The sequence below is a fragment of the Streptomyces sp. NPDC005017 genome, assembly GCF_042873115.1.
Taxonomy (GTDB): domain Bacteria; phylum Actinomycetota; class Actinomycetes; order Streptomycetales; family Streptomycetaceae; genus Streptomyces.
On record NZ_JBIALD010000003.1, the window covers coordinates 1 to 109,616 of the forward strand.

General features: G+C 72.6%; 110 protein-coding genes, 1 rRNA gene, 3 pseudogenes and 2 riboswitches (1 of these 116 running past the window's edge). Of the genes and pseudogenes, 63 read left to right on the top strand and 51 right to left on the bottom strand.

Going from position 1 to position 109,616, the window contains the following annotated elements:
* The 11 genes from rrf to ACFYR0_RS05025 all read left to right on the top strand — a co-directional run.
* Nucleotides 1-92 (top strand): 5S ribosomal RNA (rrf, locus tag ACFYR0_RS04975); the annotation flags it as partial.
* 109 nt (nt 93-201) lie between these two features.
* Nucleotides 202-810 (top strand): CDP-alcohol phosphatidyltransferase family protein, encoded by a 609-nt coding sequence (locus tag ACFYR0_RS04980; RefSeq protein ID WP_389321987.1) that lies wholly within the window; start codon nt 202-204, stop codon nt 808-810.
* A 116-nt stretch (nt 811-926) separates the two neighbouring features.
* Entirely contained in the window at nt 927-3,422 is a 2,496-nt protein-coding gene (locus ACFYR0_RS04985) for a sugar phosphate nucleotidyltransferase (RefSeq protein ID WP_389321989.1), read from the top strand.
* Between the two features lie 140 nt (nt 3,423-3,562).
* The gene (locus tag ACFYR0_RS04990) at nt 3,563-4,486 is read left to right on the top strand and encodes a DUF881 domain-containing protein (RefSeq protein WP_389321991.1); all 924 of its coding nucleotides are present in this window, start codon (nt 3,563-3,565) and stop codon (nt 4,484-4,486) included.
* Nucleotides 4,483-4,815: a small basic family protein gene (locus ACFYR0_RS04995; protein WP_003988855.1), complete on the top strand. Its 333-nt coding sequence runs from the start codon at nt 4,483-4,485 to the stop codon at nt 4,813-4,815. Before ACFYR0_RS04990 ends, ACFYR0_RS04995 begins: the two co-directional genes overlap by 4 nt.
* 5 nt (nt 4,816-4,820) lie before the next feature.
* On the top strand, nt 4,821-5,651 hold the full coding sequence (locus ACFYR0_RS05000; RefSeq protein ID WP_389321993.1) for a DUF881 domain-containing protein: 831 nt from the start codon (nt 4,821-4,823) through the stop codon (nt 5,649-5,651).
* Between the two features lie 61 nt (nt 5,652-5,712).
* On the top strand, nt 5,713-6,675 hold the full coding sequence (locus ACFYR0_RS05005; protein WP_389321995.1) for an FHA domain-containing protein: 963 nt from the start codon (nt 5,713-5,715) through the stop codon (nt 6,673-6,675).
* 42 nt (nt 6,676-6,717) lie between these two features.
* Nucleotides 6,718-7,455 carry a MerR family transcriptional regulator gene (locus ACFYR0_RS05010; protein ID WP_389321997.1) on the top strand — a complete coding sequence of 246 codons (738 nt, stop codon included), beginning with the start codon at nt 6,718-6,720 and terminating at the stop codon, nt 7,453-7,455.
* A 349-nt stretch (nt 7,456-7,804) separates the two neighbouring features.
* On the top strand, nt 7,805-8,278 hold the full coding sequence (locus ACFYR0_RS05015) for a bifunctional nuclease family protein (RefSeq protein WP_004002801.1): 474 nt from the start codon (nt 7,805-7,807) through the stop codon (nt 8,276-8,278).
* Nucleotides 8,279-8,540: 262 nt separating this feature from the next.
* Entirely contained in the window at nt 8,541-9,221 is a 681-nt protein-coding gene (locus tag ACFYR0_RS05020; protein WP_389321999.1) for a MerR family transcriptional regulator, read from the top strand.
* A 95-nt stretch (nt 9,222-9,316) separates the two neighbouring features.
* Nucleotides 9,317-10,675, top strand: a complete 1,359-nt coding sequence (locus ACFYR0_RS05025) for a DNA polymerase IV (RefSeq protein WP_389322001.1) — start codon at nt 9,317-9,319, stop codon at nt 10,673-10,675.
* A gap of 214 nt (nt 10,676-10,889) precedes the next feature.
* Here the strand turns inward: ACFYR0_RS05025 and ACFYR0_RS05030 are convergent, their stop codons facing one another.
* On the bottom strand, nt 10,890-11,264 hold the full coding sequence (locus ACFYR0_RS05030; RefSeq protein WP_389322003.1) for a PRC-barrel domain-containing protein: 375 nt from the start codon (nt 11,262-11,264) through the stop codon (nt 10,890-10,892).
* A gap of 113 nt (nt 11,265-11,377) precedes the next feature.
* A riboswitch (glycine riboswitch) is annotated at nt 11,378-11,473 on the top strand.
* A 174-nt stretch (nt 11,474-11,647) separates the two neighbouring features.
* On the opposite strand from ACFYR0_RS05030, the gene gcvP reads away from it, so the two are divergent.
* Nucleotides 11,648-14,533: an aminomethyl-transferring glycine dehydrogenase gene (gcvP, locus tag ACFYR0_RS05035; RefSeq protein ID WP_389322005.1), complete on the top strand. Its 2,886-nt coding sequence runs from the start codon at nt 11,648-11,650 to the stop codon at nt 14,531-14,533.
* A gap of 137 nt (nt 14,534-14,670) precedes the next feature.
* Here the strand turns inward: gcvP and ACFYR0_RS05040 are convergent, their stop codons facing one another.
* Nucleotides 14,671-15,072, bottom strand: a complete 402-nt coding sequence (locus ACFYR0_RS05040) for a molybdopterin-binding protein (protein ID WP_389322007.1) — start codon at nt 15,070-15,072, stop codon at nt 14,671-14,673.
* Nucleotides 15,073-15,534: 462 nt separating this feature from the next.
* Here ACFYR0_RS05040 and ACFYR0_RS05045 point away from each other — a divergent pair, with 462 nt between their 5' ends.
* Nucleotides 15,535-15,675, top strand: coding sequence for a hypothetical protein (locus tag ACFYR0_RS05045; protein WP_389322009.1), 141 nt, complete (start codon nt 15,535-15,537; stop codon nt 15,673-15,675).
* The gene (gene kdpF, locus ACFYR0_RS05050) at nt 15,672-15,761 is read left to right on the top strand and encodes a K(+)-transporting ATPase subunit F (protein ID WP_389322011.1); all 90 of its coding nucleotides are present in this window, start codon (nt 15,672-15,674) and stop codon (nt 15,759-15,761) included. The genes ACFYR0_RS05045 and kdpF overlap by 4 nt, the downstream gene beginning before the upstream one ends.
* A gap of 319 nt (nt 15,762-16,080) precedes the next feature.
* Here the strand turns inward: kdpF and ACFYR0_RS05055 are convergent, their stop codons facing one another.
* The gene (locus ACFYR0_RS05055) at nt 16,081-16,287 is read right to left on the bottom strand and encodes a DUF5999 family protein (RefSeq protein ID WP_386383582.1); all 207 of its coding nucleotides are present in this window, start codon (nt 16,285-16,287) and stop codon (nt 16,081-16,083) included.
* Between the two features lie 512 nt (nt 16,288-16,799).
* Nucleotides 16,800-17,390: a hypothetical protein gene (locus tag ACFYR0_RS05060; RefSeq protein ID WP_389322013.1), complete on the bottom strand. Its 591-nt coding sequence runs from the start codon at nt 17,388-17,390 to the stop codon at nt 16,800-16,802.
* A gap of 561 nt (nt 17,391-17,951) precedes the next feature.
* Between ACFYR0_RS05060 and ACFYR0_RS05065 the strand changes: the two genes are divergently transcribed.
* The gene (locus tag ACFYR0_RS05065) at nt 17,952-19,469 is read left to right on the top strand and encodes a glutamate--cysteine ligase (RefSeq protein ID WP_389322015.1); all 1,518 of its coding nucleotides are present in this window, start codon (nt 17,952-17,954) and stop codon (nt 19,467-19,469) included.
* Between the two features lie 121 nt (nt 19,470-19,590).
* On the top strand, nt 19,591-20,391 hold the full coding sequence (locus ACFYR0_RS05070) for a CPBP family intramembrane glutamic endopeptidase (protein WP_389322778.1): 801 nt from the start codon (nt 19,591-19,593) through the stop codon (nt 20,389-20,391).
* Between the two features lie 51 nt (nt 20,392-20,442).
* Here the strand turns inward: ACFYR0_RS05070 and ACFYR0_RS05075 are convergent, their stop codons facing one another.
* Nucleotides 20,443-21,252: a PhzF family phenazine biosynthesis protein gene (locus tag ACFYR0_RS05075; RefSeq protein ID WP_389322017.1), complete on the bottom strand. Its 810-nt coding sequence runs from the start codon at nt 21,250-21,252 to the stop codon at nt 20,443-20,445.
* Nucleotides 21,253-21,394: 142 nt separating this feature from the next.
* Between ACFYR0_RS05075 and ACFYR0_RS05080 the strand changes: the two genes are divergently transcribed.
* Entirely contained in the window at nt 21,395-22,015 is a 621-nt protein-coding gene (locus tag ACFYR0_RS05080) for a PadR family transcriptional regulator (protein ID WP_389322019.1), read from the top strand.
* 77 nt (nt 22,016-22,092) lie between these two features.
* Here the strand turns inward: ACFYR0_RS05080 and ACFYR0_RS05085 are convergent, their stop codons facing one another.
* Together ACFYR0_RS05085 and ACFYR0_RS05090 are read right to left on the bottom strand one after the other, a co-directional pair.
* Entirely contained in the window at nt 22,093-22,521 is a 429-nt protein-coding gene (locus ACFYR0_RS05085; protein WP_389322021.1) for an SRPBCC family protein, read from the bottom strand.
* A 121-nt stretch (nt 22,522-22,642) separates the two neighbouring features.
* The gene (locus tag ACFYR0_RS05090) at nt 22,643-22,831 is read right to left on the bottom strand and encodes a hypothetical protein (protein WP_389322807.1); all 189 of its coding nucleotides are present in this window, start codon (nt 22,829-22,831) and stop codon (nt 22,643-22,645) included.
* A gap of 199 nt (nt 22,832-23,030) precedes the next feature.
* On the opposite strand from ACFYR0_RS05090, the gene ACFYR0_RS05095 reads away from it, so the two are divergent.
* Together ACFYR0_RS05095 and ACFYR0_RS05100 are read left to right on the top strand one after the other, a co-directional pair.
* Nucleotides 23,031-23,621, top strand: a complete 591-nt coding sequence (locus tag ACFYR0_RS05095; protein WP_389322023.1) for a Clp protease N-terminal domain-containing protein — start codon at nt 23,031-23,033, stop codon at nt 23,619-23,621.
* Between the two features lie 60 nt (nt 23,622-23,681).
* Nucleotides 23,682-24,698: a DMT family transporter gene (locus ACFYR0_RS05100; RefSeq protein WP_389322025.1), complete on the top strand. Its 1,017-nt coding sequence runs from the start codon at nt 23,682-23,684 to the stop codon at nt 24,696-24,698.
* A gap of 76 nt (nt 24,699-24,774) precedes the next feature.
* Here ACFYR0_RS05100 and ACFYR0_RS05105 read toward each other — a convergent pair whose 3' ends face one another.
* Nucleotides 24,775-25,410 carry an FMN-binding negative transcriptional regulator gene (locus ACFYR0_RS05105; RefSeq protein WP_389322027.1) on the bottom strand — a complete coding sequence of 212 codons (636 nt, stop codon included), beginning with the start codon at nt 25,408-25,410 and terminating at the stop codon, nt 24,775-24,777.
* On the bottom strand, nt 25,410-26,093 hold the full coding sequence (locus ACFYR0_RS05110) for a pyridoxamine 5'-phosphate oxidase family protein (protein WP_389322780.1): 684 nt from the start codon (nt 26,091-26,093) through the stop codon (nt 25,410-25,412). Before ACFYR0_RS05110 ends, ACFYR0_RS05105 begins: the two co-directional genes overlap by 1 nt.
* Nucleotides 26,094-26,128: 35 nt before the next feature.
* Between ACFYR0_RS05110 and ACFYR0_RS05115 the strand changes: the two genes are divergently transcribed.
* On the top strand, nt 26,129-27,460 hold the full coding sequence (locus tag ACFYR0_RS05115) for an aminotransferase class I/II-fold pyridoxal phosphate-dependent enzyme (protein WP_389322029.1): 1,332 nt from the start codon (nt 26,129-26,131) through the stop codon (nt 27,458-27,460).
* Between the two features lie 156 nt (nt 27,461-27,616).
* Here the strand turns inward: ACFYR0_RS05115 and ACFYR0_RS05120 are convergent, their stop codons facing one another.
* Nucleotides 27,617-28,576 carry a DMT family transporter gene (locus ACFYR0_RS05120; protein WP_389322031.1) on the bottom strand — a complete coding sequence of 320 codons (960 nt, stop codon included), beginning with the start codon at nt 28,574-28,576 and terminating at the stop codon, nt 27,617-27,619.
* A 75-nt stretch (nt 28,577-28,651) separates the two neighbouring features.
* Here ACFYR0_RS05120 and ACFYR0_RS05125 point away from each other — a divergent pair, with 75 nt between their 5' ends.
* Nucleotides 28,652-29,596, top strand: coding sequence for a LysR family transcriptional regulator (locus ACFYR0_RS05125; protein ID WP_389322033.1), 945 nt, complete (start codon nt 28,652-28,654; stop codon nt 29,594-29,596).
* Here ACFYR0_RS05125 and ACFYR0_RS05130 read toward each other — a convergent pair.
* Nucleotides 29,556-30,026 (bottom strand): pyridoxamine 5'-phosphate oxidase family protein, encoded by a 471-nt coding sequence (locus ACFYR0_RS05130; protein ID WP_389322035.1) that lies wholly within the window; start codon nt 30,024-30,026, stop codon nt 29,556-29,558. The two genes, ACFYR0_RS05125 and ACFYR0_RS05130, sit on opposite strands and share 41 nt — an antisense overlap.
* A gap of 140 nt (nt 30,027-30,166) precedes the next feature.
* Here ACFYR0_RS05130 and ACFYR0_RS05135 point away from each other — a divergent pair, with 140 nt between their 5' ends.
* Nucleotides 30,167-30,808, top strand: coding sequence for a cysteine hydrolase (locus tag ACFYR0_RS05135; protein ID WP_389322037.1), 642 nt, complete (start codon nt 30,167-30,169; stop codon nt 30,806-30,808).
* 3 nt (nt 30,809-30,811) lie between these two features.
* Here the strand turns inward: ACFYR0_RS05135 and ACFYR0_RS05140 are convergent, their stop codons facing one another.
* Nucleotides 30,812-31,258, bottom strand: coding sequence for a Rieske (2Fe-2S) protein (locus ACFYR0_RS05140; protein WP_389322039.1), 447 nt, complete (start codon nt 31,256-31,258; stop codon nt 30,812-30,814).
* A 155-nt stretch (nt 31,259-31,413) separates the two neighbouring features.
* Here ACFYR0_RS05140 and ACFYR0_RS05145 point away from each other — a divergent pair, with 155 nt between their 5' ends.
* From ACFYR0_RS05145 to ACFYR0_RS05175, 7 genes are all read left to right on the top strand, one after another.
* A complete protein-coding gene (locus tag ACFYR0_RS05145) occupies nt 31,414-32,169 on the top strand; it encodes a HipA family kinase (RefSeq protein ID WP_389322041.1) in 756 nt (251 codons plus the stop codon).
* A 29-nt stretch (nt 32,170-32,198) separates the two neighbouring features.
* Nucleotides 32,199-32,615 carry a DUF3037 domain-containing protein gene (locus tag ACFYR0_RS05150; protein WP_389322782.1) on the top strand — a complete coding sequence of 139 codons (417 nt, stop codon included), beginning with the start codon at nt 32,199-32,201 and terminating at the stop codon, nt 32,613-32,615.
* Nucleotides 32,616-33,054: 439 nt separating this feature from the next.
* The gene (gene fabG, locus ACFYR0_RS05155; RefSeq protein ID WP_386383611.1) at nt 33,055-33,816 is read left to right on the top strand and encodes a 3-oxoacyl-ACP reductase FabG; all 762 of its coding nucleotides are present in this window, start codon (nt 33,055-33,057) and stop codon (nt 33,814-33,816) included.
* Between the two features lie 17 nt (nt 33,817-33,833).
* A complete protein-coding gene (locus ACFYR0_RS05160) occupies nt 33,834-34,595 on the top strand; it encodes an SDR family oxidoreductase (protein ID WP_389322043.1) in 762 nt (253 codons plus the stop codon).
* Nucleotides 34,596-34,853: 258 nt separating this feature from the next.
* Nucleotides 34,854-36,434 carry an ABC transporter substrate-binding protein gene (locus ACFYR0_RS05165; RefSeq protein WP_389322045.1) on the top strand — a complete coding sequence of 527 codons (1,581 nt, stop codon included), beginning with the start codon at nt 34,854-34,856 and terminating at the stop codon, nt 36,432-36,434.
* A 141-nt stretch (nt 36,435-36,575) separates the two neighbouring features.
* Nucleotides 36,576-37,259 carry a uracil-DNA glycosylase gene (gene ung, locus ACFYR0_RS05170; RefSeq protein ID WP_389322047.1) on the top strand — a complete coding sequence of 228 codons (684 nt, stop codon included), beginning with the start codon at nt 36,576-36,578 and terminating at the stop codon, nt 37,257-37,259.
* 185 nt (nt 37,260-37,444) lie between these two features.
* Complete coding sequence (locus ACFYR0_RS05175; RefSeq protein WP_389322049.1) at nt 37,445-37,969, top strand: hypothetical protein; 525 nt, start codon at nt 37,445-37,447, stop codon at nt 37,967-37,969.
* Between the two features lie 123 nt (nt 37,970-38,092).
* Here the strand turns inward: ACFYR0_RS05175 and ACFYR0_RS05180 are convergent, their stop codons facing one another.
* Together ACFYR0_RS05180 and ACFYR0_RS05185 are read right to left on the bottom strand one after the other, a co-directional pair.
* Nucleotides 38,093-38,221 (bottom strand): hypothetical protein, encoded by a 129-nt coding sequence (locus ACFYR0_RS05180; RefSeq protein WP_389322051.1) that lies wholly within the window; start codon nt 38,219-38,221, stop codon nt 38,093-38,095.
* Between the two features lie 542 nt (nt 38,222-38,763).
* Nucleotides 38,764-39,273, bottom strand: coding sequence for a DinB family protein (locus tag ACFYR0_RS05185; protein ID WP_389322053.1), 510 nt, complete (start codon nt 39,271-39,273; stop codon nt 38,764-38,766).
* 134 nt (nt 39,274-39,407) lie between these two features.
* Here ACFYR0_RS05185 and ACFYR0_RS05190 point away from each other — a divergent pair, with 134 nt between their 5' ends.
* Nucleotides 39,408-40,322: a Gfo/Idh/MocA family protein gene (locus ACFYR0_RS05190; RefSeq protein WP_389322055.1), complete on the top strand. Its 915-nt coding sequence runs from the start codon at nt 39,408-39,410 to the stop codon at nt 40,320-40,322.
* Here the strand turns inward: ACFYR0_RS05190 and lnt are convergent.
* The gene (lnt, locus tag ACFYR0_RS05195; protein WP_389322057.1) at nt 40,237-41,814 is read right to left on the bottom strand and encodes an apolipoprotein N-acyltransferase; all 1,578 of its coding nucleotides are present in this window, start codon (nt 41,812-41,814) and stop codon (nt 40,237-40,239) included. The two genes, ACFYR0_RS05190 and lnt, sit on opposite strands and share 86 nt — an antisense overlap.
* Nucleotides 41,815-41,919: 105 nt before the next feature.
* A complete protein-coding gene (locus ACFYR0_RS05200; protein WP_389322059.1) occupies nt 41,920-42,399 on the bottom strand; it encodes a nuclear transport factor 2 family protein in 480 nt (159 codons plus the stop codon).
* A 158-nt stretch (nt 42,400-42,557) separates the two neighbouring features.
* On the opposite strand from ACFYR0_RS05200, the gene ACFYR0_RS05205 reads away from it, so the two are divergent.
* Nucleotides 42,558-43,199: a DUF4291 domain-containing protein gene (locus ACFYR0_RS05205; protein ID WP_389322061.1), complete on the top strand. Its 642-nt coding sequence runs from the start codon at nt 42,558-42,560 to the stop codon at nt 43,197-43,199.
* 15 nt (nt 43,200-43,214) lie between these two features.
* On the opposite strand, the gene ACFYR0_RS05210 is transcribed toward ACFYR0_RS05205, so the two are convergent.
* On the bottom strand, nt 43,215-43,394 hold the full coding sequence (locus ACFYR0_RS05210; protein WP_386383636.1) for a hypothetical protein: 180 nt from the start codon (nt 43,392-43,394) through the stop codon (nt 43,215-43,217).
* Nucleotides 43,395-43,610: 216 nt separating this feature from the next.
* Nucleotides 43,611-44,333: a DNA alkylation repair protein gene (locus ACFYR0_RS05215; RefSeq protein ID WP_389322063.1), complete on the bottom strand. Its 723-nt coding sequence runs from the start codon at nt 44,331-44,333 to the stop codon at nt 43,611-43,613.
* 49 nt (nt 44,334-44,382) lie between these two features.
* Here ACFYR0_RS05215 and ACFYR0_RS05220 point away from each other — a divergent pair, with 49 nt between their 5' ends.
* Nucleotides 44,383-45,144: a TVP38/TMEM64 family protein gene (locus tag ACFYR0_RS05220; RefSeq protein WP_389322065.1), complete on the top strand. Its 762-nt coding sequence runs from the start codon at nt 44,383-44,385 to the stop codon at nt 45,142-45,144.
* A gap of 36 nt (nt 45,145-45,180) precedes the next feature.
* Here ACFYR0_RS05220 and ACFYR0_RS05225 read toward each other — a convergent pair whose 3' ends face one another.
* The gene (locus ACFYR0_RS05225) at nt 45,181-46,350 is read right to left on the bottom strand and encodes a thiolase family protein (protein WP_389322067.1); all 1,170 of its coding nucleotides are present in this window, start codon (nt 46,348-46,350) and stop codon (nt 45,181-45,183) included.
* Between the two features lie 170 nt (nt 46,351-46,520).
* On the opposite strand from ACFYR0_RS05225, the gene ACFYR0_RS05230 reads away from it, so the two are divergent.
* Nucleotides 46,521-46,991 carry a winged helix-turn-helix transcriptional regulator gene (locus tag ACFYR0_RS05230; RefSeq protein ID WP_389322069.1) on the top strand — a complete coding sequence of 157 codons (471 nt, stop codon included), beginning with the start codon at nt 46,521-46,523 and terminating at the stop codon, nt 46,989-46,991.
* A gap of 81 nt (nt 46,992-47,072) precedes the next feature.
* Here ACFYR0_RS05230 and ACFYR0_RS05235 read toward each other — a convergent pair whose 3' ends face one another.
* Complete coding sequence (locus tag ACFYR0_RS05235; RefSeq protein WP_389322071.1) at nt 47,073-47,873, bottom strand: alpha/beta fold hydrolase; 801 nt, start codon at nt 47,871-47,873, stop codon at nt 47,073-47,075.
* A 324-nt stretch (nt 47,874-48,197) separates the two neighbouring features.
* On the opposite strand from ACFYR0_RS05235, the gene ACFYR0_RS05240 reads away from it, so the two are divergent.
* The 3 genes and pseudogenes from ACFYR0_RS05240 to ACFYR0_RS05250 all read left to right on the top strand — a co-directional run bounded on the left by ACFYR0_RS05240 (nt 48,198) and on the right by ACFYR0_RS05250 (nt 50,253).
* Nucleotides 48,198-49,073 carry an undecaprenyl-diphosphate phosphatase gene (locus ACFYR0_RS05240; RefSeq protein ID WP_389322073.1) on the top strand — a complete coding sequence of 292 codons (876 nt, stop codon included), beginning with the start codon at nt 48,198-48,200 and terminating at the stop codon, nt 49,071-49,073.
* Nucleotides 49,074-49,177: 104 nt separating this feature from the next.
* Nucleotides 49,178-49,321: pseudogene (locus ACFYR0_RS05245) on the top strand (elongation factor Tu); the annotation flags it as partial.
* Nucleotides 49,322-49,407: 86 nt separating this feature from the next.
* On the top strand, nt 49,408-50,253 hold the full coding sequence (locus ACFYR0_RS05250) for a spermidine synthase (protein WP_389322075.1): 846 nt from the start codon (nt 49,408-49,410) through the stop codon (nt 50,251-50,253).
* Here the strand turns inward: ACFYR0_RS05250 and ACFYR0_RS05255 are convergent.
* Both ACFYR0_RS05255 and ACFYR0_RS05260 read right to left on the bottom strand, forming a co-directional pair.
* Nucleotides 50,215-51,534, bottom strand: coding sequence for an MFS transporter (locus ACFYR0_RS05255; protein ID WP_389322077.1), 1,320 nt, complete (start codon nt 51,532-51,534; stop codon nt 50,215-50,217). The genes ACFYR0_RS05250 and ACFYR0_RS05255 overlap by 39 nt on opposite strands.
* A 208-nt stretch (nt 51,535-51,742) precedes the next feature.
* Complete coding sequence (locus ACFYR0_RS05260; RefSeq protein WP_389322079.1) at nt 51,743-52,765, bottom strand: hypothetical protein; 1,023 nt, start codon at nt 52,763-52,765, stop codon at nt 51,743-51,745.
* 268 nt (nt 52,766-53,033) lie between these two features.
* On the opposite strand from ACFYR0_RS05260, the gene ACFYR0_RS05265 reads away from it, so the two are divergent.
* From ACFYR0_RS05265 to ACFYR0_RS05275, 3 genes are all read left to right on the top strand, one after another.
* Nucleotides 53,034-53,471, top strand: coding sequence for a DUF4442 domain-containing protein (locus tag ACFYR0_RS05265; protein ID WP_386383691.1), 438 nt, complete (start codon nt 53,034-53,036; stop codon nt 53,469-53,471).
* A 335-nt stretch (nt 53,472-53,806) separates the two neighbouring features.
* Nucleotides 53,807-56,290: a beta-glucosidase gene (locus tag ACFYR0_RS05270; protein ID WP_389322081.1), complete on the top strand. Its 2,484-nt coding sequence runs from the start codon at nt 53,807-53,809 to the stop codon at nt 56,288-56,290.
* A gap of 353 nt (nt 56,291-56,643) precedes the next feature.
* Nucleotides 56,644-57,282 carry a DedA family protein gene (locus tag ACFYR0_RS05275; RefSeq protein ID WP_389322083.1) on the top strand — a complete coding sequence of 213 codons (639 nt, stop codon included), beginning with the start codon at nt 56,644-56,646 and terminating at the stop codon, nt 57,280-57,282.
* 413 nt (nt 57,283-57,695) lie between these two features.
* Here ACFYR0_RS05275 and ACFYR0_RS05280 read toward each other — a convergent pair whose 3' ends face one another.
* Nucleotides 57,696-58,229 (bottom strand): gamma carbonic anhydrase family protein, encoded by a 534-nt coding sequence (locus ACFYR0_RS05280; protein ID WP_389322785.1) that lies wholly within the window; start codon nt 58,227-58,229, stop codon nt 57,696-57,698.
* A gap of 106 nt (nt 58,230-58,335) precedes the next feature.
* Between ACFYR0_RS05280 and ACFYR0_RS05285 the strand changes: the two genes are divergently transcribed.
* The 3 genes from ACFYR0_RS05285 (at nt 58,336) to ACFYR0_RS05295 (ending at nt 60,740) form a co-directional block, all read left to right on the top strand.
* On the top strand, nt 58,336-59,112 hold the full coding sequence (locus tag ACFYR0_RS05285; RefSeq protein ID WP_389322085.1) for an acyltransferase: 777 nt from the start codon (nt 58,336-58,338) through the stop codon (nt 59,110-59,112).
* Nucleotides 59,113-59,560: 448 nt separating this feature from the next.
* Nucleotides 59,561-60,133, top strand: coding sequence for a helix-turn-helix domain-containing protein (locus tag ACFYR0_RS05290; RefSeq protein WP_389322087.1), 573 nt, complete (start codon nt 59,561-59,563; stop codon nt 60,131-60,133).
* A gap of 43 nt (nt 60,134-60,176) precedes the next feature.
* A complete protein-coding gene (locus ACFYR0_RS05295) occupies nt 60,177-60,740 on the top strand; it encodes a YbaK/EbsC family protein (protein ID WP_389322089.1) in 564 nt (187 codons plus the stop codon).
* Nucleotides 60,741-60,784: 44 nt separating this feature from the next.
* Here the strand turns inward: ACFYR0_RS05295 and ACFYR0_RS05300 are convergent, their stop codons facing one another.
* Nucleotides 60,785-61,882, bottom strand: a complete 1,098-nt coding sequence (locus ACFYR0_RS05300; RefSeq protein ID WP_389322091.1) for a cation diffusion facilitator family transporter — start codon at nt 61,880-61,882, stop codon at nt 60,785-60,787.
* A gap of 61 nt (nt 61,883-61,943) precedes the next feature.
* Between ACFYR0_RS05300 and ACFYR0_RS05305 the strand changes: the two genes are divergently transcribed.
* Complete coding sequence (locus tag ACFYR0_RS05305; protein WP_389322094.1) at nt 61,944-62,306, top strand: ArsR/SmtB family transcription factor; 363 nt, start codon at nt 61,944-61,946, stop codon at nt 62,304-62,306.
* A 33-nt stretch (nt 62,307-62,339) separates the two neighbouring features.
* On the opposite strand, the gene ACFYR0_RS05310 is transcribed toward ACFYR0_RS05305, so the two are convergent.
* Nucleotides 62,340-62,882, bottom strand: coding sequence for a DUF1353 domain-containing protein (locus ACFYR0_RS05310; RefSeq protein ID WP_389322096.1), 543 nt, complete (start codon nt 62,880-62,882; stop codon nt 62,340-62,342).
* Nucleotides 62,883-63,241: 359 nt separating this feature from the next.
* Between ACFYR0_RS05310 and ACFYR0_RS05315 the strand changes: the two genes are divergently transcribed.
* The 4 genes from ACFYR0_RS05315 to ACFYR0_RS05330 all read left to right on the top strand — a co-directional run bounded on the left by ACFYR0_RS05315 (nt 63,242) and on the right by ACFYR0_RS05330 (nt 66,301).
* Entirely contained in the window at nt 63,242-63,490 is a 249-nt protein-coding gene (locus tag ACFYR0_RS05315; RefSeq protein ID WP_389322098.1) for a hypothetical protein, read from the top strand.
* Nucleotides 63,487-65,319, top strand: a complete 1,833-nt coding sequence (locus ACFYR0_RS05320; protein ID WP_389322100.1) for a hypothetical protein — start codon at nt 63,487-63,489, stop codon at nt 65,317-65,319. The genes ACFYR0_RS05315 and ACFYR0_RS05320 overlap by 4 nt, the downstream gene beginning before the upstream one ends.
* Before the next feature lie 80 nt (nt 65,320-65,399).
* Nucleotides 65,400-65,630: a hypothetical protein gene (locus tag ACFYR0_RS05325; RefSeq protein ID WP_389322102.1), complete on the top strand. Its 231-nt coding sequence runs from the start codon at nt 65,400-65,402 to the stop codon at nt 65,628-65,630.
* On the top strand, nt 65,627-66,301 hold the full coding sequence (locus tag ACFYR0_RS05330) for a hypothetical protein (protein WP_389322104.1): 675 nt from the start codon (nt 65,627-65,629) through the stop codon (nt 66,299-66,301). Before ACFYR0_RS05325 ends, ACFYR0_RS05330 begins: the two co-directional genes overlap by 4 nt.
* A gap of 15 nt (nt 66,302-66,316) precedes the next feature.
* On the opposite strand, the gene ACFYR0_RS05335 is transcribed toward ACFYR0_RS05330, so the two are convergent.
* Nucleotides 66,317-66,724, bottom strand: coding sequence for a CoA-binding protein (locus ACFYR0_RS05335; protein ID WP_389322106.1), 408 nt, complete (start codon nt 66,722-66,724; stop codon nt 66,317-66,319).
* Between the two features lie 163 nt (nt 66,725-66,887).
* On the opposite strand from ACFYR0_RS05335, the gene ACFYR0_RS05340 reads away from it, so the two are divergent.
* The 5 genes from ACFYR0_RS05340 to ACFYR0_RS05360 all read left to right on the top strand — a co-directional run bounded on the left by ACFYR0_RS05340 (nt 66,888) and on the right by ACFYR0_RS05360 (nt 73,121).
* Nucleotides 66,888-67,613, top strand: a complete 726-nt coding sequence (locus ACFYR0_RS05340; protein WP_389322108.1) for a hypothetical protein — start codon at nt 66,888-66,890, stop codon at nt 67,611-67,613.
* Complete coding sequence (locus ACFYR0_RS05345) at nt 67,610-68,152, top strand: SixA phosphatase family protein (protein ID WP_389322110.1); 543 nt, start codon at nt 67,610-67,612, stop codon at nt 68,150-68,152. Before ACFYR0_RS05340 ends, ACFYR0_RS05345 begins: the two co-directional genes overlap by 4 nt.
* Nucleotides 68,153-68,239: 87 nt before the next feature.
* Nucleotides 68,240-68,866: a YigZ family protein gene (locus ACFYR0_RS05350; RefSeq protein ID WP_389322112.1), complete on the top strand. Its 627-nt coding sequence runs from the start codon at nt 68,240-68,242 to the stop codon at nt 68,864-68,866.
* A 110-nt stretch (nt 68,867-68,976) separates the two neighbouring features.
* Nucleotides 68,977-70,140: an exonuclease SbcCD subunit D gene (locus tag ACFYR0_RS05355; protein ID WP_389322114.1), complete on the top strand. Its 1,164-nt coding sequence runs from the start codon at nt 68,977-68,979 to the stop codon at nt 70,138-70,140.
* A complete protein-coding gene (locus tag ACFYR0_RS05360; protein WP_389322116.1) occupies nt 70,137-73,121 on the top strand; it encodes an AAA family ATPase in 2,985 nt (994 codons plus the stop codon). The genes ACFYR0_RS05355 and ACFYR0_RS05360 overlap by 4 nt, the downstream gene beginning before the upstream one ends.
* 112 nt (nt 73,122-73,233) lie before the next feature.
* Here the strand turns inward: ACFYR0_RS05360 and ACFYR0_RS05365 are convergent, their stop codons facing one another.
* Nucleotides 73,234-73,680: an Lrp/AsnC family transcriptional regulator gene (locus ACFYR0_RS05365; RefSeq protein WP_386379641.1), complete on the bottom strand. Its 447-nt coding sequence runs from the start codon at nt 73,678-73,680 to the stop codon at nt 73,234-73,236.
* Nucleotides 73,681-73,854: 174 nt separating this feature from the next.
* Here ACFYR0_RS05365 and ACFYR0_RS05370 point away from each other — a divergent pair, with 174 nt between their 5' ends.
* Nucleotides 73,855-74,331 (top strand): rhodanese-like domain-containing protein, encoded by a 477-nt coding sequence (locus ACFYR0_RS05370; RefSeq protein WP_389322118.1) that lies wholly within the window; start codon nt 73,855-73,857, stop codon nt 74,329-74,331.
* A gap of 106 nt (nt 74,332-74,437) precedes the next feature.
* On the opposite strand, the gene ACFYR0_RS05375 is transcribed toward ACFYR0_RS05370, so the two are convergent.
* Both ACFYR0_RS05375 and ACFYR0_RS05380 read right to left on the bottom strand, forming a co-directional pair.
* Entirely contained in the window at nt 74,438-76,129 is a 1,692-nt protein-coding gene (locus ACFYR0_RS05375) for a DUF885 domain-containing protein (RefSeq protein ID WP_389322120.1), read from the bottom strand.
* A 33-nt stretch (nt 76,130-76,162) separates the two neighbouring features.
* The gene (locus ACFYR0_RS05380) at nt 76,163-76,654 is read right to left on the bottom strand and encodes an Lrp/AsnC family transcriptional regulator (RefSeq protein WP_386379638.1); all 492 of its coding nucleotides are present in this window, start codon (nt 76,652-76,654) and stop codon (nt 76,163-76,165) included.
* 61 nt (nt 76,655-76,715) lie between these two features.
* Between ACFYR0_RS05380 and ACFYR0_RS05385 the strand changes: the two genes are divergently transcribed.
* On the top strand, nt 76,716-77,945 hold the full coding sequence (locus ACFYR0_RS05385) for a trans-sulfuration enzyme family protein (RefSeq protein ID WP_389322123.1): 1,230 nt from the start codon (nt 76,716-76,718) through the stop codon (nt 77,943-77,945).
* Between the two features lie 214 nt (nt 77,946-78,159).
* Here ACFYR0_RS05385 and ACFYR0_RS05390 read toward each other — a convergent pair whose 3' ends face one another.
* Both ACFYR0_RS05390 and ACFYR0_RS05395 read right to left on the bottom strand, forming a co-directional pair.
* Nucleotides 78,160-79,596, bottom strand: a complete 1,437-nt coding sequence (locus tag ACFYR0_RS05390) for a GNAT family N-acetyltransferase (protein ID WP_389322125.1) — start codon at nt 79,594-79,596, stop codon at nt 78,160-78,162.
* 327 nt (nt 79,597-79,923) lie between these two features.
* Nucleotides 79,924-80,754 carry an alpha/beta fold hydrolase gene (locus tag ACFYR0_RS05395; RefSeq protein ID WP_389322127.1) on the bottom strand — a complete coding sequence of 277 codons (831 nt, stop codon included), beginning with the start codon at nt 80,752-80,754 and terminating at the stop codon, nt 79,924-79,926.
* Nucleotides 80,755-81,129: 375 nt separating this feature from the next.
* Here ACFYR0_RS05395 and ACFYR0_RS05400 point away from each other — a divergent pair, with 375 nt between their 5' ends.
* Nucleotides 81,130-81,891 (top strand): GntR family transcriptional regulator, encoded by a 762-nt coding sequence (locus ACFYR0_RS05400; RefSeq protein ID WP_389322129.1) that lies wholly within the window; start codon nt 81,130-81,132, stop codon nt 81,889-81,891.
* Nucleotides 81,892-82,016: 125 nt separating this feature from the next.
* Here the strand turns inward: ACFYR0_RS05400 and ACFYR0_RS05405 are convergent, their stop codons facing one another.
* The 3 genes and pseudogenes from ACFYR0_RS05405 to ACFYR0_RS05415 all read right to left on the bottom strand — a co-directional run bounded on the left by ACFYR0_RS05405 (nt 82,017) and on the right by ACFYR0_RS05415 (nt 83,980).
* On the bottom strand, nt 82,017-83,174 hold the full coding sequence (locus tag ACFYR0_RS05405) for an ROK family transcriptional regulator (RefSeq protein WP_386379633.1): 1,158 nt from the start codon (nt 83,172-83,174) through the stop codon (nt 82,017-82,019).
* Nucleotides 83,175-83,273: 99 nt separating this feature from the next.
* Nucleotides 83,274-83,663: pseudogene (locus ACFYR0_RS05410) on the bottom strand (response regulator transcription factor); the annotation flags it as partial.
* On the bottom strand, nt 83,630-83,980 hold the full coding sequence (locus ACFYR0_RS05415) for a mismatch-specific DNA-glycosylase (protein WP_389322787.1): 351 nt from the start codon (nt 83,978-83,980) through the stop codon (nt 83,630-83,632). The pseudogene ACFYR0_RS05410 and the gene ACFYR0_RS05415, both read right to left, overlap by 34 nt.
* Nucleotides 83,981-84,077: 97 nt before the next feature.
* Here ACFYR0_RS05415 and ACFYR0_RS05420 point away from each other — a divergent pair, with 97 nt between their 5' ends.
* Nucleotides 84,078-85,274, top strand: coding sequence for a tyrosine-type recombinase/integrase (locus ACFYR0_RS05420; RefSeq protein WP_389322131.1), 1,197 nt, complete (start codon nt 84,078-84,080; stop codon nt 85,272-85,274).
* 193 nt (nt 85,275-85,467) lie between these two features.
* Nucleotides 85,468-87,720, top strand: coding sequence for a tyrosine-type recombinase/integrase (locus ACFYR0_RS05425; protein ID WP_389322133.1), 2,253 nt, complete (start codon nt 85,468-85,470; stop codon nt 87,718-87,720).
* Nucleotides 87,721-87,820: 100 nt separating this feature from the next.
* Here ACFYR0_RS05425 and ACFYR0_RS05430 read toward each other — a convergent pair whose 3' ends face one another.
* The 9 genes and pseudogenes from ACFYR0_RS05430 to ACFYR0_RS05470 all read right to left on the bottom strand — a co-directional run bounded on the left by ACFYR0_RS05430 (nt 87,821) and on the right by ACFYR0_RS05470 (nt 98,707).
* Nucleotides 87,821-88,900, bottom strand: a complete 1,080-nt coding sequence (locus tag ACFYR0_RS05430; protein WP_389322135.1) for a protein kinase family protein — start codon at nt 88,898-88,900, stop codon at nt 87,821-87,823.
* Between the two features lie 273 nt (nt 88,901-89,173).
* Nucleotides 89,174-89,341, bottom strand: a pseudogene (locus ACFYR0_RS05435) (uracil-DNA glycosylase family protein); the annotation flags it as partial.
* Nucleotides 89,338-90,780 carry an adenylosuccinate lyase gene (gene purB / locus ACFYR0_RS05440; protein ID WP_389322137.1) on the bottom strand — a complete coding sequence of 481 codons (1,443 nt, stop codon included), beginning with the start codon at nt 90,778-90,780 and terminating at the stop codon, nt 89,338-89,340. The gene purB and the pseudogene ACFYR0_RS05435, both read right to left, overlap by 4 nt.
* A 438-nt stretch (nt 90,781-91,218) precedes the next feature.
* Nucleotides 91,219-92,001, bottom strand: coding sequence for an SGNH/GDSL hydrolase family protein (locus tag ACFYR0_RS05445; protein WP_389322139.1), 783 nt, complete (start codon nt 91,999-92,001; stop codon nt 91,219-91,221).
* Nucleotides 92,002-92,181: 180 nt separating this feature from the next.
* On the bottom strand, nt 92,182-93,195 hold the full coding sequence (locus tag ACFYR0_RS05450) for a hemolysin family protein (protein ID WP_389322141.1): 1,014 nt from the start codon (nt 93,193-93,195) through the stop codon (nt 92,182-92,184).
* Complete coding sequence (locus tag ACFYR0_RS05455; RefSeq protein WP_389322143.1) at nt 93,195-94,532, bottom strand: hemolysin family protein; 1,338 nt, start codon at nt 94,530-94,532, stop codon at nt 93,195-93,197. Before ACFYR0_RS05455 ends, ACFYR0_RS05450 begins: the two co-directional genes overlap by 1 nt.
* A 145-nt stretch (nt 94,533-94,677) precedes the next feature.
* Complete coding sequence (locus ACFYR0_RS05460; protein WP_389322145.1) at nt 94,678-95,103, bottom strand: GNAT family N-acetyltransferase; 426 nt, start codon at nt 95,101-95,103, stop codon at nt 94,678-94,680.
* Nucleotides 95,104-95,219: 116 nt separating this feature from the next.
* A complete protein-coding gene (locus ACFYR0_RS05465) occupies nt 95,220-97,790 on the bottom strand; it encodes an ABC transporter permease (protein ID WP_389322147.1) in 2,571 nt (856 codons plus the stop codon).
* 5 nt (nt 97,791-97,795) lie between these two features.
* Complete coding sequence (locus tag ACFYR0_RS05470; RefSeq protein ID WP_389322150.1) at nt 97,796-98,707, bottom strand: ABC transporter ATP-binding protein; 912 nt, start codon at nt 98,705-98,707, stop codon at nt 97,796-97,798.
* Between the two features lie 241 nt (nt 98,708-98,948).
* On the opposite strand from ACFYR0_RS05470, the gene ACFYR0_RS05475 reads away from it, so the two are divergent.
* Nucleotides 98,949-99,179, top strand: a complete 231-nt coding sequence (locus ACFYR0_RS05475; RefSeq protein WP_386379621.1) for a toxin-antitoxin system HicB family antitoxin — start codon at nt 98,949-98,951, stop codon at nt 99,177-99,179.
* A gap of 4 nt (nt 99,180-99,183) precedes the next feature.
* Entirely contained in the window at nt 99,184-99,558 is a 375-nt protein-coding gene (locus ACFYR0_RS05480; protein WP_389322152.1) for a fic family toxin-antitoxin system, toxin component, read from the top strand.
* Nucleotides 99,559-99,583: 25 nt separating this feature from the next.
* On the opposite strand, the gene ACFYR0_RS05485 is transcribed toward ACFYR0_RS05480, so the two are convergent.
* From ACFYR0_RS05485 to bioB, 4 genes are all read right to left on the bottom strand, one after another.
* Complete coding sequence (locus tag ACFYR0_RS05485; protein ID WP_389322154.1) at nt 99,584-100,270, bottom strand: class I SAM-dependent methyltransferase; 687 nt, start codon at nt 100,268-100,270, stop codon at nt 99,584-99,586.
* A 155-nt stretch (nt 100,271-100,425) separates the two neighbouring features.
* Nucleotides 100,426-101,136 carry a dethiobiotin synthase gene (gene bioD / locus ACFYR0_RS05490; protein WP_389322156.1) on the bottom strand — a complete coding sequence of 237 codons (711 nt, stop codon included), beginning with the start codon at nt 101,134-101,136 and terminating at the stop codon, nt 100,426-100,428.
* 49 nt (nt 101,137-101,185) lie between these two features.
* Nucleotides 101,186-102,466: an adenosylmethionine--8-amino-7-oxononanoate transaminase gene (locus ACFYR0_RS05495; RefSeq protein WP_389322158.1), complete on the bottom strand. Its 1,281-nt coding sequence runs from the start codon at nt 102,464-102,466 to the stop codon at nt 101,186-101,188.
* Complete coding sequence (gene bioB / locus ACFYR0_RS05500; protein WP_389322160.1) at nt 102,459-103,700, bottom strand: biotin synthase BioB; 1,242 nt, start codon at nt 103,698-103,700, stop codon at nt 102,459-102,461. The genes ACFYR0_RS05495 and bioB overlap by 8 nt, the downstream gene beginning before the upstream one ends.
* 147 nt (nt 103,701-103,847) lie before the next feature.
* Between bioB and ACFYR0_RS05505 the strand changes: the two genes are divergently transcribed.
* Nucleotides 103,848-104,975, top strand: a complete 1,128-nt coding sequence (locus ACFYR0_RS05505; protein ID WP_389322162.1) for an 8-amino-7-oxononanoate synthase — start codon at nt 103,848-103,850, stop codon at nt 104,973-104,975.
* A gap of 75 nt (nt 104,976-105,050) precedes the next feature.
* Here ACFYR0_RS05505 and ACFYR0_RS05510 read toward each other — a convergent pair whose 3' ends face one another.
* Nucleotides 105,051-105,260 carry a DUF397 domain-containing protein gene (locus ACFYR0_RS05510; RefSeq protein ID WP_389322164.1) on the bottom strand — a complete coding sequence of 70 codons (210 nt, stop codon included), beginning with the start codon at nt 105,258-105,260 and terminating at the stop codon, nt 105,051-105,053.
* 9 nt (nt 105,261-105,269) lie between these two features.
* Nucleotides 105,270-106,139: a helix-turn-helix domain-containing protein gene (locus ACFYR0_RS05515; protein WP_389322166.1), complete on the bottom strand. Its 870-nt coding sequence runs from the start codon at nt 106,137-106,139 to the stop codon at nt 105,270-105,272.
* Nucleotides 106,140-106,352: 213 nt separating this feature from the next.
* On the opposite strand from ACFYR0_RS05515, the gene ACFYR0_RS05520 reads away from it, so the two are divergent.
* Nucleotides 106,353-106,811 (top strand): ATP-binding protein, encoded by a 459-nt coding sequence (locus ACFYR0_RS05520; protein WP_389322169.1) that lies wholly within the window; start codon nt 106,353-106,355, stop codon nt 106,809-106,811.
* Between the two features lie 347 nt (nt 106,812-107,158).
* Here ACFYR0_RS05520 and ACFYR0_RS05525 read toward each other — a convergent pair whose 3' ends face one another.
* Both ACFYR0_RS05525 and ACFYR0_RS05530 read right to left on the bottom strand, forming a co-directional pair.
* Nucleotides 107,159-107,632 (bottom strand): C40 family peptidase, encoded by a 474-nt coding sequence (locus tag ACFYR0_RS05525; RefSeq protein WP_386379612.1) that lies wholly within the window; start codon nt 107,630-107,632, stop codon nt 107,159-107,161.
* Between the two features lie 4 nt (nt 107,633-107,636).
* Nucleotides 107,637-107,839: riboswitch (cyclic di-AMP (ydaO/yuaA leader) on the bottom strand.
* 446 nt (nt 107,840-108,285) lie between these two features.
* Nucleotides 108,286-108,570 carry a hypothetical protein gene (locus ACFYR0_RS05530; RefSeq protein WP_389322171.1) on the bottom strand — a complete coding sequence of 95 codons (285 nt, stop codon included), beginning with the start codon at nt 108,568-108,570 and terminating at the stop codon, nt 108,286-108,288.
* Nucleotides 108,571-108,912: 342 nt separating this feature from the next.
* Between ACFYR0_RS05530 and ACFYR0_RS05535 the strand changes: the two genes are divergently transcribed.
* On the top strand, nt 108,913-109,251 hold the full coding sequence (locus ACFYR0_RS05535) for a TetR family transcriptional regulator C-terminal domain-containing protein (protein ID WP_389322174.1): 339 nt from the start codon (nt 108,913-108,915) through the stop codon (nt 109,249-109,251).
* A 112-nt stretch (nt 109,252-109,363) separates the two neighbouring features.
* Nucleotides 109,364-109,616 carry the 5' portion of an urease subunit gamma gene (locus ACFYR0_RS05540; protein WP_386379609.1) on the top strand. 50 nt of this gene lie beyond the right edge of the window, so the window shows 253 of its 303 coding nt (coding positions 1-253); its start codon is at nt 109,364-109,366; the stop codon falls past the right edge of the window.

The window sequence follows — 109,616 nt, forward strand, 5'->3', positions numbered from 1 at the left end:
CGCCCGGTTACATTCCGAACCCGGAAGCTAAGCCTTACAGCGCCGATGGTACTGCAGGGGGGACCCTGTGGGAGAGTAGGACGCCGCCGAACAATTCTTATAGCTCCGGCTCCTGGGTGAATAACCCAGGAGCCGGAGCTTTTTTGCGTTGAGGTAAGGTCAGGGGGCATCATCGGCACGTTCACCGCAGGAGGCCCCCGGTTGGAGGTCCAGGAGACCCGCGTCCAGACGGACAGGGTGTTCACCATCCCGAACATCCTCAGCATGGCGCGACTGCTCGGAGTGCCGCTCTTCCTGTGGCTGATCCTGAGGCCCGAGTTCGGGGGCCCGAAGAGTGACGGGTGGGCGCTTCTCGTCCTCGCGCTCAGCGGGATCACCGACTATCTCGACGGGAAGCTGGCGCGGCGGTGGAACCAGATCAGCAGCCTCGGCCGGCTCCTGGACCCCGCGGCCGACCGGCTCTACATTCTGTCCACCCTGGTCGGACTCACCTGGCGCGAGATTCTGCCCCTGTGGTTGACCGCGGTACTACTCGCTCGTGAGCTGGTCCTGTTGGTCATGGTGGGCATCCTCCGCCGCCACGGGTATCCGCCGCCCCAGGTGAACTTCCTCGGGAAGGCGGCTACATTCAACTTGATGTACGCGTTCCCACTGCTCCTGCTCAGCGACGGAAGCGGATGGATCTCGTCACTTGGCGCCGTTTTCGGATGGGCGTTCGCAGGATGGGGTACAACGCTCTACTGGTGGGCAGGAGTCCTGTACGTGGTGCAAGTCCGCCGTCTAGTCCGTGCGGACGCCATCGCCGATTGAACTCGCGGATGGACCAGGCCGCAACGGCGCGATCGCCCGCAACGTAAAAGTGCGGGACAATTCGTAGCGGGTGAAGTCGGCTAGACCGTCGTCTCTTCGAGGAGGACGCTTCCGACATGAAGGCCGTCGTGATGGCCGGAGGCGAAGGCACACGCCTGCGCCCCATGACCTCAAGCATGCCCAAGCCGCTCCTGCCGGTGGCCAACCGGCCGATCATGGAGCACGTTCTGAGGCTGCTCAAAAGGCATGGGCTCAATGAGACCGTGGTCACCGTCCAGTTCCTGGCCTCGTTGGTCAAGAACTACTTCGGTGACGGTGAAGAACTCGGCATGGAGCTCACCTATGCCAACGAGGAGAAGCCACTCGGTACCGCCGGTAGCGTCAAGAACGCCGAAGAGGCGTTGAAGGACGACGCTTTCCTGGTCATCTCCGGTGACGCGCTCACCGATTTCGACCTGACCGAGCTCATCAACTTCCACAAGGAGAAGGGCGCACTCGTCACCGTCTGTCTGACGCGTGTGCCCAATCCGCTGGAATTCGGCATCACCATCGTCGACGAAGAGGGAAAGGTCGAGCGTTTCCTCGAGAAGCCGACCTGGGGACAGGTCTTCTCCGACACGGTGAACACGGGCATCTACGTGATGGAGCCCGAGGTATTCAACTATGTCGAGGCCGACGTGCCCGTCGACTGGTCCGGCGACGTCTTCCCTCAGCTGATGAAGGAGGGCAAGCCGGTCTACGGATTCGTGGCCGAGGGCTATTGGGAGGACGTCGGCACGCACGAGAGCTACGTCAAGGCACAGGCTGACGTGCTCGAACGCAAGGTCGACGTGGAGATCGACGGTTTCGAGATCTCCCCGGGCGTCTGGGTGGCCGAGGGCGCCGAGGTGCACCCCGACGCCGTTCTGCGCGGACCGTTGTACATCGGCGACTACGCCAAGGTCGAGGCCGGCGCGGAGATTCGCGAGCACACCGTCGTCGGCTCGAACGTGGTCGTCAAGAGCGGTGCGTTCCTGCACAAGGCCGTGGTGCACGACAACGTGTACGTCGGGCAGCACAGCAATCTCCGCGGCTGTGTCGTCGGCAAGAACACCGACATCATGCGGGCGGCCCGGATCGAGGACGGCGCTGTCATCGGAGACGAGTGCCTGATCGGTGAAGAATCGATCGTTCAGGGCAACGTCCGGGTCTATCCCTTCAAGACGATCGAGGCCGGCGCATTCGTCAACACCTCGGTCATCTGGGAGTCCAGAGGACAGGCGCATCTCTTCGGCGCCCGCGGTGTCTCCGGGATTCTGAACGTGGAGATCACACCCGAGCTGGCCGTGCGGCTGGCCGGCGCCTACGCGACCACGCTGAAGAAGGGCTCGACCGTCACGACGGCCCGTGACCACTCACGTGGCGCGCGTGCGCTGAAGCGGGCCGTCATCTCCGCGTTGCAGGCGAGCGCCATCGACGTACGCGACCTGGAGAACGTACCGCTGCCCGTGGCGCGGCAGCAGACGGCGCGGGGGAGCGCCGGCGGGATCATGATCCGGACGTCGCCCGGGGTGCCGGACTCGGTGGACATCATGTTCTTCGACAGCCAGGGCGCGGATCTCTCGCAGGGCAGTCAGCGCAAGCTGGACCGGGTGTTCGCGCGTCAGGAGTACCGGCGGGCGTTCCCGGGCGAGATCGGGGACCTGTACTTCCCGGCGAGCGTCTTCGACTCGTACACCGGTTCGCTGCTGAGGAACGTCGACACGACCGGCATCGCCGAGTCGGGGCTGAAGGTCGTCGTCGACGCGTCGAACGGCAGCGCCGGACTGGTGCTGCCGAGTCTGCTGGGCAAGCTCGGGGTGGACTCGCTGACCATCAATCCGGGTCTCGACGAGTCCCGGCCGACCGAGTCGGCCGAGACACGGCGGTCGGGCCTGGTGCGTCTCGGCGAGATCGTGGCGTCCGCGCGGGCGGCGTTCGGCGTGCGGTTCGACCCGGTCGGCGAGCGGCTGTCGCTCGTGGACGAGAAGGGACGCATCGTCGAGGACGACCGGGCTCTGCTGGTGATGCTCGACCTGGTGGCCGCCGAGCGGCGCAGCGGGCGGGTGGCGCTGCCGGTGACGACCACGCGTATCGCCGAGCAGGTGGCGGCGTACCACGGGACGCAGGTCGAGTGGACGACGACATCGCCGGACGACCTCACACGGGTCGGCCACGACGAGTCGACCATCTTCGGCGGTGACGGCAAGGGCGGCTTCATCGTCCCCGAGTTCAGCAGCGTCTTCGACGGTACGGCGGCCTTCGTACGGCTGATCGGGCTGGTGGCGCGGACGCAGCTCACGCTGAGCCAGATCGACGCGCGGATTCCGCGTGCGCACGTCCTCAAGCGCGATCTGGCGACCCCGTGGGCGGTCAAGGGTCTCGTGATGCGGCGGGTCGTCGAGGAGGCCGGAGACCGCTTCGTGGACACCACGGACGGTGTACGGGTCGTGGAGACGGACGGGCGTTGGGTCATGGTCCTGCCCGACCCGGCCGAGGCCGTCACCCATCTGTGGGCGGAGGGGCCGGACGACGCGTCGGCGCAGGCCCTGCTCGACGAGTGGTCGGCCGTGGTGGACAGCGCCGGGCGGTGACAGCGCGCTCCACGGGACGTCCGGCGGTGTTCGCCGGACGGTGAGAAGGCGCCACGCGCGCGTGCCGGACAGGTGCCCTCCGGGGACCTGTCCGGCACGTCCGTGGGGCCATTCGGAGGTACCGGCCACGACGTGCGACGATGTGCGGCATGTCGCAGCCCCCCGTTCGGAGCAGTCCGACGCGCGCCCCGCGTCCGGACGCGTCCATGTCGCTGCTCACCAACGTGATGGATCACAGCCTGGACGACGGCTACGCGGAGGCTACGGCCCGCAAGGCCGCCGCCGGCGAGGGGGGACTGCCCAGGACGCTCCGGGCGAAGCTGGGCTTGGCCGCCGGTCTGGTGCTCGCGGCCCTCGTGGTGACCGTGGGCGCCGCACAGGCGCGCGTCGCGGCCCCTGTGGTGGCCAAGGAGCGCGAGGAGCTGATCGACCGCATCGGGCGCGAGACCGACGCCGCGGACGAGCTCGAGAAGTCCGTGGACGAGCTGCGGGACGACGTGAGCGCGCGGCAGCGCGAGGCACTGAAGGACAGCGGCGGCAGCGGCCAGGCGGATCTGGTGGGCGTCCTGTCGGGTGCCGTGGAGGTCCACGGGCCCGGCGTGAAGCTGGTCGTCGACGACGCCAAGGGGACCTCCGACGGCGGCGACGCCAATCCGCGAGGGACGTCCGGCTTCTCCGACACGGGCCGGGTACGCGACCGTGATCTCCAGCGCGTGGTGAACGGGCTGTGGGAATCGGGCGCCGAGGCCGTCTCCATCAACGGGCAGCGGCTGACGGCGCTGTCCGCGATCCGGGCCGCGGGTGACGCGATACTGGTCGACAACAGGCCGCTGGTGCCGCCGTACACGGTGCTCGCGGTGGGGGACGGCAAGGGGCTCAAGACCGCCTTCCAGGACAGCGCGGACGGTGTGTATCTGCATGTCCTCCAGGAGAGCTACGGGATCCGTACCGCCATCTCGTCGGAGGACGAGCTGCGGTTGCCCGCCGCGCCCAGCGTGATCGTCCGTACCGCACAGCCGATAACCGAGACAGCACAGCCGCAAGCTGAGAAGGGCACATCGTGATCGCCGTACTGGGCCTCGTCGTGGGAGTCGTGGCCGGCCTGTTGGTCCGGCCTGAGGTTCCGGCGGTGGTCGAGCCTTATCTGCCGATCGCCGTCGTGGCGGCGCTGGACGCCGTGTTCGGCGGTCTGCGGGCCATGCTCGACGGGATCTTCGACGACAAGGTCTTCGTGGTGTCGTTCCTGTCGAACGTCGTGGTCGCCGCGCTGATCGTGTTCCTCGGGGACAAGCTGGGCGTGGGCGCGCAGCTGTCCACGGGTGTGGTGGTCGTGCTCGGCATCCGGATCTTCTCCAACGCGGCCGCGATCCGCCGGCACGTCTTCCGGGCGTGAGGCCGATGAGCGACCAGGACGAGACGGCCGAGAACCGGCTGCGCAAGGAACTGCCCGAAGAGGTGCCCGTGGCGCCTCCCGTCGAGCCCGTGGAGGAGCCGGCGGAGCCCGTGCTCACGGGCCGCCAGAGGCTGGTGAATGGGCTGTGGCCGCCGCGTGTCAGCCGGGCCCAACTCATCGTCGCCCTGCTGTTGTTCGGTCTGGGCTTCGGTCTCGCCGTGCAGGTCGCGTCCAACAGCGACGACGACACCGCCCTGCGCGGAGCGCGCCAGGAAGATCTTGTGCGCATCCTCGATGAACTGGATGACCGTACTCAGCGTCTTGAGGACGAGAAGCAGGGTCTCGAGAAGCAGCGGGACGAGCTGGAGAACAGCTCCGACCAGGCGGAGGAGGCCCGCAGGCAGACGATCGAGAAGGAGAGGCAACTCGGCATCCTGGCGGGCACGGTGGCCGCCCAGGGGCCCGGTATCACGATGACGATCGACGACACGAAGGGCACCGTCGAGGCCGACATGCTGCTCGACGCCGTCCAGGAACTGCGCGCGGCCGGTGCCGAGGCGATCCAGGTGAACGGCGTGCGGGTGGTGGCCGGGACGTACCTGACGGATTCCGGCAACTCCGTGAGCGTCGACGGGAACGAGATCAACGCGCCCTATCGTTTCCAGGTCATCGGCAAGCCTCAGGACCTCGAACCGGCACTCAACATCCCAGGAGGCGTGGTGCAGACGCTGGAGAAGGAGCAGGCCACCGTTACGGTTGAGCGTTCGGACAAGATCATCGTGGATGCCTTGCGACCCGCGAAGCAGCCTGACTACGCTCGGTCGTCCTCCCAGTGAACCGGGGGTGCATGGGGGGCGTCCGTCGAGGGCAAGAGGTTGCGGGGGGTCGCCGCACCGAATGGGTGGTGCGTGGTGGAAACTGTCTGGTGGTTACGGACGTTGTCATGATGTCCGGCTCGGCCAGAGTGTGCAGTCAGGGTTCGTCCTGCCCCACGGGCGGGTCTATTTCGGTCAAGGGGAATCGCCCGTGAAGTTGTTTGCGAAGTTGTTCGGCAAGAGCGCGCGAGACGGCGGCGACAACAGCGCCACCGCTCGTCATCGCGCCCAGCCCGACGCCGAAGGTCAGCGGCCGCTGTTCCGTGACCAGGTCGCTGGTCCGGGCGGCGACATTTCCGGCGGTCCGGGCGCGCCGTCGGTTGACCCTGCCCAGGCGGGCGGCATAGGTTTCGGCCAACCGTCGACCCCAGCTGCGGGCGGAGGATACGCCGCCGACCCGTACGCGTCCAACGCCCCGGCGGGGCAGCCGCGGCAGGAGGATCCGTCCATGTCGGCCCTGGTGTGCCAGAGGTGCGGTAACCGCAACGCGGAGAACAGCCGCTTCTGCTCCAACTGCGGTGCTCCGCTGCGGGCCGGCGCGGCCCCGGAGCGTCCGTCCGAGACGACGTCCACGATCTCCATCAGCGGGCTCGAGGCCTACGACGCCGAGGTGACCGGCCAGACGCAGGTGCCGGCGCTGTCGCCCGAGGCGCAGGCCGCGGTCGACGCGCTGCCGCTGGGCTCGGCGCTGCTGGTCGTGCGCCGCGGTCCGAACTCGGGCAGCCGCTTCCTGCTGGACGGCGAGCTGACCACGGCCGGCCGGCACCCGCAGAGCGACATCTTCCTGGACGACGTGACGGTCTCGCGCCGCCATGTGGAGTTCCGGCGCAGCCCCGACGGCTCGTTCACCGTCGCCGACGTGGGCAGCCTGAACGGCACGTACGTCAACCGCGAGCGGATCGACCAGGTCGGACTGCACAACGGCGACGAGGTGCAGATCGGTAAGTACCGGCTCGTCTTCTACGCGAGCCGCCAGGGCATCTGACCCGCTCCGGACCCAGGTCCGGGGGATCCCCAGGGAAGGTCCATGCTTCAAACACCGAGCGGCGGTGCCGGGAGTGGCACCGCCGCGGCGGACAGTGGACTGATGAGCATCGGCACGGTGCTGAACGCGCTGCGCGACGAGTTCCCCGAAGTCACCATCTCCAAGATTCGTTTCCTGGAGTCGGAGGGGCTCATCGAACCGCAGCGCACCCCTTCGGGGTACCGCAAGTTCAGCGTGAGTGACGTCGAGCGTCTCGGTCATGTGCTGCGGATGCAGCGGGACCACTATCTGCCGCTCAAGGTGATCCGCGAGTATCTCGAAGCTGTCGCGCGCGGCGAGGACGTGCGGCTTCCGGCCGTCGGCCGTCAGCGCGACGGCGAGGCCCCGCCGGAGCCGGCGGAGGGTCCCACGGCGGCCCGGATCGGGCGTGCGGAGCTGCTCGCCGCGGCCGGGATCGAGGAGTCCGAGCTGGTGGAGTGGGAGTCCTACGGGCTGATCACACCGCTGCCGGAGGGCGTGTACGACGCCGAGACGGTGACTGTGGCGACCCTGGTGGCCGAGCTGGGGCGGTTCGGGATCGAGCCGCGGCACCTGCGGGTGATGAAGGCGGCCGCCGACCGTGAGGCCGGGCTGGTGGACCAGGTGGTGGCTCCGCTCAGGCGGCACCGCAATCCGCAGACCAGGGCCCATGCGGAGGCTCGTACGAAGGAGCTCGCCGGGCTCACGGTGAGGCTGCATTCGGCACTGGTGCAGACGGCGCTCGGGGTGCGCCTGCCCTGAGACGCGGCCGCGCCGCCGGGACCGTAGAGGGGGTCCGTCCCGACGCGGTCGGGCGTGTGCTCGTGGTGCCGCCCGGTGACCGGGCGGAGCTGACTCGTGGTTCGAGTGGTGACGAACCAGGCGGGCCGCCGGGCCGAGTGCCGACGGACCGAACGTGGGGTCCGAGGCCCGGAAGGCGTCGGCTCGGAAGGGCGTTTCCCCGGGCCGGCCGCGGAGTTGATCATCGGGCGGCTCCGGGCTGGTGGGTGACCGGATCGGCCGCCCTCGCGACGCCCCACGCCCCGCGGGAACGGCCTCCTGTGCCGGGCCCGACTACCCAAACGTCCCGGGCACGGCCTAGGGTTACTGTGTGAACGAGCTCGATGTCGTAGGTGTCCGGGTCGAAATGCCCTCCAACCAACCGATCGTGCTCCTGCGCGAAGTGGGAGGCGACCGCTACCTCCCCATCTGGATCGGGCCGGGGGAGGCGACGGCCATCGCCTTCGCGCAGCAGGGCATGGCCCCCGCGCGGCCGCTCACTCACGACCTGTTCAAGGACGTGCTGGAGGCCGTCGGCCAGGAGCTCACCGAAGTGCGCATCACGGACCTGCGTGAAGGCGTCTTCTACGCCGAGCTGGTCTTCGCCAGCGGCGTCGAGGTGAGCGCCAGGCCGTCCGACGCCATAGCGCTGGCCCTGCGCACCGGGACGCCGATCTACGGGAGTGACGGGGTGCTGGACGACGCGGGGATCGCGATCCCGGACGAGCAGGAGGACGAGGTGGAGAAGTTCCGCGAGTTCCTCGACCAGATCTCGCCCGAGGACTTCGGCACCAGCAGCCAGTGAGCCGCGGTCGGGCCGGCCCGGCGGAGGAGATCCGCGGGGCTCGCCGGGCCGTCCTGGGACACCGCCGTCTCGGCACATGCCAGCGGCGATTGAGAGCGTCCTGCGGCCTCCCGCGAGTGCATTCGGCTAGCCTTTCCCCGCGGTGGGGCACGGGAAACCACTCCTGGGGTGATTATCACTCGGCGTGCCGAGTGTGGCGATCGTTGACGCACCCTTGGTGACTGCCTACCGTCGAGAGGGCAGGTCAAGGACGGAGGTCGGCGTGAGAAGCAGCGGCGACGGTACGGCTGGGGGTGCCCCCGGACGCGGTCTGGGGGAGAGCGGCCCGTACCCTCCCCAGGGCTCTCGGCTGCACTCCAGCCGCGGATGTCCCGATTACGACAGCGCGTCCGGTCATACCGCTCAGCGGCCCACGGCCGTGCCCGACGGCGGGGCGGCGCAGGGGGCGGCCGAGGAGGTCGGCTACCGGGGCCCGACGGCCTGTGCGGCCGCCGGCATCACCTACCGCCAACTGGACTACTGGGCGCGCACCGGACTGGTCGAGCCCAGCGTGCGGCCCGCTTACGGGTCGGGGACGCAGCGGCTGTACAGCTTCCGGGACGTCGTCGTCCTGAAGATCGTCAAGCGGTTCCTGGACACCGGGGTCTCGCTCCAGAACATCCGCAGCGCCGTCCGGCATCTGCGTGAGCGCGGGTTCCGCGATCTGGAGCGCATGACGCTGATGAGCGACGGCGCCACCGTCTACGAGTGCACCTCGCCCGACGAGGTGCACGCCCTGTTGCAGGGCGGCCAGGGCGTTTTCGGGATCGCCGTCGGCGTGGTCTGGCGGGACGTCGAGAGCGCGCTGTCCCAGCTTCACGGTGAACGCATCGACACCGGGGAGACGCTCGTCGGGCACAACCCGGCGGACGAACTGGCCCGGCGGCGCAACAAGGCGGTCTAGCCCGCTGCCGGAACACCGGGTTCCGGCAGCGCCCGAGGTGAGACTCTCCGCCCTGGGCCGGGGCATTGTCAGTGGTGTGGTGCAGCATCGGAGATGTGAGAACCGCGCCCACGATCCTGCATCTCGACATGGATGCCTTCTTCGCCTCGGTGGAGCAGGCGTCCAAGCCGAGCCTGCGCGGGAAGGCCGTGATCGTGGGCGGGCTCGGGCCGCGCGGGGTGGTGGCGACCTGCTCGTACGAGGCCCGGGTGTTCGGGGTGCACTCGGCGATGCCGATGGCCCAGGCGCGGCGGCTGGCACCCAACGCCGCGTATCTGGCGCCGAGGTTCGCGCTGTACCGGGCGGTCAGCGAGCAGGTGATGACGCTGCTGCGGGCGCTGTCGCCGCTGGTGGAGCCGCTGAGCCTGGACGAGGCGTTCGTGGACCTGGAGGCCGGTGAGGCGGCCTGGGACGCCGGTTCGGCACGGCTGAGCGGGGCCAAGCTGCGCGCGGACATACGGGCCGTCACCGGGCTCACGGGCTCGGTCGGGCTGGCGGCCTCCAAGATGCTGGCGAAGATCGCCTCCGAGCAGGCCAAACCGGACGGGCTGGTGCTGATCGAGCCGGGCACCGAGCGGGCGCTGCTCGGGCCGATGTCCGTGCGGACCCTGCCCGGGGTGGGGCCCGCGACGGGCGACCACCTGAGACGGGCGGGCATCCACACGGTCGAGGAGCTGGCCGAGGCCGGTGAGGACGAGCTGGTGCGACTGGTCGGCAGGGCGCACGGGCACGCGCTCTACGCGATGGCGCTCGCGCGCGACGAGCGGTCCGTGGTGGCCGAGCGGGAGACCAAGTCGGTGTCCGTCGAGGACACCTACGACGTGGACATCCACGACCGGGTGCGGGTCGGGCTGGAGGTGCAGCGGCTGGCCGACCGCTGCGTACGGCGGCTGCGGGGGGCCGGGCTGTCCGGGCGGACGATCCAGCTCAAGGTACGGCGCTACGACTTCTCGACCCTGACCCGCTCCGAGACGCTGCGGGGGCCCACCGACGACCCGGTGGTGGTGCGGGAGGCCGCGCTGCGGCTGCTGGAGGCCGTCGACACCACGGGTGGGGTGCGGCTGCTCGGGGTCGGGGTGAGCGGCCTGGCCGACTTCACCCAGGAGGACCTGTTCGCGCAGGCCGCGGGGGAGGCGGTGCAGGTGGCCGAGGACGAGTCTCGCGAGGAGCGGTCGAAGGAGGACGCCGAGGAGCCCCAGGAGCGGCGGTGGGCACCGGGGCGCGACGTCCACCACGCCGAGCACGGGCACGGGTGGGTGCAGGGCAGTGGTCTGGGGCGGGTCACGGTGCGGTTCGAGACGCCGACGTCGGAGGTGGGGCGGGTGCGGACGTTCAGGGTCGAGGACCCTGCTCTTTCTGTGGCGGAACCGTTGCCGCTGGTGCGGGGCCCTGCCGGGCGGGGTGCCTGGTCGTAGTGGTCGACGGGTGTGCGGCTCGGCGCGGAGGGGTTTGGCTGCGGGCCGTTCGTGGCTGGTCGCGCAGTTCCCGCGCCCCTCAGGGGTGGTGGAGGGTGGGTGGGGCGATTCGGACTTCGGCTGCGGGCAGTGGGTGGCTGTCGCGCAGTTCCCCGCACCCCTTGAGAAGGCGTGGTCAGGGGCCCCGGGGCTTGTTTGGTGGGGGAGGGGTGGGTTAGCGGGGGTCTTCCTTGCCTGCGATGTTTCCGAAGTCGCGGTCGGGGAGCGGGGGAGGCGGTGCCACGTCCAGGCCGTAGTGGTGGTAGAGCTGGAGTTCCTGTTCGGGGGAGAGGTGGCGGCCCACCCCGAAGTCGGGTGCGTCCTTGATCAGGGCTCGCTCGAAGGGGACGTGGAGTGTGCCCTCGATCAGTTCGCTGGGCTCCAGGGGGACGAAGGCGTCCCTGGAGAAGAGGCCGGTGCGTATCGCCGCCCATTCCGGCACGCCGGTCGCGTCGTCGAGGTACACCTCGTCGATCGTGCCGATCTTCGTGCCGTTGCGGTCGAACGCCTTGCGGCCGATCAGGTTGCGCGGATCGATGTCGGTCTGCACGAGCCCTCCACTTGGTCGGCACTCATCCGTAAGCACTACGAAAGAGCACATTGGTGAGCCCGGCCACTCGAAGGCCCGCTCGGGAACCGCGCTGGTAGGCTTGCAGAGGCTGCTGACCCCGTGCGGGAGAGTCCTCCGGTAGTTGTCGGAGGCGCCGAAGGAGCAAATCCTCCCCGGAATCTCTCAGGCCCACGTACCGCACGGACGAGGTCACTCTGGAAAGCAGGGCGGGTGTTCACGGTCCGCTCTCACCGACGGTGAAAGCCGGGTGCCCTCCGGGCGTCCGGTGAAGCTCTCAGGTTGAGATGACAGAGGGGGAGGCCGTCGGGGTACCAGCGCCGTGGTGCCCCTCGAAGGTCGCGTCAGACCAGGAGGCCTCCGCAATGACCGCCCAGCGCACGCCGCTCTCCGAGCTCGAACAGGGCATCCCCTTCGAGCAGCGCCACATCGGGCCCGACCAGGAGGCGCGGGCCAAGATGCTCGCGCACGTCGGTTACGGCTCCCTCGACGAGCTCACCGCCGCCGCGGTACCCGATGTGATCAAGAACGCCGATGCCCTGGACCTGCCGGGCGCGCGGACCGAGGCCGAGGTGCTCGCCGAGCTGCGCTCGCTGGCCGACCGCAACCAGGTCCTCGGTTCCATGATCGGTCTGGGCTACTACGGCACCTTCACGCCGCCGGTCATCCTGCGCAACGTCATGGAGAACCCGGCCTGGTACACGGCGTACACCCCGTACCAGCCGGAGATCTCGCAGGGCCGCCTCGAGGCGCTGCTGAACTTCCAGACCATGGTCGCCGAGCTGACCGGCCTGCCCACCTCCGGCGCCTCCCTGCTGGACGAGGGCACCGCGGCCGCCGAGGCCATGGCGCTGTCCCGGCGCATGGGCAAGAACAAGAAGGGCCTCTTCCTGATCGACGCGGACGCGCTGCCGCAGACGATCGCCGTGATCGAGACCCGCGCCGAGCCGACCGGTGTCGAGGTCGTCGTCGCCGACCTGAGCGAGGGCATCCCGGCCGAGATCGCCGGGCGCGAGATCAACGGTGTGCTGGTCCAGTACCCCGGCGCCTCCGGTGCCGTGCGGGACATCAAGCCGGTCATCGACCAGGCCCATGAGCTCGGCGCGCTGGTGACCGTCGCCGCCGACCTGCTCGCGCTGACGCTGCTGAGGTCGCCGGGCGAGCTGGGCGCGGACATCGCGATCGGCACGACCCAGCGCTTCGGTGTGCCGATGGGCTTCGGCGGACCGCACGCCGGTTACATGGCCGTGCACGAGAAGTTCGCGCGCAGCCTGCCCGGCCGCCTCGTCGGCGTGTCCGTGGACGCGGACGGGAACAAGGCGTACCGGCTGGCCCTGCAGACGCGTGAGCAGCACATCCGCCGCGAGAAGGCCACCAGCAACATCTGCACCGCCCAGGTGCTCCTCGCCGTGATGGCCGGCATGTACGCCGTCTACCACGGCCCCGAGGGGCTGAAGGGCATCGCGCGGCGCACCCAGCGCTACGCGACGATCCTCGCCGCGGGCCTGGCCGGCGGCGGTGTCGAGCTGGTGCACGGCGCGTTCTTCGACACGGTCACCGCGCGCGTGCCCGGCCGTGCCGCCGAGGTCGTCGCCGCCGCGCGGGCGAACGGTGTCAACCTGCACCTCGTCGACGCCGACCAGGTGTCGCTCTCCTGCGACGAGACGACCACGCGCGAGCAGCTCGCCGCGGTCTGGGCGGCCTTCGGCGTCGAGGGCGACGTGGCGGCGCTGGACGCTGCCACCGAGGACGCGCTGCCGGCCGCGCTGCTGCGCACCGACGACTACCTCACCCACCCCGTCTTCCACCAGCACCGTTCCGAGACGGCGATGCTGCGCTACCTGCGCAGGCTGTCCGACCGTGACTACGCGCTGGACCGCGGCATGATCCCGCTGGGCTCCTGCACCATGAAGCTCAACGCGACCACCGAGATGGAGCCGGTCACCTGGCCCGAGTTCGGCCAGCTGCACCCCTTCGCGCCCGAGGAGCAGGCCGAGGGCTACCTCACGCTCATCCACGAGCTGGAGGACCGCCTCGCCGAGGTCACCGGCTACGACAAGGTCAGCCTCCAGCCCAACGCGGGCTCGCAGGGTGAGCTGGCCGGTCTGCTCGCCGTCCGCGGGTACCACCGCGCCAACGGCGACGAGCAGCGGACCATCTGCCTGATCCCGTCCTCCGCGCACGGCACCAACGCCGCCAGCGCGGTGATGGCCGGCATGAAGGTCGTCGTCGTGAAGACCGCCGAGGACGGCGAGATCGACGTCGAGGACCTGCGGGCGAAGATCGAGCAGTACCGCGACGAGCTGTCGGTGCTGATGATCACCTACCCGTCGACGCACGGTGTGTTCGAGGAGCACGTCGCCGACATCTGCGCCCAGGTGCACGAGGCCGGCGGCCAGGTGTACGTGGACGGCGCCAACCTCAACGCCCTGGTGGGCCTGGCCAAGCCGGGTCACTTCGGCGGCGACGTCTCGCACCTCAACCTGCACAAGACGTTCTGCATCCCGCACGGCGGCGGTGGCCCGGGCGTCGGTCCGGTGGCCGTCCGGTCCCACCTCGCGCCGTACCTGCCCAACCACCCGCTCCAGCCGTCCGCCGGCCCGGAGACGGGCGTCGGGCCGATCTCGGCCGCGCCGTGGGGTTCCGCGGGCATCCTGCCGATCTCGTGGGCGTACGTCCGGCTCATGGGCGGCGAGGGCCTGAAACGGGCCACGCAGGTGGCCGTGCTCTCCGCGAACTACATCGCCAAGCGCCTGGAGCCGCACTACCCGGTGCTGTACACCGGCCCCGGCGGGCTCGTGGCGCACGAGTGCATCATCGACCTGCGGCCGCTGACCAAGGCGACCGGCGTGAGCGTGGACGACGTCGCCAAGCGGCTCATCGACTACGGCTTCCACGCGCCGACCATGTCCTTCCCGGTGGCCGGCACGCTGATGATCGAGCCGACCGAGTCCGAGGACATCATCGAGCTGGACCGGTTCTGCGACGCGATGATCGCCATCCGCGCGGAGATCGAGAAGGTCGGCGCGGGCGAGTGGCCGGCCGAGGACAACCCGCTGTTCAACGCCCCGCACACCGCGGGCGCGCTGGGCGGGGAGTGGACGCACGCGTACTCCCGCGAGGAGGCCGTGTTCCCGGCCGGCGTGTCGGTGGCCGACAAGTACTGGCCGCCGGTGCGCCGGATCGACCAGGCGTTCGGTGACCGGAACCTGGTGTGCTCCTGCCCGCCGTTGGACGCGTACGAGGACTGACGGCCGGTGGTCCGGGGCCTGAGGCCCTGAGATCGGTCACGGAGAGGCCCTGCCCCCTCGGGGGTGGGGCCTCTCGGCGTACGGGGCCGACGCCGCATGTCGACGAAGCGACCCGAGGGCCGTGCGGGCGCCGGAGGTCAGGTGCGGTCGATGTGTACGTTTGTCGACTTCACCCGGGCCGTGGCCTCCATGCCCACCTCCAGGCCGAGTTCCTCCACGGCCTCGCGGGTCAGCAGGGAGACCAGCCGGTGCGGGCCCGCCTGGATCTCGACCTGGGCGGCGACATCGCCGAGCTTGATCGCGGTGACGATGCCGGGGAAGGCGTTGCGGGCCGAGGTGTACGGCGGTTCGTCGCCCTCGGCGGCGGGCGACGCCTTGGCCAGCTCGACGGAGAACGCGGCAAGGTCGCGGCCCTCGATGACACGGCGGCCGCTGTCGTCGCGACGGGTGGCCACGCGGCCGGCGTCGGCCCAGCGGCGGGCGGTGTCGGGGCTCACGCCGAGCAGCCGGGCGGCCTGTCCGATGGTGTAGGACTGCATGCCCGTCACCCTAGGAGGTCGCCCGTGGGTGATCGACTCCGGCTCGCCTCGAGCCTGGACTCGGCCGGTCGTTCGGCCTGCTCGCGTCCCTTGCCCATGTCCGAGAGCCCCTCCAGCATCCAGCCCTGCAGGCGGCTGGGCGTACGGTTCCGCCATCACGCGACGGCGCGACCAGCGTAAGCGGAGAGTGATCTACGGGTCTGTGGTTGGGTATCAGGCTTCCGTCGAAAACCGGGTGCTCAGGTGAGGGCGAGGGGGCCGGGTGCGGGACCGGACGCACGGGGGAGTGCGCGGCGGTCGGAGACTGAGCATCACCGTCCTCCGCGGCGGCAGCGGCTGCCGACGTGAGGGGGTGCGGCGCGTGGGGGCCGCCGTGAGAGCGGCCTGCGGGGCCGTAAGAGGGGCGTCAAAGGCGGGTGGCGGGGGCCGTAGGAGAGGCGCCGACGGCGGTGGTTTCGGGCCGTGGAGGCGGTTCGCTCGGAGCGTTCTGTCCGACCGAGCTCATTCCAGGAGTTCACGATGGCCGCTCTGGCCTTCGTCGTCATCACCGTCGCGGCCTTCGCGCTGGTGGTCCTCGTCGCCAAGGGGGTGGCCAGGCTGTGACCGCCGAGAACGTCGTCGGCCTCGTCGTGGCCGTCGCCCCGCTGGGCTATCTCGTCCTCGCCCTGATCTTCCCGGAGAGGTTCTGAGAGCCGTATGGGTCCCGTAACCGTCGGCGTGCTCCAGCTGGTCGCCCTGATCGGCGCGCTCGCCCCCGTCCACGCCCCGCTCGGCAGCCATAGGGCGAGGGATTCTTCGACCCCGGGCAGTTGGGCCGGTCGCTGCCGGACGCGCTGCGCAAGCTCGATCCGCGGGTGATGGTCAAGCCCCCCGTGGGCCGGCTCGCCGCTGACCGCCGCCTTCGCGTTCGAGCGGTGCGACGGGGCGCGGACATGCGTCGGGGCCGGTGCGCGGTGAGTGCCGCGTCCGGCCCCTGTGGTGCGTCACGCGGGCGGGTGCCCGGCGGTTTCAGGCGGCCGTCACGACCCGGCTGGTGCCCAGCGGGCGGTGCGGGGCGATGATCTGGCCGTCCGGCAGGAGCTCACCGGTGTCCTCGAAGACGACGACGCCGTTGCACAGCAGGCTCCAGCCCTGCTCCGGGTGAGCCGTCACAAGACGGGCGGACTCCCGGTCGGCGGAGTCGGCTGAAGGGCACGGTGGCTGGTGCTGGCACATGGATGGGATCTTTCGCTCTGGCGTGGTGGGTGTGATCGCTGTGGTGTCTGTCCCGCGGCGTGAAACGTCGTTCATGGCCGCCCCCCGTTGTGATAAGTCGGTCCGGAACCAAGTGTTGCCCCACGGGCGTCGATCCGCAGGGATTTCGCAGCACCGCTTCTCACCTGTTCATGACGCGTCACCCGCGCGGGCGGTTCACCTCAACCCCACTGTCCTTTCGGGTGGTTCTCGGTGGCCTCAAATGCCTAGTCAAGATGGGTGGCGGGGTTCTGACCAGCTCCTCCGAGCGTAAATGTGCTCGCATGAGTGGGTAGTTGCGGTCCGTCGCCGGTTGTGCGCGGCTGGTGGCGGGGTGTTCTCCCGCGCTCTTGTGCGGCCCGTGGCGGGGCGTCCTCCACGGTCTTGCGCGACTCCTGACAGGGCGCTCCTCCACCGCACCGCACCGTGCCCCCGCCCCGGGCATGGCTGAGCCCCGCCGCACGGACGGGTGCGGCGGGGCGGGCGAGGGCTCGTCAGGCGGGCGAGCCCAGCAGGGGCGGCGGGGCCGGGGCCACGCCACGGGTCAGCAGCGGCAGCAGCTCGGTGACCTGGTGCGGGCGATGGGCCGCGATGCCGGGTGGAGCGGGGGCAAGCGGGACGAGCAGATCCGCGGCCCCGGGGCGGCCGGCCGAGCCGTCGGCCTGGCAGTCGCCGTGCAGCCACAGCGTCAGCATGTACAGGCCGGGGATCGACAGCAGGCGCGGCTGGTACGCCTGCGGCAGCGCCTCGGCCTGGCGCAGCGCGCGCTCGGTGGACGCGATGTAGGGCCCCTCGAAGAAGTGCGCGAAGGCCCAGCCGTCGGGGGTCGGCCTGGTCTCGGCGGCGGCCAGCGCGCGGCCACCGCCGAAGATCAGGAAGCGCCACCCGGCGAGCCGTGTGACGGGCGCGCCCTTGCCGGTGATCCGGTCCAGGACGTGCACGGGCAGCGGCAGTTCGGGTGTGAGGGGGCCCTGGGCGGCGCGCAGGGCCGGGGTCGTGGCCTCGCGGACGGCGGTGGGGGAACCGAGGGCCGTGAGGATGGAGCGAAGTGCGGGCGAGGGAGCCTCGGGGACATGCAAGGGCATGGTGGGTCGCCTCTCTGACTCGACAGGCAGGGTGACGCGAGGGCGGGCGGACGGCGCTGTCTGCTCACGAGGTCAGAGAGGCGGAGGCCGGGTACGTGACGAAAGGGCGGGCGGTTTCGCCGGATGACGGCTCGACGGCAAGTCCGTGCCACCGCGGGCGCCGACCTTCTCTGCCTTGTGCGCGAAGTTTATACGACGAGTGTTCGGTCGATGTTTCGTCTAGCGCTCGCCGGGAAGTGCGGCAAGGGGGAATCCGGTCCCGGATATGCGGAAGTCCTCCCGGTTCCGGTTCGCGCGCGAGGAGGTGACCTCGGACTCTGCGGTTACCGCGGTCGGCCTATTCTTGTCGGCGTTTTTCACGAGTCGCAAGACCTGGAAACCAACCGGTGCTTGCCCGTGGAATGTGCCGCGGATCACCTTGCCGTCGTGCGGGACCAGACTAGCGGGGCGGGAGCGGCCGCGGAGGCGTTACGGATCGCTCCCGCTGGGCATCATCCCCTTCCGACCCGGGAGCCCGGCGGCCGGACAACCCGGCCCGCCCGCTGGAGGAGGGACGCCTCGATGGGGGAGAAGGTCGTGGCAGGAGCGTTCGACCTGTCCGATCGGCAGCGCTACCGCGACAAGCTCAGGCGGTGCCTGAGGGGACTGGAGCGACTTCTGGAGGAGAAGCGGTTCGATCGGCCCAAGAACCTCATGGGGCTGGAGATCGAATTGAATCTTGCCGGGGCCGACGGCATGCCGAGAATGTTGAATGCGCAAGTCCTCGAACGGATCGCCAGCCGTGATTTCCAGACCGAACTGGCCGCATTCAACCTGGAGGTCAACATTGCCCCGCACCGGCTGGGCGGTCGTGTTTTCGACCGGCTCGCCGAGGAACTCCGCACCGGTCTGGCATATGCCCATCGAAAAGCCGCCGAACTCGACGCCGGCATCGTGATGATCGGCATTCTGCCCACCCTGGAACGCGATGACCTGGTCTCCACGAACCTCTCCGCAGCCGACCGCTACATGCTGCTCAACGACCAGATCGTCGCCGCGCGGGGCGAGGGCTTCACCCTCGACATCGACGGGGTCGAGCGCCTGACCTGCACCGCGACGTCCATCACGCCCGAGGCCGCCTGCACCTCGGTGCAGCTGCACCTCCAGTGCACGCCGGCCCGGTTCGCCGACGTCTGGAACGCCGCCCAGGTGGCCGTCGCCGCGCAGATAGCCGTCGGCGCCAACTCGCCCTTCCTGTTCGGCCGGGAGCTGTGGCGCGAGTCGCGGCCGCCGCTGTTCCTCCAGTCCACCGACACCCGCCCGCCCGAGCTGCAGGCCCAGGGCGTCCGGCCGCGCACCTGGTTCGGCGAGCGCTGGGTGAACTCGGCGTACGAGCTGTTCGAGGAGAACCTGCGGTTCTTCCCGGCGCTGCTGCCGATCTGCGACGACGAGGACCCGCTGGAGGTGCTCGACGCGGGCGGCGTGCCGAGCCTCGCCGAACTCGTCCTGCACAACGGCACCGTGTACCGCTGGAACCGCCCGGTCTACGGGATAGCCGACGGGGTTCCGCATCTGCGCGTGGAGAACCGCGTGCTGCCCGCCGGACCCACCGTCACGGACGTCGTCGCCAACGCCGCCTTCTACTACGGGCTGGTCCGCGCGCTGGCGGAGGAGTCACGGCCGGTGTGGACCCGGATGCCGTTCGAGACCGCCGCCGCCAACTTCGACACCGCCTGCCGCCTCGGGATCGACGCCCGCTTCCGCTGGCCCCGGCGCGGCCGTTACGGCGGTCTGGCCGAGGTGGACGCCGTCACCCTGGTCCGCGACGAACTGCTGCCGCTGGCCGAGGCCGGGCTGGACGCGTGGGGCGTGGAGCCCGCCGACCGCGACCTCTACCTCGGCGTGATCGACGAGCGCTGCCGGCGGCGGGTCAACGGGGCGTCCTGGCAGGCCGCCACCTTCCACAAGGCCCGGGAGGCCGGGCTGTCCCGCCCCGAGGCCCTGGCCGCGACGACCCGCCGCTACAGCGAGCTGATGCACCTGGGTGACCCGGTGCACACCTGGCCGGTGGGCCTGCCTGAGCCCGCGCCGCTCGGCTGAGCCGCCCGTCCCCGCGCCGCCGGGCCCGCCCCCGGCGGCGCACGCTCCCGCCCCTGACGTCCGTCGTACGTCCCGACAGGTGATGATGGGGCGAAACACGGGTGAGCGGCTGGAGGCTGGTGTGCAGGCGGAGGCGGGCGCGGTGGGAGAGTCCCTGCCGGGGGAGGGGCCGTCCAGGCGGATCCTGCGGGACGAGACGCTGCTCGTGCTGGCGCTCTCGCTGGGCGCTAGCGGTGTGGCCGCGCTGATCAGTTTCATCGGATCGGTGACCAGGCCCGGCGGGCTCAAGGACCAGGCCGCGACGCTCAACGCCTCGGCCGCGCCGGGCCGCCCCTGGCTGGACCTCGCCTGGCAGCTGTTCGGCATCACCACCGCGCTGGTGCCGGTCGCCCTGGTCGCGCACTTCCTGCTGCGCGAGGGCGCGGGCCTGCGCTCCCTCGGCTTCGACCGCACCCGTCCCCGGCCCGACCTGGGCCGGGGTGCCGCGGTCGCCGCCGTGATCGGCAGCACCGGCATCGCCTTCTACCTCGCCGCCCGGGGCCTCGGCTTCAACCTCACGGTGGTGCCCGAGGCCCTGCCGGACGTGTGGTGGAAGTACCCCGTGCTGATCCTGTCGGCCATCCAGAACGCCGTCGTGGAAGAGGTCATCGTCGTCGGCTATCTGCTGCGCCGGCTCCATCAGCTCGGCTGGTCGCCGGGCAGCTCGCTGATGGCCAGCTCGGTGCTGCGCGGCTCGTACCACCTCTACCAGGGCATCGGCGGGTTCATCGGCAACATGGTGATGGGCGTGGTCTTCGTCTACCTGTACCGCCGCTGGGGCCGGGTGGGTCCGCTGGTCGTGGCGCACTCGCTGCTCGACATCGGGGCGTTCGTCGGATACGGCCTGCTGGCGGGCCGGGTGGACTGGCTGCCCACCGCCTGACCTCTCGACCGCGGGGGCGTACGACACCGTCGTACGCCCCCGCGGTCGTGTTCAGACGAGGAGCTCGCCGTCGATCGTCGTGACCGCGCGGCCGGTCAGCAGGGTGCGGTCGCCGAGCAGGCGGGTGCGCACCAGGCCCGAGCGGGGCGAGGCCTGCAGCCCGGTCAGCTCGGTGCGGCCGAGACGCTCGGACCAGAACGGGGCGAGCGCGGTGTGGGCGCTGCCGGTGACCGGGTCCTCGTCGATGCCGACGTTGGGGAAGAAGCAGCGCGAGACGAAGTCTTGGCCGCGGGCGGGGTCCTCGGCGCGGGCGGTGGCGATGACGCCGCGCGCGGAGTGCGCGCCGATGGCCCGCAGGTCGGGCAGCAGGGTGCGGACGGTCCGCTCGTCCGGCAGCTCGACCAGCAGGTCGCCGACGTTCGGTCCGGTGTCGAAGCAGCTCAGCGGTTCGGCGCCGAGGGCCTCGGCGATGCCGTCCGGGACCGCGACGCGGGTGAGCGGCGCGGTCGGGAAGTCCAGGGTGATCCAGCCGTCCTCGCCGGGCGTCGCCACGAGCACCCCGCTGCGGGTGGCGAACCGTACGGGACCCTTGTGCGTGCCGGCGGCGGCGAGCGCGTGGGCCGTGGCGAGGGTGGCGTGGCCGCACATCGCGACCTCGGCGGCCGGCGTGAACCACCGCAGCGCCCAGTCCGCCTCGCCGCCCTCCGGAAGGGGGTGCGCGAACGCCGTCTCGGCGTGGTTCACCTCCCTCGCGATCCTCTGCATCCGCTCGTCGTCCGGGAAGGCGTCCAGCAGCAGGACACCGGCCGGATTGCCCGCGAAGGGGCGGTCGGTGAAGGCGTCGATGATTCGAATCCGCATGGGCACGAACCGTAGCCGCGGGACGAACCCGCAGGCCAAGGCCAATTCACCCCCTCTGGACCGATGAAGGGTTGTCGAACGAACTGTTCCGATATATCGTTGAAGCATCGCGACAGATCAACGATGGAATGGAGTGGTTGCGATGCGTACCCATGGATTCGAGCGTGGATGCAGGCCGGACGGTCCCTTCGGGCGCGGCCGGCAGGGTTTCGAGGGGCAGCGGGCGGCCTTCGGTCCGTTCGGGCCGGGAGGGCCCGGCTTCGGTCCCGGAGGGCCCGGCTTCGGCCCCTGGGGAGGCCGCGGGCGAGGAGGTCCCAGGGGGAGGGCGCGGCGCGGTGACGTACGGGCCTCGATCCTCGCCCTGCTCAGGGACCGGCCCATGCACGGCTACGAGATGATCCAGGAGATCGGCGAGCGCAGCGGCGGAGCCTGGCGGCCCAGCCCCGGCTCGGTCTACCCGACCCTCCAACTGCTGGAGGACGAGGGCCTGATCGTCAGCGAGAGCGAGGGCGGCAAGAAGCTGTTCTCCCTCACCGAGGCCGGCCGAGCCGCCGCCGAGGAGGGCCCCGAGGCCCCCTGGGAGGAGGCCGGGCGCAGCGTCGACTGGGAGGCCCTCGGTGAGATCCGCCAGGCCGGCTTCGGCCTGATGGAGGCCTTCGGGCAGGTCTGGAAGACCGGCAGCAAGGAGCAGCGCGAGAAGGCGCTGGGGGTCATCAACGAGGCCCGTAAGAAGCTGTACCTCATCCTGGCCGACGAGGACTGAGGCCGGGCCCCGGAAGGTGTGCTTTCAGGGCGCCCCGCGGTGTACGCCGCGGGGCGCCTCGCGGCGTTCCGGCGCCCTCACGTCACCAGGCCGCCCAGTTTGCGCAGCGACTCCTCCAGCGCGGCCGTCGCCGAGTCCTTGAGGCGGCCCGCCATCAGCGAGACGGCGGCACCGGTGAACTCCCCGTCGATCCGCACCGCCGTGCCCCCGCCCTCCGGGCTGAGGGTGTAGCGCGTGACGAGGGCGACCGCCATCGGGCCCTTGCCCCGGACGGCCAGCAGCCGGGCGGGTTCCAGTTCGGCCACGGTCCACTCGACCTCGGCCGGGAACCCCATCAGCTTCATGTTCTCCATGAACGTCACGCCCACCGCTAGGGCCGCAGGCCCGCCCGACGGGAAGCCGGTGTGGGTCGCGTTCCACTCGGCGTAGGCGGACCAGTCGGTGAGCCGCTCCCACACCTTCTCCGCGGGTGCCTCGATCCGTGCCTGAGCGCTGACTTCGGCCATGCGACCACCTCTTCGTGTAGGGCTGCGGTGTCGCGGAACGTAGCTCCGGAGGCATGAACCTTCAATACTGATGAGCCGTCAGAAAGCGTGCGCGAGGCGCGGGTTCGGCCCACCTCACGGTTCAGCCCATCTTGCGGATCAGCGCGGCGTCGAACACGTCCCGGGCGCGCGGGTGGGGGCCCTCGTCGTGGCAGTGCCAGGCGTCCCGGAACAGATCGGCGAGCAGCGCGTCCTCCGGGGCGTAGACCGGGTACGCGTACTGCCCGCCGTCGACGGCGGGCAGCTCCACCAGCCGGTACCAGCTCTCCACATGCAGCAGTGACGTGCGGCGTGGGTCGCGTGGTTGCCTGCGGGGCGTGAGGCGAATCGGCGCGCGCCCCTTCCCGACGACTGGCCTGATCTCATCCCCGAGGAGGAGAAAGCGGGCGCCCTTGTCCACTCCCCGTGGGACCCGAGAATGCTCCCAGCCGGGGATGACAGCGGCGACCGGGACTGATGGGGTGGAGGACGTGCAACACCGTATTCCCGGCCAGTCGACCGGCGACCAGGTCGGCCGGCCCGCAGAGGACGACACCGCCGGGCTCGGCGCCGAGCTCGTGGCGGTGCTCGCGGGCGCCCGCAGAAGGGCCCTGCGCGACGGGGACCGGCAGATCGACACCGCCCATGTGCTGCACTCGCTGCTGGAGTCCGACCCCGAGGTGGGCACCGTCTTCGAGGGCGAGGCGCAGGTCGCCCGGCTGCTCGGCTATCTCGTCCAGCGCTGCATCGGCTACGGACTGCGCTGGCAGAGCACCGTCGAGGACTCCGGCGCCGTCCCCGTGGTGAGCGGCGCCGCGGGCTGCTCGCCGTCGGCCTCGGCCGCGCTGGAGCGGGCACGCACACGTGCCGCCGAGCGCGGTGAAGCGCCCGCGCGCGGGCTCGACCTGCTCGCGGCCGTCGTGGCGGACCCGCGGTCGCGCGCCGTCGAGGTGCTCACCCGCGCCGGGATCGACGCGCGCGAGCTGTTCCTGCGGATCGAGGCGACCGCTCAAGGAGTCGGGGCGACCGCCCAGGGGCCCGAGGTGAACGCTCAAGGACCCGAGGGCGACCTGACGCTCTGAGGTCCGTCGGCTGAGACAGGTGTCATCGGGGGTGACGCTCATGTCGTCGCCTGTCATCATGTGCCGGTGCAGACGAACAGCAGCAGTACGGGTGGCGGTGGGAAGGGCGTGGGCCTCGCGCTCGCCCTCGGTTCGGCCCTCGCCTTCGGTGGGTCCGGAGTCGCGGCCAAGCCGCTCATCGAGGCGGGCCTGGACCCGCTGCACGTGGTGTGGCTACGGGTGGCCGGCGCCGCCCTGGTGATGCTGCCGCTCGCGGTGCGCCACCGGGCGCTGCTGCGCCGCCGTCCCGCGCTGCTCGCCGGGTTCGGACTGCTCGCCGTGGCCGGTGTGCAGGCCTTCTACTTCGCGGCCATCTCCCGTGTCCCGGTGGGCGTCGCGCTGCTCGTGGAGTACCTCGCGCCCGCGCTGGTTCTCGGCTGGGTGCGGTTCGTCCAGCGGAGGCCGGTGACCCGTGCCGCCGCGTTCGGGGTGGTGCTCGCGGCCGGTGGCCTCGCCTGTGTGGTCGAGGTCTGGTCCGGCCTGGGCTTCGACGCGGTCGGACTCCTGCTGGCCCTCGGCGCCGCCTGCTGCCAGGTGGGTTACTTCGTGCTGGCCGACCAGGGCAGCGACTCCGGCGAGGACGCCCCCGATCCGCTCGGCGTCATCGCCTACGGTCTGCTGATCGGCGCCGCCGTGCTGACGGTGATCGCCAGGCCGTGGGGAATGGACTGGTCCGTGCTGGGCGGCACCGCCGAGATGGACGGCGCCGAGGTCCCGGCCGTGGCCCTGCTGGCCTGGATCGTGCTGATCGCCACCGTCGTCGCCTACGTCACCGGCGTGGTCTCGGTCCGGCGGCTCTCGCCGCAGGTCGCCGGCGTCGTGGCCTGTCTGGAGGCGGTCATCGCGACGGTCCTGGCCTGGGTGCTGCTGGGCGAGCACCTCTCCGCCCCGCAGGTGGTGGGCGGCCTGGTCGTCCTGGTCGGCGCCCTCATCGCCCAGTCCTCCACCCCGGCGAAGGGCTCCGCCGAGGCCGTGGCGAGCGGCGGCGCGCGGGAGCGGGAGGAGCACGAGCTGTCCTCGCGGGGGGCGGGGTCCTAGCGGGCGGGACCGGCGAGGGCGCCTCGCTGTCGCAGCCGAGCCCCCACGCTCGCCCCCAGGCCGCTCCCACGCCCGCCTACGACGTCGGCCGTCTGCGCAGCACGTGCTCGCGGGCCGCCCCGTCCCGCGGGCCCGCCCGTTCGGCGAGGTGCTCCGCTATCCGGTCCTGGACGACGGCCGCCTTGCTGCCCGCGTACTTGAACTTCGCCCGGACGCCGGTCACCTCCAGCCGCAGCCCGCGGATCCCGGGCAGCATCCGGCCGTACGGCGCCTCACCCGCCACCACGGGGGCCGAGCCGCCCTCGGGCTGGAAGTGCGCCATCTGGCGGGCGAGCAGCGCGGCCTTCTCCTCCGGGTCGTCGACGATCCACGGCCGGCAGCGCAGCTGGACCGCCGCGTAGAGGCTGGTCGGTGTGCCGTGCTCGGGCGGGGTGCCGGGGGCGGCCTGCCAGGGGCCGGGCACGTACACGTAGTCGTCGACCACGCTGAGGACGACGTCGGCGGCCGCCTCGAGCGCGGGCCACAGCGGGTTCGGGCGGGCCAGATGGGTCACGGCGTCGCCGCGCCCGGCGTCGTAGGCGAAGTGCAGGGGCTGGACGTGCGGCGGCTCGCCGGGCGGGCCGTTGACGGCGAGCTGGCCGAAGTCGTGCACGGCCAGCCAGCGCTGCCACTCGGCGTCCTCCTTGGGTGCGTCCCAGGGGTGGACGAGCATCAGAGCATCGACGCCAGGTAGTCCGGCAGGCCGGTGCCGGGGGCGAGTCCGGCGTCGGGCAGCGGGACGTCGTAGCCCTTGCGGAGCGGGACGACACCGGCCCAGTGGGACAGGGCGTAGTCCTCGGGCTCCTCGCTCACCCCGCCGGTGCGGACCTTGGCGGAGACCTCGTCCAGATCGAGGCGGATGACGGCCGTGGCGGCGAGTTCCTTCTTGTTGGCGGGCCGGGAGTCGGCGGCGCGGCCGGGTACGACGTGGTCGACGAGCGCGTCGAGGGCGGCCCGCTTCTCCTCGGGGTCGGTCACGTCGTGGGCGACGCCGTGCACCACCACCGAGCGGTAGTTGATCGAGTGGTGGAAGGCCGAGCGCGCCAGCACCAGTCCGTCGACATGGGTCACCGTCAGGCACACCGGCAGTCCCGGGTCCGCCTGCCCGGTCATCCGCAGGGGGCGCGAACCCGTCGAACCGTGCACGTAGAGGCGCTCGCCGACCCGGCCGTACAGGGTGGGCAGCACCACCGGGGCACCCTCCCGCACGAAGCCGAGGTGGCAGACATAGCCCTCGTCCAATATCGCGTGCACCAGCTCCTTGTCGTAGGCGGCGCGTTCCGCGGAACGAGTGGGGACGGTGCGGTCGGTCGGCGTGTAGGCGGCGGGTGCCGTCGGCTGCGAGGTCCCCTGCATGGTGTTCTCCATTGCACTAGTGCATAATTATGTTTGTGCTAGGAGAATATCGGATCGAAGGGCGGGGCGCAGCGGAGATTTCCGCCAGCGTCGAGCGCGCGGTGGCCGCGGGTGAGCTGGAGCCGGGTCAACTGCTTCCGCCCATGCGCGAGTTGGCCGAGCGCCTCGGGGTGAATCCCAACACCGTCGCGGCCGCCTACCGCGTCCTGCGTGAACGCGGTGTCATCGAGACCCACGGCCGTCGCGGCAGCAGGGTGCGGCCGAGGCCCGCCACCAGCGGGCGCGAGTACATCCGCGTCGACGTGCCCGAGGGCGTACGCGACGTGGCGAACGGCAACCCGGACCCGGCCCTGCTGCCCGCGCTCGCCCCGGCCTTCGCGGCGGCCGCGGAGCAGGGCGACCGGCGGCCGGTGCTGTACGGGGACGCGGAGGTCGAGCCGGAGCTGGCCCGTTCGGCGCGCGCCGACCTGGACGCCGACGGCGTGCCGGCCGGGCCGGTGGCCGTCACCTCCGGGTCCCTCGACGCCATCGAACGCGTGCTCGCCGCCCACCTCAAGCCGGGCGACACCGTCGCCGTGGAGGACCCGGGCTGGGGCAGTGTCCTCGACCTCGTCCCGGCGCTCGGGCTGCGCCTGCACCCCGTCGGCGTCGACGACGACGGGCCTCTCCCCGACGACGTCCGCGCGGCCCTGGAAGCCGGGGCGCGTGCCCTGATCGTCACCTGCCGGGCGCAGAACCCGACCGGCGCCGCCGTGACGGCCCCTCGCGCGCGTGCCCTGCGCGAGGTCCTCCGGGAGCATCCCGGCACCCTGCTGATCGAGGACGACCACGGCCACCGGATCGTCGGCCTGCCCCTGCACCCGCTGGCCGGCACCACCCGGTACTGGGCGCTCGTACGGTCCGCCGCCAAGGCCTACGGCCCCGATCTGCGGCTCGCCGTGCTCACGGGCGACGAGGTCACCCTCGGCCGGGTCCGCGGGCGGCAGCGGCTGGGACCGGGCTGGATCAGCCGGATCACCCAGCGCGCGGTCGTGCGGCTGTGGGCCGACGGCGCGGTGGACGCGGGTGCCGTCGCGGCGGCCTACGGGCGGCGCCGGGACGCGCTGATCGCCGCGCTCGCCGAGCGGGGCGTCACGGGCCACGGGCGCACCGGCATGAACGTCTGGATCCCGGTGCCGGACGAGACCGGCGCGGTCGCCCGGCTGCTGCACGCGGGCTGGGCGGTGGCGCCCGGCGCACGCTTCCGGCTGAAGTCGCCGCCCGGCATCCGGATCACCGTGTCGTCGCTCACCGCCGACGACACGGGCCCGCTCGCGGACGCCATCGCCTCGGCGGTGGGGGCGGGGGAGGGGCGGCGGTACGTCTGAGACGGGCGGCCTTCGGCCACGAGTGCCCGGGTGCGCGGCTCTCCCGCACACCGGAAGCGCCTCACGCGTACGGCGGCGCGCCTACCTCACGCGCACGGCGGCGGCCATGCGCCTCCCGCACGCACGGCGGCGGCGCGCCTCCCGCACCGGCCCGGTTCAGTCCCGCGCCCTCGGCCGCGCCTGCGTCAGCGCCGCGCCCGCCAGCACGATCACCGCGCCGACCGGTGTCGACCAGGCCAGGGACTCGCCGAGCAGGGCGACCCCGGCGGCGGTGGCGACGACGGGGATGAAGTACGTGACCATCTGGGCCGTCGTCGGGCCCACCTCGTCGACCAGGCCGTACTGGATCAGGACGGCCAGCCCCGTGCCGAGGGCGCCGAGGGCGGCGATCGCCAGCAGGGGGCCGGGCGCGAAGCCGGTCGGCAGGGAGGTGGACAGGGGTGTCACGACGGCCAGTTGCAGGGTGGCGAGCAGCAACTGGGCGCCCGTCAGGGACAGATGCGAGTGCCCGGCACCGGCGAGCGTGCGGCGGACGTAGATCCAGCCGACGGGGTAGCTCAGGGAGGCGAGCAGCGCCAGGGCCGTGCCGGTCGCGTCCAGCCCGGCGAAGCCCTGCCAGGCGCCCAGCACCGTCAGCACCCCGAGGAAGCCGATGCCCAGCCCGGCGACCCGCAGCCGTGTCGGCCGGTCCTCGGAGAGGGCGACCAGCGACAGGGCCATGCCCCACAGCGGTGAGGTGGCGTTGCAGATGCCGGCCAGGGTCGAGGGGATGGTCAGCTCGGAGTAGGCGAACAGCGAGAACGGCAGCGCGTTGAGCAGCAGCGCGGCGACCGCCAGATGCCCCCAGGTCCGCGCGCCGCGCGGCAGCCGTTCCCGCTTCACCGCCATCGCGGCCGCCAGCACCGCCGTACCGAAGACCAGGCGGCCGAGGGTGACCTGGAAGGGGGCGTAGCCGTCGGTGCCCACCTTGATGAGCAGGAAGCTGAAGCCCCAGATCAGGGAGAGCCCGGCGAAGCGCAGGCGCCAGTCGAGGGCGCGGCGGGAGCGGGTGGGCGTGGCTTCCGGTCCGGCGGGGCCGGTGGGCCGGGTCGTCGCGGGCGTGCGGGCGGTCGTCATGGGGACCACGATGCCGCCGGACGATCTCTTAGCACAATCGAGAATACGCGCCCGTTATCTCGTAGCATCGCTTATATGTTGAATCTGGAGCGCCTGCGCACCCTCGACGCCCTCGCGCGGCACGGCTCGGTCAGCGGCGCCGCGGAGGGGCTGCACATCACCACCTCGGCCGTCTCGCAGCAGATGGCCAAGCTGGAGCGGGAGGTCGGGCAGCAGATCCTCGCCCGGCACGGGCGGGGTGTGCGGCTCACGGACGCGGGCCGGCTGCTGGCCGAGCACGCGGCGCGCATCCTGTCGCAGGTGCAGCTCGCCCAGTCCGATCTGGAGGCGCAGCGCGGACAGGTGGCCGGTGAGCTGCGGCTGTCGGCGTTCCCGACGGCCGCGCGCGGGCTGTTCCCGACCGCGCTGGCCGCCCTGCGCGCCGAGCACGCCCGTCTGCGTGTGCGCTCCTGCGAGCTGGAGCCGGAGGACGGCATCCGGGCCGTGGTGCGCGGCGATCTCGACCTGGCGGTCGTGCTCGACTGGTACAACAAGCCGATGCCGCTGCCGGACGGCCTGGTCAAGGCGCCCATCCTGGACGATCCCGCCGATGTGGCGATGCCCGCCGGGCACCGGCTCGCCGGCCGCGGCGAGGTGGACCTCGGGGAGTTCGCCGAGGACGAGTGGATCACCTGGGGTGAAGGGGAGTTCTGCCACGAGTGGCTGATGTTCACGCTGCGCTCCCGGGGCGTCGAGCCGATCGTCGGCCATCGCGCGGCCGAGACGCACACCCAGCTCGGGCTGGTCGCCGCGGGCCTCGGGGTGTGCATCGCGCCGCTGCTCGGCCGGCACCCCATCCCCGAGGGTGTGGTGACCGTGCCGCTGCGCCAGCGGGTGCGGCGGCACGTCTACGTCGTGTGGCGCGCGGACGCCGACCGCAGGCCCTCGATCCGGGCCGCGGTACGGGCGCTGCGGGCGGCGGGGGAGTCCGTGTCGGGGACTACCGCGGCGACGCCAGCTTCCGGAAGTCCCACGACCTGACCGTCTCGGGAACCAGGCGCAGCCACGCGTGCCGCCCGTCGTGCGGGAGTTCGTCGATCGCGAAGTACTTGCGGGCGAACAGCACCTCCACGGCGGCGAGTTCGGGGACGTCGAGACCGGTGCGCGGCACCTCGCCCACGACGTCCACCCGGCCGGCCAGCTCGACACCGCGCAGCTCGTCGTAGTAGTGGCCGGCGTCGACCGTGACGGCCACGCGCGGGTCGCGGCGCAGGTCGGCCCAGCGCTTGCTGCGGGTGATCGAGTACAGCCACAGCGCTTCGCCGTCCCAGACGAACCAGAGCGGGCTGACGTGCGGGGCGCCGTCGGCGGACACGGTCGCGACCCGGCAGGTGCGTTCGGCGGCGAGGAAGGCGTCCGTCTCCTCGGCCGACATCATGATTCTCCGGCCCCGGCGCTGGGTCACGGGCATGTCAGTCCCTCCGGCCTCGCGATCGCCTCCGCCCACCGCGGAGCTGACGGTCCGTCAGGACGGAGCATGGCTCGTCTTCCGCCCGTACGCAACGGCCGCTACTCTCGCCCGACCGGCCGCCGGTGACAAGGGGGAGTGCCATGCCGTCGTACGACGCCCTGCGCGAGATCCTGGACCCCGCGTCGACCGTCCTGCTCACCGTCGAGTGTCAGCAGGGTGTGGTGGGCCCGGACGCCGCGCTGCCCGAACTCGCCCGCGAGGCACGGGCGTCGGGGGCGCTCCACCGGATCGCCCAGCTGGTCACGGCGGCCCGCTCCAGCGGTGTGCAGGTGATCCACGCCCTGGCCGAACGCCGTCCCGACGGACGCGGCGCGAACCGCAACGCGCGGCTGTTCCGGGCCGCCGAGCGACTGCCCGTGCGCCAGCTGTCCGGCACGACCGCGGTACGCGTGGCCCCGCCGCTCGAGGTGGCCGAGGAGGACTTCGTCGTACGGCGGCTGCACGGGCTGTCGCCGCTGCACGGCACCGAGGTCGACGCGCTGCTGCGCAACCTCGGCTGCCGCACGCTGGTCGTCACCGGCGTCTCGGCCAACGTGGCGATCCCCAACGCCGTCTTCGACGCGGTGAACCTCGGCTACACCGCCGTCGTCCCGACCGACGCGATCGCCGGGGTACCCGCCGCGTACACGACCGCGATGATCCGCAACACCCTCGCGCTGGTGGCCACCCTCGCCACCACCGACGACGTGCTGAGCGCCCTCAAGAGGCCCCGCCGGGGCTGATCCTCACACCAGGGTGATGGTGTCGCCGTCGACCGTGATCTGCTCCGCGGGCAACGGCTTGGTCGCCGGGCCCTTCTTCACGCTGCCGTCCGTCACCGAGAACTCGCTCTGGTGACAGGGGCAGTGGATGATCCCGTCCGCGATCTCCTTGACCTGGCAGCCCTGATGGGTGCAGGTCGAGGAGAACGCCTTGAACTCGCCCGCCGTCGGCTGGGTCACCACCACCTTGGCGTCCCCGAACACCTTGCCGCCGCCCTCGGGGATCTCGGACGTCTTGCCGAGCACGGTCCCCGCGGCCGTCCCCGCGCCCGTCTCCGTACCGCCGTCGCCGCCTCCGTCGTCGCCGGACCCGCACGCGGTCAGTGCGACGGCGATCCCCGCCGCCCCGGCCGCCGCCATGACGGTGCGCCGGGCCGGGCCCGTCGTGGGCTGAACCGATTCGCTGGTCATTGCCGTTCCCTTCACCTGACGTCACCTGGTTCCGTAAAGGGTTACGGCCCGCGCGGCGCCCACGTTCAGCCGCCACGCGCGTCGTCACCCGAACGTACCGCCCGGCCCGCCGGGGCGCGTCCCGGCGGCCGTGAACGCCCCAGTAACCTGGGGCGATGCTCAAGGAAGTCATCGCGACCCGGTTCATCACGCCGCTGCGCGAGGGCGGCTCGCTGCCGGGGCTGGTCGAGGCCGACGACGGCGGCGCCTACGTCCTGAAGTTCAGCGGCGCCGGACAGGGACGCAAGACCCTCGTCGCCGAGGTGGTGGTGGGCGAACTGGCCCGTCGGCTCGGTTTCCGGATGCCCGGCCTGGTCACGGTCGAACTGAACCCGCTCCTCGGCCTCGGCGAACCCGAGCAGCAGGTGCAGGACCTGCTGAGGTCCAGCGGCGGCACCAACCTCGGCATGGACTTCCTGTCCGGCGCCCTCGGCTTCGACCCGCTCGCCTTCGCGGTCGACCCGGGCGAGGCGGGCCGGATCGTCTGGTTCGACGCGCTGGTCAACAACGTCGACCGGTCCTGGCGCAACCCCAACATGCTGATGCGGCAGGGCGAGCTCTGGCTGATCGACCACGGCGCGACCATGATCTGGCACCACAACTGGTCCGGCGCCCTGGCCTCCGCCGCCCGGCCCTACGACGCCTCCGACCACGCGCTGGCCTCCTTCGCCCCGGACGTGGCAGCCGCCGCCGCCGACCTGGCACCGAGGGTCACCGAGGACCTGCTCGCCGAGGTGACGGCCGAGATCCCCGAGGTGTGGCTGGCCGGCGAGCCCGGCTTCGACTCCGCCGACGCGCTGCGGCGGGCCTACGCCGAGCCGCTGCTCGAACGGGCGGCCGTGATTCACGAACGGATCGAGGGGATCAAGTGAGCGACACCCGGATCAACGTCGCCGGGCACATCACCGAGCGCCACTTCACCCGGGCCGGACAGGGCGGCGACCGCGAGGTGTTCGAGTACGCCCTGCTGCGGGTCGTGCCGCGCATCGAACGCGGCGAGTGTGTCAACGCGGGGGTGATCGTGTACTGCCGCGCCAGGTCCTACCTCGCCGCGCTCACCTATCTCGACGAGTCCCGCCTCCTCGCCCTGGACCCCGAGGCCGACCTGGCCGGGGTGCGTGCCGCGCTGCGCGCGGTCGAGGGCGTCTGCGCGGGCGGCCCCGCGGCGGGCCAGGCCGCTGAAGACGCCCCCGGCCCCCGCTTCCGCTGGCTGGTCGCCCCCCGCTCCACGATCGTCCAGCCGGGCCCGGTCCACACGGGCCTCACGGCGGACCCGGAGGCGGAGACGCGGCGGTTGCTGGAGCTGCTGGTGCGCTGACGGGTCACGTTTTCCGGGCTGCCTGGGCGGTCCCCCCTTACCGCGCTGACGGGTCACCTTTCGCGGGCTGTCCGGGTCGTCCCCCTCGCCGCGCTCACGGGCCACCTCCCCGGGCTGCCCGGTCGTCCCGCCGCCGCGCCATCGGGCCGCGGGGCCCAAGCCGCCCCGCTGTCCCGCCGCCGCACGGTCCCCGTCCGCCCGCTCACGCCGGTCCCTCGCGCGCCGAGGTCGACCGGGCGTTCGATGCCGCCCGCGACCGAGCGGCCGTCGGCGGGTTTCCCGCGCTTCCGTCGGCAAGGGAGGGCGCGGCGGGTAATGGATCACATGGCGCCGTGTGGCGTTGACACGGAGTGTCATGGCTTCTAGCGTCTCGACTGCTGAAGGTACTAAGCGGTCGCTCACCGCACGTCACGTCTCTCAAGGGCGAGGAGATCCAGCAATGTCCACCACTGAGCAGCGGGTCGCAGTAGTCACCGGTGCCGCGCGCGGTATCGGTGCGGCCACCGCCGTACGACTGGCGGCCGAGGGCCGCGCGGTCGCCGTGATCGACCTCGACGAGGCCGCCTGCAAGGACACGGTCGAGAAGATCACCGCCGCGGGCGGCCGGGCCGTCGCCATCGGCGCCGACGTCTCCGACGAGGCCCAGGTCGAGGCCGCGATCGCACGCGTCGTCGAGGAGCTGGGCGCGCCCACGATCCTCGTCAACAACGCCGGCGTCCTGCGCGACAACCTGCTGTTCAAGATGAGCGTCTCGGACTGGGACATCGTCATGAACGTGCACCTCAAGGGCTCGTTCCTGATGACCCGGGCCATCCAGAAGCACATGGTCGACGCCGGCTTCGGCCGCGTGGTCAACCTCTCCTCGTCCTCCGCGCTCGGCAACCGCGGCCAGGCCAACTACTCCGCCGCCAAGGCCGGCCTCCAGGGCTTCACCAAGACCCTGGCCAAGGAGCTCGGCAAGTTCGGCATCACCGCCAACTCCGTCGCCCCGGGCTTCATCGCCACCGACATGACCGCGGCCACGGCGGAGCGGGTCGGCATGGGCTTCGAGGACTTCAAGGCCGCGGCCGCGACGATGATCCCCGTGGCGCGCGTCGGCGAGCCCGACGACATCGCCAACGCCGTCGCCTTCTTCACCGGCGAGGCCGCCGGATTCGTCTCCGGCCAGGTGCTGTACGTGGCCGGCGGCCCGCTCGACTAGTGATCAGGAGCACGGACATGACTGAACTTCCCGCACTCTCGGGCAAGGTCGCGCTGATCACCGGCGGCAGCCGGGGCATCGGCTACGGCGTCGCCGAGGCCCTGATCGCCCGTGGCGACCGCGTCTGCATCACCGGCCGCAACGAGGACGCGCTCAAGGAGGCCGTGGACAAGCTCGGCGCCGACCGCGCCATCGGTGTCGCCGGCAAGGCGCACGACCTGGACCACCAGGCCCAGGCCGTCGAGCGCACCATGGAGGCCTTCGGGCGGGTCGACTACCTGGTGAACAACGCCGGCACCAACCCGGTGTTCGGCGCGATCGCCGACCTCGACCTGAACGTCGCCCGCAAGGTGTTCGAGACCAACGTGGTCTCCGCGCTCGGCTTCGCCCAGAAGACCTGGCACGCCTGGCAGAAGGACAACGGCGGCGCGATCGTCAACATCGCCTCGGTGGCCGGTCTCGCACCCTCGCCCTTCATCGGCGCCTACGGCATCAGCAAGGCCGCGATGATCAACCTGACCGTGCAGCTCGCGCACGAGTTCGCGCCGAAGGTGCGGGTCAACGCGATCGCCCCGGCCGTGGTGAAGACCAAGTTCGCCGAGGCCCTGTACGAGGGCCGGGAGGCGGAGGCCGCCGCGGCCTACCCGCTGGGCCGTCTCGGTGTGCCCTCGGACATCGGCGGCGCCACCGCGTTCCTCACCTCGGAGCAGTCGGCCTGGGTCACCGGCCAGACGCTCGTCGTCGACGGCGGCATCTTCCTCAACGCCGGCGTCGCCTGACGCGCCGGCCCCGAGGCGTGGAGGACCCGGGCGCCGCCTCCCTTCCGGACCGTCGAGTGTGACGGATTCCGGTTGACGGAAACGGCGCCCGTGTCTTCGTCGAAAGGTGTCAAACGAGTCGTAACGGTGCAGCCCAGAGTGATGACAACGTAGTCATCCTTGAAGGTGTCAACTACGTTATGTTTGAGCGCTCCTACGGGCCTCGACGACGCGGTAGGGTCTGCCGACCCTTGGTATGGCAGATCGAGGAGCGTGCGCGTGTTCAACCGGAACCGATTCCTGCGGAGTATCGCGGCGATCGCGTCCATATCCCTGGCAACCGGATGCAGCCTGTTCTCCGACGGCGGCGACGACGACCAGGGCCCGATCGTGGTGGGGACCACCAGTGCCCCCAGCACGTTGGATCCGGCCGCTTCCTGGGACGGCTCATGGGAGCTGTTCCGCAACGTCTACCAGACCCTCCTCAGCTATTCGGAGGGCTCGACCTCGCCCGAGCCGGACGCGGCCGAGAAGTGCGCCTTCACGGACACCTCGAACACCACGTACCGCTGCACCCTGCGGGGCGGGCTGAAGTTCTCCGACGGCTCCACGCTGGACGCCGAGGCCGTCAAGCACTCCGTGGACCGCATCCTGAAGATCAAGGCGGACACCGGTCCGTGGGGACTGCTCGGCAGTCTGGAGCGGGTGGAGACGCGCGGCGACGACCAGGTTCTGTTCCACCTCAAGACCCCGGACGCCACCTTCCCGTTCGTGCTCGCCACCCCGGCGCTGTCGATCGTCAACCCGGACAAGTACCCGGCCGACGCGCTGCGCGAGGACGGCCGCGTGGACGGCTCGGGCCCCTACAAGCTCGACTCGTACTCCGAGAACGACAAGGCCGTCCTGGTCCGCAACGAGAACTACAAGGGCAGCGCCGAGCGCCGCAACAACGCGGTGACGATCCGCTACTTCCAGGACTCGGCCTCCATGGTCAGCGCCCTGCGGGACAAGCGCATCGACGTCACCTACCGAGGCCTCGCCGCCGACGACGTCGTCTCCCTCCAGATCAAGAACGAGAGCGCCGGCCTCCAGCTCGTCGAGGGCAGCGGCATGGACATCAGCTACGTGGTGTTCAACCCCAAGGACGAGTGGGCGGGCAAGGCCGCCGTCCGCAAGGCCGTCGCGCAGATCGTCGACCGGTCGGCCATCTCGCACAAGATCTACAAGGACACCGTCGACCCGCTGTACTCCATGATCCCCACGGGTCTCACCGGCCACACCACCGTCTACTTCGACAACTTCGGCGACCCCGACGCCGAGCAGGCCGCCAAGATCCTCGAAGAGGCCGGCATCGACGAGAAGGTGCCGCTGACCTTCTGGTACACCACCGACCGCTACGGCTCCGAGACCGCCGTGGTCTTCAAGGAGCTCAAGCGGCAGCTGGAGGCGTCCGGGCTGTTCGAGATCACCCTGAAGAGCCGGCCGTGGAAGACCTACGTCGGGGGCTACCAGAAGGGCGAGTACGCGGTGTTCGGCCGTGGCTGGTCCCCCGACTTCCCCGACCCGGACAACTTCATCGCCCCGTTCGTCGGCGACGAGAACGCCCTCGGCACGCCCTACGCGGCGCCCGAGATCACCGGCACCCTGCTGCCGCGCTCACGCCGCGAGAGCGACCGCGGGCAGGTCAAGCGGGACTTCGAGGAGGCCCAGCGGCACCTCGTCGACGACGCGCGGCTCCTGCCGCTGTGGCAGGGCAAGCAGTACGTCGCCGCGAACGAGGACATCTCCGGCGGGGCCCAGGCCCTCGACCCGTCCTCGATCATGATGATGTGGCAGCTTTCCCGGAAGACGAGCTGGTAGACCGCCCGGCACCGGCCTGGCCGGGCCGGGGCGCCGGCGGGTGTGCGGTACGGGGCGCCGTTGTCAGTGGGCGCCTGTAGGTTCTGAGTACTGGAAGTCCTGGTAACTCTGGAACCGACCGCACACCGTGAGGAAGTTGACGTGACCGACACCGCCATGCTGCCCGAGTCCTGGCGCGGGGTCCTGGGCGACGAGCTCCAGCAGCCCTACTTCAAGGAGCTGACGGAGTTCGTCGAGGAGGAGCGCGCGAACGGTCCCGTGTACCCGCCCCGCGAGGAGGTGTTCGCCGCGCTCGAGGCCACCCCCTTCGACGAGGTGAAGGTCCTCGTCCTCGGCCAGGACCCGTACCACGGCGAGGGCCAGGGCCACGGCCTGTGCTTCTCGGTGAGGCCCGGTGTGAAGACCCCGCCCTCCCTGCGGAACATCTACAAGGAGATGCAGGCGGAGCTCGGTCTGCCCGTCCCGGACAACGGCTACCTCATGCCGTGGGCCGAGCAGGGCGTCCTGCTGCTCAACGCGGTGCTCACGGTCCGCGCAGGTGAGGCCAACTCCCACAAGGGCAAGGGCTGGGAGAAGTTCACCGACGCGGTGATCCGCGCGGTTTCCGGGCGGCCCGACCCGGCGGTGTTCGTGCTGTGGGGCAACTACGCGCAGAAGAAGCTCCCCCTGATCGACGAGTCCCGGCACGTCGTGGTGAAGGGCGCCCACCCCTCCCCGCTGTCCGCGAAGAAGTTCTTCGGCTCGCACCCCTTCACCCAGATCGACGAGGCCGTCGCCGCGCAGGGCCACGCCGCGATCGACTGGCGCATCCCGAACCTCGGCTGACCCGCACCGCCCCGGGCCGGTCCCGTACCGCGCCCGGGGCGGTACCGGCGTGCCGTACGGGCGCCGTACGGGCCCGCCTGGCCGGGATCGGAGGGCGCTGCGGTTAGCGTTCGGAGCGTCGAGCGTGTCCGGCGCGATCCGTGCGGAGCGGCGTCGGGACCTGGGAACCTGCGAAGGGCGGCCTGGTGGCGGAGCGACAGGAACAGGCGGCGCCGGACGCCGTGATGACCCGGATCGGCCAAGGGGTCATGCTGCATCACGCGGGCGACCGGGAGGAGGCCCGCGGGCGCTTCCTCGCCCTGTGGGCCGAGATCGGCCAGGACGGCGACCCCCTGCACCGCTGCACCCTCGCCCACTACATGGCCGACACCCAGGACGACCCCGACGCGGAACTGGCCTGGGACCTGCGGGCCCTCACGGCGGCCGAGGAGCTGACGGGCGACCGGCTGGCCGCCCACGAGGGCGCCCCCGCGGTCCGCGCCCTCTACCCCTCCCTGCACCTCAACCTGGCCGCCGACTACGTCCGGCTCGACCGGCCCGACGCCGCCCGCACCCACCTCCGCCGCGCCCGCACCGCGGCGGAGTGCCTGGCCGACGACGGCTACGGGGAGGGCGTCCGCGCCGCGATCGGCCGTCTGGAGCGGCGGCTGGCACGGGAGGGCGGGGAGGAGCCGCCGGGGGAGCCGTGGGGAGCGCCGCGACGGCCGTAGGTCGTGCTTCGCCCCGGGGACGCCGGGCACCGGAGCTCCGGGCCTCCCGCACAAGGGGAGGTCCGCATTACGCCTTGGACGACCACGCCCCCACCGACCGGGCCTCCCGCGCGAGCGGTGGTCTCAGCGTCCGTACGCCTGCTCGCACACCCTCGCCTCCGGGCTGTCCGCGCGCCAGCCGCCGTACTTTCTGCCGAGCGCGCAGACGTCGGTGTTCTCCCGGACGGACTCCGAGACGTCCGACAGTTCCATGGGCGGTAAGGCCGGGCGGGGGCGGTGGGGCTTGTTCGCGTGGGGCTGCGGGTGCGTGCGGCCGGGGCCACGGGTACGCGGGGCCGCAGGAGGCCCGGCGGGTGTGTTCCGGGCCGCGGCGGGAGGCCCGGCGGCGGGTACGCGCGGCGCGGGCGACGGGGGTGGCGTCGGCGGACGGCGGCCTGCCAGCTCCAGTGCCTCACGGGCCGGGGCCTGGACGATCTGCGGCCCGGGGTGACCGTCCGGGCGGGGCGACGCGGGCTGGGCCGGTGTCGCCGCAGGGCCGGGCGCCACGGGGCGCTGGACCGTCACACAGCCGGTGAGGGCCGAGACAGCCACGGTGACCAGGAGCGTTGCGGTGGTCGTCGTTCGATGCACCCGCGCAACTCTGGTGGCTCCGCCGCCTCCCGGGACGGCGGACAGGCGCAGGATGCCCCGCACGGGTGATCTCCGGCCCCGTACGGAGGGCGCGGGCACCCGCCGGGTGACGCGGCGCGTGCGTTCCGGGCGCCGCGACGCCGCGGAGATCCGTCAGGAGGGCCCTAGAAGCCGGTGGAGCCGTCGATGCGCTCGCGCAGGAGGTCCGCGTGGCCGTTGTGCCGGGCGTACTCCTCGATCATGTGGGTGTAGATCCAGCGCAGGCTGGGCACGTCGCCGTGCCGTGTGCGGCCCTTGGACAGGTCGTCCAGGCCGAACCCGGCCGCGTTGCGCCGGGCCACCTCCAGCTCGCCCCGCCAGGTGGCGTGCGCCTCCTGCCAGGTGTCCGCCTCGGTGGGATGGAACTCGCCGTCGGGGTCCTCGTCGCTGAAGTAGATCGGCCCGGGGGAGTCGTCCGTCAGCACGTGGCGGAACCAGATCCGCTCCACGTCCGCCATGTGCCGCACCAGCCCCATCAGGGTCAGCCCGGACGGCGGCACCGACGCCGTGCGCAACTGCTCGTCGGTGAGTCCCGCGCACTTGCGGGCGAGGGTGGCACGGTGGAAGTCCAGCCAGCCCTCCAGCATCGTGCGTTCGTCGGCGGCCGGGGCGGGCAGGTCGCGGATGCTCGTCATGCTGCCCATCGTCAGCCGGCCGGCCGCCCCGCCACCAGCCGTTTTCACGCCCCCGGCGTGTCGTCGACCGGGGCACACCGCCGTATGCTGCCCGGCAGGGCGGGCACGTCAGGCAAGCGTCTAAGGAGTACCTCGTGAAGGTCGGCTGCATCGGACTCGGCGACATCGCGCAGAAGGCGTATCTGCCGGTGCTCGGGGCGCAGCCCGGGATCGAGCTGCACCTCCAGACGCGCACCCCGGCCACCCTCGACCAGGTCGGCGACAGCCTGCACCTGTCCGCCGGGCAGCGGCACCGCGACCTCGACGCGCTGATCGCCGAGGGCCTCGACGCCGCGTTCGTGCACGCGCCCACGACCGTGCACCCCGAGATCGTCACCCGGCTGCTCCAGGCGGGCGTACCGACGTACGTCGACAAGCCGCTCGCCTACGAACTCGCCGACTCCGAGCGGCTGGTCGCTCTCGCGGAGGAGCGCGGTGTGTCGCTCGCGGTCGGTTTCAACCGGCGCTGCGCGCCCGCCTACGAGCAGTGCGCGGACCATCCGCGCGAGCTGATCCTGATGCAGAAGAACCGTGTCGGGCTGCCCGAGGAACCGCGCTCGATGGTCCTCGACGACTTCATCCACGTCGTGGACACCCTGCGCTTCCTGGCGCCCGGCCCCGTCGACGACGTCACGGTCCGCGCGCGCGTGCGGGACGGGCTGCTGCACCACGTCGTGCTCCAGCTCGCCGGGGACGGCTTCACCGCGCTCGGCGTGATGAACCGGCTCAGCGGCTCCAACGAGGAGATCCTGGAGGTCTCCGGGCAGGACACCAAGCGCCAGGTGCTGAACCTGGCCGAGGTGATCGACCACAAGGGCCAGCCGACCGTGCGGCGGCGCGGCGACTGGGTGCCGGTGGCCCGCCAGCGGGGCATCGAGCAGGCGGTGCTGGGCTTCCTGGGCGCCGTCCGCGAGGGCCGGGTGCTCAGCGCACGGGACGCGCTGGCCACTCACGAGCTGTGCGAGCGGGTCGTGCGCGCGGTTCAGGAGCGTTCCGCCGCGGGCGCCTGAGCACCGCCCTGACCCCCTCCGCGCCGCACAGCGCGGCCAGCACCAGCAGGGCCGCGTACACCGGCCAGTCGCCGTAGCGGACGTACGGCGTGGTGCCGGAGGCCAGTGGCACGTCGTAGACCCGGCCGGCCGCCGTGTCGGTGCCGAGCCACGAGCCGGCCCGGGCGCCGTCCGGCCCGTACACGGCGGACACGCCGGTCAGCGTCGCGTGGACCATCGGCCGGCCGGTCTCGGCCGCGCGCAGCGCGGCCAGCGAGGCGTGCTGCCCGGGTGCCCAGCTCTGCTGGAACGTCGACGTGGCGGACTGGGCGACCAGCACTTGGGCACCGTCCTCGGTGAGCGCCCGGCTCATGTCGGGGAAGGCCGACTCGAAGCAGACCATCGGGCCGACGCGCAGGCCGCCCACGTCCATCACGACCTGTTCGGTGCCGCGCCGCCGGTCCTCGCCCGCCGCCTCGCCGACGGAGGTGGCCCAGCCGAGCACGGACCGGAAGGGCACGTACTCGCCGAAGGGCACCAGGCGCATCTTGTCGTAGCGGTCGCCGGTGAGGCCGTCGGGGCCGACCAGGACAGAGCTCTTGTAGATGCCGGGCCGGTCGGAGCGGCGCGCGTCCACGTTGACGAGTATCCCGGCGCCCGTCGCCCGGGACAGCGCCGCGATCCGGCGGGCCAGGTCGGGCCGGTCGCGCAGGTCGAAGCCGACGCTGCTCTCGCCCCACACGATCAGATCGGGGCGCTGGCCGACGAGGGCCCGGGTGAGCTGTTCCTCGCGGTCGAAGCGGCGGTCGGGGCTGCCGGCGCCCTGGATCACACCGGGCTGGACCACGGCGATCCTGACGCGGCCGTCGGTGTCCGGACGGGGCGCCCACAGCCAGGCGGCCGAGGTGACGGCGGCCGTGACGAGCAGCGCGGCGAGCGCGGGCAGCCGGGCCGCGCGGTTCACGACCAGCACGGCGACGGCCGTGTTCACCGCCACCAGCAGCAGGCTCAGCAGCCATACCCCGCCGACCGACGCGAGCCGCAGCGCGGGGGTCACCTGCCACTGGCTGGCGCCGAGCATGCCCCACGGGCCGCCCAGCCCCTCCCAGGAGCGCACCAGCTCCACCGCCAGCCACGCCGAGGGCAGCACGAGCAGCGCGCCGGTGATCCGGCCGGGCCCCGGTGTGCCCGCCAGGAAGCGGCGCACCAGCAGGCCCCAGGGGGCCCAGAGCGCGCCGAGCAGGGCCGCGACGACGAAGGTGAACACATGCAGGTTCGGCACCAGCCAGTGGTGCACCGCCAGCATGAAGCCGAACCCGCCGGACCAGCCGTCGTACGCCGCTCTGCGCGCGGTCGGCGCGTCGCGGGCCAGCAGGATCCACGGCACCAGCGCCACGGGGGCGAACCACCACAGGGCCGGGGCCGGGAAGGCGAGCATGGGCAGCGCCCCGGCGAGCGCCGCCAGCAGCGACCTCCGCCACGGGGAGGTGAGCCAGTGCCCGAACGTCCTCATACGACGCCTCCCTACCCCGTGGCCTCCAGTGTCACGCGCCCGACGATCTCGGTACAGGGCGCGCGGCCGGAGAAGCGCCCCGTGACGAGGCCCGGTCCGACCGGGTCAGTTGATCACAGGAGTCCCGGCGCGGTCCGTCAGGCGCCGCCATTTCTCGTGCACGACCACCTCGCGCAGCCGCCAGCCGTCGTACGTCCGGACCAGCGCGAACGCGTACCGGCCGCCGCACACGAAGTCGGGCACGGCCGGCCCCTCGCCGAGCGTGCTCATGGGGTTGATGTAGTCGGCCTGCACGAGGGCGGTGTCGCCGGTCTCGCGCTCCAGGATCCCGAACCGCACCCGGCGGTTGACGATCAGATGCTGGCGCATCGGGAACGTCCGCATCGTCCGCGCCAGCCATCCGGCGACGTCCGCCGCGTGCCCCTCGATCCCGCCGGCCGACCGGTAGTCGGCCCGCCCACCCGGCGCGAACAGCGCACGGTACGCCTCCCAGTCGCCGTCGTCCACGGCCACCGCGTAGTCGGTGACGACCTCGTCCACGGCCATCCGGTCCATCACGGTCGCAAGCTCCACACGCTGCGTCATCGGCTCAGTGTCGGGGGTGGCGGGCGGGGAGCCAAGGGGAGTGCGGGGGGATGTTGGACGAGCGTGGTGCGGCGCGCGGCCGGACGGCGGGTGACGCCCCGGGCGCGCGGCGCGAAATTCGGTGGCTGTGCGAGGTGTGCCGCGGCAAGGCTGGGCCCGTGAACGAACGACAACCGCTCGGCGTGGTGGAGACCGCGCCGCAGACCGCCGCCGCGCCGAGATTCCAGGTCCGCGCCCGCCACACCGACACCACGATCACCGTCTACCAGGCCTACCGCCCCGGAATCGGCCGCCCGGCCGCCCGCGACGGCCGCTTCCCGTCCTCCTGGAAGCGCGACCGGATGACCTGGATCAAGCCGTCCTTCCTGTGGATGATGTACCGCTGCGGCTGGGGTGTGAAGGAGGGGCAGGAGACCGTTCTCGCCGTGGAGATCAGCCGGGACGGCTTCGAGTGGGCGCTGCGCAACGCGTGTCTGTCGCACTACGTGCCCGAGCTGTACACCGACCAGGCCGCGTGGAAGCGGCGGTTGCAGCGGTCGCCGGCGCGGGTGCAGTGGGATCCGGAGCGGGATCTGCGGCTTCGGCCGCTGCCGTACCGGTCGTTGCAGCTGGGCCTCGCGGGGGAGGCGACCGAGCGCTACGCGGACGAGTGGATCGTGGGCATCGAGGACGTCACGCCGCTGGCGAAGGAGATCCATGAGCTGGTGCGTGCCGGTGAGCTGGAGGCCGCGGAGGCGTTGTTGCCCCGGGAGCGGGCCTACCCGTTGAGCGAGGACGTGGTCGGCCATCTGCGGAGGTGAGGCGCGTCGGAGGCCTCAGGCGGCCCTGACCACCTCGCCGCGTACCGCCTCGGCCCATTGGACCACCAACAGCTCGTACTCCGAGCGCTGTTGGGCCGTCAGCTTGCCGCCCGCGCGTCTCCACAGCGCGCGGATCCGCTCATTGACCTCGTCGGCGGAGCGCACGGAACCAAGGGCCTCGGAATCGGGGGACATGCGGGCCAGCCTAGGGGCAAGCACTGACACAGCGCTACCGGACGGCTACGGGAAGGAACGGTATCGGCCGTGACGGCTGTCCGGTACTGACCGCTCGATCAGTTCGGCCGGCTCGGGTGGGACCCGTCCGGCCAGGTGTTATGTGGTGCCGGGGGAAGCGAGCCAGGGACGCGAACGCGCCATGGATTCGTGCGGGGGGAGAGATCCCGGACTGTGTCAGGTGCCGATGTTCCTCAGGGCCTCGCGGACCGTCAGCGGGGCGAAGCGGGCGCGTTCGCGCGTGACGAAGGCGCGGACGGCGTCGGGGTCCGTCCTGGCGTACTCGCGCAGAGCCCAGCCGATCGCCTTGCGGATGAAGAAGTCGGGGTGGCCGGACTGGCGGAGGCAGTAGGCGAAGAGGCGGTCGGGGTCCGTGCGGCCCTTGTGGCGGAGCTGGTGGAGCAAAGCGGTCCGGGCGATCCACAGATCGTCGTCGGCGATCCAGGCGTCCATCTCCGCGCCGAGCGCCGGGTCGGCCGCGACCAGCGCCCCGACCACATGCGCGGCCAGCAGGTCGACGGTGTCCCACCAGGGGACCGTGACGATCAGGTGCCGGGCGACCGGGAGGAAGTCCGAGGAGCAGCGGCTCACGTACCGGCGCAGATAGTCGACCGCGAAGTAGTGGTACTCCCGTTCCGGCAGCTCCCAGCAGCGCAGGGCCACGGCCGTCAGATCGGGTTCGGCGGGCCGGGCGGTGCCCGCCGTGACCGTGCGCGACAGGGTGCGGCGCAGGGGTGTGGGCAGGCCCAGGAAGGGCGCCACGTCCTTCATGTACGCGCGCATGGCCGCCGCCCGCTCGGGGTCGGCGGCGCCGGGGTAGACGTCGGTGAGCCGTGCCAGCAGGGTGTCGGCCAGCGCACTGTCCGGGACCGCTACGGGGCCGGTACCTGTGACGGTCATGAGACGAACCATACGGCGATCACACACGTTCGTCGGTTAGTGTCACCGGATGCCGCTCGATGCCACCACCCGCTCTGGGGGCACCGCCGTCGTCGCCGCCCTCGCCGTTCCGGAACCCGTCGCGGTCCCCGCCGTCGGCCTCGCGGGGCGCTGCACACGCCTGCTGCTCTCTCCCTGGTCCCGTTTCTCGCTGCTCGTGGCGCTGCTCGCGGGCGCCGCCACGACCGTGCTGGTGTTCGAGCCGCAGCGGCTGCTGGCCGACGGATGGCCACCACATCTCGGCGGCGCGGCGGCGGCCCTCGTCTTCGCGGTGGCGTACGGACTGTGCACCGTGGCGTTCGTGCCCCGGCCGCTGCTGAATCTCGCCGCGGGCGCCCTGTTCGGCTCGCAGCTGGGGCTGGGCGCGGCCGTGGCGGGCACCGTGCTGGGGGCCGGGCTCTCCTTCGGTCTGGGGCGGATCCTCGGCCAGGACGCGTTGCGGCCGCTGCTGCGGGGGCGGCTGCTGACCGCCGCGGACGGGCAGCTCAGCCGACACGGGTTCCGCTCGATGCTCGCGGTGCGGCTGTTCCCAGGGGTGCCGTTCCAGGCGGCGAACTACTGCGCCGCGATCTCCCGGATGGGCTGGCTGCCGTTCCTGCTGGCGACGGCGCTCGGGGCGATCCCGAACACCGCCGCCTACGTCGTCGCGGGGGCCCGGGCCTCCACGCCGACCTCGCCCGCCTTCCTGATCGCGATGGCCTGCATCGCCCTGCCCGCGCTGGCAGGCGCGGTGGTGGCCTGGCGCAAGCGGCACCACCTGCGCGGGCGCTGAGGGCTCGGAGGCGCCACCTGCGCGGGCGCTGAGGACTCAGACGGCCTCCAGGATCATCGCGTTGGCCAGGCCGCCCGCCTCGCACATCGTCTGGAGCCCGTAGCGGGCGCCGCGCTCGCGCATGGCGTGCGCGAGGGTCGTGGTCAGCCGGGTGCCGCTGGCGCCGAGGGGATGGCCGAGGGCGATGGCCCCGCCGTGCACGTTGACCCTCGCGAGATCGGCGCCGGTCTCCTGCTGCCAGGCCAGGACGACACTGGAGAAGGCCTCGTTGACCTCGAACAGGTCGATGTCGTCGAGGGACAGCCCGGCCCGCCGCAGCACCTTCTCCGTCGCCGGGACCACACCGGTGAGCATCAGCAGCGGGTCGGATCCGGTGACCGCGAAGCTGTGCAGCCGGGCGAGCGGGCGAAGACTGAGACGTGCCGCGGTCTCGCCCGAGGTGATCAGGACGGCCGAGGCGCCGTCGTTGACCGGGCTGGCGTTGCCCGCGGTGACGTTCCACTCGATCTGCGGGAAGCGCTCGGCGAAGCCGGGGTCCTCGTAGGCGGGCCGCAGCCCCGCGAGGATCTCCGGGGTGGTCCCGGGCCGTACGCACTCGTCGCGCGAGACGCCGTGCAGGGGTGCCACCTCGGCGTCGAAGAGGCCCTGGTCCCAGGCCGCCGCCGCCCGCCGGTGCGAGGAGACGGCGAAGGCGTCCATCCGCTCACGGGTCAGCGACCACTTGGCGGCGATCAGTTCGGCGCTGATGCCCTGCGGGACCAGGCCCTCGGGGTAGCGCTCGGCCACGCCGGGGCCGAAGGGGTCGGCGCCGGGCGGCACGTTGGACCACATCGGCACCCGGCTCATCGACTCCACCCCGCACGCGACGACCAGGTCGTACGCGCCGGAGATGACGCCCTGCGCGGCGAAGTGCACGGCCTGCTGCGAGGAGCCGCACTGGCGGTCGACGGTGGTCGCGGGGACCGTCTCGGGGAAGCCGGCCGACAGCACCGCGTACCGCGTGGTGTTCATGGCCTGCTCGCCGACCTGGTCGACGGTGCCGCCGATCACGTCGTCGACGAGCGCGGGGTCGACGCCGGAGCGTTCGACGAGGGTGCGCAGGGTGTGGGCGAGGAGTTCGACGGGGTGGACCTGGGCGAGGGAGCCGTTGGGCTTCCCCTTGCCGATGGGGGTGCGTACGGCTTCGACGATCACTGCGTCACGCATCTGCGTGGCCTCCTGTGAGGGCAGGGGCGGCCGGTCGGTGCCGCCGCGGTGGGGTGCGGCGACCGGCGCGATTACCAGTGAGTAGGAAATCTGGACTCACTCTAGTCGTGAGAGTTGGAAAAACAAACCCATTCGGTTGGGAAATCAAACCCTCGCCTAGGATGGGGCGCATGGCCGCCACCAAGGACCCGCGCCCCTGCTCGATCGCCGACACCCTGGCGCTCGTCGGCGAGAAGTACTCCCTGCTCGTGCTCCGCGAGGTCTGCCTGGGCAACGGGCGCTTCGATCAGCTGGTGCGCAACATCGGCGCCCCGCGCGATGTGCTGGCCACCCGTCTGCGCCGCCTCGTGGACGCCGGCGTCCTCACCAAGCGCGTCTACAGCGAGCGGCCGCAGCGCTTCGAGTACCGGGCGACACCGGCCGGGCTGGAGCTGGAACCGGTCCTGATGACCCTCAAGGAGTGGGGTGACCGCCATCTGCGCGGCGAGGACGACCGCCCGATGGTGATCGAGCACGACTGCGGCAACGAACTCGTCCCCGTCGTCACCTGCCGGGCCTGCGGCGGTGAGGTCCGCCACGAGGACCTCACCGCCCACCCCCAGAGCCCCGGCTGGACCGTCTCGGGCCCCACGGCGGCCTGACGGCGGGCCACCGGTCCACGGTTCCGAAGGCTCCACGGCGGCCTGAGGCCCGCCGCGCTCCGGCCGCCTACCTCGACCGCCCTACAGCGGCCGCAACCCGTGCAGAAAGCCGCGTACCGCGCGAGCGAAGGCCTCCGGCGCCTCCAGGTTGCTCATATGGCCCACGCCGGGCAGCACCACCAGCCGCGCACCCGCGATCGCGTCCCGGAACGCCCGTGCCACGCCCAGCGGTGACCGCGCGTCCCGCTCGCCCCAGACGAGCAGCGTGGGCACGGCGATCTCCGGCAGCAGGTCGCGCTGGTCGGTCTCGGCCATCAGGAGCAGCTGCGCGCCCATGGTCGTGGGGCGCACGTCCCGGGCCATGGCGTCGAGCAGCGGCAGGAACGCCGTCGGCGGGTCACCCGCGAACAGCCCCGGCAGCGTGGGATCGAACTCCTCCGGCGCCGCCGCGAGCATCCGCCGCACGCCCTCGACCCGGGCCTCGACCTCCTCCGGCGGAAGCGAGCCCTTCCAGCCCGCGTAGGTGTCGACCAGGATCAGTGTCCGCACCAGCTCCGGGTGGTGCCGGTACAGCTCCAGGGCGACCGTGCCGCCCCAGGACAGCCCGGCGACATGGGCCGGGCCGAGAGCCACGTCCTCGATCACCGCGGCGAGACTGCGGGCGAAGCCGGCGAGGGTGAAGTCCGGCGGCAGATCCGAGGACCGTCCGGCGCCCGGCTCGTCCCAGGACACCACCGTGAACTCGTCCGACAGCGCGGCGGTCTGCGGCTCCCACATCCGCCCGTCCGCTCCGGCGCCGTGCACCAGCACCAGCGGCGGACCGTGGCCCACGCGCGTGTAGGCCACGTCGACTCCCCGCACCGGCACGGTCACCGTCGCCATGAGTCCAGGCTAGGCGCGCCCGCCGGTCCCGTCCCGGGGAGAGAGGTCGCGCTCACCAAGGGCCCCCGCCGTCCGGGCCGAGGAGGCGGCCGTCGCGGAAGGCGCGCGGTACTGGACCGCAAGAGCTTTCCGTCGTGCGACGCGGGTGCCGTCCAGACGAGCGTCGACACCCCGGTCCGCTCGTCCGACGATCATCTCGACGGCCCCAGGTCATGGCCCTCTCCCGGAGGACGCTACGCTGCCCCTCAACACACCAGACCCGCGCGCGCGGGCTCGGCGTGTCCGACGCCCGTAGCACGATCGGCACTTGGACTCCGTAACTTCATGTCTTGGTTCGAATCACTCATCCTCGGACTCGTCCAGGGGCTGACCGAGTTCCTCCCCGTGTCCTCCAGCGCGCATCTGCGGCTGACCGCAGCCTTCTCCGGCTGGGAGGACCCCGGAGCGGCCTTCACGGCGATCACCCAGATCGGCACGGAGGCGGCGGTGCTGATCTACTTCCGCAAGGACATCGGCCGCATCCTGTCGGCGTGGTCGCGCTCACTGTTCGACAAGGAGATGCGCAAGGACCACGACGCCCAGATGGGCTGGCTGGTGATCGTCGGCTCGATCCCGATCGGTGTGCTCGGCGTCACGCTCAAGGAGCAGATCGAGGGACCCTTCCGTGATCTGCGGGTCACCGCGACGATGCTGATCGTCGTCGGCATCGTCATCGGCGTCGCCGACCGGCTCGCCGCGCGCGACGAGGAAGGCGGCAAGCACCGGGCCGCGCGGCCCCGCAAGACCCTGACGGACCTCGGCGTCCGCGACGGCCTGATCTTCGGTCTCTGCCAGGCCTGCGCCCTGATCCCCGGCGTCTCCCGCTCCGGCGCCACCATCAGCGGCGGCCTCTTCATGGGCTACCAGCGCGAGGCCGCGGCCCGCTACTCCTTCCTGCTCGCCATCCCGGCGGTGCTCGCCTCCGGCACGTTCGAGCTGAAGGACGCCATGGAGGGCGGCCACGTCTCCTGGGGTCCGACGATCTTCGCCACGATCATCGCCTTCGCCACCGGGTACGCGGTGATCGCCTGGTTCATGAAGTACATCTCCACCAAGAGCTTCATGCCGTTCGTCTGGTACCGCGTCATCCTCGGTGTGGTGCTGATCGGCCTCGTCGTCACGGGCGTCCTGAGCCCCCACGCGGCGGAGTCGGCGGGCTAGCACCCGGCCGACGCGCCTCCTCCCAGAAGCCTCCCCGGCAGCGTGCCGCGGGAGGCTTCGCCGTCGTAGGGAAAATCGTTCGACGCCGGACCCAGGCCCGGCGCGAGCCGGCGGTCGCGCGGCCCGGGGACACCGTCTCCATGACGGTCGAGCCCGGCCGTGACGTGCCGCTGGAGGCGGGGCTCGGCTTCGCCATCCGCGAGGGCGGCCGGACCGTGGGGGCGGGGACGGTGACCGCCCTGCGGTGAGGTGAGGGGGGACCGCGGGCCGGGTGCGGCCGGTCGCGCGGTTCCCCGCGCTCCTGAGGAGCGCGGGTCGCGGGCAGAATGGAGCGGTGAACGAAGCCCTCCCCGTCTCCCGCGCCGTCGACCACGGCACGGCCAAGCTGATGCCCGACGTCGACCGTGAGCGTGCCTGGCTGCTCACGGTCGACGGGGCACCCCAGTCCTACGTGGACCTGGACGAGCCGACCCATCTGGAGTTCGAGTACGCGCGGCGGCTGGGGCATGTCCTGGACACCGTCGCGCCGGCGGGGCGGGCGCTGGACGTCCTGCATCTCGGCGGAGGGGCACTCACGCTGCCCCGGTACCTCGTGGCGACCCGGCCGGGCTCGCGGCAGGACGTGGTGGAGGCCGACCGGGGGCTGCTGGACCTGGTCGCCGAGCATCTGCCGCTGCCGCCCGACGCCGGTGTCACCACCCACGCCGAGGACGCCCGGGCCTTTCTGGCCGGAGCCCCGGCGGACTCCGCGGACGTGATCGTCGCCGACGTGTTCGGCGGCTCCCGTGTGCCCGCGCATCTGACCAGCCTCGGGTACGCCCGCGAGGCGGAGCGCGTGCTGCGCGAGGACGGCGTCTATCTGGCCAACCTGGCGGACGGGGCGCCGTTCGCGTTCCTGCGGTCCCAGCTGGCCACGCTCGGCGCGGTGTTCGAGGAGCTGGTGATGATCGCCGAACCCGGCGTGCTGCGCGGGCGGCGGTTCGGCAACGCCGTGCTGGTCGCCTCGCACGAGCCGGTCGACACGGCCTCCCTGGCCCGGCTCACCGCAGGCGACGCGTTCGCGGCGAGGGTGGAACAGGGGGCCGCGCTGAGGGAGTTCACCGGGAACGCGCGGCCGGTCAGGGACGAGGACGCCGTGCCCTCACCCGTGCCCCCCGACGGGGCATTCGGCATCGGCTGAGCCGTTCGCGCCCGCGGTCGCCGGCCCTGTGGCGATCTCCTTGGTACGGCGGCGCAGTCGGCGTACGTCCGGTACGAGCAGGACCAGCGCGGTGACCGTGAAGACCGTCACGGCGCAGCCCCACAGTGCCTCGGTGCGGCCGAAGGCGTCCTCCGCCGGACCGGCCAGCGCGACCGCCAGCGGTGTCAGGGCGACCGAGCCGAACCAGTCGTAGGCGGAGACGCGGGAGAGCTTGTTCTCGGGGATCTCCTGGTGCAGCGCGGTCATCCAGGAGACGCCGAAGACCTCCAGGGTCACGCCCGTCACGAACATCACCGCGCACAGCACCCCGATCGGCACCGGCACGGCGAGCGCGGCGGAGGGCAGGGCGAGCGGGAAGACGCACAGGGTGCCCGCGAGCAGCAGCCGACGGGGCTTCCAGCGGGTCATCAGCAGGGCGCCCGCCACCGTGCCCGCCCCGAAGAACCCCAGGGCCAGGCCCCAGGGGCCCGCCCCGCCGAGATGGTCGCGGGAGACGAGCGGGCCGTAGACCGCGTCGGCGGCGCCGACGACCGCGCCGACGATCGAGAACTGCACGACGACGGCCCACAGCCAGGGCCGCCCGACGAACTCCTGCCAGCCCTCCCGCAGATCGGCGAGCATTCCCCCGCCGGGCTCGCGCGGGGCGATGTGCCCGACGTCGAGCAGGGCGCGCATCGCCCCGGCGACGGCGAACGCGGCGGCGTCGGCGGCCAGCACCCAGCCGGGCCCGACCACGGCGACCATCGCGCCGCCGAGCGCGGCACCGCCGACCGCCGCGCCCTGCATCGCCATCCGGAACACGGCGAACGCGCGGCTCGCCTGCGCCCCGGACACCGAGGACAGCAGCATGCCCTCGGCCGCGGGGCCGAAGAACGCCTGCCCGGTGCCGCCGAGCGCGGTGAGCAGCATCATCTGCCACAGCAGCGGCTCACCGGTCAGCACCAGCACGGCGAACAGGCCCTGGGAGACACAGTTGAGTGCGTTGGCCGCGACCATCACCCGGTGCCGGGGGACCCGGTCCGCGACCGCGCCGCCGATCAGCAGGAACAGCACCAGCGGCAGGGTGCGGGCCGCTGCCACCAGGCCCACGTCGCCGCCGTCGCCGCCGTTCTCCAGGACCGCGAACGCGGCGGCGATCAGGGCTCCGTGGCCGCCGAGGTTGGTGACGAAGGCGGCGGCGGTCAGCAGGCTGTAGTTGCGCCCGGCCCAGTCGGGTCTGCGCAGGTGGCGGCCGGGGCGGGGGGAGACGGCGGAGTTCACCGGCCGACTATCCCCGCCCGGGCCCGCGTTTGCCAAACCGAGTGTCCGACGAGGGGAGGGCCGGGCGCCCTGCCCTCACGAGGGCGCCCTCGGGTCTCCGCGCGGGCGGACGTTCGGGTCTCCGCGCGGGCGGACGCTCGGGTCTCCGTCGCGCCGCCGCGCGGGCGGCCGCCGCGGCCGCCTTCCCCTCCCCGCGTGAGCGGACCGTTCAGCTGGCCGTCGCCTCGCCGTGCAGCCGGACCGTGCTGAGGATCTTCATGATCGTCTCCTTCGGCACCTCGCCCTTCACACCCTTGGCACCGTAGAAGTTCCAGGCCACATAGGCGCCGTCGGCGTTCTTGAAGCCGAAGGTGGCCGCCTTGCCGTCGCTGGCGCACTTGCCCTTCTGCGGGGTGTTTGTGGACTGCGCCCAGGCCAGGCTGCCCTTGATGCCGGAGGCGGTGGTGTAGGCCGTGGCCTTCTTGTCGAAGGTGAGGCTCTTCTTGTCGGGCTGGGTGTAGCCGCCGTAGACCCACCAGGGGACCTGGTTGACCGCGACCTCGTCGGTGTTCTTGGCGCCGTCGGCACCCTTGCTGCCGACGGCGGCCAGGGCCGTGTCCTCGGTGCGGCCGTCCTTGTTGTCGTCGGTCGTGCACCACTTGGACTTGTAGAAGGCGGGCGCCGACATCACGATCAGCGGCTTGGCCGAGTCGGACTTGTCGTCCTCGAAGCCGATCGTCAGGGTCGGGGACTCCACCTCCCAGTCGGCCGGCACGTCGAAGGCGATGCCCCACTTGGGGTTCACCACGACCTTCCAGCCCGCGACGGTCGGCTCGAGGGTCTCGGTGCCGCGCGGGTTGTCGTCCGACCCGCTCTCCGAGGCGCTCGGCTCGGCGGACTCCGTGGGCGACGGGCTCGTCGTCTTCTTGCCCTTGTCACCGCCGTCCGCGGTGTCGTCCTTGTCGCCGCCGAGCACCAGGAAGCCGGTCACCGCGGCCGTCGCCACCACGGCGGCCGCCGCGATGATCGCCACCAGCCTGGTCCGGTTCCCGCCACCGCCGCCCCCGCCGGGCTGCGGCTGGGGCATGCCGACCGTCTGGGGCTGGGCCCACTGCGGCTGCTGCGCGTACGGGTTGGGCTGCTGGTAGCCGGGCTGCTGATACGGATTCGGCTGCTGGTACCCCGGCTGCTGGTACGGGTTGTTCGTCTGCGGGTTCTGCTCGCCCCCGGGCGGCTGCTCTCCTGGCCACATGTGCCGTAACCCTAGTGCCGCCCCGGACACGATTCGGTCACTGCCCCTTGTCAGGGACGTACCAACAGGGGAGACCGGCGGTGCGGAGCCGCGCCGGGGATGCCGTACGGGTGGGGCGGGGGTGCGGTACGCGCGCGGCCGGGATGTCGCACGAGCGCGGCGGGGCCCGTGCCGGGCGCGTGGCCGAAAGAGAGGTGAAGGCGACACCCGAGGCGTCTGGCCACCTCGGCTACTCGTGGGTAACATCCTCGCCATGAGCGCAGATCAGATGTCCATCGGCGAGCTGCTCGCCGCCACGGTGCCGATGGTTCGCACCCTGAACCTCGAGTACCTGGAGACCACTCCGGAGAAGGCCGTGCTGGCCCTGCCGGACCAGAGCGAGTACCGCAACCACGTCGGTGGTCCGCACGCGGGCGCGATGTTCACCCTCGGCGAGTCGGCGAGCGGCGCGATCGTGCTCGCGGCCTTCGGTGACCAGCTCTCCCGCGCCGTGCCGCTCCCGGTGCACGCCGACATCGCCTTCAAGAAGATCGCGCTCGGCCCGGTCAAGGCCACCGCCACGCTCGGCCGGCCCATCGCCGACGTCGTCGCGGAGCTGGACGAGGGCAAGCGCCCCGAGTTCCCGGTGACCGTCGCCATCCAGCGTGAGGACGGCGCCGTGACCAGCGAGATGACCGTCGTGTGGACCCTGCGGCCCAACGGCTGAGCACGACACGGACAAGGCTCCGGCCCGTCCGGCCGCGACGCGCGCAAGGCCCCGGCCCTCATGGCTGGGGCCTTCGTCGTTCCCGGCCCTCACGGCTGGGGCCTCGCCGTTCCCGGCCCTCAAGGTCGGGGCCTTCGCCGTTCCCGGCGGCCGCCCGCCGCGGGCATGGACACGGGCAGCCGATGCCCGTACTTTTCCCGCGCGCCGGTGGTGTCTGACGGTCCGTCATGTGCGCCGTGCACCACAGTGGGTCCACAGGGCGAACACAGCCCGGGGTCGCCGGGCGCACGCCGCGGTTCGCCTGTCGTGCCAGCTCACCGAAGGAGTGACGGCCCATGTCCGACACCGTTCCCCGGCGATCCGCGCTGCGCCTGCTGAGTGTCGCCATCGCCGTGGCCACGGCGGCCACCGCCGGCGGTTTCACCCCGGCCCGCGCGACGGCCGGGCGCCGGGCCAAGGGCGCCGTTCCCCGGGTCGAGGCCCTCCTCACCGCCCTCACCCTCGACGAGAAGATCTCCCTGCTGCACGGCGCCCCCGACCCCGCCTCCCTCGGCCAGGCCGGATACGTACCCGGCGTGCCCCGGCTCGGCATCCCGCCGCTGCGGCTGGCCGACGGCCCGGCCGGGGTCCGCGTCACCCGGCGCGCCACCGCGCTGCCCGCCCCCGTGCTGCTCGCCTCCGCCTTCGACCCCGAACTGGCCCGCCGCTACGGCCGGGTCATCGGCCGCGAGGGCCGTGCGCTCGGCCAGGACGTACTGCTCTCCCCGATGGTCAACCTGATCCGCACCCCCTACGCGGGCCGCAACTTCGAGACCTTCTCCGAGGACCCGCTGCTCTCCGCCGACCTGGTCGCCGCCGAGATCGAGGGCATCCAGGGCGAGGGCCTCGTCGCCACCGTCAAGCACTTCGCGCTCAACAACCAGGAGAAGGACCGCGACTCCGTCGACGTACGGGTCGACGAGCGCACCCTGCACGAGGTCGAGCTGCGCGGCTTCGAGGCCGCCGTAGCCGCCGGAACCGGTGCGGTCATGGGCGCGTACAACAAGGTCGGCTCCACCTTCGCCTGCGAGAACAAGGAACTGCTCAGCCACATCCTGCGCGAGCGCTGGGGGTTCGACGGCTGGGTGATGACCGACTGGTTCGCCGCGCACAGCACGGCCCCGGCGCTCACCGCAGGGCTGGACATGGAGATGCCCGACGGCCGCCACTTCGGCACCGCGCTGAAGGCGGCGGTGAAGGACGGCAGCGTCCCCGAGCACTACGTCGACCGGGCGGTGCGCCGGCTGCTGTCGGCGCTGGACCGCTTCGGCCTGCTCGACGGCGAACGGCCCCCGCGCCCCGGCCGCGACCCGGAGGCGGGCGCGGCCCTCGCCCGGGAGGTGGCCGAGGCGGGCGCCACGCTGCTGCGCAACGAACGCGGCACCCTGCCGCTGACCGAGGGCGACATCGCGGTCGTCGGCCCGACCGGGGCGATCCCCTTCGTCAGCGGCGGCGGCAGCGCCCACGTCGTCCCCGACCGCGCTGCAAGCCCCGTCGACGCCCTGCGCGCCCGCGCCGGACAGGACACCCGCGTCACCCACGCCCTCGGCGAGGACCTCTTCGGCAAGCCGGTCCCCGCGGGCGCCCTCACCCCCGCCCTCGCCACCGAGGGCCAGGGCGTGGGCGCCGGGACGACCTGGAGCTACGACGGCACCCTCACGCTCGACGAAGCGGACGAGTGGACCTTCGTCCTGCACTCCTCGGGCCCGCCGAACGGCCGTCCCGAGGTCTTCGTCGACGACGAGGAACTCTTCCCGCTCGCGCCCGGCTGGGGCGAGTACCTGATGGGTGGCCTGGTCACCGCCGCCCCCGACGGCCTCGCCGTGCGCCGCCGCACCCTCGCCCTCGGCGCCGGGGCGCACCGGCTGCGGATCACCGCCGAGGGCGGCGCCGACGGACTGCTGTTCCGGCTGCGCCGCAGCACCGCCGCGACCCGCGCCGCCGATCTGGCCGAGGCGGTCACGGCCGCGCGGGCGGCCCGCCACGTCGTCCTGTTCGCCTACGAGGACGCCACCGAGGGCCGCGACCGCACCACCATCGCCCTCCCCGGCGACCAGACGCGCCTGATCGAGGCCGTCACCGCGGCCAACCCGCGCACCACGGTCGTCCTCAACACCTCGTCCGCGACGGCGATGCCCTGGCTGGAGCGCACCGGAGCCGTGCTCCAGATGTACTACCCGGGCCAGGAGGGGGCCGCCGCCACCGCCGCCGTCCTCTTCGGCGACGTCGACCCCGGCGGTCGGCTCACCCAGACCTTCCCGGCCGACGACGACAGCCACCCCGTCGCCGGGGACCCCCGCCGCTACCCGGGCGTGGACGGCGTCGAGGAGTACACGGAGGGCGTCCACGCCGGCCACCGCTGGTACGACGCCCAGGACGTCCCACCCCTCTTCCCCTTCGGCCACGGGCTCTCCTACACGTCCTTCTCCTGCGCGGACCTGTCGGTACGCCCCGCCCGGGGCGGCCTGGCCGTGTCCTTCACGGTGCGCAACACGGGCGACCGGGACGGCGTGGCCGTGCCGCAGGTGTACCTCGGGCCCTCGCCCGACCTGGCGCTCGACCAGCCGGTACGGGTGCTGGCCGGGTACCGCAGGGTGGCGCTGCGGGCGGGGGAGCGGCGACAGGTCACCGTCCAGGTCGTCGCCCGCACCCTGTCCTCCTGGGACACCGGCCGCCACGACTGGGTGCTCGGCACCGGCCGCCGTACGGTCTGGCTCGGCGCCTCCTCGCGCGACCTGCCGCTCAGCGCGAGCGTGGAGATCCGCACCCGACCGGCCTAGGGCCCTTCTGGCGGATCTCCGTGGCGTCGCGACGCCCGGCACGCCATCCCCCACCGCCTGAAGGGTGTGGGAGGTGCCCCCGGCCGCACGGCGCGGAGGGACAGGTGGCGGAGCGACCTGTCCCTCCACACCGCACACCGATCGCACGCACCGAACGCCGCTCCTTCTCCCACGGAGATCCGCCAGAAGGGCCCCAGACGGTGACGTGGCGCACGTCACCGTGGCCCACGGGGACCGGCACAACCACCGGGGCGGCCGGGACGTCAGACTGACTGGGTAGGCTTCGCGGCGTGTGCCGCCGCCGGGCACACGAAGAGACGCAGTGGTCTGCGCAGATCTGGGAGGTAGCGGCGTTGCACGTCCAGGAATGGCTCGAATCGGTGCCCCCGCTCGCCATCTATCTGCTGGTCGGCGTCGTCATCGGCCTGGAGAGCCTGGGCATCCCGCTGCCGGGCGAGATCATCCTGGTCTCCTCGGCGCTGCTGGCCTCGCAGCACGGTGACATCGACCCGTTCGTCCTCGGGGCGTGCGCGAGTGTCGGCGCGATCGTCGGCGACTCCATCGGCTACGCGATCGGCCGCAAGGGCGGGCGGCCGCTGCTGGCCTGGCTCGGCGGGAAGTTCCCCAGGCACTTCAGCGAGGGGCATATCGCGACAGCCGAGCGCTCCTTCCAGAAGTGGGGCGTCTGGGCCGTCTTCTTCGGCCGCTTCATCGCCCTCCTCCGCATCTTCGCGGGCCCCCTCGCGGGCGTGCTGCACATGCCGTACTGGAAGTTCCTGATCGCCAACGTCCTCGGCGGAATCGTCTGGGCCGGCGGGACCACGGCCGTCATCTACTACGTCGGCGTCGTCGCCGAGTCCTGGCTGAAGCGCTTCTCCTGGCTCGGCCTGGTGGCCGCCGTCCTCATCGGCCTCACATCCATGCTGATCCTCAAGCGCAAGGCCAGAGCAGCAACCCCCGACCCAACCCCCGTCCCCACCGAAACCCTCTAGGGGGCCGAGGACAACCGCCCCAAGGGGCGCGGGGAACTGCGCAAAACGTCAAGACCGCGGAATGCCGGGTCCCCGGCCCGACCCCCACAAGGCCCCCAAGGGGCGCGGGGAACTGCGCAAATCCCAAGGACGGCGGAAAGCCGGATCCACAGCCAGCCGCGCCCCCCAAGGGGCGCGGGGAACTGCGCAAACCCCCAAGACGGCGGAAATCCGGGCCCGCAACCCGGCCCGCCACAAGGCCCCCCCGAGGGGCGCGGGGAACTGCGCGACCAGCCCAAGACGGGCGGACGGCGAACCACGACGGAAAGCCCGCCAAGCCGCCGGCCAGGCAAGCCCCGCCAAGCCGCCGCCCAGGCAACAGGCAACCCCCGCCAAGCCGCCGGCCAGGCGCCAGGCACGAGCCGTCGGCCGGGCTAACCCCCGGCGTGAACCTCCCCGTGCGCCTTACCCAACTCCGCGTACATCACCCCGTTCAGCGAAACCCCCTGCCGCTCCTCCTCGGACAGCGCCCGCCGCACCTTCCCCGGCACCCCCGCGACCAGCGACCCCGGCGGCACCACCATCCCCTGCGGCACCAACGTCTGCGCGGCGACCAGGGACCCCGCCCCGATCACCGCCCCGTTGAGCACGGTCGCCCCCATCCCGATCAGACAGTCGTCCTCGACCGTCGCCCCGTGCACCACCGCGTTGTGCCCGATGGACACCCGCTCGCCGACGCTCACCGGAAACCCGGGATCCGCATGCAGCGTGCAGTTGTCCTGCACATTGCTGCTCGCGCCGACGGAGATCCGCTCGACGTCGCCCCGCAGCACCGCCCCGTACCAGACACTCGCCCCCGCCCCGAGCGTCACGTCCCCGATCACCGAGGCCGTGGGCGCGACGAAGGCGCTCTCGTCGATCGTGGGCTCCTTGCCACCGATGCCGGTGATCAACGCACGCTGTTCCATGTCGGCCTCCCAGTCGTAGACATCCGGCACGGTACGCCACCCGGTGGGGCGAAGATCACAGGCCCTCGACACCATGGCGGAGCGGTGCGCTGAGTACCGTGAGGCCGTGCCGAAGAGCAAGAACACGTTCTCATCCTGGCGGCGCCGCCTCGCGCAGCGCGTCGTGCACACGGGCTGGGCCTGGGTGCAGCGCACGGGCTCCGTGACGGCGGAGCACCCCGGGCGGTTCCGCTTCGGCGCGCTCGGCGAGGCCAGCCGGCTGGCGTTCCCGCTCGGCACGGTGTTCGGCGAGCCCTGGATCCACGTCGGCTCCCACTGCATCGTCGGCGAGCAGGTCACCCTCACCGCCGGCCTGATGCCCGATCTCGACCTCGGCCCGGACCCGATCCTGCGCATCGGCGACGGCGTGGTCCTGGGCCGTGGCAGCCATGTCATCGCCGACACCACGGTCACGATCGGCAGCGACTGCTACTTCGGCCCGTACGTCTACGTCACGTCCACGAACCACTCCTACGACGACCCGCACGAGCCCATCGGCAGGCAGTGGCCGCGGATGGAGCCGGTGGAGATCGGCCCCGGCTGCTGGATCGGCACCGGGGCGGTGATCCTGCCCGGCGCCAGGATCGGCCGGAACGTGGTGGTGGCCGCGGGCGCGGTGGTGCGGGGCGCGGTGCCGGACCACTCGGTGGTGGCGGGCGCCCCCGCCCGGGTCGTACGGCGCTGGACGCCCGAGGACGGCTGGCAGCCGCCCCTGCGCACCCCGGCCCCGGTGCCGATCCCGGAGGGCGTCACCCCGGACCAGCTGCGCGCCCTGTCGGACCTGGACGAGGAGACGGTGGCCCGGCTGGCCGAACTGGAACCGGCCCCCGACCCCCAAAGCTGAACCCCGGCCCGGACCGGCCGCCCCGGCCTCACCCCGCCGGCAACCACGTCCCCGTCAGGGTCGGCCCCGCCCCCGCCGCCTGTACCCCCAGCAGCCGTGCCCCCAGGAACCCGCGCGCGGCCGGCGCGGTCACCCCCCGCCTCGCTCCCGGCGCCCGTGGCCACCACCGCGCCGAGCACGCCCACCGCGACCGACTGCGAGACGACCACCACCGTCAGCGAGGGGACGCGCCGCGCGAGCAGTCCGCCGCCGAAGTCGGCCAGGCCCCAGAGCACGCTGGTGGCCTGGGCGGAGAGTGCTGTCACAGGACCCTCGCAGTACAGTTCGGTGAACGGTCGGGTGCACGCCACCGCAGTGCGGTCGATCGAACCCTGTAATCCAAAATACTGGACCAGGCCCCGGGTCCACCGGCCCGAGCCGTGGCCGGCCGGACTCCCTGGACGGAAATGTGGCGGACCTCGACCTGCTGACCCAGTCCCTGGCGCGCAACGTCAAGCGCTGGCGGACGGAACGCGGCTTCACCCTGGACACGCTCGCCGCCCGGGCCGGGGTCAGCCGCGGCATGCTCATCCAGATCGAGCAGGCCCGCACCAACCCCAGCCTCGGCACGGTCGTGAAGATCGGCGACGCGCTCGGCGTCAGCATCACCACCCTGCTCGACTACGAACAGGGCCCCAAGGTCCGGATCGTCCCGGGCGAGGAGGCCGTACGGCTGTGGCACACGGAGGCCGGCAGCTACAGCCGGCTCCTCGCCGGAACGGAGTCCCCCGGTCCGCTGGAGCTGTGGGACTGGCGGCTGATGCCCGGCGAGTCCAGCTCCTCCGATCCGCACCCGGTCGGCACGGTCGAACTCGTCCACGTCACCGCGGGCGAGCTGACCCTGACCGTGGACGGCGTCGAGTACCGCGTCCCGGCCGGCGCCAGCGCCTCCTTCAAGGCCGGGGCCCCGCACACGTACGGCAACACCGGTGGCGAACCGATGGAGATGGTGCTCGCCGTCTCCGTCCCGCCCGTGCACTGAGGCGTCGGGGCCGGTGGCCGGGAGCGGCTGTTAGCGTGCGGTCATGCGTGCACCCATCGGAGACTTCGACCACGCCGTACCCGCCCCCGACTGCCTGGACGAGCTGATCCGCCCGGTCGCCGACGCCGTGCGCGACTGGCGCGGGGGTGTGCCCGCCGAGCAGATCGTCTACGTCGAGACAGACCCGCGGTGGGCAGACACGGCCGTCTTCGTGGAGCACTACGGCCGCGAGCTGCTGGAGCGGTCCGCGAACTGTGTCGTCGTGGCGGGCAGACGCGGCGGCGAGACGACCCTCGCCGCGTGCCTCGTGCTGTCCACCACGCGCGTCGACGTCAACGGCGCCGTCCGCCGCCATCTCGGCGCCCGCAAGGTCTCCTTCGCCCCGATGGACACCGCGACCGGCGAGACCGGCATGGAGTACGGCGGCATCACCCCCGTCGGGCTGCCCGCGGACTGGCCGCTGCTGGTCGACGCCGCCGTCGTCGACCTGCCGTACGTCCTGGTCGGCAGCGGCCGGCGACGCGGCAAGCTCCTCGTCCCGGGCAAGGCCTTCGCCGAACTGCCGGGCGTCACGGTGCTGGAGGGCCTGGGACTCGCCCTGTCCTGAACTCCACGCCTCCTGAACCCCTCACCTCCTGAACTCCACTCCTCCTACGCCGTGATGACGGGGCGGGAGACCCCCGGGGCGGACGCGTGATGGGCCAGCGCCTGGTGCGGGTCCTCCTCGCCCGGCACGGGAGCCGGGTCGGCGTGCACCAGGGCCGCGGTCAGCCGGGGAACGGTGTGCAGCAGGGCGTGCTCGGCGGCCACGGCGACGGCGTGGGCCTCGCGCACGGTCGTCTCCCCGTCGACGACGACCGCCACCTCCGCCCGCAGCCGGTGCCCGATCCAGCGCAGCCGCAGCTCACCCACCCCGCGCACCCCCGGCACCTCCCGCAGCGCCTCCTCGGCCCGGTCCACCAGCGCCGGGTCCACGGCGTCCAGCACCCGCCGGAACACCTCACGGGCCGCGTCCCGCAGCACCAGCACGATCGCCGCGGTGATCGCCAGGCCCACCACCGGGTCGGCGAGCCGCCAGCCCAGCGCCGAACCGGCCGCGCCCAGCAGCACGGCGAGGGAGGTGTACGCGTCGGTGCGGGCGTGGAGTCCGTCGGCGACCAGCGCGGCCGAGCCGATCTCGCGGCCCACCCGGATGCGGTAGCGGGCGACCCACTCGTTGCCCGCGAACCCCGCGAGCGCCGCCCCCGCGACCGCGGGGAGGTGCGTCACGGGCCGCGGGTCCAGCAGCCGGTCGACCGCCGTCCAGCCCGCGAACACCGCCGACGCGGCGATGGTCAGCACGATCGCGATGCCCGCCAGGTCCTCGGCGCGCCCGTAGCCGTAGGTGAAGCGCCGGGTGGCCGCGCGGCCGCCCAGCACGAAGGCGATCCCGAGGGGCACGGCGGTCAGCGCGTCCGCCGCGTTGTGCACGGTGTCGCCGAGCAGCGCGACCGAGCCCGACACCGTCACCACCACCGCCTGCGCGAGCGCCGTCACGCCCAGCACCGCGAGCGACACCCACAGCGCGCGCATCCCGCGTGCCGAGGACTCCAGGGCGGAGTCGAGCTTGTCGGCGCTCTCGTGCGAGTGCGGGGTGAGGAGATGGGCGAGGCGGTGCCGGAGACCGCCGCGGGCGGGGTGGTGCCCGTGACCGTGTCCATGACCGTCCGGGTGGTCATGTCCGTGGTCGTGCTCGTGCCGGTCGCTCACGTCGTTCCCCTTCCGGTGCGGCGTGGTGGACGTACCCCGCGCCCGGCGACATTATGTGCGTATGAACGCACGCATGCACCTGTCACCTGCGCACGATGCGCATCCGCGCACCCCGGGCGAGGAACAGTTCGCGCTCGCGGCCGAGTTGCTGGCCCTGCTCGGCGACCGCACACGGCTCGCCCTGCTGCACGCGCTGACGGACGGCGAGGCGGACGTCAGCACGCTCACCGAGCGGTGCGGGGCGGCCCGGCCCGCCGTCAGCCAGCATCTGGCGCGGCTGCGGCTCGCCGGACTGGTCGGCACCCGCAAGGAGGGCCGCCGGGTGGTCTACGCGCTGCGCGACGGCCATCTGCGGCGACTGGTCACCGAGGCGCTCAGCGTCGCGGACCACCGCATCGCGGACCGGCCCCCGCACGAGGACTGAGCGGGGTCGGGACCCGGGTGACGGGACGCCGGGTCAGGAGCCGGGCGTCGGTACGCCGCTGAAGCTCGGCTCGTTGGCCCGGCCGGGGGTGCGGCGGCCGGTGAAGAGGTACGCGATCCACTCCAGCACCCAGAACAGGGCCAGCCACACGGTCACCATCAGCGCGGGCACGGCCAGGAACGCCACCGCCGGGACGGTCACCAGCAGCCACAGCAGCCAGGAACCGGCTCCGGCCCCCGACAGCCTGCTGCCCGTACGCACCGCCGCCCACATGATCCAGCGCCGCAGGGCCGAGACGCCCAGCTCGCGCAGGGCGCGCCGGAAGATGCCGTCCGCGTCGGCCCGGCTCACCGGGGCCTCGCGGCACAGGAAGTCGTGCAGGATCGCCGCCTTGGTGTAGACGCCGTAGCGGGGGATGAGCCACACGAACATGGTGGGCACCGAGGCGAAGTCCGTGCGGAAGGGGACCGGGACGACGAACGTCTGGCTGCTGCCCCGGTAGGTGAGTTCCTCCCTCAACTCCCAGGTCTCGGCGTCGATCTGCTTGACGGTGATGTCCCCGTCGGCGAAAGGCATGGCGATCACCTCGCGTCGTGGCGCGGGCGCACTCCGCCGGGCGCCCTGTCCTGGATGTACCCCTCGCGGTGGCCGCCGTACCGCTCACGGCGGCCCGGCGCGGTCCCGACGGGCCGCCGCCGTCAGGGCCTCCGATGTGAAGGCGAACGCCCCGCGGCACCCGATCCACTGAGTGCCCGAAGAGCCAAACTGCCTTTTCACAAAGCAAGTTGACTGTGCGTCATGCAGGGATCCGAACCGAGCACGCCACGCGGGCGCTGAGTGAACAGGCCGTCACGCGGACCACGTTCTGTGATAGTTGGTGTGCGGAGGGGATCCGCCGAACGGCGTACGGTCCCCGACGGGGAGGTGACACGGGGGTGGAGCAGTTCCGCGGGCGACGGCCCGGAACCGGCGGTGTGGAGCCGGTGTCCTTCGGGCCGACGGCGGAGACCGGCGAACAGGCCCGCTCCGGCGAACCCCCTTACCAGGCACGGCGACCGCGCCGGCCCGCCGAGGGCCACGACCACGACGACACCATGTGCCCCCGGCGGGCCCGCCGGCCCGTCGGCACTGCCCGGCGCTCACACGCCGACCTCGTACGGCGCGCCGGGAAGCTGACGCGGTGATCCGGTCCGCGCGTGCCGACCTGACCGTCTACCGCTGGTCCGACCGTTCCCTGCTCGGCCGCGGCGACGTCGGCCCGGTCACCACCTCGCTCGAACGCGAGGCGCTGCTGCGCTGGAACAACCGCATAGAGCACCTCGTGTGGGCCGCCCAGGACGACACCGGGGACACCGCCCCCGGCTTCGTCTACCTGCGCTACGGCCACGAGGCGGCCCTGCTGCGCAAGGTCCCCGCGCGCGACCGGCACGGGCGTTCCGGCTCCACCCTCACCCATGTGCTCACCGGCCCCGCCGACAGCATGGACCTGAACCTCGCGCTGGCCGCCTGCCGCAGCGACTGGGACGACTGGCTGCCGCCCCCGGCCCGCCAGGCCGCGCTCCTGGACGGCCACGCCCCGCGCGGCCCCGAGTCCGAACTGCTGTCCAGGGTGGCCCTGGACCGGGTGCGCGGCCTGCTGCTGGACCGGAACCACCTCCTGGAGGACCTCGACAGCGCCGTCCTCGACGTGCCCGAGGGCCTGCTGACCCGGCTCGCCGAGGCCCTCATGGAGCATCCCGGAGCCCCGCTGACCGTGGTCGGCTCACCCGTGCCCGGCGAGGTCGTGGTGCACGCGCTGGCCGACCTGCTCGGCCAGGTCGTCGTCGGCGACTGGACGTTCGCCACCCGTGAGGAGAGCGACGCGCTGCACGAACTCCCGCAGTTCGTCTTCGTACGCCCCGACGCCACGGCCGCGATCCAGGGCACCCGGCGCCGTATCGACGCCGGCACACCCGACGGGCCCGGCGGACCGCTGCGCGCGTACGCCGCGCTGCTCGTCAGGCTCCGCCGCAGGCGCGGCCGACGGGCCCTGGGCCGTATGCGGCCCCCACGCCCCCTGGTCACCGCCGAGCAGGTCCACGCATGGCTCGAGCAGCACAGCGTCGCCCCCGGCCTGCTGAGCGACCTCACCAGCCTGCTGGAGGCCGCGCCGCACGGCGATCTGACCGCCACCGAGGCCGCCTATCTGGGCAGCCGGGCCGCACTGCCCCCGGTCCGCCTGGAGCTCGGCCGGCTCAAGGACGCTCACCTCGCCCGGCTGCTGCAGGCCTGGTCGGTCCGGACACCCGAAGCGGACCACTACCGGCTCGTGCACGAGGAGATCCGGCTCACGGCCCTGCGGCGCGCCTTCGACACCGCCTCGCAGGGCGCCCGCTCCGAACTGGAGGACGTCCTGCGCGCCGCACCGCCCGACCCGGGCCTGGTCCGCGCGGAACTGGACGAACGGATGGACCGGGCGGCCGCGCGGGGCGTCGCCTTCGACGTGGTGCCGCTGCTGGCCTGCGCCGCACGGACGGGACTCGCGAGGGACGCCCTCGACGACTTGACGGAGGTACTGGTGGGCCGGTTCGACACCACCGACCTGATCCGCGAGATCGACCGCATCAGCCACACCGAACCCGAACGGGCCCGCGCCCTGCTGGAGCGCTGCGCCGAGCACGGCACCGGCCGCCGCGCCCGCCGGGACGCGTACGACACTCTGCGCCGCACCGAGTTCCTGGCCGGGGCCGTGGACCGCATGGCACCGCGGGACCCCGCGCTGGCCGTCCGCCTCTACCGCCTGCTGCTGGCCTGGACCGTCGGCGCCCGGCTCGGCAGGCGCGCGGTCCACGCGGTCCTCGCCGCGGCCGGGGCGCGCCCCTCGCCGGCCCTGCTGTGGGCGCTGCTGGAGGTCTGCCGGCCCGGCCCGGCCCGCAGGGCCGTCGTCGACACCGTCGTCGGCGAGTACTTCCGCGAGCGGTTGCCCGACCCCGCCGGACCGCGCGGGGCGCGCACCCACGACGCGTGGGGCTGAGGGAGAACCGGCGCGGCGGGGGTTCGCGGGACCACGTCGGTGGCACAGCCGAAGTAGACCGGTGCGGGAGGGGGAACGGGATGAGCGGGACGGGCGGGGACGGCACGGACGGGCCCGAGATCGGCAGCGTGCGGTTCAACGACCGGGGGCAGGTGGAGTTCTACGACGGGGAGGTCTGGATGCTGTACCCCGACCTCACGACGGGCGAGGAGGAGGCACGGGCGTTGGTGCGCGGGGCGGACCCGGCGGACGCCGACGGAGGCGGTCTCACGGACCGGGACCGCGACTCCGACGGCCCGGAGCCCAGGTGACCACACCGCCCGAGCCCCAGCCGCCGGCCGACGCCGCGCTGGTCTCCGCCGCGCAGGCCGCGGTCACCGACATGCGCGCCACGGCCCGCTGGACCGTCGTCGCGTTCGCCGCCGTCGGCGGAGTGATGCTGGGCGGGCTCCCGCTGGCCGGGATCGGCGAGGTGCGCGACGGCGGCGACCTGGCCCTGGCCTCGGCCGGGCTGACGCTCGCCGTCCTCGGGGTCGCCTGGGCGATCTGGCACACCGCCGAGGCCCTCACGCCCCAGCTGACCACCCTGCGTGTGCTCACCGGTCCGACACCCCGCGAACGCCGGGAGCTGGCCGACCTGCACGCCGAACTCGAAGCCTCCCCAGGGGCGTTCTACGGGCCCTTCGGCACCACGCCCGCCGAGCTGGACGCGGCCTGCCGGCTGCACGGCAGGGTCGCCGCCAACCTGGAGGCCCTGCTCGTCCACGAGAGCGACGACCGCCGCCGCGCCGAGGTCTCCTACCGGCTGACCCTGGCCCGCGCCAACGCCGAGCAGGCCGGGCGCCGCCGCCGCGACCTCCTCGAACTGGCCCACGCCTGGCAGGTCCGTGGCGCCCTGCGCCGGGCCCGGCTGCACACCATGGCGGGCGCCTTCTCGGTGGTGGCGGGGGCGGTGATGTTCCTGCTCGCCACGGCCGGCTGAGAAGGGGTCCTGGGTTCAGCCCAGGCGCGGGATCTCGATCGCGGGGCAGCGGTCCATGACCATGTCCAGACCGGCCGCGCGAGTACGGTCGTAGGCCGCCTCGTCGATCACGTCGAGCTGGAACCAGACGGCCCGCGCGCCCTTGGCGACGGCCTCGTCGGCGATCGCCCCGGCGAGATCGCTGTTCACGAAGACGTCGACGACGTCCACCTCGAAGGGGACGTCGGCGAGCGAGGCGTAGCCCGGCTCGCCGTGCACGGTCTCCGCCTTGGGGTGCACGGGCACGACCCTCTTGCCGTAGCGCTGCAGCACCTCGGCGACGCGGTACGCCGCGCGCTGCCGGTTCTGCGACAGGCCGACCACGGCCCAGGTGTCACCGGACTCGGTGAGAATCTTGCGGACCGTCGCTGCGTCGCCGTACACCAGGGCCTCCCTCGGCCTCGTCGTCCCCGGGCGGCCGGTGCCGCCCGGAGTGGGCAACAGAGAGGGGCGCGCGCTGATTCCCCGCGCCGGGGTCGCGGGACGCCGTGACCTGAATGCGTACGACATACCTGCGCACTCCGGCACACGCGCCTACGCTCGCTTCGTGCTGCGCATCATCGACGCCCGTACCGGCGAGCCCGTCGAGGCCGCCCCCGTCCGTCGGGGCCTGACCCGGGTCGAGGCCCATGCCGGCGGGCCCGGCCTCACCGCCCTGCGTGTGCTGCTCGTCGCCGACCTGCTGGTGCGCGCGCTGGAACTGGGCGGCACCCCGGTGTGGGCCGTCCTCGCCGGAGCCCCTCGGGAGGCCGAGCTGCGCGCGGCCGCGGCGGCCCTCGGCGTACGGCCCTTCGAGGACGGCCGGGACATGGGGGCGGGCCTGGGCGAGGCACAGGTCATCCACGTGGGCGTAAGGGAAGAGGGTCCCGTCGCGGAGGGGGGCGTCCTGGTCGAGGTCGCCCCCGTGCTCGCCGCCTCGGACCCCGAGCCCGACCCCGCGGTCCTGCGGCTAGCCCTGCTGACCCGGCCGCGCGGCACCGGGATGGAGCTGGACACCGCGGCCCGCGCGGAGGCCCACGGGAGCCTGACGCGCTGGAGGCGGGCCGTCGCCGGATGGGCCCGCAGCCCCTCCCGGCCGATCCCCGCCGAGGTACGGCGGCGCCTGCGCGAGGCCTGGGAGGACGATCTGGACCTGCCCGGCGTCCTGCGGGTGCTGCGGGAGGTGGAGGAGGCCGGGCCGGACCTGCCGGACGGCGCCCGCTTCGAGACGTACGCCTACGCCGACCGGCTGCTCGGCCTGGACCTCACCCACGATCTGGGGGCCCCGCGGTGAACCCTCGTACGGGAGCGGGCCCGCTGCGCCGCCTTGTCGTGCTGCGGCACGCGAAGTCCGCCTGGCCCGAGGGCGTGCCCGACCACGAGCGCCCGCTGGCGGGCCGGGGCCGCAGGGACGCCCCCGAGGCGGGCCGCGCGCTCGCCGGGGCCGACTGCGTACCGGATTTCGCGGTGTGCTCCACGGCCGTCCGCGCCCGCCGCACCTGGGAACTGGCCTCCGCCGAATGGGCCACCCCGCCGCCGGTGCGGTACGACGAGAGGGTGTACGCCGCCGAGGTGCCGGACCTGCTGACCGTGGCGCGCGGGACGCCGCCCGCGGCGCAGACGCTCCTGCTGGTCGGTCACAACCCGGGTCTGGAGGAACTCGTCCTCGCCCTGGCCGGGAGCTCACTGGACGACTCCCTGGAGACGGTCCGCGAGAAGTTCCCCACCTCGGCGATCGCCGTCCTCGCCTGGTACGGACACTCGTGGGACGCCCTCGTGCCGGGCTGCGCGCTGCTCATGGGCGTGATGGTGCCGCGGGGCAGGAAGAACTAGAACCGTGCCGGGCGTCGCGGGCCGGTGAACCCTTCCGGTCACGGCACCGGGTACGGCCGCCCGGCGCGCACCGCATAGGCTGGCCGGATGCAGGACGAGTACCGCACAGTCGCCCGTGCGGGCGTGCACGAGACCGAGGTCAACCGCTCCCGCTTCCTGTGCGCGCTCGCCCCCGCCGCCACCGAGCGGGAGGCCCAGGACTTCGTCGCCGCCGTCCGCAAGGAGCACGCGGACGCCACCCACAACTGCTGGGCCTACGTCATCGGCGCCGACGCCTCCGTCCAGAAGGCCAGCGACGACGGCGAGCCCGGCGGCACCGCGGGCGTCCCCATGCTCCAGATGCTGCTGCGCCGCGACATGCGGTACGTCGTCGCCGTCGTCACCCGCTACTACGGCGGGGTCAAGCTCGGCGCGGGCGGCCTGATCCGCGCCTATGGCGGTGCCGTCGGCGAGGCCGTCGACACCCTCGGCACGCTCACCCGCCGCCGCTTCCGCCTCGCCACGGTCACCGTCGACCACCAGCGCGCGGGCAAGGTCGAGAACGACCTGCGCGCCACCGGCCGCGAGGTCCGCGGGGTCCGCTACGCGGAGCGGGTCACCATCGAGATCGGCCTCCCCGACGCCGACGTGGACGCGTTCCGCGGGTGGCTCGCCGACATCACCGCCGGGTCCGCGGGGTTCGAGCTGGGCGGCGAGGCGTACGGGGACGTCTGAGGTCAATAGGTGGCAAAACGGGCGTAACTTGCGTACGTGAGAACTGTCATGACGGGCGATACGGGAGTTACCGCCCGTGATGGCAGACCCGGCCGTTAACCTCGGGGATCATGAGGCTCCTGCACACTTCCGACTGGCATCTCGGCCGGGCGTTCCACCGTGTGAACATGCTCGGTGCCCAGTCCGAGTTCATCGCCCACCTCGTCGCGACCGCGCGTGAGCGCGAGGTCGACGCGGTGGTCGTCGCGGGAGACGTGTACGACCGGGCGGTGCCGCCGCTGGCCGCCGTCGAGCTGTTCGACGAGGCGCTGCACCGGCTCGCCGACCTCGGGGTGCCGACGGTGATGATCTCCGGGAACCACGACTCCGCGCGCCGGCTCGGGGTGGGGGCCGGGCTGATCGGGCGCGCGGGCATCCATCTGCGCACCGACCCGGCTGCGTGCGGCACACCCGTGCTGCTGGCGGACACCCACGGCGACGTCGCCTTCTACGGCCTGCCCTACCTCGAACCTGCCCTGGTCAAGGACGAGTTCGGCGTCGAACGGCCCGGACACGCGACCGTGCTCGCGGCCGCCATGGACCGGGTCCGCGCCGACCTCGCCGCACGTGCGCCGGGCACGCGGTCCGTCGTCCTCGCGCACGCCTTCGTCACCGGCGGCGAGGCCAGCGACAGCGAGCGGGACATCGCCGTCGGCGGTGTGGCCGCCGTCCCCGCCGGTGTCTTCGACGGCGTCGACTACACCGCGCTGGGACATCTGCACGGCTGCCAGACCATCACCGACCGCGTCCGCTACTCCGGCTCCCCGCTGCCGTACTCCTTCTCCGAGGCGGGTCACCGCAAGAGCATGTGGCTCGTCGACCTCGACGCCGAGGGCACGGTCGCCGCCGAGCGTCTGGACTGCCCGGTGCCGCGTGAGCTGGCCAGGATCAGGGGGACGCTGGAGGACCTGCTCGCCGACCCGGCCCTCGCCCCGCACCAGGACGCCTGGGTCGAGGCCACCCTCACCGACGCCGTGCGCCCCGCAGACCCCATGACCCGGCTCGCCGAGCGGTTCCCGCACACCCTCAGCCTCGTCTTCGACCCCGACCGCGCCCCGGACGACCCCGACGTGTCCTACGCCCGGCGGCTGGCGGGTCGCAGCGACGAGGAGATCGCCGAGGACTTCGTGGCCCATGTGCGCGGCGCCGGTCCCGACGAGCGGGAGCGGAGCGTCCTGCGGGACGCCTTCGACGCCGCGCGCGTCGACGCGGCCGTGCGGGAGGTGGCCCGGTGAGGCTGCACCGCCTGGCACTGACCGCCTTCGGCCCCTTCGGGGCCTCCCACACCGTCGACTTCGACGCCCTGTCCGCCGCCGGGCTGTTCCTGCTGCACGGCCCCACCGGAGCGGGCAAGACCTCCGTCCTCGACGCCGTCTGCTACGCCCTCTACGGCTCGGTGCCCGGCGCCCGCCTCGGCGCCGCCCTGCGCAGCGACCACGCGGCTCCGGCCGCCCGTACGTCCGTGACGCTCGAACTCACCGTCGCCGGAAGGCGGTTGGAGGTCACCCGGCAGCCGCCCTGGGAGCGGCCGAAGAAGGGCAAGCGGCTCGGGACCACCGTCGACAAGGCCCAGACCTGGCTGCGCGAGTACGACGCCACGGCCGGCGCCTGGAAGGACCTCAGCCGCTCCCACCAGGAGGTCGGCGAGGAGGTCACCCAGCTCCTCGGGATGAGCAGGGAGCAGTTCTGCCAGGTCGTGCTGCTGCCCCAGGGCGACTTCGCGCGGTTCCTGCGCGCCGACGCCGAGGCCCGGGGCAGGCTGCTGGGCCGGCTCTTCGACACCCGGCGTTTCGCCGAGGCCGAGAAGCGCCTCGCCGAACGCCGCCGCGGTGCCGAGGCCGGGGTGCGCGAGGGGGACTCCGCGCTGCTCGCGGACGCCCATCGCATGCAGCAGGCCGCGGGCGCCGCCATGGAGCTCCCCGAGCTGGCGCCCGGCGAGCCCGGCCTGGCCGAGGCCGTGCTGACCGCGGCGGCCGTCGCCCGCAGCACCGCGCGCGAGCAGCTCACCGTCGCCCGCTGCGGTCTCGCAGCCGCCGAGTCCGCCCAGGCCGCCGCCGACCGCGGCCTCGCCGACGTACGGGAGACCGCGCGGCTGCAGCGGCGGTCAGCCGAGGCGCGCGAGCGGGCGCGGCGCCTCCAGGACCGCTCCGAGGTCCACCAGGCGGATCAGCGGCGCATGGAGCGGGCCCGCAAGGCGGAGGCCGTCGCGCCCGCTCTCGACCTGCGCGACATCGCCGACACCGAGCACCGCCGGGCCGCTGCCGCCGAGGCACACACGCGGGCGCCGCTGCCCGACCGCCTCGCGGGCGAGGGCGCGGCCGGGCTCGCCGCCGCCGCCCGCCGGGCCGCCGAGGAACTGGGCGGGCTGGAGTCGGCCCGGCGCGCCGAGCAGCGGCTCGCCGGACTGCGCGCCGAACGCGCGGGGCTGGACCGGCAGGAGCGCGCCGACGAGGACGTCCTCGCCGAGGCCGACGCCTGGCTCGCCGGATGGGAGACCGGCCGCGCCGCCCTCCAGACCCGGATCGACACCGCGCAGGAGGCCGCCACCCGCGCCGAGCAGCTCGCCGTGCAGCTCGAACCGGCCCGGCGGCGGCTGGAGGCGGCCGGGCGGCGCGACCGGCTCGCCGCCGAGACCGACGCGGCCCGGGAGCGGGCACTGGCCTCCGCGCGGCGCGCGGTCGACGCCCGCGCCCACTGGCTCGACATCAAGGAACAGCGGCTCACGGGCATCGCCGCCGAACTCGCCGCGAACCTCGGCGCCGGCGAACCCTGCGCGGTCTGCGGCGCCACCGAACACCCCGCTCCCGCCCGCAAGGTCTCCGGGCACGTGGACCGCGAGGCCGAGGAACACGCGCTGGCCGCCTCCCAGCGCGCCGAGGAGACCCGCGCCGGGGACGAGCGCCGTCTCGGTGCGCTGCGGGAGGAACTGGCCGCCGCCACCGCCGAGTCCGGGGACAGCCCCGCCGCCCTGCTCGGTGAGGAGGCCGCGGAACTGGAGCGGCTCCATACCCGCGCCCGGGACGAGGCCTCCGGCCTCCACCTCGCGCACGAGGACCTGCGCCGGGCCGAGGAGGAACACCGGCGCCGCACCGAAGCCCGCCAGCAGGCCGCCCTCGGGTCCGTCTCCCGCGCGGCCCGCCGCGAGGCCCTGGAGCGGGAACGGGCCGCGCTGGAAGGCGAGTTGGCCGAGGCCCGGGGCGCCCTGGACAGCGTGGCCGCCCGCGCCGCGCAACTGGAACGGCAGGTCGCGCTGCTGGACGCCGCCGCCGGGGCCGCCCGCGCCGCGGAGGACGCCGCCCAGCGGCTCAAGGACGCCGACGCCCGGCTCGCCGACGCCGCCTTCAAGGCCGGTTTCGACACCCCGCGGGCCGCCGCCGACGCGCTCCTCGACGACGCCGCCCACCGCGAACTGCAGCACCGGCTGGACGCCTGGCAGCAGGAGGAGGCCGCGGTACGGGCCGTGCTCGCCGAGGCCGACACCGCCGCGGCCGCCCAGCGGCCGCCCGCCGACCTCGCGGGCGCCGAGGCACACGCCGCCGACGCGTCCCGGCGGCTGCGAGAGGCCGCCTCCGTGCGGGACGCGGCCGCCCGGCGCTGCACCGAGCTCGACCGGCTGTCCGCGCGCGCGGCCGCCGGGGTGCGCCGGCTCGCCCCGCTGCGCGAGGAGCACGACCGCGTGGCCCGCCTGGCCGCCCTGACCGCGGGCACCTCGGCCGACAACGAGCGCAAGATGCGCCTGGAGTCCTACGTCCTGGCCGCCCGTCTGGAACAGGTCGCCGCCGCGGCGAGCGCCCGGCTGCTGCGGATGTCCTCCGGCCGCTACACCCTGGTGCACTCCGACGACCGTTCCGGGCGCGGCCGCAGCGGACTCGGCCTGCATGTCGTCGACGCCTGGACCGGACGCGAGCGGGACACCGCGACCCTGTCGGGCGGCGAGACCTTCTTCGCCTCGCTCGCCCTCGCCCTCGGCCTCGCGGACGTCGTCACCGACGAGGCGGGCGGGGTGCGCCTGGACACCCTCTTCATCGACGAGGGCTTCGGCAGCCTGGACGACCAGGCCCTCGACGAGGTCCTGGACGTCCTGGACTCCCTGCGCGAACGCGACCGCAGTGTCGGCATCGTCAGCCATGTCCCCGACCTGCGGCGGCGGATCCACGCCCAGCTGGAGGTCGTCAAGGGCAGAGCGGGGTCGGAGCTGCGGCAGCGCGGCACCTGACCCGGGCTCCGCCGGGCGGGCGGACGCCAGAGGGGTCAGGTGCCCCGCACCGCCGGTCGGGCGGGTTCCGGCGTGGCCACGGGCGCCGCCGGTCAGCCTGCTTCCGGCGTGGTCACTGGCCCAGCGGGCGCCTCGGCAGCGGTGAGGAGTAGACGACGCTGGTCGTCACCGAGCCCAGCGCGCCGATCTTGCCGGACACCTCTTCGAGATGCCGCATCGAGCGGGCGGCGACCTTGATGACGAAGCAGTCGTCGCCCGTGACGTGGTGCGCCTCCAGGATCTCCGGCGTCACGGCGACCAGGTCATGGAAGGGCTTGTAGTTGCCGTTGGGGTAGCGCAGCCGCACGAACGCCAGGATCGGCAGCCCCAGCCGGTCGGGGTCCACGACCGCGGAGTACCCCCGGATGACCCCCGCCTCCTCCAGCCGCCGCACCCGCTCGGTGACCGCGCTCGCGGACATCGCCACCGCACGGGCCAGCTCGGCGAAGCTGGCCCGGCCGTCGCGCTGGAGGACGTCGAGGATGCGCCAGTCGGTGGCGTCCGGGGAAAAAGCGGTCACCCCCGATGGATAGCAGGGGAATCCCCGGCCGATCAAGCCCCACGCCGTGGAACGGCACTTCTGGAAGATGATCAACGACCGTAGATTTCCGGTCATCGGACAGCAAGGCCGCTCGGACAACGTCGTCGCCCGGCCGGCACTGTCGTGGGACAGCCCTCAGCGAAAGGGTCCGCGATGACCACCGCCACCACCAACCCCGTCCTGCGCGTCGCCCCCGCCGCCCCGGCCGAGGCCGCCGCCTACTTCCGCGCCAGCCTCGTCTTCCACGCCGACGTCTCCGACGTGGCCGCCGCGCTGGCCGCCGGAGCCGACCCCGGCTTCGTCGTGCTGGACTCCCGCTCCACCGCGTCCTGGGACCAGGGCCATGTGCCCGGCGCCGTCCACCTGCCGACCGCGCTCATCCCCGAGCAGGCCGGACAGCTCCTCGACAGGTCCGTGCCCGTCGTGACGTACTGCTGGGGCCCCGGCTGCGACGGCGGCACTCGCGCGGCCCTCGCCCTCGCCGAACTCGGCTTCCAGGTCAAGGAGATGCTCGGCGGCTTCGAGTACTGGGTGCGCGAGGGCTTCGAGTACGAGACCTGGGAGGGCCGCGAGCGCAGGGCGGCGGACCCGCTGACCGCCCCCGTGGGCGACGAGGACTGCGGCTGCTGAGCGAGGAGGCGCGGCGGACCGGCCGCCGCACCGCCGGTACAGGGGGCGGGCCGGCCCGTACAGGGTGCGGCGCGGCCCGTACGGCCCCGCCGCACCCGTCCCCGCGTCAGAGCGCGGACAGCTCGTCCACCAGGTCGTCGAGACCCAGCGACCCCTGCGACAGCGCGGCCATGTGCCAGGCCTTGAGGTCGAAGGCGTCGCCGTGCCGCGCGCGGGCCCGCGCGCGGCCCAGCAGCCAGGCGCGTTCGCCCAGCTTGTAGCCGATCGCCTGGCCCGGGATCGTCAGGTAGCGGGTCAGCTCGCTCTCCACGAAGTCCGCCGGACGGCTGCTGTGCGCGCCGAAGAACTCCTGCGCCAGCTCCGGCGTCCACCGCTCGCCCGGGTGGAAGGGCGAGTCCGCCGGGATCTCCAGCTCCAGGTGCATGCCGATGTCGACGATCACCCGGGCCGCGCGCATCATCTGCGCGTCCAGATAGCCGAGCCGCTCCTCCGGGTCGGTGAGGAAGCCCAGTTCGTCCATCAGCCGCTCCGCGTACAGCGCCCAGCCCTCGGCGTTGGCGCTCACCCCGCCGAGGGTGGCCTGGTAGCGGGAGAGGTTCCCGGCGACGTACGTCCACTGCGCGAGCTGGAGGTGGTGGCCCGGCACGCCCTCGTGGTACCAGGTCGAGACGAGGTCGTAGACCGGGAACCGGGTCTGTCTCATCGTCGGCAGCCAGGTGCGGCCCGGCCGGGAGAAGTCCTCCGACGGCTGCGTGTAGTACGGCGCGGCCGCGCTGCCGGGGGGCGCGATGTGCGATTCCACCTTCCGTACCGGCTCGGCGAGTTCGAAGTGCGTGCCGTCGAGCGCCTCGATCGCCTGGTCCATCAGGCCCTGGAGCCACTCGCGGACCTCGTCGACGCCCTCGATGTGCCGGCCGTGCTCGTCGAGGTGCGCGAGCGCCACCCACGGGGTCTCGGCGCCGGGCAGGATCTTCTCGGCCTCCTTGCGCATCTCGCCGAGCAGCCGGTGGTACTCCGCCCAGCCGTAGGCGTACGCCTCGTCGAGGTCCAGGTCCGTGCCGTTGTAGTAGCGCGACCAGCGGGCGTAGCGCTCACGGCCCACCGGGTCCGGGGCGCCCTCGATCGCCGGGACGTACACCTCCCGCATCCAGTCGCGCAGTTCCACCACGGCCGCGGTCGCGCCGCGCGCGGCCTCGTCCAGTTCGGCGCGCAGCGTTTCGGGTCCGGCCGAGACGAAGTCCTCGAACCAGCCGCGGCCGCGGCCGTCCGTGTCGGCCCACTCGCCGAGCTGCTCGACGAAGGTGGCCGTCGGACGCGGGCTCGCGTACAGCTTGCGCTCCAGGCCGAGGGTCAGCGACTCCCGGTAGCCCGCGAGCGCGGCCGGGACCGCGCGCAGCCGCCGGACGATCGCCGCCCAGTCCTCGTCGGTGCCGGTGGGCGTGACGGTGAAGACCTCACGGACGTGGTGGGCGGGGGTGCCCATGTTGCCGACGGCCCGCAGGCCCTCGTCGGCCTCGTGCACGGCGAGTTCGGCGGTCAGACGCTCGCGCAGCAGCCGGGCGCAGCGGCGTTCGATGTCGCTGTCGGCGCCGGGCCGCCGTTCGGCCTCGTCGAGCGCGGCGAGGGTGGCCCGCTGAAGCGCGGCGAGCGCCTCCTGGCCCGCGGGCGAGAGATCGGGCAGCCTGCCCGAACTCTCCTTGACTCCCAGGTAGGTACCGGCGACCGGATCGAGGGCGACGAGCTCGTCGACATAGCTGTCGGCGACCTCGCGGGGCAGCGGGCTCGTGGTGTCTGACATGCGGACCATCCTCGTACGGCGGCCCGCCGCGCGTCACCCCGATTGCGCCGAGGGCGAAGGAGGCAGCAGCGGCCCGCAGTCCCAGCGCTGGAAGATCAGCCGGGTCTCCACCCGGGCCACCTCCCGGTGGGCGGTGAACCCGTCCAGCACCAGCCGCTGGAGATCGGCCATGTCCGCGACGGCGACATGGACGAGGTAGTCGTCGGGGCCGGTGAGATGGAAGACGGTCAGCGACTCCGGCAGCGCCCGCACGCGTTCGACGAACGGACCCACCAGTTCCCGCCGGTGCGGCCGGACCTGCACCGACAGCAGCGCCTGCAGCCCCCGGCCCAGCTTGGCGGGATCCAGCCGCAGCTGGTGCCCGAGGATCACCCCGGCCCGCCGCAGCCGGGTCACCCGGTCGAGGCAGGTCGAGGGGGCGACCCCCACCTGGGCGGCGAGGTCGCGGTAGGTCGTCCGGGCGTCGTTCTGCAGCAAGGTCAGCAACTGAAGATCGACCGGATCCAGTACGACGGATTCAGCCACTCGTCGAACGTAGCACGGGGCTCACCTCAACCGGCCCGGCCGGTGTTCACCCTGTCCGTCCATGGACACCGACATGGACACGCCCGCGGGCTCCGCCACCCCGGCGCCCGCCTTCCGGCCCTCACCCCGGGCCCTGGCCACCGAGGCCGTGCACGCCGGCCGCGACGACCTCGCGCGCCAGGGGCTGCACGCCCCGCCGATCGACCTGTCCACCACCTACCCCTCCTACGACAGCCGGGGGGAGGCCGCCCGCATCGACGCGTTCGCGCAGACCGGTGCCGAGCTGGACGGCCCGCCGGTCTACGCCCGGCTGGGCAACCCGACCGTCGCCCGGTTCGAGACCGCCCTGGCCCGGCTGGAGGGCACCGAGTCCGCCGTGGCCTTCGCCAGCGGCATGGCCGCCCTCAGCGCGGTGCTGCTGGTGCGGTCGTCCATGGGCCTGCGCCATGTCGTCGCCGTGCGCCCGCTGTACGGCTGCAGCGACCATCTGCTGACCGCGGGGCTGCTCGGCTCCGAGGTCACCTGGACCGACCCGGCCGGCATCGCCGACGCGCTGCGCCCCGACACCGGACTGGTGATGGTGGAGACACCGGCCAACCCGACCCTCGCGGAGGTCGACCTGCGGGCTGTCGCGCACGCCTGCGGCTCGGTCCCGCTGCTGGCCGACAACACCTTCGCCACACCGGTGCTCCAGCGCCCCGCCGAGCACGGCGCCCGCCTGGTGCTGCACAGCGCCACCAAGTACCTCGGTGGCCACGGTGACGTCATGGCCGGTGTCGTGGCCTGCGACGAGGAGTTCGCCGGGAAGCTCCGGCAGATACGTTTCGCCACGGGCGGTGTCCTCCACCCGCTGGCCGGCTATCTGCTGCTGCGCGGCCTGTCCACCCTCCCGGTCCGGGTGCGCGCGGCGTCCGACACCGCCGCCGAGCTGGTCCGCCGGCTCGCCGCCGACCCGCGCGTGGCCCGGGTGCACTACCCGCGCATCGGCGGCGCGATGGTCGCCTTCGAGGTCCACGGGGAGCCGCACGAGGTGATCGCGGGCGTCCGCCTGATCACCCCGGCCGTGAGCCTGGGCAGCGTCGACACCCTCATCCAGCACCCCGCGTCCATCAGCCACCGCATCGTCGACGCCGACGACCGCCGGGGCGCGGGCGTCTCCGACCGGCTGCTGCGCATGTCGGTCGGCCTGGAGGACGTCGAGGACCTGTGGGCCGACCTGGACCAGGCGCTCGGGCGGGGCGACGGCTCCGCGGGCGCGACGGCCCGCGTCGAGGCGGTGTCCGGGGTCTGACCCGAGGTGCGGACGGCCGGGCGTGTTCCGTCAGGGGCGTCCCGCACCGAACAAGGAACGGCCCGGCGCGTATCGCGCCGGGCCGTCCCTCCCGGGGCCGGCCGCGACTCGTCCCCGTTCGGGTCCGGCCGCGGTCGGCGCTCCTCAGGACCGGCCGTGACTCCCGTTCGGGGCCGGCCGCGTCGCGGTCGGTGCTCCCAGGGGCCGCCGTGGCTCAGTCCCGCACGCTCCACTCCTTCGGCACGTCGTACGGCAGCCGCGAGGCGACCGGCGTCGCGTCCAGGCGGGCCGTGATCACCAGCGTGCCCTCCTCGATCTGGTAGTCCAGCGGAAGTCCGAGGCCCCGCATCGCGGCGACCATGCCGGTGTTGGAGGCCTGCGTCACCGCGTACACGCTGTCGCAGCCCGCCTCCACAGCCATCGTCACCAGCCGGCCGAGCAGTTCCGCGCCGACGCCCCGGCGCTGCCACTCGTCCTCGACGAGCAGCGCGACCTCCGTCTCGTCACCGTCCCACAGCAGGTGACCGAGTCCCACGATGCGTCCCGAGCGGGTCTGCGCCGCGAGGGTCCGGCCGAAGCGCGGACCGAGCAGGTGGTTCAGATAGCGGTCGGCGTCCTTGACCGGCCCGTGGTAGCGCATCCTCAGGGTCCCCTGCGAGCACCGCTCGTGCATCGCCTTCGCGGCCTCCACGTCGGGCAGGTCGGCCCGGCGCACGGTGATGGCCTCGCCCTGCGGCAGGGTCAGCACGTCCTGGCCGTGCGGCACCCGCGGACCGAGCCGCGCGTCCAGCTCCACCAGCGCCCGCGCCCGGGCGAACTCGGTCGGGGTGAACGGCAGATACGGCCGCTCCACGGTGATCACTCCGCCCTCCGGCGCCCGCAGGCGCAGCACGGTGTCCTCCAGCGCGCCCTCCACCGGACCCGTGGCCTCGCCGGCCGGGGGAGCGGAGGGCAGCGAGCGGATGGTGCAGCGGCCCAGCAACTGCCGCAGTGCCAGAGGGAGTTCGGAAGCGTCCAGGGCGGTGCGGGTAGCGAGGCCGAGCACCCGGGTGGGCGCGTCGACCAGGTCGTGGGCGTCGGCCCGCTCGATCCAGGTCCGCGTGCCGCCGGCCTCGGCCACCGCGCGGGTGATCTCCGTCGCGGTGAGCGTGCCCGGCGAGCGCAGCAGGAACTCGTCGACGGTGTCCTCGCCCAGCGGGTGCGTCTGGAGGGTGAGGATGTCGACCTCGCGCGCGGCCAGGGCGGTGCACAGCGCGGCCAGCGAACCGGGGGTGTCCTTCACGGTCGTCCGCATCCGCCACAGGGCGCTGTGCCCGGCGGCGTCCTCGGCGGACGGTCCCGACGGCCCGGCCTGCCGCTCGGTGGAGCGCGGCCGGGCGTCGGTATCACTCGTATGGCTCGTATGGCTCGTGGGCGGTTCGTGGCCGTGCCTGCGGGCCCACCAGATGTGGAACGTGGCCGTGGCGAGCAGCACCACCGCGGAGATCACCAGCAGGGCCGGACCGTCGGGGCCGTGCCCGATCAGGTTGGCGACGGCGTCGGCGACCGCGACGGCCGTGAACAGGGCGGCGAGTTCGACCACGTCGCGCCGCCAGTGGTGGACGGGGCGGCCGTGCCGCGCGCGTGTGACGTCAGAGATTTTCTGTTTCATGACGCCACTCTGAACGACTGGTGTTGCGTGATCACGAACGCTTTGTGACCGATGGGTAAAGCATGCTTCCGTGCGGTTTATTGCCTCTTTGACCGTTTCGCGATCACCCAACTCGGCCCCGGCGCCCGCCGGGTGCCGCACACCGGGGGATGACGCCGGTGCGCGGCACACTCGGAGCCTACGGCAGCCACCGGCCCGCGCGGCCCCGCCGGGGCGCGCCCGTCCGACGGCCCGTCACCCGCGGCCCCGCCGGGGCGCGCCGGTCCGACGGCCCGTCACCCGCGGCCCCGCCCGCCGGCCCGTCACCCCGCGGCCGGGCCCGTCGGCTCAGCGGCTGCCGTCCAGGATGACGCGGGCCACCAGCGCCGGGTCGTCGTTCATCGGCACATGGCCGCAGCCCGGCAGCCGGACCAGCCGGGCCTTGGGGATGGTCGCCTTGGCGCGCACGCCCTGCCGGGGCAGCAGCAGCCGGTCCCTGGTGCCCCAGGCCACGGTGACCGGGATGCCGGAGACGTCGTCGGAGAACCGTACGTCGGTGCCCGCGCGCAGTGTGTCGGTGAAGCCGTCGGAGTTGACCAGGGCGAGCGTCTCGGCCACCACGGCCTCCGGGGAACGGCGGCCGGGGCGGGCGTAGATCGCGCTCGTCAGGACGGCCCGGCCGGCCGCCGAACGGGACAGCCGCTCGACGAGCGGCAGGGGCAGCCGGCGCGCGCTGTGGCGCATCGCCAGCAGCACCGCGAACGCGTAGCGCCGCTCGGCCTGGCTCCAGAACCCGGCCGGGGACAGGGCGGTGACGGACCGCACGCGCTTCTCCCGGCCCAGTTCCAGCGCGAGCAGACCGCCGAGCGAGTTGCCCGCCACGTGCGGGCGGTCCAGGTCCAGGGCCTCGCACAGCGCGCCGAGCGCGGTGTTGGTGGTGGGCAGGTCGTAGGAGAGGCCGTCCGGCAGGGACGGGGAGACGCCGAAGCCCGGCAGGTCGACGGCGATGACGTCCCGCTCGGCGGCCAGGATGTCGATGACCGGGTCCCAGGCCTGCCGGTGATGGCCTATGCCGTGCAGCAGGAGCAGCGGCTCGCCGCTGCCCACGCGCGCGTAGGACACGGTCACGGACCGCCGCCCCTGCGGTGAGGGGACCTCGAAGGTGACGGTGGCGGACATGAGCGGCTCCCTTGGTTCCGGCGGCTCGGAGGCCTCCGACGACTCCCGCGACGACGGCCGACGCTTGGCGGACAGCTTGTCAGCGATTGCTACTCGTGGGTAGCCCCGGTTGTACACCCCGTGTTCACGCCAACGCCCGCAGGGTGGCGACGCGTTGACCTGGGCGACGGGGGTTTTGCCGTCATGTCACGAATGCGGCCCTGTGCGAACGCGCCGTGAACGCTCCGCCGCGCGCGTCCCGTGAGCCGCCGAGGGGATCGAGGATTGGTCTTGACCAAGGGTGGGGGCCGCCCTATGGTCGCGTATAAGTGCAACAACCTTTAATAAACAAGGGCGCTAAAACGCCGCCGGATCACGGCGATTGCGGAGGACAGGGTGGGGACCCAGCAGCTGGAATCGGTGCCGGAACCGAAGTACTGGCACCTCAGGACCGTGCTCACCGAGGCACTGGACTCCGAGTTCGCGGTGGGGGAGATCCTCCCCAACGAGCGTGATCTCGCGGCCCGGTTCGGCGTCGCCCGCGCCACTCTGCGCCAGGCCCTGGAACAGCTCGAGCTGGAGGGCCGCCTCCAGCGCCGCCGCGGTGTCGGCACGACGGTGGCCCCGCCGCGCGTGGGCGTCGCCGTCGGCAGCGAGCAGGACGCCTGGCCCGGCGGCCCCGGGGACGCCTGGCAGCCCGTCGACTGCGTCCTGGAGGTGCCGCCCGCGGCCGTCGCCGCCGCGCTGGAGACCGGCGCGGGCGAGCCCGTGCACACCGTGCGCCGTATCCGTGTCACCCACGGCCAGCCGGTCGCCGCCGAGCTGCTGCACATCCCGGCGGCCTCGGTGCCCGCCCTGTCCGCCATAGACGCCCCCTCGGGCGCGGCACGCGCGCGTGCGGTGCTGCGCGAGCTCCAGCGCCTGGAGCCGGAGGGCCACGAGAACGCCGTCGAGCTGGGCTCCGCCCGCGCCGAGGACGCCAAGGAGCTGGACCGGCTGCCCGGCGCGCCCGTCCTGATGGTCACGACCCGGTTCCTCGCCGCCGGGCGTACGGCCGCGCTGTCGGTCGCCACCTACCGCGCGGACACCTGTCGGCTCACCTTCGGTGACTCGGGCCGCGTCGAGATCCACGAGGACCCGCAGCGCCGGGCGTCCTGAGGATCCCGCCTCCCCGGGCGGCGACGAGGCCCGCCGGTGCCCTTCCCCACGGGGCACCGGAGTTCTCCGCCGAACCCTCGGGGCAGGGAAGGCCGCCGACCCCTCGCGGCAGGGCAGGCCGCCGGTCACCGCCGGGCCGTGACCGTGCCCTCCACCGCGAACAGCTGCTCCTCCACATGGTCCAGGGCCAGCCGCACCGCGCCCGTCGCCACCGCCGCCTCGCCCAGCAGCGACAGCGCCACCCTCGGCGGCCGCAGACAGTAGCGGGCCAGCTCGCGCCGCAGCGGTTCCAGTACGTCGTCCAGGCCGGCCGCCCAGCCGCCGATCACGACCAGCTCCGGGTCCAGGGCCAGGGCCAGGGCCGCCACGTCGTGCACCAGCCGCTGTATGAAGCGGTCGACCGCCGCGCGGGCACCCTCGTCGCCCCGGCGTGCCCGGGCGAAGACATCGGCGACGGCCTGTTCGTCCAGCGGGTGCAGCGGCTCGTCCGTCGTGGACAGCAGCTTCTCCGGCGTGACCTCGCGGCCGAGCAGATGCAGGGCGCCGATCTCCCCGGCCGCCCCGCCGTAGCCGCGATGCAGCCGGCCGCCGATCAGCGCGCCCGCGCCCGGGCTCAGCCCGGCCAGCACGAACACCACGTCGTCCGAGTCCGTCGCCGAGCCCTTCCAGTGCTCGGCGACCGCCGCGGCGTTCGCGTCGTTCTCCACCAGCACCGGGCACTTGAAGGAGCGGCTCAGCCGCTCGCCCAGCCGCAGCCCCGTCCACCCGGGCAGCGCGGTGCCCAGCCGTACGGTGCCGTCCGCCTCGACGATCCCGGGCGTGCCCACGCCCACCGCCCGCACCGACGCGCGCGAGACACCGGCCCGGCGCAGCAGCTCGGCCACCGCGCCGCGCACCCGCTCCAGCCGCTCGTCCGCGTCGACCGTCTCGTCGACCTCCTTGGTCTGGGCGCCCAGCACCCGGCCGTCCAGGTCGGCGAGGAGCGCGGCCACCCGGTGGACACCGATCTCCAGGCCCAGCAGGTGGCCCGCCTCGGCCCGGAACCGGAACCGCCGCGCGGGCCGGCCCTGCCGCCGGGTGGCACCCTCCTCGGCCGCCTTCTCGACGACCAGACCGGCCTCTATGAGTCCCTCGACGACACCCTCGACGGTCGGCCGGGACAGCCCGGTGACGCGGGTGATCTCCGTGAGCGTCGCGCAGTCGGTGGCACGCAGAGCGTGCAGCACCACCGCGGAATTGATCCTTCGCAGCAGCGAGGGATCCCCGCCGGTCAGCCGCCCCACCGTCCGTCCTCCCAGCTCGTGCGCGTGTTGGCCGGATGTTACTCGGCACGGGTGACCGCGGCGAGTGCCGGAGGTGCCGGTTCCGGGCGAAGCCCGGGCTCAACCGGGCGAGACGAACCCCGACTCGTACGCCACGACGACCGCCTGCGTGCGGTCGCGCGCCCCCGGCTTCGCCAGGACGGCGCTGACGTGCGACTTCACCGCCTCCGTGCCCACCGTCAGCCGGACGGCGATCTCCGCGGTGGACAGGCCCCGGGTCATCAGCCGCAGCACCTGCGCCTCGCGCTCGGTCAGCCGGGCCCGCTCCAGCGCTTCCCGCGCGGCCTGCCCGACGGAGGCGCAAGGCTCGGCCCTGCCGCGACCGGACTGCGCGACGAAGACGCAACCGAGCCCTCGCCGCGACCGGACTGCGCGACGAAAGCACAAGGATCGGCTTCGCCGCAGACAGGCGTGGCTCAGTTCTCCGTAGCCGTCCGCAGGCGCGCGTACTCCTCCGCCATCGCCGCCGTCGTCCAGTGCGCGTTCAGACCGCTCGGATTCGGCAGCACCCACACACGCGCGCCCCCGATCGTCCGCTCCTGCGGCCCCACCCCGGCCTTGCGCTCGTCGAAGGCGGCCCGGTAGGCGGTCACTCCCACCACCGCCAGCCAGGCCGGCTTCCGCCGCTCCACCTTCGCCGCCAGCAGCCGCCCGCCCTCGCGGTACTCCTCGGCGCTCAGCTCGTCGGCGCGCGCGGTCGCCCGGGCCACCACATTGGTGATCCCGAGCCCGAAGGACAGCAGCTCCGCCTGCTCGGCGGGCTTCATCAGCCGTGGCGTGAACCCGGACAGATGCACAGTTATCTGCACTACGTCTTCTCGTTGGTCTCGGTGCCGGTACCCGAGATCAACGAGGAGAGTGCGAGTGGACCTGCGACATGAACTGATGGAGGGGCGAGCGGACGTCCCCCGTGCCGGGGCGGTAGTCCCGGCGAGGAGGGTGCATCCCCCGTACATCGTCCTCAATGGGTATGACGACGAGATCGAGCCGGTCACTGCGTATCTGCGGGACTTGGCCCTGTACGACAGCAGCCCGCTGACGGTCCGCAGCTACGGGTACGGCCTGCTGCGCTGGTTCCGCCTGCTGTGGCTGCTCGGGGTCGGTTGGGAGAAGGCGACCGAGGCCGAGACCGCGGTGCTGGCCGGGTGGCTGCGGACCGCGCCGAACCCTCAACGACAGCGCAAGTCGGCAGGTGGCCCGGCTCCGGGCTCGGTGAACCTGCGCACTGGGAAGCCCATTCTGCGTGTCGGCTACGCGCCGCGGACGATCAACCACGCGCTGTCGGTGGTGAGCGGGTTCTACGAGTTCCACGCCCACCAGGGCAACGGGCCGGTCACCAACCCGGTCCCGGTTTCCCCACAGCGGCGCCGGGCCCTGGCCCATCGCAGCCCGCTGGAGCCGATGCCGGTGCTGGGCCGAGCTCGACTGCGCCAGAAGGTGGCAGACCGGCCGCCGCGGTCGATCCCCGATCTTCTCTGGGACGAGTTGTTCGAGTGCATGGGGTGCGAACGCGACCGTGCCCTGTTGGAGTTCTACGTCTCCAGCGGCGCCCGCGCCGAGGAATTGCTCGGCGTCGGAATCGGTGACCTGGACTGGGCTGGCCAGCGCGTCTACGTGATCTCAAAAGGGTCGCGGGAGCGTCAGCCTGTTCCGGCCTCCCCGCAGGCGTTCGTGCGGTTGGCACACTACCTCGACGAGATCGGCACCCCGCCGTCGGACGAGCCCTTGTGGCGGACTCGCCGAGGGGTAGATCGGCCCTTGTCCTACTGGGCGATGCGGCGCATCATGCAGCGCGCCAACGAGGTGCTGGGCACCAATTGGACGCTGCACGACCTGCGGCACACGGCCGCGAGCCGTATGGCCAACAGCGGCAAGCTCACGCTGCCCGAGGTGCAAGCCATCCTGCGGCACGCCAACATCCAGACGACCAGCCGCTACCTGACGGTGCGTGTCGAGGAGCTTTTCGACAAGCTCACCGAGCACTACAACACTCCGCGCGTCGAACGGAGCTATCCCGCCGGCTACGACGCCGACGACATCACGGCGGTGTTCGGTGCCTAAGTCCCGTCTCAGTACCACCACGGGGGCAAGTCGACGTCACGGCCCGGTTGCCGAAGGTCTCGACTTCGCCAGCCGATTCGTCGGTGGGGCCATCACGCCCGAACCGGCCGTTGCTGAGGCACCGCCTCGCCCGCACGGCGAGCTCGGCTCCGCCTCCGTCGCTCACATCTCCCGACTTGCCGCCACAGTCTGGATGGACGCGGACAAGGTGACCCGATTCCAGCGAGCGCAGGCCACCGAATGCGTCTTGCAGTACCTGCGTGACTTTCCTGGTCAGACATGGCAGGAGCGATGGGATGCCAGCCCCATCGGACGAGGACAGGTCGCCGCGAACACGCTCGGAACTCGACGCTCCACGGGCGTGGCCATCACCCCGGGGGTGCGGGCGCTCTACTGCCTGCGCGTCATCCAACCGACCCTCGTCACCTTCCGGCGCAACGTGTTGCACAACTTCGCGCCGATGTTTGTCGCCGCCCAGGACGACCCGCTCCTGGACAAGTACGCCGCACAGGTTCAAGCGCAACCGATGCGGCACGTCCACCGTCGAGAGGCCATGGCCGAGCTGTGCACCCTCCTCGCGGTCCAGGGAGTGGCACTGGGCGATGTGACGCCAGCAGCGGTGCTGCACTTCACTCAGGACAACCGTCGGGCCCGCAGCGTCCTTCAGCCGGGGAACAAGGTGGCGAACCGGCTGGTCGGCCAAGGGATGTGGAACGTCCTACATGTCATGGGGCACTTCCCGCCCGCGACGCCTCCCACGCTCCGAGCCGCTCTGATGCGGGGCCAACGCACCGTCGAGGAGATGGTCGCCCAGTATCCCATCCGCAATCAGGCGGTGCGGGCTCTGCTGATCGACTACTTCACGCGTCGCCGGGCCGACACGGACTACTCCACGCTGAAGAACCTCGTCTTGCTGGTCGCCCACCACTTCTGGGAGAAGATCGAGCGCGTCAACCCCAACCAGGCTGATCTGCGGATCTCCCCCGAGCACTACGCGACCTGGCGGCAGATGATCACCGTCAAGGACAACGGCAAGCCTCGTGCCGGCCAGGACAGCATCATCATCGCGGTCCGAAGCTTCTACTTCGACCTGCACACCTGGGCCGCCGAGGAACCAGAACGCTGGGCAGCGTGGGTCGCCCCTTGTCCTGTTCCCCCCAGCGAACTCCACGGCCTCGGCACTCGTCGACGCCGGATCAACGAACGCTCAGCCAACCGCACCCGTCAGCGCCAGCCCCTGCTGCCCGCCCTGGTCGACCACGTGGAGACGCGCTACGACCGTGCCCGCCTGCTGCTGGAGCGGGCCAACAAGGCAGCGGACGAAGAAGTCTTCACCCATGACGGGACCGACTACCGCCGCGTCATCACCGAAGCCGACCGCAAGCTCCTCCGCCACGGCGACGCGGTCCCCACCCGCGTCATCGAAGAGTCCAGCGGCCAGATCATCCACATCGGAACCGACGAAGAAACAGCCTTCTGGGAGTGGGCCGCGGTCGAGACCCTGCGGCACTCCGGGGTGCGGGTGGAAGAACTCATCGAGCTCACCCACCTCAGCGTTCGGCAATACCAGCGGGCAAACGGAGAGGTCATCGCACTGCTGGTGATCGCACCATCGAAGACCGACCGCGAACGCGTGATTCCGATGTCCGCCGAACTCTTCCACGTCATCGCATCCATCATCCGCCGGCACACCCGCACAGGCCGCCCGATCCCCCTCGTCAGTCGGTACGACCCGCACGACAAGGAGTGGAGCGCACCCATGCCTTTCCTCTTCCAACGGCAGAACGGCACCACGCCCGCGGTGTTCTGCACGGGCACCATCCAAGAGATGATCAGTCGGCGCGGCCAGGCCCTTGCCGAAGTCCATCCCGGCTTTCGCGGATTGAAGTTCACCCCGCACGACTTCCGAAGGATCTTCGCCACCGAACTCGTCAACAGCGGCCTGCCGATCCACATCGGAGCGGCCCTGTTGGGTCACCTCAACATCCAGACCACCCGTGGCTACGTCGCGGTCTTCGACGAGGATGTCGTCCGCCACTACCAGGAGCATCTGCACCACCGCCGCCAGATTCGACCCGAGGGCGAGTACGACGAGTTCGGTGGCGAAGATCCGCCACTACCAGGAGCATCTGCACCACCGCCGCCAGATTCGACCCGAGGGCGAGTACCGCGACACGACGGACCAGGAATGGGGGGAGTTCGAGGAGCACTTCGACCGCCGCAAGGTCGAGCTCGGCTCCTGCGGGCGCCCCTACGGCACCCCCTGCCAACACGAGCATGCCTGCATCCGCTGCCCAATGCTCCACATCAACCCGAAGATGCTCGACCGACTCGAAGAACTCGAAGCCGACCTCCTAGCCCGCCTGCGGCGGGCAGAAGAGGAGAACTGGCTCGGCGAGACCGAAGGCATCAACCTCACACTCACTTTCCTCCGCGCCAAGCGTGAGGAAACTCAACGACGAGCCTCGCGTCCATCTGTCGATCTCGGTATCCCCACACCGCGCAGGGTGAGGGAGAACCCGTGAGGCACGACTGCGGCCCACACTTCACTCCGACGCTGACGCGCTGGCCAGGGCCTGCCGGACCTCAGCCGCGGGGAATGGAGTGCGCTTACTCTCCGTGACAAGTCGATGGGCGAAGTCGTCCATGACGACGGCGTGCAGGGCATGGCGATCAATCATCGCCCTGATCCCGGGGGGAACGCCGTCGGGGCGGCGGCCTGCAATCCATTCGCGCAGGAAAGTCCCGTGTTCTGTGTCACCGCGCACGGCCTCGGGCAGGTGGTGGCGCAGCAGATGCCACGGTGCGTAGCAGCGGTCGTACACGAGGTGGTCGGAAAGGAAGGCGGCTTCCTGCGCCGAGAGCTCGAAGTGGCGGCTGAGAGCAAGCCCGAAGTCCGCGAAGTACACCTGCTGACCGTCGGTCAGCAGGTTGGCGAAGTGTGCGTCAAAGTGCACCAGCCCGCGTGAACTCATGAACTCTGTCCCCCGCAGCAGCGCGTCTTCCACCCACAGATAGGAGGAGTCGCCTCCTGGCTCCGTCCAAGCCGCATCACGGGTGTCGCTGAGCCAGGCCGCGAGTGTCTGAGGCACGTGCTCCAGGAAGAGCACCAGGCTGAGGGAGGACTTGCCGATGGCTTCCAGCCGATGACGCACGGCAGGCGATCCCTCCCAATGCGCTACGGCTCCCTCGACGCCTCCGAACTCATCGGCGAAGTCGACAGGAGGACGATCCGGCAGAACCCGCCAGTGATACATGAGCGGGAAACCGGCAAACTCGTTCCTCAGAACCCAAGCGGTAGTCATGACGTGCGCGGCCAGTTCACGCCAAGCCCCGAACCCTGCCGACCCCACCCCGTACTGATAGAAGAGAGGGAGCCCGAACAGGTTGGCGGTCGAGCGCACATGTTCCGGCCGCAACTCGATGTCCGTCAGCGGGATCCGCTTGACGAAGACGGGTATCCCCGCGACCTCCATCTCGCTCCGACTGCCACCGATGCCCGAGCCCAGTGCCGGCGCGGCAGCCACCGCATCGCCGAGCCTTCGGTCGCTGAGCAACGAGAGTTGTGCTCCTACGGCCGCATAAGCGGATACACGTGAGGCGGGTAGTGGCTCGGTCTCATCCATCGGCGGCTCCTGCCTGACATCACACTGGCCGCTGTTGATCATGCCAGGCGTCCCAACGCGATTCCCGAAGTTGCCGTCAATGGCTCCCAAAGAAGCCGAGACAGCCAACAATCTGCGCCGGGCGGACAGGACGTTCTCGCGGCTGGAAACCCCACGGCTTCCCGGTTCGTCCGTCGTCACCCAGTGTCAGCAACCGATGAACTGCCCTCAACAAAGGAGCACTGCCCTGAACCTCATACCCCTCCTCACCCTTTCGAGTGAAGTGCAGAGAAGCAGCACCGGCCAGAAGCGGTTGCCGGGACGGGCGAAGTGATGGCCGGTCGCGGCGGTCATCAGACCGGGGTTGATCCCGCAGAACAGCACACGGAGGCCGTCCGCGACGACGTCCGGTACGAGACGGTCGCGGGCGGCCTCCAGGTCCTGCGCGGTGAACCGGGTCAGAGAATCGCTCCCGGCGTGTAGCCCGCGGCCTCCGGGTGCCGCTTGACGATCTCCTCGATCCGGCCGACGACCACGGCGACCTGGGCGGCCGCGGCACCCGTGAAGGACAGCTTGTCGGCCATGAGGGCGCCCAGCTGCTCACGGTCGAGCGGCAGCCGCCCGTCGGCGGCCAGCTTGTCCAGCAGGTCGTTGCGCTCGGCGCCCTGCTCCCGCATGGCCAGCGCGGTCGACACCGCGTTCTCCTTGATGGCCTCGTGGGCGATCTCGCGGCCCACCCCGGCCCGCACCGCGCCCATGAGGACCTTGGTGGTGGCCAGGAACGGCAGGTAGCGGTCCAGCTCACGGGCGACGACGGCCGGGAACGCGCCGAACTCGTCGAGCACCGTCAGGAACGTCTCCAGCAGACCGTCGAGCGCGAAGAACGCGTCCGGCAGCGCGACCCGGCGCACCACCGAGCAGGACACGTCGCCCTCGTTCCACTGGTCGCCCGCCAGCTCGCCGGTCATCGACGCGTAGCCGCGCAGGATGACCATCAGGCCGTTGACGCGCTCGCAGGAGCGGGTGTTCATCTTGTGCGGCATCGCGGAGGAGCCGACCTGGCCGGGCTTGAAGCCCTCGGTGACCAGCTCGTGCCCGGCCATCAGCCGGATCGTCTTGGCCAGCGACGAGGGCGCCCCGGCCAGCTGCACCAGCGCGGTGACGACCTCGTAGTCCAGGGAGCGCGGGTAGACCTGGCCGACCGAGGTGAAGGCCTGGGAGAAGCCGAGGTGCCCGGCGATCCGGTCCTCCAGCTCGGCGAGCTTGCCGGCGTCGCCGCCCAGCAGGTCGAGCATGTCCTGCGCGGTGCCGACCGGGCCCTTGATGCCGCGCAGCGGGTAGCGGCCGAGGAGCTCCTCGACGCGGCCGTACGCCACGAGCAGCTCGTCGGCGGCGGTCGCGAACCGCTTGCCGAGGGTGGTGGCCTGCGCGGCGACGTTGTGGGAGCGGCCGGCCATGACCAGCTCGCCGTACTCCCCGGCCAGCTTGCCCAGGCGCGCCAGCACGGCCACCGTGCGGTCGCGCATCAGCTCCAGGGAGAGGCGGATCTGGAGCTGCTCGACGTTCTCCGTGAGGTCGCGGGACGTCATGCCCTTGTGGACCTGCTCGTGCCCGGCGAGGTCGTTGAACTCCTCGATCCGCGCCTTCACGTCGTGCCGCGTGACCTTCTCGCGCTCGGCGATGGAGACCAGGTCGACCTGGTCCAGGACACGCTCGTAGTCGGCGAGCGCCGCCTCCGGCACCTCGATGCCGAGGTCCTTCTGGGCCCGCAGCACGGCGAGCCAGAGCTGACGCTCCAGCTTCACCTTCTGCTCGGGGGACCAGAGCGTGGCGAGCTCGGCGGAGGCGTACCGTCCGGCGAGGACGTTCGGGATGCGGGGCTTGGCGGGAGCTGAAGTCACGTGTCCAGAGTTTACTGGCGATTCGTGCAGGCCAGCGCCGCGGCCCGGTTCGGCGGAAGCTACGAGACGGCCGTCACGTGCGGGGTCCGCCCCGTCAGGCCCTGTGACCGGCGCCCCGAAGCACGACAGCGGCCGCGCCGAGCCCACACGCGGGACGCCCGGTCCGGTCGGCACGCCCCCTCCGGCCCCGCGACCACCGGCCGCCCCGGGCCCCGACAGGCCTGGGTCCTGTCGTCGGACTCCCGTCGTCGCCCGGAGGGCGGCCCCGCGGCGTCAGGTGCGTGCTCTGGGGGTCCCCCCCTCCGGGGGAGTGCCGGGTGCAAGCCCTCGTACCGGACGTACTCGGGCTGGTGCCGGGTGCGGCGAGTGGGGGCGCCTCCCACGAAGTGGGGGAGCGTGCACGGCGTCGCGGGGCGGGCGGGAGTTCGACGACAGGGCCTAGCCCACCGGCCCCTCGAACGGCAGCAGTTCCGGGCGCTTCGGCGGGCGGCCGTCGCCCGAGGAACGGCCGGTCAGCCGGCGCCCGATCCACGGCAGCAGGTACTGCCGGGCGAACCGCACGTCGGCGACCCGGCGCGCGGACCAGCCGGGCGGCAGCGTGGCGGGCGGGGCCACCCGCCACTCGGTGTCCTCGGCGTCGTGTCCCAGGGACTGCCAGACCGCCTCGGCGACCCGGCGATGGCCGTCGGGCGTCAGATGCAGCCGGTCCACGTCCCACGCCCGCGGATCGCTCAGCGAGGGCGCCCCGTACAGGTCCACCACCACCGCGCCGTGCCGCACGGCGAGCCCGTCGACGCAGTCGAACAGCTCCTCCATGCGCGGCCGGAACCGCTCGAGCACCGGGCCCTGCCGGCCGGGGCTGCGCATCAGCACGAGCCGCTCGCAGGCCGGGGCGAGCCGCTCCACGGCCTCGGTGAGCAGACCCTTCACCCGCTCCATGTCGCACTTGGGGCGCAGGGTGTCGTTCAGGCCGCCGACGAGCGTGATCACATCGGGCCGCATCGCCGCGGCCACCGCCACCTGCTCGTCGACGATCTGCCCGATCAGCTTCCCGCGCACCGCCAGGTTGGCGTACCGGAAGCCGGGCGTGCACGCGGCCATCCGCGTCGCGAGCAGGTCCGCCCAGCCCCGGTAGGAGCCGTCGGGCAGCAGGTCGGACATGCCCTCGGTGAAGGAGTCGCCGACGGCGACCAGGCTGGTGTACGTAGGGTTCTTCTGCATGGCGTCAGCGATGGTAACCCGGTTCCATACTTAGCGGTCGGTCACCCCAGACGGCCCCCGGGAAACACGGCCGGACGGTCCCCTAGAAACACGGCCGGACGGTCCCCTGGAAACACGGCCGGCCGGGGTCCAGGGCCCCGGCCGGTACGCAGGGGGGCGCCGGTCACGCCGGCGCCCCGATCAGGCCTGCTGTCCGAACAGCTCCCGCAGCACGTCCTCCATCGTCACCAGTCCGGCCAGTCGGCCGTCGTCGCCGAGGGCGGCGGCCAGATGCGTCCGGCTGCCGCGCATCGCGGTGAGGACGTCGTCCAGCGGGGTGGTCTCCTTCACCCGGGCGATGGGCCGCATGTCCCGCAGCCGGAAGGCGACGTCCCGGGGAGAGGCGTCCAGCGCGTCCTTCACATGCAGATAGCCCGCGATGCGACGGCTCTCGTCCACGACCGGGAACCGGGAGTACCCCGACTCGGCCGACAGCCGCTCAAGCTCCTCCGGGGTGACGCCCACATGCGCGTAGACGACCCGCTCCAGCGGCACGACGACGTCCCGCACCGGCCTGCGGCCCAGTTCGAGGGCGTCGTTCAGCCGCTCGCGGGCGCGGGCGTCGATCAGCCCGGCCTCACCGGAGTCGTGCACCAGCCGGGCCAGTTCGGCGTCCGAGAAGGTCGCGGTCACCTCGTCCTTGGTCTCGATCCGCATCAGCTTCAGCAGCCCGTTGGCGAACGCGTTGATCGCGAAGATCACCGGCCGCAGCGCGCGGGCCAGCGTCACCAGGGGCGGACCGAGCGCCAGCGCGCTGCGCACCGGCTCGGCCAGCGCGATGTTCTTCGGCACCATCTCGCCCAGCAGCATGTGCAGATACGTCGCCAGGGTCAGCGCGATCACGAACGACACCGCGTGACCGGCGCCGGACGGCACGCCAAGCCCGTGGAACACCGGCTCCAGCAGATGCGCGATCGCCGGTTCGGCCACCACACCGAGCACCAGGGTGCACAGCGTGATACCGAGCTGCGCGGCCGCCATCAGCGCGGACACGTGCTCCAGGCCCCACAGCACACCGCGGGCGCGCCGGTCCCCGTTCTCCGCGTACGGCTCGATCTGGGAGCGTCGTACGGAGATCAGCGCGAACTCGGCGCCGACGAAGAAGGCGTTGACGACCAGCGTCGCCAGACCGATCAACAGCTGTACCGCGACCATCACCGGCCCCCTTCCTCGTTCTCGACGGCGTTGTCCAGCGGAGCGTGCAGCAGCACCCGGGCGGCTCTGCGGCCGCTCGCGTCGACCACGTCCAGCCGCCAGCCGCCGACCACCACGCTGTCGCCCTCGGCCGGGATACGGCCCAGTTCGGTGGCGACGAGGCCGGCCAGGGTCTCGTACGGCCCGTCGGGCGGACGCAGGCCGACCCGTGCGAGCTGGTCGATCCGCGCGGCGCCGTCGGCGGAGTACAGGACCTGGCCGTCCTCGTCGGTGCCCGCCGGGGCGAGGTCGGGGGTCTCGTGCGGGTCGTGCTCGTCGCGGACCTCGCCGACGACCTCCTCGACGATGTCCTCCAGGGTGGCGACACCCGCGGTGCCGCCGTACTCGTCGATGACGACCGCCATGGTCCGCTTGCCGGACAGCCGGTCCAGCAGCCGGTCGACCGTGAGGGACTCCGGCACCAGCAGCGGCTCGCGCATCAGCTCGGCGACCCGGACCCGGCCCCGCCGCTCGGCGGGCACGGCCAGGACGTCCTTGATGTGCGCGGTGCCCACCACCGAGTCGAGGTTGCCGCGGTAGACCGGGAAGCGGGACAGGCCCGTCGCCCGGGTGGCGTTCGCGACGTCCTCGCAGGTGGCCTGCACCTCCAGGGCCACGACCTGCACGCGCGGCGTCATCACGTTCTCCGCGGTCAGGTCGGCCAGGTTCAGGGTCCGCACGAACAGCTCGGCCGTGTCCGCCTCCAGCGCGCCCTCGCGGGCGGAGTGCCGGGCGAGCGCGGCCAGTTCCTGCGGTCCGCGCGCGGAGGCCAGCTCCTCGGCGGGCTCCAGACCGAACCGGCGGACCACCCGGTTCGCCGTGTTGTTCAGATGCGCGATGAACGGCCGGAACGCGGAGCTGAACAGCCGCTGGGCGTTGCCCACCCGCTTGGCCACGGCCAGCGGCGAGGAGATCGCCCAGTTCTTGGGCACCAGCTCGCCCACGACCATCAGGAACACCGTCGACAGGGCCGTGCCCAGCACCAGGGCCAGGGACGACGCGGTCGACTCGGAGATGCCGAGGGACTCCAGCGGGCCGGCGATGAGCCGGGAGATGGAGGGCTCGGCGAGCATGCCGACCACCAGGTTGGTGACGGTGATGCCGAGCTGGGCGCCGGAGAGCTGGAACGTGAGGTTGCGGACGGCTTTGAGGGCGCCGGCCGCGCCGCGCTCGCCGCGCTCGGCCGCCTGCTCCAGGTCGCCGCGTTCCACCGTCGTCAGGGAGAACTCGGCCGCGACGAAGGCGCCACAGGCGAGCGAGAGCAGGATCGCCACCAGCAGGAGGAGCACTTCGGTCATCGGGTCACCTCCGTCCCATGATCGGACAGGGTGGCGGGGAGTGCGCGATGTCGGCTACTGGGAGGCTCGCCCATGGACGGACGCTCACACCTTTCATCGGAGGACGGGATGCGATCCCCCAATGGTAAAGGATCGGCAAAGCATGTCAGTCGGCGAGGGGCTTGACCCAGCGCCGCCACTGCTCCTGGGGCGTGTACCCCGCCGCCCGCCAGGCATGGTGCGCCTGTTCGTTGCGGGTCAGCACCATCGCGTCGCCGCGCCGCCCGCCCAGCCGTGCGAACCGCTCCTCGGCGGCCGTGAGCAGGGCCGAGCCGATCCCGCGGCGGCGGTGCTCCGGGTGCACCGCGAGCCGGTACAGATGGCAGCGCCAGCCGTCGAACCCGGCGATCACCGTGCCCACCAGCTCGCCGTCCAGCTCCGCCAGCAGCAGTGCCTCCGGGTCGCGCTCCACCAGCCGCTCCACCCCGGCCCGGTCGTCGCTGATGCTGGTCCCCTCGGCGGCCGTCTTCCAGAAGGCGAGGACGGCGTCCAGGTCGTCGGGCGTCACGGCCCGTATCCGCAGGTCGGTCATGCGGTGATCACATCACGCGCGGCAGGGCCGGACCGCGGATTCCACGATGCGGGACGGGCGGGCCGCCCGACGCCGGCCCCCGGCGCCCGACGGCGGGGAACGTCGGCCTCCCGGGCTCACTCGTGCGCGATGGCCTCCAGCACGTTCATCCGCGACGCCCGCGCGGCGGGCAGCAGCGCGGCCACCACGCCCACGACCGCCGAGCCGATCACCACCGCCACTATCGTGCTCCACGGGATCGCCAGGGCGGTCATGCCCTGAAGGGCCAGCACCTGCTGCATCGAGACGCCCCACACCAGCCCCAGAGCGAGTCCCAGCAGCGCGCCGAACACGGCGATGACCACGGACTCCAGCCGGATCATCCGCCGCAACTGGCGCCGCCCCAGCCCGATCGCCCGCAGCAGCCCGATCTCCCGGGTGCGCTCCACGACCGACAGGGCGAGCGTGTTGACCACGCCGAGCACCGCGATGACGATCGCCAGCCCCAGCAGCGCGTACACGAGGTACAGCAGCACCGCGATCTGGTCGTGGATCAGCTGCTTGTAGTCCGCGAGGTCACGCACCTGGACCTGCGGGTACGGCTCCAGCGTCCGCTCCAGGTTCGCGCGCAGGGCGTCGGCGTCGGTGCCGGCCGCGGCGTTGACGTAGACCACGGAGTCCTGGCCGCCCGGCGCGAACCGCTCCAGGGTGGACAGCGAGAAGTAGATCCCGCCCTGGTTGCCGAAGCCGTCCGCGGACTCCTGGTCGGTCAGCGCCCCCACGGTCAGTTCGGCGGTCCGCCCGCTGCGGAACTCCACGGGGACCGTGCCACCCAGGCGGACGCCGTGCTCGCGCGCGAAGTCGACGTCCATGCCCAGGTGCCCGTCGGCCAGCGCGGCCGCCGTGTCGCCCTGCGCGTAGGTGATGTTGGCGACCTCGTCGAGCTGCGGGTCGTAGCCGACCGCGGTGGTCTCGACGCGGTCGTCGTCGGGAAGCCGTACCGCGACCGGGGTGAACCGCGAGCGCACCGCCTGGCCCACGCCCTCGGTGTCGCGGATGCTGTCGGTCACCTCGGCCGGGAACGGCACGAAGTTGGCGTTCTGCACGACGAAGTCCGCGCCCAGCGTCTTGTCGATCTGCTCGTCGAAGGACCGCGTCATCGAGGCGCTCGCCACGGACATGCCGCCCACCAGCGCGAGGCCCACCATCAGGGCCGCCGCCGTGGCGCCCGTACGGCGGGGGTTGCGCAGGGCGTTGCGCTGGCTCATCCGGCCGACCGAGCCGAACAGCGCCGGGAAGCCCGCCCCGAGCACCCGGATCACCGGACGCACCAGCAGCGGGCCCGCGATCACGGTGGCCACCAGCGTCAGCACCACACCGAGGCCCAGCAGGGACGCCGCCGACGAGGTCTCGGACGCCGTCGCACAGCCCACCAGCGCCGCCGCGCCGACCGCCCCGACGACCACACCGACCACCGCACGGACCCGCATGGGCCTGCCCACGCCGGCGATCTCCGCGTCCGAGAGGGCGGCCATCGGGGACACCTGGGCCGCCCGGCGGGCCGGGAGATAGGCCGCGACGAAGGTGACGCCCACCCCGACGACGTACGCGGAGACCGGTGTCACCCAGCCGACCACCATCTCGGTGGCCTTGATGTTCATGCCGAGCAGGCCCATCAGCTCGATCAGTCCGGCCGCCAGGCCGATACCGGCGGCGAGGCCCAGCGTGGAGCCGAACAGGCCGAGCAGCAGCGCCTCGGTGAGCACCGAGCGGCGCACCTGACGCCGGTCGGCCCCCAGGGCGCGCAGCAGGCCGAGCTCGCGCGTGCGCTGCGCGATCAGCATCGAGAAGGTGTTGACGATCAGGAAGACGCCGACCAGCACGGCCACCCCGGCGAAGCCGAGCATCACGTACTTGATGACGTCCAGGAACCCGCCGAGCTGTTCCACGTCCGACTCGGCCTGCTCGTCGGCGGTGCGCAGCGTGTAGGCGCCGCTGTCGCCGAGCGCGGCCGCCACCCGCCGCTTCAGCTCGGCGTCGCTCACCCCGTCCGCCGCGTCGACGTTGATGCTGGTCGCGGCCTTCGGGTCGCCGAGCAGCTCGGCCTGGGCGGCCGGCGGGTCCAGGAACAGCAGGGAGGCGCCGGGGTTGGTGGTGGTGAAGGTGACGATCCCGACGACCTTCACGTCGAAGGACCCGGGCGCGGCGATCACCTTGAGCGTGTCGCCGATGCCGAGGTCCTTGCGGTCGGCGGTCTCGGAGTCCAGCAGCGCCTCGGTGGGGCCCTGCGGCGCGCGGCCCGAGGTGAGTTCGACGGGGCTGCGCTTCGTGGGGTTCCAGCCGGTGCCGATGGTCGGGGCGCCGGTGGTCGGGCCGACCGAGTCGTTGTTCTCGTCGACGACGGTGATGCCCGCCACGTCCACGTCCACGCGCGCCTCGGCGACGCCGTCGACCTGGGCGATCCGGCCGGCGAGCGCGGCCGGGAGGGTCGGGGTGAAGCCCGTGGGCACGGCCTCGTCGAGCTTCTCGTCCGGACTGACGGTCACATCCGCGGCCGTGGAGGCGAACAGCCGGTCGAAGGTGCGGCTGACCGTGTCGGAGAAGATCAGGCTGCCCGCGACGAACGCGACGGACAGCACGACGGCCAGCGCGGACAGCAGCAGCCGTCCCTTGTGGGCCAGGAAGCTGCGGAGGGTCGCCTTGAGCACAGGTCTCAGGCCTCCTCGGCGGCGTGCCCGCCGTCATCAGCGGGTGAGCCGGGACCGCCGGAGGCGTCGCCGGACGAGGCAGCCGCGGCCCCCGCGCCCGGAGCGGTCTCCGACTGCCCGCGGACCACGTCGAAGCGCTTCATCCGCTCCAGCACCGCGTCCGCGCTGGGCCGCTCGATCTCGTCCACGATCCGGCCGTCCGCGAGGAACAGCACCAGGTCCGAGTGGGCCGCGGCGCCCGGGTCGTGGGTCACCATCACCACGGTCTGACCGAGCGTGTCGACCGCCTCCCGCAGGAAGCCCAGCACCTCCAGACCCGCGCGGGAGTCGAGGTTGCCCGTGGGCTCGTCGGCGAAGATCAGCTCGGGCCGGGACGCCAGCGCCCGCGCGCACGCCACGCGCTGCTGCTGACCGCCCGAGAGCTGCGTGGGCCGGTGCTCGAGCCGGGCTCGCAGCCCGAGGGTGTCGATCACCTGGTCCAGCCACTCCGGGTCCGGCTTCTGCCCGGCGATGTCCATCGGAAGGGTGATGTTCTCCAGCGCGTTCAGCGTGGGGATCAGGTTGAACGACTGGAACATGAAGCCGATCCGGTCCCGGCGCAGCCGGGTCAGCTCACGGTCCCGCAGCCCGGTGATCTCGGTGTCGCCGAGCCAGACCTGTCCGGCCGAGACGGCGTCCAGCCCCGCCAGACAGTGCATCAGCGTGGACTTCCCGGAGCCGGAGGGGCCCATGACCGCCGTGAACCGGCCGCGCGCGATGTCCACGTCCACCGAGTCCAGGGCGAGCACGGCCGTCTCTCCCGAGCCGTACGCCTTCGTGAGAGCCCGGGCGCGCGCGGCGACGGAGTCGGCCCCCGCACGGCCCGGGGCGTGCTCCGCAGCTGATGTGGACAAGGCCGCCTCCTCGGAAGTGGACATAGGGCACTCCCTTGTCGAGGGCGAGCCTAGTGTGAGCCGGGGCACACCCGGTATCCCTCTTGGGTCCAGGCCGTCCCTCCCTCCCAGGTACGGGATCGCCCGGACATGTGTAAGGGGCACCGGCCATTGGTTCGTGACAGGGCCTCCGCCGCGCCGCGGACCCGTCGTGCGCCCCGCCGCGCACCCCGCGCCCCGAAGGCGCCCCTTGCCCGCGCTAGCGCATCGGCGCTAGCTTCGAGCTATGGCGAAGACCCAGCTGAACGTCCGCGTGGACGAGGGCACGGCCCGCGCGGCGCGCGAACGCGCCCTGGCCCGTGGCATGAGCGTCAACCGGTACATCGAGGAACTGGTCCGGCAGGACACCGGCGAGGTGGGCCACACCTTCGTGGAGGCCGCCGCCGACTTCATGAAGAGCTACGAGTCCGTCTTCGCCGAGGAGTTCGGCGAAGGGAAGCGCGAAGGCCGGCCCTGAGCCGTTGAGCGACCTCAGGATCGACCTCGCCTGGCTGCTGATGCTCGCCGAGCAGAACACCCCCGGGGACCCCCAGGTCACCGACTGGGGCGCGCTCGTCGCCGCCGTCGCACGCCACCGGGCAGAGATCTTCGACGTACCGGTCTACGACACCCCGCAGGCGCGCGCGGCCGCGCTGCTCCAGCTCCTGATCCACATCCCGGCGCTGGAGCGCTCCAACGCCCTGTTCGCCTGTGCCGTCGCCTACGCCTACCTCGTCGCCAGCGGGCTGAAGGTCGTCATCTCGCCCGAGCAGGTGCGCGACCTCGCGCGGCTGGTCAAGACCGGGGACGCGTCCGTCCAGGACATCGAGCGCGAACTGCGTCGGTGGAGCGAGTGACGCCGGCCGCGGCACCGGGTCCTGCTCAGTCCTCGGCGGGCGGCCGCCACGCCGTGCCCAGCACACAGAACGAGGGCGGCAGCGTCGGACCCGTCTCCGGCAGCAGCATCGAGCGGTAGGGCCCCAGTTCGAAACCGGCCTCCCGCAGCGCGGCCACCGGGGCGCGCGACAGATGGCAGCCGCCGCTCAGCCGCGGCCACACCGTCCGGTCCAGCACGCGCTGTGTCGTCCGCATCGCCGGTCCGCCGCCCCGGCCGTGCTCGAAGAACCGCAGCTGACCGCCCGGCCTGAGCACCCGGCGCACCTCGGCCAGCGCCCTCGGCACATCGCGCACACTGCACAGGACCAGCGACAGCACGACCGCGTCGTAGGCCTCGCTCTTGACCGGCAGGGCCTCCGCCGTGCCCGGCACCACGTCGACCGGTACGTCGGCGCGCACCGCGGCCTCCACGGCCAGCACGCGCAGGGTGCGCTCCGGCTCGATGGCGACGACCTCCGAGACGGTGTCCGGATAGTGGGCGAAGTTCAGCCCGTTGCCCGCCCCCACCTCCAGTACCCGCCCGGACAGCCCGGCCAGCAGTCGCCGGCGTACCCGGGCCATGCCCATCCGGGACTCGGCGGCCACGCTGACCCGGGCGTAGTACCGGGCGAACAGCGGGTGGTGCACGGGATCGCGCTCGGACCCGCGGGTCACGGCCGGCCACAGCGGCATGGGGACCTCCCTCTCAGGACGGGCCTTACCACGATTCTGCCCCGGCGGGCGGCCGCGCACCCCAGGACCCTTCCGGCGCATCCCGTGACCACGAAGACGCGCCGGGAGGAGCCTTGCCGTCAGAGCGCCGGAGACGCGCCGGAAGGGACTTCGCCTCAGACGTCCGTGCCGAACGCCGTCGCGTCCCAGACACCGTCCAGGCGGGCCGCGAGCCAGCCCGGAGCCTCGGCGCGGAACCGGGCCGGTTCCAGCGCCCCGGCGCCCTCCGGCAGCGCGCCCAGCAGCGGGGCGGCGGCCACCTCCGGCAGATCCGCCACGTTGCAGCGCGAGGCCAGGTCGGGCTCGGCGGGCCAGCTGCCGATGACCACACCGGCCAGGTCGAGACCGCGGCGGCGCAGTTCACGGGCCGTCAGCTCGGTGGTGTTCAGTGTGCCCAGGCCGGCCGAGGCGACCAGCAGGACCGGCGCGCCGAGCAGTTCGGCCACGTCGGCGAGGGTGGCGCCCTCCTCGTCGAAGCGGACGAGCAGTCCGCCCGCGCCCTCCACCAGCACCAGGTCGTGCTCCTTGGCCAGCGTCGCCGCGGCCCGGGCGATGTCGTGCGGCCGCACCGCGGGGAGCCCCGACCGGCGCGCTGCCGTCCCCGGGGCCAGCGGCTCCGGGTAGCGCGCGAGTTCCGCCGTCGTCACCTCGCCCGCCAGCCGCGCGACCTCCTCGGCGTCACCGCGCTCGTCCGGCCGTACGCCCGTCTGCGCGGGCTTGAGCACCGCGACCGACCGGCCGGCCGCGAGCGCCGCGGCGGCCACCGCGGCGGTCGTGACCGTCTTGCCGACCTCCGTGCCCGTGCCCGTGATCACCAGGACCGGCATGTCGTCCTTCCCGTTCGTCCTCGCCGCCGGCCGGCGTCCGCCGGCCGGCTCATCCCTCGTGCGCGGCGGCCCGTACCGCGCGCGCGATCCGCGCCACGTCCTCGTCGCCGGTGACGTACGGCGGCATCGTGTAGATCAGGTCGCGGAACGGCCGCAGCCACACGCCCTCGCGCACCGCGGCCGCGGTCGCCTTCTCCATGTCGACCGGACGGTCGAGCTGGACCACGCCGATCGCGCCCAGCACCCGTACGTCCCGCACGCCCGGCAGCTCGGCCGCGGGGGCCAGGCCCTCGCGCAGACCGGCCTCGATCCGCTTGACCTCCGACTGCCAGTCCTGCCCGAGCAGCAGGTCCAGCGAGGCGCAGGCCACCGCGGAGGCGAGCGGATTGCCCATGAAGGTCGGTCCGTGCGCCAGCACCGGCACCTCGCCCCGCGAGATCCCGTCGGCCACCCGAGGGGTGCACAGCGTGGCCGCCATGCTGAGATAACCGCCGGTCAGCGCCTTGCCCAGGCACATCACATCCGGGGTCACGGCCGCGTGGTCGGCCGCGAACAGCGCGCCGGTGCGGCCGAACCCGGTCGCGATCTCGTCGAACACGAGCAGCACGTCGTGCGCGTCGCACACCTCGCGCAGCACCCGCAGATAGGCGGGGGAGTGGAAGCGCATCCCGCCCGCGCCCTGCACCACCGGCTCGACGATCACCGCCGCCAGTTCGCCCGCGTGCTCCGCGATCGCCGAGCGCAGCAGGTCGGCGTACGCCTCCTCGTACCCGACGGGCGGCGCGTCGACGAACACCTGGTGGGGCAGGACGCCGCTCCACAGGGAGTGCATGCCGCCGTCGGGGTCGCACACGGCCATCGGCTGCCAGGTGTCCCCGTGGTAGCCGCCCCGCCAGGTCAGCAGGCGCCGCTTCTCGGGGCGGCCCAGCGAGCGCCAGTACTGAAGGCACATCTTGACCGCGACCTCGACCGCCACCGAGCCGGAGTCGGAGAGGAACACATGCTCCAGACCCTCGGGTGACATGTCGACAAGACGCTTCGCCAGACCTACGGCGGGCTCGTGGGTGAGCCCGCCGAACATCACATGGCTCATCCGCCCGAGCTGGTCCCGCACCGCCTCGTCCAGCACCGGGTGACGGTAGCCGTGGATCGCCGCCCACCAGGACGACATGCCGTCGACCAGCTCGCCGGAGCCGTCGGCGAGCCGCAGCCGGACACCGCTCGCCGACTCCACGACGAGCGGCCGCGCCCGGCCGGGCATCGGGCCGTAGGGATGCCAGACGTGCCGCTGGTCCAGGTCCAGCAGCTGCGGCACGCTCAGCTCAGGCATTGGGCGCGAGGTCCGTTCCCGCGCCACGGCGGCGGACCGCGACCAGGTCGGGGCGCGGCTCGTTGGACGGGGCCGCGGAAGGCGCGGCGGCCGCCGGGGCCGCCGTACCGCATACGCCGCCCCCTTCGTGGGAGCCGCAGCCGCCCGCCGACTCGTGCGAGCCGCAGCCACCGCCCTCGTGCGAGCCGCAGCCGCCCGCCGCGGCGTGGGAGCCGCAGCCTCCGGCCGTGGCGCGGTGCTCCGGCAGGGTCACCTCGCCGGCGCCCTCCACCTCGAAGCCGGCGTCGGCGATCATGTCCAGGTCGGCCTTGCCCGCTTGACCCTCGCTGGTGAGGTAGTCGCCCAGGAAGATCGAGTTGGCCAGGTTCAGCGCGAGCGGCTGCATCGAGCGCAGGTGCACCTCACGGCCGCCCGCGATCCGGACCTCCACGTCCGGGCAGACGAACCGGACCATCGCGAGGATGCGGAGGCAGCGCTGCGGGGTGAGGTTCCACTCCTTGGCCAGCGGCGTGCCCTCGAACGGGATCAGGAAGTTGACCGGCACCGAGTCCGGGTCCAGCTCGCGCAGCGAGTACACGACGTCGACGAGGTCCTCGTCGGTCTCGCCCATGCCCGCGATCAGGCCCGAGCAGGCCGACAGGCCCGCCGAGTGCGCCTTCTGCACGGTGTCGACGCGGTCGGCGTAGGTGTGCGTGGTGGTGATCTCCCCGTACGTCTCCTCGGACGTGTTGAGGTTGTGGTTGTAGGCGTCGGCGCCCGCCTCGCGCAGCCGCTCGGCCTGGCCGTCGGAGAGCAGACCGAGGCACGCGCACACCTCGACGCCCTCGTTCTGGTCCTTGATGGCCTTGATCGTCTCGGACACCCGGTCCACGTCACGGTCCGTCGGACCGCGCCCGCTGGCCACCAGGCAGACCCGCTTGGCACCCCCGGCGAGACCGGCCGCGGCCGCCTGGGAGGCCTCGTCGGGCTTGAGCCAGGTGTACTTCAGGATCTCGGCCTTGGAGCCGAGCCGCTGGGAGCAGTAGGAGCAGTCCTCGGGACACAGCCCGGACTTCAGGTTGACCAGGTAGTTGAGCTTCACGCGCCGCCCGAACCAATGGCGGCGCACCTTGCCGGCCGCGGCCACCACGTCGAGCAGTTCCTCGTCCGACGTGGCCAGCACGGCGAGCGCTTCCTCGCGGGTCGGCAGCTCGCGCCGAAGCCCCTTGTCCACCAGCGTATTCAGGAGATCCATGAGATCCGATCCTGACGTACGGAACCGCTCCGGGCCAAGGAGACTTCGTACAACGAAGCCCTGTCGGCGTGTGGGTATTGCCACACACTGGGCGGCTGTCCGTGCAGCTAGGGTCTGTGCGCTGCCTACAAATACTCCGGAGGACCCATGGCGTTCGGGTGGATCGACGACCAGGCGCGGATCAGGCGCCGTCGCGGACTCGTCCGGACCCTGCGCCCCCGCGCGGCCGACTCACCCCTGCTGGACCTCGCGAGCAACGACTACCTGGGTCTGACCCGCCATCCGGAGGTCACCGACGGCGCGGCGCGGGCCGCCGCCCGGTGGGGCGGCGGGGCGACCGGCTCACGGCTGGTCACCGGCACCACCGAGCTGCACGGCGAGCTGGAGCGCGAGCTGGCGGACTTCTGCGGCTTCGAGGCGGCCCTGGTCTTCTCCTCCGGCTACGCGGCCAACCTCGCGGCGGTCACCGGGCTCGGCCCGCTGCGCGCGCTGATCGTCGCCGACGAGGGCAACCACGCCTCCCTCATCGACGGCTGCCGCCTGGCCCGCGGCACCACACAGGTGGTGGGGCACGCCGACCCGGACGCGGTCCGCAAGGCGCTCGCCACCCACGACAAACAGGCCATCGTCGTCTCCGACACGGTCTTCTCGGTCGACGGCGACGCCGCCCCGCTGGCCGCTCTGGCCGAGGCCTGCCGGGAGTACGGCGCCGGGCTGCTCGTCGACGACGCGCACGGACTCGGCGTCCTCGGCGACGGCGGGCGCGGCGCGCCCCACGCGGCCGGGCTCGCGGGCGCCGACGACGTCGTGGCCACGGTGACCCTGTCGAAGTCGCTGGGCAGCCAGGGCGGCGCGGTGCTGGGGCCCGCGCGGGTCATCGACCACCTGGTCAACGTCGGCCGCACCTTCATCTTCGACACCGGACTCGCCCCGGCCGCCGCGGGCGCGGCGCTCGCCGCCCTGCGACTGCTGCGGCGCGAGCCCGAGCGCGCGGCGCGGGCCCGCGAGGTGGCGGCCGAGCTGTACGCCCGGCTCACCGCGGAGGGACATCAGGCGGTACGGCCGGACGCGGCCGTGGTCTCGGTGCGGGCTCCGTCCCCGGAGCAGGCCCTCCAGTGGGCGGCCGACTGCCGCTCGGCCGGGCTCGCCGTGGGCTGCTTCAGGCCTCCTTCCGTGCCCGACGGCATCTCCCGGCTGCGGCTGACCGCCCGGGCGGACCTCTCCGGGGAACAGATCGAGCGCGCTGTACGGGTGATCGGCGAGACGCGACCGTAAGTCGGCGTGACACGGCCGTGTTTCGGAACCGATGCGTATTCAGAACTGAGCGTTTTCAGATTCGGTCGAAAACTGTCAGTGGAACGCGGCCGTGAATCCCGCCCAGCTCTCGGGGGAGAAGAACAGGGAGGGTCCGTCCGGATCCTTGGAGTCGCGCACGGCGAGACGTCCGCTCAGACGGGCCGTCTCGACGCAGTTGTTGGCTCCGGTGCTGTAGCTGCTGCGCAGCCACTGTGCGCTGTTCGGTGAGGTGCGGGAGGGTAAATCGCTAGGCAGTGCGGTCATGGTGCCTCCTTACGCGCCGTCGACCGTGGTGGCGATGTAATCCAGCGAGTCCTCAGGTGAAAGAGCGTGCCTCTGAAGGCTGTTGAAGGCCTCGACGTAGGCATCGAGGTCTTCTTTCCGTTCGAGGTAGAGGCTACTCGTCATATGGTCGAGAACAACCACGTCCAGATCAGAAGTGCGCGGAAATGAGAAGATAACGAAAGGCCCGGAGATGCCGATATGCGCCCCGGCCGAGAACGGCAGCACCTGGATGCGCACCTGCGGCAGCCGTGCCGCCTCCAGCAGGCTCCGCAACTGCCGTTCCATCACCTCGGGCCCGCCCACCTCCCGGCGCAGTACGGCCTCGTCCAGCACCGCGGTCAGCTCCAGCGGCGGCCGAGCCCGCAGCACGTCCTGCCGGGCCAGCCGTACCCGTACCAGCGCGTCCAGCCGGTCGTCGGGCTCGCCGCGCAGGTCACCGACCGCGGCGCCGGTCACCGCGCGGGCGTACTCCGGCGTCTGGAGCAGCCCGGGCACGACCGAGGTCTCCAGCGTGCGCATCGCACTGGCCTGCGACTCCAGGCTGATGAAGTCCCGGTACGCGGGCGGCAGCACCCCGCGGTAGGCGTGCCACCAGTGGTGCCGGCCGACCCCGTCGTCCGAGCCCGCCAACGTCAGCAGCAGCTCGCGCAGCTCGGGTTCCGAGACACCGTAGGCGTCCAGCAGTAACCGCACGTCGGCCGGTTTCACGCCACTCGCGCCCGTCTCGATCCGGCTCACTTTCGACTGGTGCCAGCCCACCAGACGGGCCGCCTCACCACTGGTGAGCCCCGTCCGGGCGCGCAGGGCACGCAGCTCGGCGCCGAGTTTGCGGCGGCGCACCGCGGGACCGTGCTGCACGGGAGTACTCCCTACTCCTCAAGAGCCGCCCAAATACGTTCTGCCGTCGCAGAGTTCACCGCTTCGAGCGACAGATATATGCATATCTTGGTGGTTCGGCACCATGACCGGCGCACTGGTGGCAGTCTGGCGGAGAAGCACCAGTCCGGGACCGTACTCGAACCATCCGATCCGTGTCGGACCGCGGTCCCGTGGGAAAGGGACGACGTCGCCATGGCAGACCACCTGGAAGCATCCGTCACTCTGCCGAGCGATCCCGCCTCGGTCTCCGCGGCTCGTGCCTACGTCCTCGACACCCTGGCGGAGTGGGGCCTGCCGTCGGACACGGACGCGGCCGACAGCATCCGGCTCATCGTCTCCGAACTCGCCACCAACGCGGTACAGCACACCTTCGGGCAGTCACCCACCTTCACGGTGGCCATGCGCCTGGAGCGTGACGAACAGCTGCGCATCGGTGTCACCGACAGCCACCCGAGATTCCCCAAACGGCTCCCGGCCGCCGTGCAGCAGGACAACGGCCGCGGCATGGTCATCATCCGCTGGCTGACGGCGGAATGCGGCGGCAGGCTCCGCGTCCGCCCCACCCGCGAGGGCGGCAAGACGGTCGCCATCGAACTCCCCTGGACCGTCCCCGCCCACCCGATCCCCACAGCCGTCCAGAACGACCCCTGACAACGGGCTGCAGAGGGGCAAGAGAAAGGGGCGCGGGGAACCGCGCGACAAGCCGGCCACGACAGCTCCGCCAGGGCCCGAGAAGGGGCGCGGGGAACTGCGCACCAAGCTCGCCACGACCGCCCCGCCAGGCCCCGAGAAACGGCGCGACCACCAGCCCCGACAAGGAGGCGCGGGGAACTGCGCGACAAGCCCACACAGGCCCGCACAGCTCCACGCACGCCCGCCGGCAGGCGCGAGCAAGAACCCACACCGCTCAGGTCGCCCCCGGCGAAACCGCCCCGGCGAAACCGGGCGGACCCGGGCGGTGACGGCCTGTCAGGGCAACCGCACCGCCCGGGAGCGGATCAGCTCACACGCCCGTACCAGACACTGCTCGTCCAGATCTTCTGGAGCCGCACCACGTCACCCGTCTTCGGCGAGTGCCAGATCTTGCCCTTACCGGCGTAGATGCCCACGTGGTACACGTTCGAGCCCGAGTGGAAGAACACCAGGTCCCCGGCCCTGCGGCTCCTGGCCGAGATGTGCCGGGTCTTGTTGTACTGCTGGGCCGCCGTACGAGGCAGCGTCTTGCCCGCCTTCTTGTACGAGTACATCGTCAGCCCGGAGCAGTCGAACCGGTACGGCCCGGTGGCGCCGTACTTGTACGGCGAGCCCTTCTTCGAGGCGGCGACCTGGAGCGCCTTCGTCGCGGGCGTGGCGGCGGCGGCCTCGGCGGCGCCCCCCGGCACCACGAGCGAGCCGCCCACCGCGGCGATGGTGAGGGCCGAAGCCGTACCGGCTCGGGCCATGAGCGACGGGACACGATTCTGCGCGGTCATGCGCAACCCTTCGTCAAACCGCCTGAGAAGGATGACCTGTCGGATTCGGACTGGCGAAGTAGCCCGGCCGCCCGAAGGCGGCTTCACCCCAAGGACCACTCGGAACTTGCGCTCCGGCGGCCCGTCGTGCCTGGGTCCTCCACTCCTGCCGATCCACTCCTGTCGACCGGTCATCCGGGCGGCGGCAGGACTCGGCGTCCGCCCGGACCGCCCCGCCGCGGTGGCGGGGGCTTGTCGTCAGACAGGGATCTTCACTCACAAGTGACCGAAATGCCCAACGGAAACGGGGATTTGTGTTGTTGCTCACCACTCACCCGTTCGGGTGGACACAGTGATCAACCGGGGCTTGTCGAGACCCCGGAACGGCCCCGGACCAGCACGGAAACCCCTGCCGCGGGCTCTCGTCCGCGCGTGCTGCGCAACCGCGCGGGCCCCTCAGGTCGAGAGGTTTCTACTCCAATAGGGGGTACGTCATTTGGTCGGTTTGGCGGCTGGTCCGGACGGTTCGGCGAACGGACTCGGAGACGGCCCGCGGGGCGGTTCGGCGAACGGTCCCGGAGACGGCCGACGGCGCGCGGACGTCTCCTGGTGACGATCGGTCAACTGACTCTCCGTCCGTCGCGGGCGGCCGCTCGACTCCTGGTGACCGTGGATCAGCCGGCCGGCACCGGCCGGTGCGCGGCGGCGGCCGGTGCCGACGGCACGGCCCGCGCCCTCAGCGCGCCGTCCAGGACGACCGCGGCGAGTCCCAGCACCGCCCAGACGGTCGGCGTCAGGGCCGGGCCGGCCCCCGCGGCGCCGTCGAAGCAGGAGACCGAGCGGATCAGCGTCGCCCCTGCGCCGGGCGGCAGCCACTGGCCGAGGACCCCTACGGGCTCGGGCAGCATCTGCGGTGCGGAGGCGGCCCGGGAGAAGGGGTCGCCCAGCAGGACGACCACGCCCGAGGCGAGGCCGATCCGGCCGGGCCGATCAGCGAGGCGAGGCCCGCGACCGTGCCGCCGACGGCCGGCGCGGGCAGGGCGAGGACCCCGCGGCCTCCGTCCACCAGTCGCCCGTCAGCACACCCGGCCGGCTGTGCGCGAGGGCCGCCCCGACCGCGCCGGCCAGGCCCGCGGTGCCCACAGCACGGCCACCGCGCGACCGCCCCGCAGTCCGCCCAGGACGACCAGGGCGCCCATCGCCACACCGGCGAGGCTTAGCGGCGGCACGCTGGCGCCCGGCGTCGCCCCGCGCGGGTCGTCCTCGGGCCGGACGTGCTGATGCCCCGGGTGCCGGCCGGGATGCGCGAGCGACGGCCGCTGCTGCTGGAGGGCGGCGAGTGGATGTTCCCCCGGCTGATGGTGCAGGTGTGGACCGAGACCCTGCGCAACGAACAGCTCGCCGCGCTGCTCGCGCCCGGCTTCGAACGCATCCCGGAGGGCCGGCGGGAGGTCGCCGAGTCCTACCGCCGGGCGGGGCTGCCGGCGAAGGACGCGGACGCCGACGCGCTCGCCCGCGTGATGGTCGCCGTGGTGCAGGGATTCGCCGTGCGGACGGCCCTGTTCGGCGACGTCCCGCAGGAGACGCTGCGCGCCGGACTGCGGGCGATGACGGGCGTCGGCGGATCACAGCTCGGTTAACGTGACCGAAACCCGGCGCAACTAGCCTGCCCCACCACGCCACCAGGCACTTTCCCCGGTGGCAGCGGCGTCCGGGCCCCGCACGGCCCGGAGCGAGGAGGTGAGGTGGGACGTGCAACTGACCCCGCACGAGCAGGAGAGGCTGCTGATCCACGTGGCGGCCGACGTCGCCGAGAAGCGCCGGGCCCGTGGTCTGCGGCTCAACCACCCCGAGGCCGTGGCCCTGATCACCTCGCACCTCCTCGAAGGTGCCCGCGACGGCCGCACCGTCGCCGAACTGATGGCCTCAGGACGGAAGTTGCTCACCCGTGACGACGTCATGGACGGCGTCCCGGAGATGATCCACGACGTCCAGGTCGAGGCCA

Coding starts and splice junctions, on each gene's coding strand:
- ACFYR0_RS04985 (WP_389321989.1), top strand. CDS start 927: ATGAAGGCCGTCGTGATGGCCGGAGGCGAAGGCACACGCCTGCGCCCC.
- ACFYR0_RS04990 (WP_389321991.1), top strand. CDS start 3,563: ATGTGCGGCATGTCGCAGCCCCCCGTTCGGAGCAGTCCGACGCGCGCC.
- ACFYR0_RS05000 (WP_389321993.1), top strand. CDS start 4,821: ATGAGCGACCAGGACGAGACGGCCGAGAACCGGCTGCGCAAGGAACTG.
- ACFYR0_RS05005 (WP_389321995.1), top strand. CDS start 5,713: ATGGGTGGTGCGTGGTGGAAACTGTCTGGTGGTTACGGACGTTGTCAT.
- ACFYR0_RS05010 (WP_389321997.1), top strand. CDS start 6,718: ATGCTTCAAACACCGAGCGGCGGTGCCGGGAGTGGCACCGCCGCGGCG.
- gcvP (WP_389322005.1), top strand. CDS start 11,648: ATGACCGCCCAGCGCACGCCGCTCTCCGAGCTCGAACAGGGCATCCCC.
- ACFYR0_RS05040 (WP_389322007.1), bottom strand. CDS start 15,072: ATGCAGTCCTACACCATCGGACAGGCCGCCCGGCTGCTCGGCGTGAGC.
- ACFYR0_RS05055 (WP_386383582.1), bottom strand. CDS start 16,287: ATGTGCCAGCACCAGCCACCGTGCCCTTCAGCCGACTCCGCCGACCGG.
- ACFYR0_RS05060 (WP_389322013.1), bottom strand. CDS start 17,390: ATGCCCTTGCATGTCCCCGAGGCTCCCTCGCCCGCACTTCGCTCCATC.
- ACFYR0_RS05065 (WP_389322015.1), top strand. CDS start 17,952: ATGGGGGAGAAGGTCGTGGCAGGAGCGTTCGACCTGTCCGATCGGCAG.
- ACFYR0_RS05075 (WP_389322017.1), bottom strand. CDS start 21,252: ATGCGGATTCGAATCATCGACGCCTTCACCGACCGCCCCTTCGCGGGC.
- ACFYR0_RS05080 (WP_389322019.1), top strand. CDS start 21,395: ATGCGTACCCATGGATTCGAGCGTGGATGCAGGCCGGACGGTCCCTTC.
- ACFYR0_RS05085 (WP_389322021.1), bottom strand. CDS start 22,521: ATGGCCGAAGTCAGCGCTCAGGCACGGATCGAGGCACCCGCGGAGAAG.
- ACFYR0_RS05105 (WP_389322027.1), bottom strand. CDS start 25,410: ATGCTCGTCCACCCCTGGGACGCACCCAAGGAGGACGCCGAGTGGCAG.
- ACFYR0_RS05110 (WP_389322780.1), bottom strand. CDS start 26,093: ATGCAGGGGACCTCGCAGCCGACGGCACCCGCCGCCTACACGCCGACC.
- ACFYR0_RS05120 (WP_389322031.1), bottom strand. CDS start 28,576: ATGACGACCGCCCGCACGCCCGCGACGACCCGGCCCACCGGCCCCGCC.
- ACFYR0_RS05125 (WP_389322033.1), top strand. CDS start 28,652: ATGTTGAATCTGGAGCGCCTGCGCACCCTCGACGCCCTCGCGCGGCAC.
- ACFYR0_RS05130 (WP_389322035.1), bottom strand. CDS start 30,026: ATGCCCGTGACCCAGCGCCGGGGCCGGAGAATCATGATGTCGGCCGAG.
- ACFYR0_RS05135 (WP_389322037.1), top strand. CDS start 30,167: ATGCCGTCGTACGACGCCCTGCGCGAGATCCTGGACCCCGCGTCGACC.
- ACFYR0_RS05140 (WP_389322039.1), bottom strand. CDS start 31,258: ATGACCAGCGAATCGGTTCAGCCCACGACGGGCCCGGCCCGGCGCACC.
- ACFYR0_RS05145 (WP_389322041.1), top strand. CDS start 31,414: ATGCTCAAGGAAGTCATCGCGACCCGGTTCATCACGCCGCTGCGCGAG.
- fabG (WP_386383611.1), top strand. CDS start 33,055: ATGTCCACCACTGAGCAGCGGGTCGCAGTAGTCACCGGTGCCGCGCGC.
- ACFYR0_RS05160 (WP_389322043.1), top strand. CDS start 33,834: ATGACTGAACTTCCCGCACTCTCGGGCAAGGTCGCGCTGATCACCGGC.
- ACFYR0_RS05180 (WP_389322051.1), bottom strand. CDS start 38,221: ATGGAACTGTCGGACGTCTCGGAGTCCGTCCGGGAGAACACCGACGTC.
- ACFYR0_RS05185 (WP_389322053.1), bottom strand. CDS start 39,273: ATGACGAGCATCCGCGACCTGCCCGCCCCGGCCGCCGACGAACGCACG.
- lnt (WP_389322057.1), bottom strand. CDS start 41,814: ATGAGGACGTTCGGGCACTGGCTCACCTCCCCGTGGCGGAGGTCGCTG.
- ACFYR0_RS05200 (WP_389322059.1), bottom strand. CDS start 42,399: ATGACGCAGCGTGTGGAGCTTGCGACCGTGATGGACCGGATGGCCGTG.
- ACFYR0_RS05210 (WP_386383636.1), bottom strand. CDS start 43,394: ATGTCCCCCGATTCCGAGGCCCTTGGTTCCGTGCGCTCCGCCGACGAG.
- ACFYR0_RS05215 (WP_389322063.1), bottom strand. CDS start 44,333: ATGACCGTCACAGGTACCGGCCCCGTAGCGGTCCCGGACAGTGCGCTG.
- ACFYR0_RS05220 (WP_389322065.1), top strand. CDS start 44,383: ATGCCGCTCGATGCCACCACCCGCTCTGGGGGCACCGCCGTCGTCGCC.
- ACFYR0_RS05225 (WP_389322067.1), bottom strand. CDS start 46,350: ATGCGTGACGCAGTGATCGTCGAAGCCGTACGCACCCCCATCGGCAAG.
- ACFYR0_RS05230 (WP_389322069.1), top strand. CDS start 46,521: ATGGCCGCCACCAAGGACCCGCGCCCCTGCTCGATCGCCGACACCCTG.
- ACFYR0_RS05235 (WP_389322071.1), bottom strand. CDS start 47,873: ATGGCGACGGTGACCGTGCCGGTGCGGGGAGTCGACGTGGCCTACACG.
- ACFYR0_RS05240 (WP_389322073.1), top strand. CDS start 48,198: ATGTCTTGGTTCGAATCACTCATCCTCGGACTCGTCCAGGGGCTGACC.
- ACFYR0_RS05260 (WP_389322079.1), bottom strand. CDS start 52,765: ATGTGGCCAGGAGAGCAGCCGCCCGGGGGCGAGCAGAACCCGCAGACG.
- ACFYR0_RS05265 (WP_386383691.1), top strand. CDS start 53,034: ATGTCCATCGGCGAGCTGCTCGCCGCCACGGTGCCGATGGTTCGCACC.
- ACFYR0_RS05270 (WP_389322081.1), top strand. CDS start 53,807: ATGTCCGACACCGTTCCCCGGCGATCCGCGCTGCGCCTGCTGAGTGTC.
- ACFYR0_RS05280 (WP_389322785.1), bottom strand. CDS start 58,229: ATGGAACAGCGTGCGTTGATCACCGGCATCGGTGGCAAGGAGCCCACG.
- ACFYR0_RS05295 (WP_389322089.1), top strand. CDS start 60,177: ATGCGTGCACCCATCGGAGACTTCGACCACGCCGTACCCGCCCCCGAC.
- ACFYR0_RS05305 (WP_389322094.1), top strand. CDS start 61,944: ATGAACGCACGCATGCACCTGTCACCTGCGCACGATGCGCATCCGCGC.
- ACFYR0_RS05310 (WP_389322096.1), bottom strand. CDS start 62,882: ATGCCTTTCGCCGACGGGGACATCACCGTCAAGCAGATCGACGCCGAG.
- ACFYR0_RS05325 (WP_389322102.1), top strand. CDS start 65,400: ATGAGCGGGACGGGCGGGGACGGCACGGACGGGCCCGAGATCGGCAGC.
- ACFYR0_RS05350 (WP_389322112.1), top strand. CDS start 68,240: ATGCAGGACGAGTACCGCACAGTCGCCCGTGCGGGCGTGCACGAGACC.
- ACFYR0_RS05355 (WP_389322114.1), top strand. CDS start 68,977: ATGAGGCTCCTGCACACTTCCGACTGGCATCTCGGCCGGGCGTTCCAC.
- ACFYR0_RS05370 (WP_389322118.1), top strand. CDS start 73,855: ATGACCACCGCCACCACCAACCCCGTCCTGCGCGTCGCCCCCGCCGCC.
- ACFYR0_RS05375 (WP_389322120.1), bottom strand. CDS start 76,129: ATGTCAGACACCACGAGCCCGCTGCCCCGCGAGGTCGCCGACAGCTAT.
- ACFYR0_RS05385 (WP_389322123.1), top strand. CDS start 76,716: ATGGACACCGACATGGACACGCCCGCGGGCTCCGCCACCCCGGCGCCC.
- ACFYR0_RS05390 (WP_389322125.1), bottom strand. CDS start 79,596: ATGAAACAGAAAATCTCTGACGTCACACGCGCGCGGCACGGCCGCCCC.
- ACFYR0_RS05395 (WP_389322127.1), bottom strand. CDS start 80,754: ATGTCCGCCACCGTCACCTTCGAGGTCCCCTCACCGCAGGGGCGGCGG.
- ACFYR0_RS05415 (WP_389322787.1), bottom strand. CDS start 83,980: ATGAAGCCCGCCGAGCAGGCGGAGCTGCTGTCCTTCGGGCTCGGGATC.
- ACFYR0_RS05425 (WP_389322133.1), top strand. CDS start 85,468: ATGGACGCGGACAAGGTGACCCGATTCCAGCGAGCGCAGGCCACCGAA.
- ACFYR0_RS05430 (WP_389322135.1), bottom strand. CDS start 88,900: ATGGATGAGACCGAGCCACTACCCGCCTCACGTGTATCCGCTTATGCG.
- ACFYR0_RS05445 (WP_389322139.1), bottom strand. CDS start 92,001: ATGCAGAAGAACCCTACGTACACCAGCCTGGTCGCCGTCGGCGACTCC.
- ACFYR0_RS05450 (WP_389322141.1), bottom strand. CDS start 93,195: ATGGTCGCGGTACAGCTGTTGATCGGTCTGGCGACGCTGGTCGTCAAC.
- ACFYR0_RS05455 (WP_389322143.1), bottom strand. CDS start 94,532: ATGACCGAAGTGCTCCTCCTGCTGGTGGCGATCCTGCTCTCGCTCGCC.
- ACFYR0_RS05460 (WP_389322145.1), bottom strand. CDS start 95,103: ATGACCGACCTGCGGATACGGGCCGTGACGCCCGACGACCTGGACGCC.
- ACFYR0_RS05470 (WP_389322150.1), bottom strand. CDS start 98,707: ATGTCCACTTCCGAGGAGGCGGCCTTGTCCACATCAGCTGCGGAGCAC.
- ACFYR0_RS05475 (WP_386379621.1), top strand. CDS start 98,949: ATGGCGAAGACCCAGCTGAACGTCCGCGTGGACGAGGGCACGGCCCGC.
- ACFYR0_RS05485 (WP_389322154.1), bottom strand. CDS start 100,270: ATGCCGCTGTGGCCGGCCGTGACCCGCGGGTCCGAGCGCGATCCCGTG.
- bioD (WP_389322156.1), bottom strand. CDS start 101,136: ATGCCGGTCCTGGTGATCACGGGCACGGGCACGGAGGTCGGCAAGACG.
- ACFYR0_RS05495 (WP_389322158.1), bottom strand. CDS start 102,466: ATGCCTGAGCTGAGCGTGCCGCAGCTGCTGGACCTGGACCAGCGGCAC.
- bioB (WP_389322160.1), bottom strand. CDS start 103,700: ATGGATCTCCTGAATACGCTGGTGGACAAGGGGCTTCGGCGCGAGCTG.
- ACFYR0_RS05505 (WP_389322162.1), top strand. CDS start 103,848: ATGGCGTTCGGGTGGATCGACGACCAGGCGCGGATCAGGCGCCGTCGC.
- ACFYR0_RS05510 (WP_389322164.1), bottom strand. CDS start 105,260: ATGACCGCACTGCCTAGCGATTTACCCTCCCGCACCTCACCGAACAGC.
- ACFYR0_RS05520 (WP_389322169.1), top strand. CDS start 106,353: ATGGCAGACCACCTGGAAGCATCCGTCACTCTGCCGAGCGATCCCGCC.
- ACFYR0_RS05525 (WP_386379612.1), bottom strand. CDS start 107,632: ATGACCGCGCAGAATCGTGTCCCGTCGCTCATGGCCCGAGCCGGTACG.
- ACFYR0_RS05535 (WP_389322174.1), top strand. CDS start 108,913: ATGCGCGAGCGACGGCCGCTGCTGCTGGAGGGCGGCGAGTGGATGTTC.